This window comes from Janthinobacterium sp. BJB304 (genome assembly GCF_002735765.1).
Taxonomy (GTDB): Bacteria; Pseudomonadota; Gammaproteobacteria; order Burkholderiales; family Burkholderiaceae_D; genus Janthinobacterium.
Genome location: NZ_PDZN01000002.1, coordinates 230,687 through 342,876, shown reverse-complemented (window position 1 = coordinate 342,876; position 112,190 = coordinate 230,687). Strand labels below are relative to the sequence as shown.

Sequence of the window (112,190 nt, the reverse complement as noted above, 5' to 3'; positions counted from 1 at the left end):
GGTTCGATGACGCTGGCGCGGATGCCCCAGCCGCGCACTTCATGGTCGAGCGATTCAGTGTAGCCCTCGATCGCATGCTTGGTGGCCGAATACAGCGCGCCGTAGGGCATGGGCAAAAAGCCCACGACGGAACCGATGTTGAGGATGCGCCCGCCGCCCTGGGCCCGCATGTGCGGCAGCACGGCCAGGGTCATGCGCACGACGCCATGGAAATTCGTGTCGAAGATGGCTTGTGCCTGCGCCACGCTGCTTTCCTCGGCGCCCGCCGGGGCCACGCCGAAACCGGCGTTGTTCACCAGCAGGTCGATGCGGCCTTCGCGCCGCATCAGCTCGGCCACGGCGCCAGCGACAGAAGCGTCGCTGGTGACGTCGAGCGCCAGCATCGTGTAGCCGACCGCATCGGCTTGCGCGCCGCGGCGGCTGGTGCCGTACACCGTGTAGCCCGCTTGCGCCAGGCGCTGGGCCGTGGCCGCGCCGATGCCGGACGAGGCGCCGGTGACCAGGGCAATCTTGTTATCGTTCATGGCAGTCCTTCAGTGGTTGATAGTGTTGAATATGATGATCGTCATATTGTTGTTTGAAAAAAGCCCGGGACGGACCCGGGCCATGGGTGTTACGGCTGGTTTGTGTCCTGGAACTGCGCCAGGGTGGCGGCGCACAGGGCGTCCGACAGCGCCGGTTCGTCGACGGCGCGCGCCAGGATGGTGGTGCCGATCATGGCGCACACCGTCGCCATGGCTTGCGCGTGCGCTTCGGGCTGGCCCCAGTTCGGCAGCTGGCGCGCGAACAGGTCGATCATTTCCTTGATGTGGATGGTGGCGGCGCGCCGCACCTCGGGCGCCTGGCGCGGCATTTCCGAACCCAGCGCCGAGACGGGGCAGCCGACCTCGATGGCGGCGATGTGTTCGGGTGACAGATAGGCGGCCAGCATCGCCTGCAGCGCCTGGCCGGGCGGGGCGGCGGCCGCCACCCTGGCCGCCAGCGCCACCGCTTCGGCGCCCGCGCGGTCGCCCGCTTCGGCCAGCAGCGCGTCGCGCGAGGCGAAGTGCGCATAAAAGCCGCCGTGCGTCAGGCCCGCTTCCTTCATGATATCGGCCACGCCCGTGCCCGCATAGCCGCTGCGGCGGATGGCGCGCGTGGCCACCTCGACGATGCGTTCGTGGGTGGCTTCCTTGCGGCTTTGCGCCGAGGGTTGCTTGTCAGATGATTTGTTGGATGAGTTCTGCATGATGGTCATCATATCGCAGTTTTCAAAACCGTGCAGGGCTTGTGCCGCCAAAAGGCGTTACGATGCATGCTATCGACATGCGACCAGGAGCGACAGATGGCAACTATTTCAACGGCAACGATGGAACACCTGTTTTCCTACGGCACCTTGCAGCAGCCCGGGGTGCAACTGGCCACCTTCGGGCGCCTGCTCGACAGCGGGCCCGACCAGTTACCCGGCTACCGTCTGGCGCTGCTGGCCATCGACGATGCGCAGGTGGTGGCGACCAGCGGCAAGACGCATCATCCGATCGCCTCGCGCGGCGAACCGACGGATAGCGTGCCGGGCGCCGTACTGGCCGTCTCGCTCGAGGAATTGCGGCAGGCGGATGGTTACGAGGTGGCCGACTACCGGCGCGAACGCGTGACCCTGGCGTCGGGCCTGCAAGCCTGGGCCTACGTGGATGCGCGCCATGCCGCTCCTTGAGCGGCATGGCAACAGGTGAATGGGGAAAAAGTGCGGAAGTGCCGGCACGGGCGGCTTGCCCATGCCGGCTATTGCAAGGTCAGGCCAGCTTGCGCTTGCCTGCGGAGACGCGGTTCCAGCCATAGCCGGCGATGATGATGGCCACGATGGACGCCTGCGCCAGCAGGGTTTCCGCCGTCGGCAGGATGCCCAGCAAGTCGATGCGCATGAAGTCGACGGGGGTGACGCCGACCCAGCCCGCTTCCTGCAGCGCTGCCACGCCTTTGCCCATCAAAATCACGGCCAGCACGGCCACGAAGGCCGACGTCCACGAGAAGAACTTGCCGATCGGCATGCGGGCGCTGGTGCGCAGCAAGGCCCAGGCGATGACGACCAGCAGCACGATGGCCACCAGGAAGCCGCCCAGAAGGGCGCCGCCGTTGCCGTCCGCCGCCAGGGCGGAATAGAACAGCACGGTTTCAAACACTTCGCGGTAGACGGCGATGAAGGCCAGGGCGAACAGGCCCCAGGCCGAGCGCCGCGTCATCGCCGCCGTGAGTTTCTCGTGCAAATATTCCTGCCAGCGCCCGGCGCTGCTCTTCTGGTGCATCCACAAGCCCACGCTGAGCAGGACCAGGGCCGCGAACACGGAACCGAGACCCTCGCTCACCTCGCGGCTGGCGCCGCTGATGGTCACCAGATAGGTTGCCGCCACCCACGTCAGGCCGCCCGCCACCAGGGCGCTGGCCCAGCCCGCATGCACGTAGGGCAACACGTCGTTGCGCTTGGCCTTGCGCAGGAAGGCGATGATGCCGATGACGATCAGCAGCGCTTCCACGCCTTCGCGCAGCAGGATCGTCAGGGCGCCGACAAAAGTCGTCATCGGATCGGCCTTGGCGTCGCCCAGTTCCGCTTCCACGTGGGTAAACAGTTGCTGCAGCTTGTCGCCGGCCGCCTCGGCGTCGGCCACCGTGCCCTTGGCAACGGCGGAGCGGTAGGCCAGCATGGCGTTTTCCACGGCCAGCAGCAGGGATTTGTTGCGCGCGCCGACCATCGGCTCGATCGGCTCGAAACCGTCCAGGTAGGCGGACAGGCCCAGGCGCGTGGCGTCCGCGCGGTCGCCCGCATGCATGGCGGCGAGGCTTTCTTCCAGGCGCATACGCGACAGGGCCAGGCCGGCAGGCTTGTGCGCCTCGGCCTTGTCAGGATGGCTGCGCAGGTATGCCGTCAAGGCTTGCGCCTCGTCCGCGCCCAGCTTGGCGGCCGCAGCTTCCTGCGTCACGGTCGTCACGGCGGCCAGGTCCGCGTACAGTTTTTTGCTGCGCGGATCGTCCTGCCACAGTTTTTCGCCGCGCGCGCTTGCCGCCGCATCGTGCGACATGCCGCCGATATAGAAAGCCAGGTCCCAGCGCTCGTTTTCGGACAACTGGCCGAAACTGGCCATCGAGGTGCCCGCCACGCCTTGCGAAATGACCTGGTACAGGGCCATCAGGCTGCGCGACTGCGCCCGTTCGCCATCCGTGAAGGCGATCGGTTTCGGCTCCAGGCTTGCCGCCAGCGGACCATCGCCGCCGCCGGCCACGCCGTGGCAAGAGGCGCACTGGGCCGCATACAGGGCCGCGCCGCGCGCCAGGTTCGGCAGCACTTTCGGCGCCACGGGTATCGGGTAGGCGGCAATCAGCAAGTCATTCGCGTGGTGCGCCAGGCGCTTGACTTCCACGCCATCGGCCTTGGCCACGACGGCTTTGCGCAGGTCGGCGATGGCGGCGGCGATGGCCGCCTGCGATGCGTGGGCGGGCAGGGCGGCGATCTGCGTCGTTGCGTTGTCGGTAAAGTCGAGCATTTCCGCGTATTCCGCCTCGCTGACCACCTTGCCGTGCTCGACGGCGCCGCTGTAATCGACGGCAACGTAGTCAATCAATTGCCACAATTGCTTGGCGCCGGCGCCAGGATCGGCCGCCTGCGCCTGCGCGCCTCCGGCCAGTAACAGGCTGAGGCTGGCAGCCACGAGCGGATAGCAGACCAGCCATCTCTTGATAGAAGTGAACATGATTCTCATTCTCATTTGTCGTTAACCCGGCGACTATAGGACAGACGGCGCAGGGTGTCAACGGCGCACGGGCGTGCGTGGGCGCAAAACAGCGCTGCCCTGGCCGATATTGCTGGCCAGGTGCAAGGCGTTTGCGCAATGGAATGAGGTAGATTGAGGGCTACTGCTTCGATGCCGGTTTGGCGTACAAGCCCCTGGACAGGCCATTGTCCGCATCGTCGACTTTCAGACCGCCATCGACGACGCGCAAGGCCAGCTTCTGGAATGCCTGGCCCCGCAGCCACTGCGCGTCGGTGACGGCGAACGCGGCGATGCGTTCCTGCGCGCGCGCCGCCGGCACGGCCAGCCATTGATAGTCGGCTGTTGAACCCTGGCGGCGCAAGCCGGCGCGCACCCAGCGTTCCGACGCCGGCATGCGGACGATGGCGTCGCCGTTCGCCACGCTTACCGCCGTGGCCGTCTTCCCGCTTTGCGCCTCGAATTTTACCTCCACGCCGGCCATCGGCCCCACTTTGGGGAAGCCGACGATGGCCACCCACAGGCCCGCTTCGGCCGGTTTCTGGATGCGCATTTCCGCTTCCTCGAACACGCGGAACTGCGGCTCCTTGCCGCTGTTGCCCGTCACCAGGGTCACCGTGTCGCCGGCAACGCGCCACTCGCCGCTGGCTTGCTGGTCGGTATTGCCGTAGCTGAGCACCCATTCGAAGGTGCCGTCCTTTTTCAGCAGCAGCTCGGAACCCGTTTCCATGACGCCCTGCAGGTAATAGTGCCCGGGCAGCGCGGATGGAGCCTGCCCGGCCGCGCCGGCCGCAAGCGGCCAGGCGAGGGCGGCGCAGGCCAGCAGGCCGGAAAGGGATTTTTTCATCGCGGTGTCCTTGTTGTGTCTTTTATGAAATGCGATCATAACAACGGCAATTGCTTGCCGTCGCACCATAGGACACACCGGCCGCGCGGCGGCGTCGCGCTCAGCTGCTGCTGAAATCGAGCACCACGCGCGAGGCGACCTTGCCATGTTCCAGGCGGCTGAAGACTTCGTTGATGGCCGACAGCGGCTGCAATTCGATGCCGGCCGTGACCTTGCCGGTGGCGGCGAACGCCAGCGCCTCGGCCATGTCCTGGCGCGTGCCGACAAAAGAGCCGCGTATCGTCACGCAATTGGCGACGACATCGAACAGCGGCGTCGGGAAGTCGCCCGGCGGCAAGCCCACCAGCACGCAGGTGCCGCGCTTGCGCGTCATCGCCACGCCTTGCTGGAAGGCATCGATCGATGGTGCCGTGATGAGTACGCCGTGGGCGCCGCCGCCAGTCGCTTCGCGCAAGGCGGCGACGGGGTCGCCCTGGCGCGCATTGATCGTCACTTCGGCGCCGAGGGCGCGGGCGTGCTCGAGCTTGCCTTCATCGATGTCGACGGCCGCCACGCGCAAGCCCATCGCCACCGCATATTCGATGGCCAGGTGGCCCAGTCCGCCGATGCCGGATACGGCCAGCCACTGGCCCGGCCGCGCGCCCGTTTCCTTGATGCCCTTGTAGCTCGTTACGCCCGCGCAGATGATGGGGGCCGCTTGCACGGCAGAAAGACCGGCCGGAATATGCGCGACGTAGCGCGGGTCGGCCAGGATGTATTCGGCGAAGCCGCCATTTTTCGTGTAACCGCCGAACTGCGCCTCGGCGCACACGGTTTCCCAGGCTGCCAGGCAATGTTCGCAATGGCCGCAAGCGGAATAGAGCCAGGGCACGCCGACCCGGTCGCCCAGCCGCACCTCGGTCACGCCCGTGCCCAACTCCACCACCACACCGATGCCTTCGTGGCCGGGAATGAATGGCGGCGTCGGCTTGACGGGCCAGTCGCCGCGCGCCGCATGCAAGTCCGTGTGGCAGACGCCGCATGCTTCCGTCCTGACGAGGATCTGGCCGGGACCGGGCACCGGCACGGGTACGTCGCGCAGCACCAGCGGCTGGCCCAGTTGCTCGACAACGGCGGCTTTCATGGTAGTGGGGATCATGGTATTCCTTTGAAGTGGGTACGGAGTAGTGCGGAGCGCAGACGCGGACCATCGTCTATTGGATAGCGAGTTGCGCATGGTCATATTCTGCTGCACACGATACAAAAATTGATTGATCTACATCAACATATGCCGGAAGGGAGGGCCGGTGCTTCAGGAACAAAACAGGTTTACATTAATTCCATAATTCGACTATCATGGAATTATTAAACAAGGAAATCACCATGCATGACTTGCCCAACATCAGCGCAGCCCACCTCGACACGCCGACCCTCGATAAACTGGCGCCACCGGCGGTGGCCACGCATCCGCCACGCATCCTGCTGCTGTACGGTTCGCTGCGTGAACGTTCATTCAGCCGCTTGCTGACCCTGGAGGCGGAGCGGCTGCTCCAGCATTTCGGCGCCGAGACACGCGTCTTCGACCCGCATGGCTTGCCCATGGTCGACAGCGTCGGCCCCGACCATCCCAAGGTGCAGGAATTGCGCGCCTTGTCGATGTGGTCGGAGGGCCAGGTCTGGTGCAGCCCGGAACGCCATGGCGCCGTGACGGGCGTGTTCAAGTCGCAGATCGACTGGCTGCCGCTGGAAATGGGCAGCGTGCGTCCCACGCAGGGGCGCACCCTGGCGGTGATGCAGGTGTCGGGCGGCTCGCAATCGTTCAACGCCGTCAACGGCTTGCGCGTGCTGGGCCGTTGGATGCGCATGGTGACGATCCCGAACCAGTCGTCCGTCGCCAAGGCCTACCAGGAGTTCGACGACAACGACCGCATGAAACCGTCGCCGTACTACGACCGCCTGGTCGACGTCATGGAAGAATTGTATAAATTCACCCTGGTCGTGCGCGACCGCTCCGATTACCTGACCAGCCGCTACAGCGAGCGCAAGGAATCCATGCCGCTCAATGCGCGCGCCCTTGCCGCGGCGGCCATGGAACACGAGACGCCGGGCAAGTAGCTTATTAATTGTCTATTAATAAGGGTTTCGGCGCATACAGCGCATTTTGAAATTCCGGCACATATTCATATTTCATCATCTTCCCCAGCTTCAATGACTTGAGATAGCTGGAGAAGCTGCCGTCGCCCAGTGTCAGGCCGACCGCATCGGCGCTCGTGCTCGTTGCATGGCTCAGCTGGCGCGAAACGGCATAGCCATAAGTGAGCTGGCCGGCGCCATCCTGGTTGGTGAAGCTGTTCGTCACCAGCTCGGCCTGGTGCGACAGGCCGTCCAGCTTTTTCCCCGCGAAGACAAAATCGAGCTTGCCCGTTGCGCTGTCCATGACTTCAAAGGAGACAGCGGCGTCCGTTTCCTTGCGCTCGATGCCGGTCAGCCACTTGGGCAAGTTGTAGCCTACGACGCCGCGCACCCTGGCCAGTTCCGTGTTCACGGGCAGCTTGAGCACATAACCCCAGAAATCCTTCGACAGCGATTGGCCCAGCAAGGTGAAAGGGCCGAAACTGGCACTGCCAGGCTTGTTGGTCACGATCGCCAGGGAAATTTCATTGTAGCTGTCGTTGTCGCAATATTCATACGCGTAGGCCGTCAATGCCACCGCGCCCCGGCCCGGCCATACTTGCAATGGCTGCACCTGCTTCAGTATGTCTTGCGGCATCAGTTCCTTCAGCCTCGCCAGATCCGCCGTGAAGACGGCCGTGATTTTATTGTTTTTATAATAAAAATTCGGCGAATACGAGTCAAATCCGATGGCGACTTTCTCTTTTTTGATTCCCTTGAACAAGCTCAGGTCGAGCTCCGGCGCTTCCGCCGCGATCACCGATAGAGGCGGGTTCGAGCGATAGCGGTCATACAGGCCGCCGGCCGCCACCGGCACGTCATGGCCGGCGATATTGATGATGACCTGCTTGTTTTCAACAGGACTGTCGGCCCGCGACGGGACGGCGGCGGCACTCCATATCAATGCGGATACCGCCGCGGCAATTTTCATGTTCATTGCTTGCACCTTTCATATTGGATTTAAAAAATTCAATTCACACGCCGCTATTCATCCGGCGGCGATACTGCCGGTTCCTGATGGCGGTTTCCCATTGCTGCATCGCCAGCGCCAGGGCGGGCGCCACATTGGGCTTGGTTGGCTTGCCTTGGCTCAGGCGCCGCAGCTGATACTTGACCATCGCCATATAGCCGATCGACGACAGCACCTTGTTTTTCCAGGTAATGGCCCTGAGCAAGGGGCTGGCCGATTGATCGGCACGCCATGCTTTCGGCAGTTGCGGGTCGATGGCCAGCGCCGTTCCCATGCCTGCCATGGCGATGCCGCTGCCCAGCACTTGCTCGACCACCGGGTAGCGGCGTATGCCGCCCGTCACCATGATGGGCATCGTGGCCACGGTGGCGATGTCCTTGGCAAACTCCAGGAAATACGCTTCGCGGGCCAAGGTTCGGCCGTCGCGGGTCTGGCCATGCATGGCAGGGGCTTCATAACTGCCGCCGGACAATTCGATCAGGTCCACGCCCAGGCTGTTGAGCATGGAAACCACCTGCCTGGCGTCCTCCGAGCTGAAGCCGCCTTTCTGGAAATCCGCCGAGTTGAGCTTCACGGCGACGGCAAAGCCTTTGCCCACGGCTTGCCGCACCCCGTTGACGACCTCGACCAGCAGCCGCGCCCGGTTCTCGAGCGCGCCGCCCCAGCGATCCGTGCGCTTGTTCGTAATAGGGGAGAGGAACTGGCTGAGCAGGTAGCCGTGCGCCGCATGGATTTGCACGCCTGTAAAGCCGAACTGTTCCGCCAGCTTGGCGCTGTTGACGAAGCGCTGCTTCACGTCGGCAATGTCGGCTTCCGTCATTGCACGCGGCGCGGAAAACTGCTTCGAGAAGTTGCCCATATCCATGGGCACGGCCGAGGGCGCGATGGTTTCCTGTCCCATGGCGGCCGGCATCTGGCGTCCGGGATGGTTAATCTGCATCCAGATCTGCGCCCCGCGTGAACGGGCAGTGCGCGACCATTGCTCGAAGCGGGCGCCAAATTGCGCAGAATCGAGCGCCACGCCGCCCGGTCCCGTCATGGCGCGGCGGTCGATCATCACATTTCCCGTGATCATCAGGCCAACGCCACCGTCGGCCCATGACTGGTACAGGCGGATCAGCTCCTGTGAGGGCGCGTGATCGTTGTCAGCCATGTTCTCTTCCATGGCGGCTTTGGCGAGGCGGTTCGGAATGACGCTTCCATTGGGCAGCGTCAGTGGTGTAAAAGGATTCATGCTTATCTCCAGGGTTGCGATGGTCTTACGATAAGCTTTAAGCTAACTTGAAGGTCAAGCCTTAAAACGCAGTTTTTTTGCATGTGTCCCGTTTGCGACACGGGCCGGAAGAAATGCAGCACCGTGAGACAACAAATTCCTGTCACCGCCCATCTGCCGCTTGACATTCAAGTTGGCTTTAAGCTTATAGTGGATCACATGGCGCAGGCCACGCAACCATCAGGAGGACGATCCCATGTCAGTTTTCAAGCAGCTTTTCCTCGCGCTCATGCCTATGCTGTTCATGCAGATCGTTGCTGCGGAACCGGCGGCGCCAAGGCGGGAACCGGGCACGGTACTCTATCTGCTACAAAGCGAGCTCGAGGGCAGGGGAGCGCTGTATGACAAGGGTTTTCTACCGTTCGGCAGCTTCGTCATGACCGATGGCCGGCTCGTCACGGGCCAGAACCCCGGATCGGGCAAGGAAGTGGCGCAAGCGCTGCTCACGGCCCTGCGGAATAACACACCACAATAAGGGAGCAGGAAAAACGATGAAAATCGGTGAACTGGCCAAGCGCAGCGGCCTGGCGGCGTCCACGATACGCTTCTATGAAGCCAAGGGCTTGCTGAAAGCCGTGGACCGGCAATCGAACGGCTACCGCGACTATCCGCTGGAAGCGGTGGCGGTCCTATCCATCATCACCGACGCCCAGCAGGCGGGCTTTTCCCTGGACGAAATCAGGCAAGTCTTGCCGGAGGATATTTCATCATGGAAACATGATGAGCTGATGGTGGCGCTCAAGAAGAAGATCGCCGATATCGAGTCCTTGGAAGTGCGGCTGGCGCAGAACAAGGCCCATCTTTTGTCGCTGATTCAGCTGATCGTGGCCAAACCCGAGGATATCGACTGCAAGGATAATACGGCCAGGATCATGGAAAGCATGGGGATAGCCAGCAAAAAATGAAGACAAAACTGCTTGTGCGTCAGGTCAAACGCGACGGGGAATGGATGCGCTTGTCCAGCGGCCTCTCGTTGAGCGCATCGGCGGCCCGGTCCACGAATTGCCTGACGTCCCCCACCTCGGCAAACAGGCCGGCATAGGCCGCCCGGATCAGTACCGTGCACTGCTCGAATTTCGCGAGCTGCGACAAGCCTTCCTCCGTGGGCACCAATAGTCGTCGCCGGGCATCATTGTCATCGTTCCGATACCGTACGAGGCCCAGGCGGAGCAGCTTTGGTATCTTTTGCATGACCAGCTGGTGCGAATGTCCGAGTTCGCGCGCCAGATCCGCGGCGGAGGCCGTGCCGAGCGTTGCCAGAACAGTCATCAGCGAACACGAGCGGACCGGGATAACGATCCCCATCGTATCGAAGACAGTCTTGGATTGCTCGGCGATCAGGACGCTCAGCCGTTCGACAGCGCGGCCGAGAAACACGGCGTCATCGATCGGGGCCGGTTGATGGGTCTTTTTAGTCAAGGCGCTTGTACCTCTGGATGCTGCCATCCTTGTTCACGCGTTCCAGCTCCGTCACTTTCCCGCGCAAGGTAGTCAGGCGGTATCGAAAATCCGATACGCCTTCCACCGCGAACAGGTTGGGACCGATCGGCTCAAGCGCGACCCGAAACCGTTCGCGCCAGAGATAGTAAAGCGTGCCATTGTCCAGGATGATCTGGCGGCCTTCGTATTTTCCGGCGGCTTTCGCCAACACAGCGGCATCGACGTGCGGGCGCTCGATCGCTGCCGTCAGGCTCGGGAGCAGCCAGGAAAGTTCGGTTCGCCTGGCGTCATCGGTCTTGGCCAGATGTTCAAGCGCCAGCTTGTGCGCCAGAGGAAGCGCGCGAATAGAGGGGCTAGGGATATCAGGTTGCACGCCAACACCTTCGAAATCGCCATGGTCCACGGGATCCTGGATCTGGCCGATCGGCACTTGCACGAAAAAATCGTCGTTCAGCGGCTTGCGCGCAACCGGATGCGCACCGCCAGCGGTTCGCTCCCCGATCAGCGTCGCCCGCCCGAGCTTCTTCATCGCATAGGAAAACCATTCTGCGGAGGAAAACGATGTGGAGCCGGTCAGGATATAGACGGGCTTGTCCACCATGCGCTTGCCCGGCAGGCCCGGCAGCACCCATTGTCCGCGCTGGATACGCTTGCCATCCTCATTGTAATAATAGTCGAAGAGCAGCTGGTCTTTCTCGCTGGAGAAGAAATAGCTGGCCAGGAATTGCGCCATTTCCAGATGTCCGCCATTGTTATAGCGCAAATCGATGATGACGGCATCCGTATTGCCGACGAAGCGCATAACGGACGCGGCCGTATCATAGGCAAGCTCGGGATCGGCAAAATAGCTGAACCGTATATAACCGATATTACCCTTCAGGCGAGCGACCTCGTCGAAACCGAAATTGCTCTCTTCCAGCGTGCTCAATTCTTCTTTTCGTATCTTGGCCTTGAGCGCCGGGTTGGCCTTCGCCTTGACTTCCGCGATCCATTTTGCGTCGGCACCCACGAAGAAATGCAGGTCGCCGCTGACTTTGATGAGATCGTCGGTCAGCTTGCCCGCAAACTCTGCCTTCGTCGCCGCCGAGTCGTAATCTCCCTTTTTCAGCCGCTCCTGAAGCACGGGCGCAATTTTTCGTGTGATGTCCGGAAACGCGTAGTTCGTATTCAAGGTGCTGTTGAGGGAGGCGATGATCGCGCCTTTTTCATCTCGCGAGATGCCCGGCACCTCGGCAAAAGCGCCCGATGCGCAAATGACGGACAGCGCCGACAGCGCTTGAAGCAGACATGAGTGATAGCGCATTCTGATGTTTCTCCTCGGTGAGACTCAAGAATACAATATATTGCGCAATATGTTGTATAAAAAATTAGGCAGCATCGGGAGGGCAGCTTCCAGCCGGTGCCTGACGCACTGCGTGCTGACGGCCGCTTCAATCCGGTATCCAGTGCGCGTGTCCTGGGCGATGAAGCGGAACACTTGTTGCCCGCGTTGCTCGAGTCGTAGTGTTAACGTCTTGCTATCAGTACTGTATGCATGTACAGTTAATGTGCTTCAATCGCATACAACAATCTACCTCGGGAGTAACTCACAATGCTTGACCACATGACTTTCCGCGTGACCGATATTGGTCGTGCTAAAGCGTTTTACAGCGCGGCCCTTGCGCCATTGGGCTACAGCCTATGCTTCGAAGGCAACTACGGCGCGAACATGCTGGGGTTTGCTTACCCTGACGCCTCTGAGCCTGACGGCAAAAAAGCCGATGTATGGTTCATCGATGGCCCATCACCATACGGGGGCCCGCCAGCGACTGCCGGCTGCCACCTGGCATGGCGCGCAGAAACTCGTGCGCAAGTGGATGCTTTTTACTTCGCAGCGATCACCGCCGGAGGAAAAGACAATGGCGCCCCCGGCCTCCGCCCAGACTATCACCCTCACTACTATGGCGCCTTTGTCATTGATTTAGAAGGCAACAACATCGAAGCCGTGTGCCACCAAGCAGGATGAGTAGCGCTCAGTGATGACGCGTAAATGGCCGGATACTCAGACCGCCGAAACGCCGAGCGCATGCGGGCCGCAGGAAGTGCGGACATGCAGGACGGGCGGCCTTCGCGAAGGTATGACGCACCAGAGTGATACGCCCGATGTATGGCGGGTGCCGTTTTGTACAAACATACTGCGTGCCATGTTGATTTGCAGCGAAATCTGACTCACTTTGCCACATAATTTGCACACGAAACTGACCCACGTATAAGACACAATCCTGCTCATAACATTGAGTGGGGAATTGGAGTGATCGACGTGGCATTACTAGGCATTATTCGACGCTGGCACATTCGCGACCAGGTCCCTTTGAGAGAGATAGCCAGGCGTTTAGGCATCTCTAGAAACACCGTCCGACGCTATCTGCGATCGGAAACCGTTGAACCGACCTATTCAGAGCGGCGCTCTACCCGCGCCATCGATAAATACGCGTTCCAGCTTTCTGCGGTCTTGAAGACCGAAGCGGCGCGATCACGCAAGCAGCGGCGTACGCTGAAACAGATCCATGAAGACTTGAAGGAATTGGGATTCGAGGGGTCTTACGATAGGGGCGCGGCGTTCGCGAGAACCTGGAGGGAGGGTCAAACTGAGAGGGTCAATCCGTCCAGCAAACGAACACACATTGAATGTTTTTCTCGATTCACACGGTTTGCTCGATGTAGTCTATGAACAAGCCGTCAAGGACGGCCGCCATTTGTGGGTGCTCCAAGCGGATCGCGATATCATTGAATGGCCGGGGCAGTATATGGTCATCGTCGATTCGCTGACGGAAGTGCGGCCTGTATGGTCGCCCGCGCCCAAACCCTAATGCCGCAATCACGACTAGCCACTACACGCTGCCTCTCAGGAAAAGGATGAATGCCATGTCGGAGCCGCAGGGTAGTGAAGGACTGACAGCCGCGCAGGCCGCGCAGCGCTTGCTGGAAAACGGGCCGAATGCCTTGCCCGCCTCGCGTCCCTTGAGTGCCGGGCGTCTGCTGCTCGATGTCGTCTCCGAACCGATGTTTTTGCTGCTGGTCGCCTGCGGCGTCATCTACCTGCTGCTGGGCGACCGCAATGAAGCGCTGATGCTGCTGGGCTTTGTCTGCATCGTCATGGGCATCACTTTTTTTCAGCGCAGGCGCACGGAACGCTCGCTGAACGCCCTAAGCGACCTTTCCTGTCCGCGCGCCCTGGTGATACGCGACGGAAAACAGCAGCGCATCGCTGGCAGGGACTTGGTGCTGGGCGACCTGGTGCTGCTGGCCGAGGGCGACCGCGTGCCCGCCGATATGGAACTGCTCAGTGCATCGAATTTGACGGCCGACGAGTCCATGCTCACGGGTGAGTCCGTGCCGGTCATCAAGCATGGCTGCGGCGAGACTGGCGGCAGTCCGGACAGCCTCGTGTATTCCGGCACCCTGATCACGCAAGGCACTGCCAGCGGCCTGGTGGTCGCCACCGGCCCGCACAGCGCGCTCGGCCGCATCGGCGCCTCGCTGGCTACCATGGGGAGCGGGCTGACGCCGATTCAACGGGAAACGCGGCGCGTCGTCAGGCATGTCGCCATCGGCGGCTTGTGTCTCGCCGCAGGACTGGCATTGACCTATTGGTGGCTGCGCGGCGACGCCCTGCAAGGCTTGCTGGCCGGACTGACGCTGGCCATGGCGATACTGCCTGAAGAATTGCCGGTGATACTGACGCTTTTCCTGGGCTTGGGCGCCTGGCGCCTGGGGCGCGAAAGCATCCTGGCGCGCAGCATACCCGCAATCGAATTGCTGGGTGCGACGACGGTACTGTGCGTTGACAAGACGGGTACGCTGACGGCCAACCGCATGGACGTGGCCCGGCTCTGCTCGGAGACCTTCGCCCATGATTGTCAGGGCAATCCTGCCGCTGCCTTGCAGGAAGAGCTGCACGGCTTGCTCGAATATGCCGTCCTGGCGAGCCATCGTCGGGCGTTTGACCCGATGGAGTCGGCCATCGGCCAGACCGGCGCCCGTTTGCTGGCCAATACGGAACACCTGCATGCCGACTGGCAGCTGATCGACGATTATCCGCTGTCGCGGAAAATGCTGGCCATGTCGCGGGTGTGGCAATCGCCGGACCGTTCCGAGTTCCTGGTGGCGGCGAAGGGTGCGCCCGAAGCCATCATCGATCTGTGCCATCTGGCGCCGGCGCGCGCCGCCGCCATCGCGGCTCAGGTGCTGGCCATGGCGAACGATGGTTTGCGTGTGATCGGCGTCGCCCGCGCCACGTTTGCCGCGCCGCCCCTGCCTGACAACCAGCATGTCTTTGATTTTGAGTTCCTGGGCCTGCTTGGCTTGCATGACCCGGTACGCCCGGAAGTGCCCGATGCGGTGGCGCAATGTCACGCGGCGGGCATCCGCGTGGTGATGATCACGGGCGACCATCCCGCTACGGCACTGGCGATCGCGCGGCAGGCCGGTATCGCAGGCATGGCCAGCGGTGTGATGTCCGGCATGGACCTGGCCGCGCTGGACGAAATGGCACTGCGCGCGCGCCTGGCCGATACCGACGTCTTTTGCCGCATTGCGCCGGAACAAAAGTTGCGCCTGGTGCAAGCTTTCCGCAGCCGTGGCGATATCGTCGCCATGACCGGCGACGGCGTCAACGACGCGCCCGCATTGAAGGCGGCCAACATCGGCGTGGCCATGGGCGCCCGTGGCACTGACGTCGCGCGCGAGGCGGCAGCGCTGGTATTACTCAAGGATGATTTTTCTTCGTTATTGCTGGCGGTGCAACATGGTCGACGCCTGTTTGCCAATCTGCGCAAGGCCATCGTCTTCATCGTCGCTGTGCATGTACCCATCGTTGGCCTGTCCATCCTGCCCGTGCTGCTGGGCTGGCCCATGCTCCTGATGCCCGTGCACATACTGTTTTTGCAAATGGTGATCGACCCGGCCTGCTCAATCGTGTTCGAGGCCGAGCCGATCGAAGCCGATGCCATGACGAGCAAACCGAGAAGGCCGGACATGCATTTGTTCGACCGTGAAATACTGCTGCGCGGCTTGCTGCAGGGGGCAGGGCTGTTGGCCATACTGGTCGGCTTCCACGTGCTGGTGCGCTGGGCCGGCCATTCCGACGAAGTGGCACGCGCGACGACCTTCCTCAGCCTGGTGCTGTCGAACCTGGGACTGATCTATGTCAACCGCCAATGGACCCAGCCGTCATGGAGGAGGGGGATCAAGTCGAACCGGGCGTTCGCCTGGATCAGCATGGCGGCCTCGCTGTTGCTGTTGCTGGTGCTGGGTGTGGCGCCCATCCGCGAGTTGTTTGCCTTCGCGCTGCCGGACATGGCGCTGCTGATGCAGTGCGCATTCGTCGCCGTGCTCGGCATCGCCTGGTTCGAGTGCGTCAAGTGGGCGCTATCGACATGGCGATGGCCGCGCGGCGCGGCGGTGGCGCAGTGATGCGCGGTCATTGAGCTCAGACCATTTTGCCGTCGATGAGCAGAATTTCTTCGAGCAAGGCGCCGTGACGCAGAACGAACAGTACATCCATGCCGCGTTTCATGGCCAGCGCGACACCGTTGACCTCGCCCAGGACCATGAACGCCGTGGCCCAGGCATCGGCCAGCATACAGCTGGGGGAGAGCACGCTCACGGCGGCGAGACGGTTCGCTACCGGTTGGTGCAAGGTCGGATATGCCGCTTACGTAAATGTACCAACAAAGAAAATTCATCTTCTGAATTACCTAACCATGCTTACACGGTTACACGGCGTCAAAAACGTCGAAAGTCACCGTGTGCTAAGCATTAGGTAAGAAGTGTAGGCATATTTAGGTAAGCACGCTCATGTAAGGTTTTGATTCTGCACTCTTTTAGCTATTTTACATAATATAAATTATGCGAAATTATGGATGGATTTGTCAAATCCCCCATTTTGCAACTTATGCAATCGCAAATGCGATTTCGGCCCTTTGCGCGCCGCTATCGCCGGTGGCGCACAAGCTACATGAAATACGGCTTGTCCCCGTCCGTGTTCGGTTTGTTCACGCCCAGGTTGGCGTGCCGGTGCAGGTCTGGCGTTTCGATGATGCTGGCGATCAGGTCTGCCACGCTCTTGCGCGACACCACGGTGCCTTTGAATGGCGCGTGGCGTGTCGTCAGTTCGTAGTCGACCTCGTCTTCGTTCGTCATCCAGGCTGGGCGCACGATGGTGTATGCCAGGCCCGATGCTTCGATGGCGTCGGCGGCGCGGCGAAATGGTTTCAGGTCTTCGGCCAGCATGGCGTTGTTCCACTCGCCGAATTTGCCGGGAACTTCATCGTAGATGCCCATTGACAGGACGAAAATCAGGCGTTCGACGCCCGAGGCCCGCATGGCGGCAATGATGCTGTTGGCCTGGTGTTCCATGTCGTCGCCCACCAGATTGGCGTAGACCACGTCGTGACCGGGCATCGTTTGCCGCAGCAATGCCTGGTCCAGCACGTCGCCAGCCAGCACGCTGCCGTTGGCCGGGATTGGCGTTGGCAGCTTGCCGGGATTGCGCAGCAACAGCGTCAAGGCGAAGTCTTTATGGCCCGCGAAGGCGCGGATGACCCACTGCGCCACCTGTCCGCCTGCACCCAGTATCAATATCTTTTTCATCGTTATCGTTTTCGTCATGGCACGCTGCCATGCAGGAAGTTACAGCCTTTCTTCGACGAAAGGAACACGGCGCGCTTGAAAAAAAGACAAAACGCTCCATGCGTGCCAGCCCATCGCCTGGTCTCATGGTAGATTGCTGCCCATGTAATTTCAATGAAATCAGGTGCTTGCCGACTATGTTGAATGAGAAGTCTCAACATTGGATAAGCAATCAGGAGACCCGCATGACTCACTCGCATCCACGCCCGGCGCTTCTTTTAGTGCATTGCCGCCGTTTTCTGTCGCCTGCCGGCGCGCTGGCCATCGCGGCCGTCCTGTCCGCCTGCGCCAGCAAGCCTGGTCCCTGGCCTGCGCGTGCCCTGCCGGCGTCGGCTGCCGTGACGGTCGACGCCACGCAATTGCTGTCCAGGAAACAGCTGGTGGACTGGCAATACGACCTGGACGAGCGCCTTTTGCGCACCACGGGATCGCCTCGGCATGAAGCGTATATCGACGTGTTGCATGAACGCCTGGCGCGCGCCGGTGTCAAACAACTGCGCTTTGAACCGGTCAGCGTGCGGCAATGGTCGGTGGCACGGGAAAACTGGGGCCTGGAAGTGATCGATGGCGAGCGGCCCGGCGTGCTCTCATCGGCCGGCTACATTCCGTATTCGGGCGTCACGCCACCTTCCGGCATTGCGGGACGCATCGTCTACCTGGCGCCAGATGCCCTGCCTGATGCCAGCCTGGCGGGCAAGCTGGTGCTCGTCGAGATGCCGAAAGTGGCGTGGACGGGCCAGTTTTTCCACCAGAGGGCCGTGCACGTCCACGATCCGCAGCACGCCATGGGGCTGGACACGCCGTATGCGCGCCCGTTCCAAATGCTGGGGCCGTTCATTTCGCTGCTGGACAGCCTGCAGGCGGCCGGTGCGGCGGGCGTAATCGTCATTCTGGATACGCCTTCCCTGGCGGCGGACGGCCTGTATGCCCCCTATGACGGCGTGGTGCGCCAGCTGCCAGGCGTGTTTATCGATCGAGGTCTTGGCCAGCGCCTGCGCGACCGCGTGCTGGCTGGCACGGCGCCCGTCTTGCGGCTGACCATGGCGGCCACCGTGCAGCAGGTGCAGACGCGCAATTTGATCGGCATCATTCCCGGCAAGTCCGAGGAATTGATGGTACTCAACAGCAATACGGATGGCACGAACGGGCTGGAAACCAATGGGCCGAACGCCATCGTCGACATGGCCCAATACCTGTCGCGCCTGCCGCAGGACAGCTTGCCGCGCAGCGTCATGCTGCTGCTGACGGGCGGTCATCTCGCGGGCGGCGCGGGTATCGCGCAGTTTATGGACCGCCACAAGGACGACGGCTTGATGCGGCGCATGGCCGCGATGCTCACCATCGGACAACTGGGCGCGCTGGAAGTGCTGCCCGACAGCAACGGCTACTTGCATCTCACGGGCAGGCCCGAGCCGGCCACCGTGCTTTCGCCGCGCACGCCGGCCCTGATGGACGCAGCGTCCGACATGCTCAGACACGCCAATGTGGCACCCGCGTTCGTGCTGCCATCCGCCAACTCTGGCGGCGATGGCAGTGCGACGAGTACCGCCTGGCCCGGTGCAGGCCAGGTGTTCCGGGCTGCGCAAGGCCTACCCACGATGAGTTACGTCAAGGCGCCGACCTACCAGTTCAGCTATGGCATCGGCACGGTGACCCAGGCGGACTACCGGCTGATGCAGCGCGAAACCGTGGCCCTGACGCAGATGCTGCTGGACCTGTCGCGCGTGCCGTATGCCGATTTGCGCAAGGAAACGGCGCCCTAGCCATCGCGGCCGTCTTCCTCCCTTCCCCGCCCTGCTCCCGGCGCCCTTGCGTACACCATACCAGCGCACTGGAAAACAGGCACTGGTATGGCCCGCATCGGGTACCCTCTGGGGAAAGTCCGCAACTGGTATTGTGATCTTGCGCAAAGAATAAAACCAGTTGACTACCACCTGCAATGCTTGCACTCTGAAAAATCGGACGGTGATAAACCGGCTCGGCCATGAAAAAAATACACAAGGAGACGCAATGAACCGGACAGTCATGAATACCCTCATCCTCACCCTCTTCGGCGGGACGTTGGCCGCTTGCGGCGGCGGCAGCGACGGCTCCAGCGCAGGCGCGAGCCAGCTGCTGGCCGGCGCCACCGAAGCGGTCGCCTGCTACACGCCATGGAACAGCGGCACCGCCTACAACGGCGGCGGCAAGGCCAGTTATAACAACGTCAATTACACGGCCAACTGGTGGACGCAAGGCAATAACCCGTCGACCAGCAGCGGCGGCGCCGGCAGCGGCCAGCCCTGGACGGTGGTGGGAGACTGCGGTACGCCGACACCGACTCCTACCCCAACGCCTACGCCCACCCCGACACCGACGCCTACCCCAACACCAACGCCAACACCAACGCCAACACCAACACCAACACCAACACCAACGCCAACTCCTACCCCAACCCCAACGCCGACGCCGACGCCGACCGGCCTGGCCAAGCACGCGCTGATCGGCTACTGGCACAACTTCACCAACCCCAGCGGCGCCACCTATCCGATCAGCCAGGTCAGCGATGACTGGGATGTGATCGTCGTCTCGTTCGGCGACAACGCGGGCGGCGGCAATGTCAGCCTGACCATCGATCCGGGTGCGGGCACGGAAGCGCAATTCATCGCCGACGTGGCCGCCAAGCGGGCCAAGGGCAAGAAAGTCATCCTGTCGCTGGGCGGGCAAAACGGTTCCGTTTCCGTCGGCAACACGGCCGAAGCGACGAATTTCACCAACAGCCTGTACGCCATCATCACCAAATACGGCTTCGACGGCATCGACCTGGACCTGGAAAACGGCGTGGCGCAAGGCGCGGCCATCCAGACCTATCTGCCGATCGCCGTGAAAAACCTGAAAGCCAAGGTCGGCAGCAGCTTTTATTTGTCGATGGCGCCGGAATGGGTGTACGTGGAAGGGGGCTACACGAGCTACGGCAGCATCTGGGGCGCCTACATTCCCATCATCAATGCCTTGCGCAGCGAGCTGACGGTGCTGCACCCGCAGTACTACAACAACGGCGACATCTACACGCCGTACGCCACGGGTGCCATCAAGGCGGGCTCGGCCGACCAGCTGGTGGCCACGGCGCGCATGCTGATCGAGGGTTTTAACTATGGCGGCAACACCTTCGCCGGCTTGCGTCCGGACCAGGTGGGCTTCGGCGTGCCATCGGGCCGCAGCTCGGCCGGCTCCGGTTTCACGACGAATGCCGACGTCAGCAACGCCCTGAATTGCCTGACGCGCCTGCTCAACTGCGGCACCATCAAGCCTCTGCAGGCGTATCCGGACTTCCGCGGCGTGATGACGTGGTCAATCAACTGGGACCGCCACGACGGCTATAACTTCTCCGTGCCGACGAAGAATGTCCTGAAAACCTTGCCGTAAGCGGCATTGCCCGACTGCGCATGCGGGCTTTGCCGCTCACATGCGCAGCACCGCCGCACCCAGCACGCGCATCTGCAGCGCAATGCCCTGGCGCAACGCCTCCCCTCCCCCTTGCGTGTGCTTGATGCCATCCATGACGGCCACCAGCAAGGCGGCCACTTGCGCGGCAGTCGCGTCCACCCGGCGCAGCGCGATTTCGCCTGCCGCTTCCGCCTGTTCCAGCGCGCCGGCCAGCGACGCCACCAAGGTTGCCCGCGCCGTCAAGGTGATGTCGGCGGCCAGGGTCATGTTGGCGTCGAACAATTCCTGTCCGTGGGCGCTGGCGGAAATTTCCGCCATCAAGCCTTGCTGGAATGCCAGCAAGGCCGTTTCGATGCGCGCAAAGACGGGGCCGGCTATGGCTAGTGCCGCTGTTACCTGCGCCATGACGGTGGCATGGGTCCGTTCGGAGCCGGCGCGGAACACGTCTTCCTTGTTCTTGAAGTGCAAATACAGCGCCGCGCGCGACATGCCGGCCGCCTGCGCGATGTCGAGCATGGACGTCTTGCGGTAGCCGTAGCGGCAAAACACGGCCAGGGCGGCATCGAGGATGAGCTGGCTTTTCAGGGTATCGGTCGTCATCCGGTCATGTTGACACTTTGAGTATATAGTGTCAACATGACTTTTGGACAAAAACCGTCAAAATGTCAATCACCTACCCGAACAGGACTGCCATGCACGATTTCAATGCCGCACCGACTGAAGAACAGCAGATGGACCTGCTGCGCCATACGGAACGTAGCCGTTTGCGCGCCCTCGTGGCCGCCGATACGCAGGCGGCGCGCGCCCTGCACGCCGACGACTTCCAGCTGATCACGCCCATCGGCAGCATGCTGTCACGGGAACACTACCTGGGCGCCATCGCCTCCGGCCACATGCGCTATCTGAGCTGGGAGCCGGACGCGATCAGCGTGCGCCTGTACGGCACGGCCGCCATCCTGCGTTACTCGGCGCAACTGGAAATAATCTTCGGCGGCCACGCTGTGCCGCGCGCCCGCTACTGGCATATGGATAGCTATGAATGGCGCGATGGACGCTGGCAAGCCGTCTGGTCGCAGGCGACGGCCATACGCTGACGGCGCTGCCTGCAGCGGGATACGCCCGAAGTATGGGCAATTGATATTTTCAAATCAATAGATGAAATCTATCGATTCAGTTGAAATATTTTTCTTCCTTTTGTAAATGAGAATCGTTACTATCTAACTCAAGGATAAGCGAATTCAACAGAAAGGAGCGTCCCTTGTTCACAGCCATCAAAACATTCAGCCAGGTGTGCACGCACATGTCGATCGCCTTCGGCCTTGCCTATTTGCTGACGGGCTCGCTGGCACTCGGTGGCCTGGCCGCAATCATCGAACCGATCATCAATGTGGGCCTGCTGCCGTGGCATGAAAAAGCCTGGCACGCGATCCGCCGCCGCTACGCGGCCAGCCGCCTGGGCTTTACCGCCCTGGCCGGTGAAAAGCTGAGCCAGACGGCCATGCACATGGGTGTCGCTTTCAGCGTCATGTACTGGGCCACGGGTTCCATGGCCTTCGGCGGCTTGCTGGCCGTGGTCGAGCCGATCTGCAACGTGATCGTCCTGCCCTTCCACGACCGGCTGTGGGAACGATTTCGTTTCCGTATGGAAAGCCGGTGCGCGGCACAGCTGACTACGATGCCCTCCTGATACTTTTCACCCAAGATCAAGGACCGGGGTCGGACCCGGCGGGTCCGACCCCGGCTTCTTGTCGCTGGCCAAAGCCGCGATGGTGGCCGGTTTCAGCCGTCCGCAAGGCGTGCTAGCACCTTGCCCGCCCACACAGGCGGCCGCCTTGGAAGCCATGGCGCCGCCCGCTCCAGCTGGCCCGCCAGGCGCAGCAAGGTTCCATCGTTTCCATACCCGGCCATGAACTGCATGCCGATTGGCAAGCCATCATTGGACATGGCCAGCGGCACGGACATGGCCGGCAAGCCCGCCACGTTGGCCAGCGGCGTGTACGGCGAATGCTCGAACAGGCGCGCCGTCCAGCCCAGCCCATCGAGCTGTTCCTCCTTTTCTCCATAGCGCCCCAGTTGCCACGGCATATCCGGCATGGCGGGCGTCAGCAGCACGTCGTACTGGCCAAACAGGGCGCCGGCCTGGCGCGTGACGGTGTTGCGCACATCGAGGGCGGCCACGAAATCGACGGCCGACACCGTCTGCCCGTACCGGTAGCAGGCCAAAGTGGACGGTTCCAGCGTATCGAGCGACACGGTCCGCCCGCTTTCCCGCGCCAGGCCGTCTATCCACGGCACCAGGTTGGCGCACCAGATGCCGGCATTGGCTTGTACGAAGGCTTGCCACGACACGCCCAGCGCTGGTTGCACTTCTTCCACGTGGTGGCCGAGGCTTTCCAGCAGGCGCACGGTGTCTTGCAGCGCGGCATCGACGGCAGGCACGGGCCGGGCGCCATTGCTGGCGATCCGCTGCACGGCGATGCGCAGCTTGCCCGGCGCCACGCTCACCTGCGACAGCCAGGTGAAGTTGGGCGCGCTCGTCACATACGGCTCGCCCGGCAGCACGCCCTGCACGCAGTCGAGCAAGGCGGCGCTGTCGCGCACGCTACGGCTCACGCCCAGCTGCACGCCCAGGCCGCTGAAGATTTCGTCCATGGCGGGGCCGTTCGACACCCGTCCCCGGCTGGGCTTGAAGCCGAATAGGCCCGTCGAGGCGGCTGGCACGCGGATGGAGCCGGCCGCATCCGTCGCATGGGCCAGCGGCACGATGCCAGCCGCCACGGCCGCCGCCGCGCCGCCGCTGGAGCCGCCCGCGCTCAGGTTGACGTTCCACGGATTGCGCGTGGCGCCATATAAAACGGGTTCGGTGGTGGTGGCAAACGCCATTTCCGGCGTGCTGGTGCGTCCGAACGTCGCCAGGCCGGCGGCGCGGAACTGCGTCATCAGGTGGGAATCAAACGCGGCGACATGGCCGGCGCCCAGGCGGCTGCCCGCTTCGCTGCGCCGGCCCGCCATCGTGACGGCCACATCCTTGATCAGGAATGGCACACCGGCGAACGGCGCGGTGCTGACTGCGCTGTCGATGGCAGTCAAATCGGCCGGCCACAGCTCGACCACGGCATTGATCTGCGGGTTGACGGCGGCGCAGGCGCGCTGGGCGGCGTCGTGCAATTCGGCGGCCGAGACGGCGCCCTCGCGCAGCAGCTGGGCCAGTCCCAGACCATCAAAGCTTGTATATTCATGGAGTTGCATCAGCTAGTTCCTGTAAAAGGTGAAAAGTAAAAGTCACAGGAACCACTGTAGGGCTTGCGCTATCATAGCGGAAATGAATAGTTGTTATACAAGGTATAGCCATGAACAATTTACACAAGCTGGACCTGAACCTGCTGCTGACCCTGAACGCCCTGCTGATCGAGCGCAACGTCACGCGGGCGGCCGCGCGGCTGCACCTGAGCCAGCCCTCCGTCAGCGTGCAACTGGGCAAGCTGCGCGCGGCCTTCGACGATCCGCTGCTCTTGCCCGGTCCGCGCGGCATGCTGCCCACGGCGCGGGCGCTGGCCCTGTTCGCGCCCTTGCAGGCCGTGCTGGCCCAGCTGGAGCAAGTCTTGCAGCCCGAAGCGGCCTTCGATCCGGCCACTGCCCAGGTGCGCTGGAACCTGGCGGCGGCCGACGCCGCCGAATATGCGATCCTGCTGCCCATGCTGCCCGCCCTGCGCGCGCAGGCGCCGTTGTCGCGTATGGCCGTGTTCGAAGCCGTGCCGGCGCGCATGGCGCACAACCTGGAAACGGGCCAGGTCGACCTGGGTTTCCTGGCGCAGGAAGAAGCGCCGCCCGGCTTGCGCCACCGCACCTTGTTTACCGAGCACTACGTGCTGGCGGGCCGCCACGACCACCCGCTGCTGCAATCGCCGCCCAACCTCGACCAGTTCTGCGCGCTGGAATTCATCGTCGTCTCGCCCAACGGCGGCGGTTTCCGCAGCAACGTCGATACGGCACTGGAAAAGCTGGGGCGCGCGCGCAAGGTGGTGCTGTCCGTGCCGCATTTCCTGATCGTGCCGCCCCTGCTGGAAGCGTCCGACATGGTGGCCCTGCTGCCGTCGCGCCTGCTGAAGAATGCGCTGGGCGCGCTGCGCACATGGGAGCCGCCCGTCGCCCTGCCCGACTACGAAATGGCCATGGTCTGGCACGAACGCATGCACCTGGACCCGGCGCACCGCTGGCTGCGCGAACGCATCCTGGCCAGCTTGCAGGCGCCGCTACACGATTTCCCGCTATAAAACACTAGGGAAGATTACCTAGTTGCTCGAAAGAAATTCCCAATGTTCGCCGTGGTGACGACTGCGTAAGCTTGCGCGTAATAATAAAGGGTCACCATGAACGCCATTTCCATCCTGCACCGCGGTTCGCGCCGCCCTCCCGCTTTTTCCTTTTCGATCACTGCCTGGCTGGCGGCAATGCTTCTGGGCATGCTGGGCTTCTGCGCCAACGCCAGGGCGGCACCCGCCGCCGCGCCCGCCAGGATGCCCGCAGCCTCGGCCGAGCTGATCAAGCGCGGCGAATACGTCGCCCGCCTTGGCGACTGCGTGGCCTGCCACACGAGTCCGAACGGCGCCGCCATGGCCGGCGGCCTGGAACTCAAAACACCGTTCGGCACCATCTACAGCACGAATATCACGCCCGACGCGAAGACGGGGCTGGGCACCTACACGTTTGCCCAGTTCGACCGCGCCATGCGCAAGGGCGTGGCTGCGGACGGCCACAATCTGTACCCGGCCATGCCCTACCCTTCCTACGCAAAGATCACGCCCGACGACATGCAGGCCCTGTACGCCTATTTGCAGCGCGGCGTGGCGCCCGTGGCGCAGCAAAACCGCGAAACGGACATGAAATGGCCGTTCAGCATGCGCTGGGGCTTGTCGCTGTGGAACGCCGTCTTCCTCGACGACGCGCCATTCAAGCCCGACAGCGCCAAGTCAGCCCAGTGGAACCGGGGCAGCTACCTGGCCCAAGGGTTGGGCCATTGCGGCTCCTGCCACACGCCGCGCGGCGTGGCTTTCCAGGAAAAAACCATGGGCCAGGATGGCGGCAGCGGCAAGCATTACCTGTCCGGTTTTACCTTCGACGGCTGGCATGCGGTGAACCTGCGCAATCTGTGGACGCCGGGCGACATCGTGCAATTGCTGAAAACCGGCCGCAACAGTTTCGGCACGGCGGCCGGCAGCATGACGGAAGTCATCACGCACAGCACGCAATACTTCACGGATGCCGACCTCGACGCGCTGGCGCACTACCTGCACGGCTTGCCAGCCAAGGACGGGGCGGCCGCGCCGCCGAAGAAAACGGCGCCCGTCGTGGCGGCCAGCAACGATGCGCTGTACAACACGCGGGGCGGCCTGGGCTACCTGCAGTTTTGCGCCACCTGCCACCGCCGCGACGGCCGTGGCGTGGACAGCATCTTCCCGCCGCTGGCGCAGAACGACTCGGTGCAGTCGAAGGACGCCACCACCGTCATCCATATCGCGCTGACGGGCTGGCAGTCGGCCGTCACGCAGCACTCGCCCCGCTCCTTCGGCATGCCCGCGTATGACCGCCTGTCGGACACGGAACTGGCGGAAATCCTCACCTTTGTGCGCGGCAAGTGGGGTAATCAAGGCGCGCCCGTCACGCCCGCGCAGATCGCCAGGGTACGCAAGGAGCTCAAACTCAAGGCGCCGGACGCGGGCGGCTTCGTCACGCCCCGCTTCGCCGCCCTGACGGCCGATCCGAATGCCAATCAATTGATCCACGGCATGCAGCTGATGACGGAAACGCGGGCCCGCCTGCCGCAAAATGTGGGCAACGACCTCAATTGCAGCAGCTGCCACCTGAATGGCGGCACGGTGGCCGGCGGTTCGCCCTTCCTCGGCATTTCCGCCTTCTTCCCGTCGGAAGCGCCGCGCGCCGGCAAGGTCATCAGCCTGGGAGAGCGCATCAATGGCTGCTTCCGCCGCTCCATGCACGGCAAGCCGCTGCCCGTGGACGGCCCCGACCTGCAGGCGATGGTCGCCTACATCGACTGGATGAAGGGCGCTACGCAAGCGGGCGACAAGGTGGCGGGACGCGGTGTGGCGAAGATCGACCGTGCTCTGCTGCCCGATCCCGTGCATGGCAAAAAAGTGTATGCCGAGCAATGCGCCGTCTGCCATGGCGCGAATGGCGAAGGCATCAAGGGCGCCAACGGCGTCGTCGCCTTCCCGCCGCTGTGGGGTGACCGTTCCTTCAACATTGGCGCCGGCATGGCCCGCACCTACACGGCGGCCGGCTTCGTCAAGGCCAATATGGTGATGGGCCACGGCCAGAAGTTTCCCCTGGGCCAAGGGAACCTGTCCGACCAGGACGCCGTCGACGTGGCCGAATATTTTACGCACATGCCCCGTCCGGACTTCCCCGACAAGGTCAAGGATTGGCCCAAGGGCGGCAAGCCCAAGGATGCACGCTACTGACGCGTGAGTTTCCCGGCGGCGCCCCTTCTGGACGCCGCCCGCCTGTGATACGCTGCTCGCTCCATCACGCAGGAGCGACGCATGCAGACCGACAGCGGCCAGGCCGACCCATCCGACACCTGGCTGGGCAAGCTGGGCCCCGGCCTGATTACGGGCGCGGCCGATGACGACCCCAGCGGCATCGCCACGTATTCGCAGGCGGGCGCCCAGTTCGGTTTCGGCATGCTGTGGACCGTCTGCCTGACGTTTCCCCTGATGCTGGGCATCCAGGTCATCAGCGCCAAGATCGGGCGGGTCAGCGGGCATGGGCTGGCAACGAACATCCGCCGCCACTATCCGAAATCCTTGCTGTACGCCATCGTCAGCTTGCTGCTGCTGGCCAATGTCATCAATATCGCCGCCGACGTGGCCGCCATGGGCGATGCCCTGACCCTGATCATCGGCGGCCCCACGCATCTGTACGCCGTGGGCTTCGGTTTGCTGTCGCTGCTGCTGCAAGTCTTCATTCCCTATCAAAAGTACGTGCGCATCCTCAAATGGCTGACCCTGGGCTTGCTGGCCTATGTGGCCACCGTGCTGACCGTGCATATTCCCTGGGGCGAAGTGGCGCTGCGCACGGTCTGGCCCCAGTTCGCCTGGTCGGCCGCCTCGGTCACCATGATCGTGGCCGTGTTCGGCACCACGATCAGCCCTTACCTGTTTTTCTGGCAAGCCTCGCAGGAAGTGGAAGACTTGCAGGCGGACGCTGGCGCGCAAGCCTTGCGCCGCGCGCCGGAACAGGCGCCACGGCAATTCCAGCGCATCAAGATGGACACGGCCATCGGCATGGGCTTTTCCAACCTGGTGGCCTTCTTCATCATGCTGACGACGGCCGTGACCCTGGGCGCGCAAGGCATCACGCACATCGATACGTCCGCCCAGGCCGCTTCCGCCCTGCGCCCCATCGCCGGCGACTTCGCGTTTGCCCTGTTCAGCCTGGGCATCATCGGCACGGGCTTGCTGGCCATTCCCGTGCTGGCCGGCTCGGCCGCCTACGCCATGGCGGGCGCCTTTCACTGGAAAAACAGCCTGGAACTGGCGCCCCGGGCCGCCAAGAAGTTTTACGGCATCATCGTCACGGCCACCGTGATCGGCGCCGCCCTGTGCTTTTCGCCGCTGGACCCCATCAAGGCCCTGTACTGGAGCGCCGTCATCAACGGCGTCATTTCCGTGCCGATCATGGCCCTGATGATGGTGATGGCCTCGCGCCCCGCCATCATGGGCACATTGACCATTTCGCGCCGCCTGCGGGCGCTGGGCTGGCTGTCGACCATCGTCATGGCGACGGCCGTGCTGGCCATGTTCGCCACCATGATCTTTTGATGCCTAGGCCGCCTTCGGCTTGAGCATGCCTTCCACGATGCCCAGCACGGTCTGGCGCGGCAGCAAGCGCGGCAGCCAGGCCAGCAGCCGGTTCGGCCGGCCCGCCACGTGGCTGCTGCGGCCCCGGTCCAGCGCGCGCAGCGCTTCGTCGACGACGGCTTGCGGCGCCATGCGCTGGCCCACGGCCGCCTCGGGCGCGGCCACGACGTCGAAGAAAGACGTGTCCGTGGCGCCCGGGCACAAGCCCAGCACGCGCACGCCGCGGCTGCGGTTTTCCGCCCACAGCGCTTCCGAGAACGACAGCACGAAAGCCTTGCTGGCGCCGTAGACCGCCATGTAGGGATCGGGCTGCAGGGCCGCCGTGGACGCCACGTTGATGATGGCGCCCCGTCCTTGCGCCAGCATGTGCGGCAAGGCGCAGTGCGTCAGTTCCATCAGGGCCGTGCAATTGACGGTGACTTCAGCCGCCTGGCGCGCCAGATCGATGCTTTCGAAGCGGCCATGCGTGGCGAAACCCGCGTTATTGATCAGTACGTCGGGCGGCATGCCCAGCGCGCACGCCTGTGCATGGGCTTGCGCGGCCGCGCCGGGCAAGCTCAGGTCGGCCACCAGCGCGTGCGCGCGGATGCCGTGGCGCAGAGAAAGTTCCTTGGCCAGGCTGTCGAGCACGGCGCCGGAGCGGGCCAGCAGCAGCAAATGCGCGCCGCGCGCGGCCAGGGTTTCCGCAAAGACGCGGCCGATGCCGGACGAGGCGCCCGTGATCAGCACGGTCTGGTTGGTGTAGTTGAAGGCGGTCATGGCATTGGTGTGGAGTAGATGGAATGTTTAATGTAAACTGTAGACTTTAGTCCACGGTCAAGGGGAATCGATGCGTATCGGAGAAATCACCCGCCTGACGGGCGTCAGCAAGGACACGGTGCGCTTTTACGAGCGCCAGGGGCTGCTGGACGAAGCGCCGCAGCCGGGTTTGACGAATAACTACAAGGAATATTCGGCGCAAGCCTTGCGCCGGATCGAGCTGATCGGTCACGCCAAGGCGCTGGGTTTTACCTTGAAGGAAATCGCCGAAGTCATTGCCGTCTGGCAGGAAAATGCCCTCGATGCGCAGACCAAGCGGGCCATGCTGCAAACGAAAATCGCCCAGATCGACGACAAGGCCCGCTCGATGGCCGTGCTGCGGGCCGGACTCGTCGATGCGCTGGCCAAGGTGGAGACGGGCTGCGACGATGGCGTGGCGGCCGCAGGAAACTACAAGGATAATCAATGACTTATTACACGCAATACCGCCACCTGGCGCTCGAGGGCGCCAAGCCCGCCCCCACGGCGCAGCAGCTCGCCGCCATCGAAACCTTGCTGGAAGCGCCGTTGCCGCCCGCCTTCCTGGCCTTCTTGCAAGTGGCCAACGGCGCCTGGTTTGATTACACCTGCGATGTGCCGGACGGCAATGGCGGCGTGGAAAAGATGGGCTTCAATACCTTTTTCAGCGCCGACGAAGGCGATTTCTGCGATGAAACTTTGGTCGGCGAAATCCGCGCCGCGCGCAAGCATACGGACATGCCGGTGCGCATCCTGCCGTTCGCCCGCGATGGCGGCAATTCCATGGTTTATCTGGATCTGACGGAGGAAGGCGGCGGCCGGGTGCTGGCTTATGTGCAGGAGTTGCCGGACTGGACGGGCAAGCGCGCCCATGGCCTGATGGAACTGGCGCCTTCATTCGACGCGTGGCTGGATAGCCTGTATATCGACCGCGACACGGTGCTTGACGAACTCGAACACAGCGTCTCGGAACCGTCGCACCTGGATGCGATGGCGGAATGGCTCGATATCGGCATGCCCGCGTGGCGCCGCGATGCCGGCATTGCCGCCTTATTTGCCCTGAAGCAAGTCGAACTGTGCGCTAACGAACAGGACTAATCCTACGGGCATGATCGCGACTGTCCTATGGGTGTGCGCAGGCTGCTGGCTTAACATTGTCATCAGCTTGTAGAAAAAACCACACTCGAAAGGATTTCCCATGCCTATCCCGACCACCAGCTCCCGTGCCCCGTCCTTCAAAAGCGTGGCCATCGGCGCCGCCGTTGCCTTATTGAGCGGCATCGCCATCAACAGCATCGCCGCCGCGGCGCCGGGCGCGTATGACAAGCAATTCCTCAGCAAGGCCGCCGACGCAGGCAGCACGGAAATTGCCGCCAGCAAAGTCGCGCAAAGCAAGAGCAGCAATGCGGAAGTGAAGAAATTCGCCGATGCCATGGTCACCGATCACACGAAAGTGGCGGACGAGCTGAAACAGTTGGCCAGCAGCAAGCAAATTGAGGTCAGCGACCAGCCCGGCAAGAAGCACCAGGCGCAGATCGACAAGCTGAGCCGCCTGGAAGGCGCGCAGTTTGACAAGGAATATGCGGCCACCATCGGCGTGGCGGCGCACAAGGAGGCGGTGAAACTGTTTACGGATGCCAGCCAGAAGGCGAGCGATCCCGACATCAAGGCCTTTGCCGCGAAGACCTTGCCAGCGTTGCAACATCATCTGGACATGGCCAATACCCTGCACACGGCGGTGGGGAAATAGCCAAGTCAATAGCCAAGTTACCGGCAATTAGCGGGGATATGCTTGCTGTACGTGCCGTACGGCAAGCATATCTGCTCTTGACATACAATGCGGCAACTTCGTTTTTTGGCCATGCCATGACCTCATGCAGCTACTCAAGAAAACCGGCCTGATCGCCGCCGCCTTCCTGCTCATCCTCCTGTTGGCAGGCTGGCTCTTCATCAAAGTCAGCGCGGCGCGCAATGCCACCGTGTATGCCCAGGAATGGAACGATCAGCGCACGTGCGTGATCAATACCTACGTACCCCACTACGGCAACGGCGTGCCGCAGAACATCGTGCGCGCCCTCAGCACTTCCACCTTCTTCCGCGTCTACCACAAGGATGGCACCTTGCTGGAAAGCACGGAATGGGTGCTGGACATGCATGAAGACGGCATCCTCGACCATGCCCGCTGGGGCCAGAACCAGACGCGCGCCATCTACCCGACGGACATGGGCGACGAAAGCTGGGCCTTGCCCGAATGCGCGTGATCATTTAGCAATCAAACGAAAGAGTCCTATGCTGCGCGGCCCCTGGAGCGATGCTCCCTATCTCCCCACACTCCACTATTTCCTCGGCCCTTTCGACGTGTATGACCGCGAAGAAACCATGGGTGTGGAGCTGGACCGCTGGGACATGAACGACCCGGCGCAGCGCGCTGCCCTGATACGGCGCGACATCACGTCGCAATACAAGGAACTCAGCTATCGCCACCGCCATGCGCTGGTGGCCGTGCTGGCGCAGGCGCTGCAAGACCCCGGCTATGATTTCCAGGCCATCCTCGAACATGACCCGGAAAGCACGAATGCCCTGCCTGCCTTGTGGGATGAGATGGCCGATCCGCGCGCCTTCTTTGCCGATATCTACCGCCTGGTGCAGCAAGATTGGCACGACGACCTGGCGCGCGCGGCGGCGGAAGACCCGGCCAGCTGGTAACGCGGCACCCGCACCACACTATCGATACGCTAGTCTTCGCTCTCACTTTCCCTCTGTGGATGCGATTGCGGCCGTGTGCACGCAACGTTGCAAAAACGCCCCATTCAAAAAAAATCTGTTGCACCAGCGCATGTCTGCTGGCATCGCGCTACTATGAAACGTCGGCACTTCGATAGGCGCCGCCTCACCGCACCGGTTCCCCGCCGGCTTTCCCCTGCCGCAATGTGAAGGAGATTCTCATGCCCAAGTTCGCCCCTGCCATTTGCCTGTCGGTCATGCTTGCCGCCGGCATGCTGCCCTGTATCGCCAGCGCTGCCGAAGGCGGCGCCACGCGCGCCGACGCGGAAGCCATGGTCAAGAAAGGCGTGTCCTACATCAAGAGCGCCGGCGACGCCAAGGCGTATGGCGACATCACGGCCAAGTCGCCGCAATTCATCCTGCACGACCTGTACCTGGTCGTCTATAAACTCGACGGGACGGTGGTTGCGCATGGCGCCAATCCGAAAATGGTCGGCAAGAACTTGATCGAGCTGAAGGATATTGATGGCAAGGCTTTTGTGAAGGAACGAGTCGACCTGGCCAAGAGCAAGGGCACGTTCTGGCAGGAATACAAATTCACGAATCCGGAAACCAAGAAGATCGAGCCGAAGGTGATGTATTGCGAGAAACTCGCCGAGACCGTCGTCTGCGGCGGCATCTACCTGTAGCCTGCCGCCGCGCCGCCAGCGCCGGGATGGCACACCGATCTCTCAACGAATTTCTCAACGATATGGGCCTCATGTGAAAATCGCACAGAAGATGTTGATCGTCCCGGTGGTCGCGCTGGCTTGCCTGCTGGCCATGGGGGCCTTGTCCTATTTCGCCATGCAGCAAAACGAAAGCCGCATGCGCGACTTGAAAGACGTCACATTGACGGCCGAGCGGCTTGCCAACCAGCAAGCCATTGCCCTGGGTCAGGTACATGCCGACGTGTATGCGAAGATCGCCATCGCCGCCAGCCTGTCGGACGAACAGTTCAAGCAGTTCGGCGCGCAGACGGATCGCCAGCTCAATGCCATCGCGCAAGGCTTGAAGGAACTCAAGCAATTCTCGGGCGCCGCCACGGAAGCGGGCCAGGCGCTGCCGGGTGTCGAGCGCTACCGTGCCAGCGTGGCGCAGGCGCTGGACCTGGCCTCGATGGACCCGAATACGGGCGTGGCGGCGATGCAAAATGCCGCCGGGCACTACCAGCAAGTGAGCGGGCAACTGCGTCAGGTGCTGCTCAACCTCGACCAACGCACGGTCGACGCGCTGCAAGAGACAAAAAATGCGGGCCAGCGGGCCGGCTGGCTGTCGCTGGGCACCATGGCTGTCGGCTTTGCCCTGCTGGCCCTGATCGCCACCTGGGTGGCCCGCTCCGTCGTGCGACCCATCGACGAGGCGTGCCGCGCCGCTGAAAGCCTGGCGGCCGGCGACCTGACCACGCGCATCGACGCCCGGAGCGACGATGAGGTGGGCAAGCTGTCGCGGGCGCTGGCTACCGTCTTGAAAAACTGGAACACTTTATTGGGCGAGATACGCCAGGCGGGCTCCACCATCACGGTGGAAGCGAGCGAAATCGCCCTCGGCAATGCGGACCTGTCGGCCCGTACGGAGTCGCAAGCGCATTCTTTGCAGGAAACAGCCTCGTCCATGCATGCGCTGACCGATACCGTGAAGGAAAACGCCAGCCATGCGCATCAAGCCAACCAGATGGTGCTGTCGACCTCGAACGTGGCGCTGGAAGGCGGCCGCGTCGTGGGCCAGGTGGTTGAGACGATGGGGTCGATCAAGGCCAGTTCCGGGCGCATCGTCGATATCATCGCCGTCATCGACGGCATTGCCTTCCAGACCAATATCCTCGCCTTGAACGCGGCCGTGGAAGCGGCGCGCGCGGGCGAACAGGGGCGCGGTTTTGCCGTCGTCGCCACGGAAGTGCGGGGCCTGGCGCAGCGCTCGGCCACGGCGGCGCGCGAAATCAAGCAGCTGATCGAGGATTCCGTTGCCAGAATAGAAACGGGCAGCGAGCTGGCCGACAGCGCCGGGCGCACCATGGGCGATATCGTCGCCTCCGTTCAGCAGGTGACGGAGATCATGAACGACATCACGGCGGCCAGCCAGCGCCAGAGCAAGGGCATCGAGGAAGTCAACAATGCCATCACGGAAATGGACGAATTGACCCAGCGCAATGCCGCCCTCGTCGAGCAATCGGCCGCCGCCGCGCAAAGCATGCAGGATCAGGCGCATGATCTATTGCGCGTGGTCGATGCCTTCCGCCTGGGCGACGGCGGCCCGCCGCTGCTGCCGCGTTAGTACCGCTGCTGCCGCGCTAGTACCGCTGCGGCATGGCGGCCCGGGAACAGGCTTGCATGGCCTTGCTTATCTCGACCAGCGCGGGGTCGGTTTCCCGTCGCAAGACATTGCCCATGCGGAATTGTTGATGGTAATCTCCGAGCATGGCGGCATACAGGAAAACCTGATCCCGCCTGCGCCAGACGGCACTGTAGTTGCTGCCGGGAGCGACGGGCATGGCACCGATGAAATAACTGTACAGGCCGCTAATCTTCTTCTTGTGCAGCCATTCCATCAATTGCACGATGCGGTACTGTTCCAGCAGGCTCAGTTCGCTGACATTGGCGCCGGACAAGGCGTAATACAGTTCCAGACGGGCCATCCAGTTGCCCTTTTCGCCTGCCGCCACCAGCGCATTCCAGGCGGGGCCGGTGCGTACCTTGCCCGCCTCGTCAGGCGATCCCACCCAGGCCTCGACGGCAGCCTGGTCCGGCACCGGACCATAGTAGGCGGGCGCGCGGCAGACGAACTGGCGCGCGTCGGGCCCGTCCTCCTTGAACTCGTCGGCGATGTACCGGGAGACCTTGTCGCCGATGCCCAGCAGGCGCTTGCCATAGCCGTCCAGGGTCCAGCTCGACGGCAGGCGCCCCAGCCAGGCCAGCGCATCGTCGTTGGCCCGGGCTTCCACCGCATAGGCGGCGATTCTGGCCTGCATTTTCACTTCTTTCTGCTGTTCCGCCAGCTTGAGCGCCTCTTGCTCCTCGTCATAACGGCTCGTGGTCTTGGCCAGCTTGACGCAATCGAGGAAAGCCTCGGGCGCGCCCTGCCAGCACTGGGCCGGCACCTTCAGCTGCCAGCGCATGCTGACGGTTTTCAAAATATAGTTTTCTTCGCCCTCTTCCCCTTTGAGATAGGCGCGGCCGTCCGCCTTGGTCACGCCCTTTGTCAGTTGCTTGCCGCCCACCGTGCTCCAGGTGTACGGGTCATCGTCTTGCGGCACGCCGGGGGCGGCGTACAGGGTCAGGTAGTGGCCGGCGGCGGCCGGCGCATCGGCCGCATGGCACAGCGGCGACAGCAGGGACAAGGTGAGTAAAGTTTTTTTAGGCAACAGTTTCAGCATGTAGCAATCGTATCAATGAAGTTCGGTATGGCAGGCGCAGTCGTGGCCGCTGGCCGCCTCGGATAGGTTTTGCAGAATCGCGCAGTCTTGCGAAGGCTGCGGCTGGTCGCACTGGTGGCGCAGGGTCACCAGCTGCTGCTGCAGGGTTTGCAAATTCGCCATCTGCTCGGCGATGCGCAGGATATGGTGATCGAGCAATTCATTGACGCTCTGGCAACCTTCGGCCGGATTGTTCTTAAATTCCAGCAAGGCGCGGATATCGGTCAGGCCGATCTGCAAGGAGCGGCAATGGCGGATGAATTGCAGCCGTTCCTGGTGTTCTTCGCGGTATTCGCGGTAGCCGGCGCTGTTGCGGCCCGGTTCCTGCAGCAAGCCCGCCTTTTCATAGTAACGCACGGTTTCCACGTCACAATCTGTCCGTTTGGCCAGTTCTCCGATACGCATGGCATCCCCTTTTCATTCTTTCGTGCAAATTCCGCTTGACCCTGTAGCCGCTACAGGGTTTCTAATGGAAGCATACACCAATCCAGAAGGATGATGCGATGCCGCACGATAGCCATAACCACGCGCACGACCACGAGCATGACCACAAGCATGCGCACGACCCCGCACCAGCCCGCGCGCCACAAGCCGCCGGCTGCTGTTCCAGTCAGCATGCGTGCTCGTCCACGCCTGCCGCCCCGTCTGGTCCAGTGCTGCCCAGCGCGCCCATCGCGGGCGCCAACACGACCAAATACCGTATCGCCAACATGGATTGCCCCACGGAAGAACGGCTGATCCGCAATAAGCTGGCGAATATGGCGGGCGTCGTGGGCCTCGATTTCAACCTGATGAACCGCGTGCTCGACGTGCACCACACGCTGCCCTCGCTGGCCACGGTGGAAGCGGCCCTGCACGGCATCGGCATGCAGGCGATTTCCATGGAAGCGGACGCGGCCGTCGCACGCGACCCGAACGAAGGCAATCTGTCCGGCCTGCAAAAAGGCTTGCTGGTGGTTTCCGGCCTGGCTGCTGCCGGCGCCGAAGCGCTGGCGTGGACCACGCATGCAGACAGTTCGCCCCTCGTCATCGCCCTGGCCCTGCTGTCGATCGCCACGGGCGGCTGGCCGACCCTGAAAAAGGGCTGGATTGCCCTGAAGACGTTCACCCTGAACATCAACTTCCTGATGAGCCTGGCGGTTTTCGGCGCCATCGCCATCGGCCAGTGGCCGGAAGCGGCCATGGTCATCTTCCTGTTCGCCATCGCCGAGCTGATCGAGGGATTGTCCCTGAACCGCGCGCGCAACGCCGTGCACAGCCTGATGCAGCTGGCGCCCGACACGGCGACCGTTGCTGACGCCAGCGGCGCCTGGCAGCAAGTATCCGTTGCCACGGTGGCCATCGGCGCGACCATGCGCGTGAAACCGGGCGAGCGCATCGCGCTCGACGGCGTGGTGGCCAGCGGCGAGTCGTCCGTCAACCAGGCGCCGATCACCGGTGAAAGCATGCCGGTGGACAAGACCGTGGGCGACGTAGTGTATGCGGGCACCATCAATGAACGGGGCTTGCTAGACGTCACGGTGACGGCCAACAGCGGCAACAGCACTCTGGCGAAAATCGTCAAGGTGATCGAGGAAACCCAGGGCAAGCAGGCGCCCACGCAGCGCTTTGTCGATCAGTTCGCCCGCTACTACACGCCTGCCGTGGTCGTGTTCGCCATCCTCGTGGCCGTGCTGCCGCCTTTGCTGCTGGGCCAGCCCTTCATGGCCTGGGTGTATAAGGCGCTGGTGATGCTGGTGATCGCCTGCCCGTGCGCACTCGTCATTTCCACGCCCGTCACCGTGGTCAGCGGCCTGACAGCGGCCGCGCGGCGCGGCATTCTGGTGAAAGGCGGACAATTCCTGGAAACGGGTTATCGGATCAAGGCCATCGCCGTCGACAAGACGGGCACCTTGACCATGGGCAAGCCGGCCGTGACGGATGTGGTGGCCCTGGAGGGCAGCGACCGCGACGCCATCCTGCTGCTGGCCGCCAGCCTGGACGCCAACTCGGCCCACCCGCTGGCCGCCGCCATCGTCAAGGCGGGTCCGCCCGCCGGCAGCCACTTGCCCGTCAGCCAGTTTGCCGCCCTGCATGGACGCGGCGTGCGCGGCAGCATCGATGGCCAGACCTATTATCTGGGCAACGCGCGCCTGATGACGGAATTGAAAGTCTTGACGCCGGCACTGCAAGCCATCCTGGCACGGCTGGAACAGCAAGCCTACACGGCCATGGTGCTGGCCACCCCGGCCGGTGCGCTGGGCGTGATCGCCGTGGCCGACGTGCTGCGTCCGACGGCCGCGTCCGCCATTGCCCGCCTGAATGCGCTGGGCGTGACCACCGTGATGCTGACGGGAGACAATCTGCTGACGGCGCAGCGCATCGCGGCCGAGGTGGGCGTGAGCCTGGTTAAGGCGGAATTGCTGCCGGAAAACAAGCTCGATGAAATCAAGGCCTTGCAGCAAGAGTTTGGCGTGGTGGCCATGCTGGGCGACGGAGTCAACGACGCCCCGGCTCTGGCGCAGGCGGACATCGGCTTTGCCATGGGCGCGGCCGGCAGCGACACGGCCATCGAAACGGCGGACGTGGCCCTGATGGACGATGAACTGGGCAAGTTGCCTGAATTCATCAGCCTGAGCCAGCGCACGCGCAGCATCCTCGTGCAAAACATCAGCTTTGCCATCGGCATCAAGGCCGTGTTCTTCGGCCTGGCCCTGGCCGGCATGGCGACCCTGTGGATGGCCGTGTTCGCCGACGTGGGCGCCAGCCTGCTGGTGGTGGCCAATGGCTTGCGCCTGTTGCGCAATAACAAGCAAACATAGTCCCGTGTAGAAATATTTCCATCTGGACAATTGCTGTAAAAAACGCTACTTTGGCGGCTGTTCCCACCGCCGCCAAAGTAGCCGATGACCTTACTGCCCCGCCTGTCCCTGCTGGCCGCTCTGCTGGCTGGCACCTCCCTGCATGCCGAACCGATGTTCTTCACGCCCTGCTCCGATACGGCCGCCCCCGGCAGCCTGTGCTCGGGCTTGAACGTGCCCGGCAGCTACGATGCCCAGGGCCGCGCCGTCGGCGACGCGGATGCCATGCACGTCTTCGTGCGCAAGTTTGCCGCCGATGTGCCTGCCGGCAAGCCTGCCAAGGGTACGCTGTGGCTGGTGGCGGGCGGCCCCGGCGAATCGGGCGCTACGTTCTACAGCCTGCTCCCCACCCTGCGCCGCAGCTTTCCCGGCTTTGAATTCCTGATCCCCGACCATCGGGGCACGGGCCACTCGTCGCGCCTGTGCAAGGTGGAAGAGTCCGAACAAAGTCCCGGCGGCCGCGCGCTGGCCGGCGCCGAATGGGCCAGCTGCTTCAAGGGCATCAATCTGATGCCGGAATACGCGGGCCAGTTTTCCATCACCACGGCCGCGCGTGACTTGAAAGCCTTGATCGAGGGCGAACGGAGCAAGCACAAGCAGCCGCCCGTGTATGTATACAGTGTGTCGTACGGAACGCAGCTGGTCTTGCGCACCTTGCAGCTGGGGCCGCTGCCAGTCAAAGGCATGATTTTCGACTCCTTGGTGCCGCCGCAAACGGATGCGCGCTGGGACTTGAGCCAGCGTTCGCACGTGGTCAACCAGGTCGGCCTGCAGGTGCTGGCCCGCTGCGATGCGGATGCAGCTTGCCATGCAGCATTGGGCGAGCCGGCAACAACTGTGTACCGCCGCGTGCTGGACAAGGCGCAAGCCGATCCTGCCCTGCTGGCGAAGATTCACGGCAAGAACCTGAAAAACTTCCTGGGCGGCATGCTCGACGTGCCGGCCGCCCGCGCCCGCATCCCGTATCTGCTGCACGACCTGGACCAGGGCGGCGAGACGGAACTGGCCGCCGTGCGCGCCACATTGGCGGACGCGGCGGCCAGCCTGGGCAGCTATCCCCAGTCGCCGCTGTCGATTCCGCTGGTCAGCATCATCAGCAACTCGGAAAACAATCTGCAACTCTCGTTGCGCCCCGGCTGGACAGCTGCCGACCTCGAGCGCGACGAGGCGGACTTGCTGTTGACCAGTCCCCTGCCCCGCATCCTGCTGGGCGGCGGCTTGCCCGCCTACCCGCGCGACGCCTATTTCGGCGCCTTGCCGGCCAAGGTGCCGACTACACTGGTACTGCAGGGAACGCTGGACCCGAAGACGCCGTACGCGGGCGCGCAGGCGCAAGTGCAGGCCTTGACGCAGCGCAAGGCGGGCAAGGTTGCCCTGGCCACCGTGCACAACGCCCCGCATTTCATCCTGTGGACGGCGCCCGCCTGCTTTGAACAGGCCAGCACCCGCTTTATTGCCGGCAAGCAGGCACAGGATTGCACGCTGTAGTTTCCACCCACGATAGAGAAGAGGACGATATGCGCACCACAGGCTTGGCATTGCTGTTGTTAACTTGTTGCGGCACGGCGCAGGCGGCGGCGCCCGCCTCGCCATCCATCTGCGCCTCGCCCGCGCAAGCCGTGCGTGAACAGGGTTATGTGCCCATCAACGGCATCGAGCAATGGATCACGGTCACGGGCGCCGCCTGCGGCAATCCCGTGATCTTGTTTATCCATGGCGGTCCCGGCAATGCCTTGAGTCCGTTTGCCGATGCCATCTATGCCGGCTGGCAACAGAATTACACCCTGGTGCAGTGGGACCAGCGCGGCGCGGGCATGACGTATGCGAAACAGCGGCCCACGGACGACGTGCCCTTGACGGTGGAACAGATGCGCGATGACGGCATCGCCGTGGCCCGCTATCTGCGGCAGCACCTGGGCAAGGACAAAGTCATTTTAATGGGCAGTTCCTGGGGTTCGATCCTGGGCGTGCACATGGCCAAGGCGCGCCCCGACCTGTTCCACGCGTATATCGGCACGGCGCAGGTGGTCAATGCGCGCGACAACGAGGCCGGCATGTACCGGCAAGTGCTTGCGCTGGCGCAAGCGGCCGGCGATACCCCTACGCTGGACAAGCTGGCGGCGCTGGGCCCGCCGCCCTGGACCGATCCGCGCAACTTCGGCATCCTGCGCCGCTTCGACCGCAAATATGAGGGATTGGCAACGGATGCGCCGCCAAAACACTGGTGGCAGCCGGCGCCGTTCTACGCCACGCCGCAAGCGCTGGCCGATGCCGAGGCGGCCGATGACTACTCGTACATCCAGTTCATCGGCATGCGCGGCGACGGCATGTTCTCAGGCGTGAATCTGCCCGCGCTGGGCACGCGTTTCGACTTGCCCGTGTTCTTCATCATGGGTGAAGCGGACTTGCTGACCTCGCCCGCCATCGCGCGCACGTATTTCGACAGCATCACTGCGCCCGTCAAGAGTTTTACCCTGGTAAAACGGGCCGGACACGACCCCAACCAGGCCGTGCTGGACGCCCAATGGACGGTCTTGCGCGACAAGGTGGCGCCGCTGACCGACCACTGATCTATGTCAACAAGCCGCTCGTGTATGTGGGACGCAAAGAATTTCATCCTATGAGATTGCTTTCCACTCATAGAGGGTTGTGGAAGCTATTGCTGCCACCATTAAATTTACCGAGATTATTTTCTTTACTCAGAAGAATGAATCTTGTAATTGGAAAGAAATTTTGGCAACTTGGATGAGGCTAGATAGTGCTACCATTCTTGCAATGGACGAAAATATCAAAAAATTTGGATATGTGAAGAGAAAAAATCCCGAAATGGACTGTCTACATGCATAATTGCAAAGAGGAAAGCTGCATGTTGATCAATAGATAGAATGACTCACACAAGGATATTCATGTCATTTGAATTAAAATACGCGATCATTCATAGTTTTACCAAGGAATCAAAACAGTCCTATGCCACCAATATAGTAAAAAAAACAGCACTACTTAAGAATGAACTTCCGGCGGTGATGTCGCTTGTCCAGGGTGTTTCCGCATTATTGGGAAAACCGGGCAATATTCTCAGTTATGGGCAATTTTCGAATGACATGAGGCAGGGAAAATTCCCTGCTGAATTTGATTGCTATTCTTCCAAGCCATTGGATGCGGCTGCATTTATTTCCATGAGCCATCTGGCTGTTGATGAACTAGCAGCCGCTTCCGAGTCGGAGTCATTTTCCACTGGCGGACACATTTTAGTATCATATTACTTGGTTGACAATAAAAAATTTGTACTTGTTGCCATGATCAAGCAACGAGGCGGAGTTAGTCTTGACAAAGATTACGTACCGATTGCCGTTACAGAAATAGATTTATCTAAGGTTCATCAAGCTGCACGTATCAATTTATCGAGATATGTTGAAGTTGCGTCGCAACCAGGATTTTCCAATGATGACGATGAAGATATAGTGGAAGAACGAACCTACTTGTCTTTTGTCGGCCAAGGCACTCACAATTTGGCATCGGGTTACTTTGTTAAAGCATTGGGATGTACAAAAGGAATTTCATCCTCGCGAGCGACTGGAAATGTGATATCTGCTGTTCGCACATTTTTTTCTAGTGAAGAACTGAAACCATATCGAAGTGCAGCATGCAATGGCGTCATTGCATATTTAAAAAAGAAACTTGACGCGAAAGAAAATGCCGTTTTGAATGACTTGGTTTATGCGGCAATAACCACACTTACAGAAGGACAAAGTTCGGTTATTGATAAATTGAAAGAATTCTTAAATGATGAACGAACAAAAATTCCTGCTGAGTTTGCAATTCATGCGCCGACCCTTCGAAAGAAAACAATGATTAAGGGGGAGACTGCAAACTGGACGGTGCAATTTGAGCAAGGTATGTTAGGACTAACCGCAAATGCAGCCATTATCTACAATAAAGATAAAAAAACATTAACATTTACCAATCTGGGAAATAAATTGGTCGCGGATATTGAATCTGAACTCAAGCAAAGATAAAAATGTTCTCTAAGATCGTTGAACTATATAGAGCACTAAATTTCCCAAAAGTTGAGGGAAATAAGTTCTCCTTTGATGGTGCTATTGACCAATCAATAGTTTCGCTAGTTGAGGAAGTAGATGAATTAGCCAGTCATTTTGGATCATTTTCTCATAAGGAAATTTATAGACTCCACCTAGATGCTGAATTTAATCTGCCAGCATCCGAATTAGGAAGATTTTATCAAAACTTCGCTGAATTTCTTCTATTTACTCCTACACTGAATTTTGGTGGAATTTCAGAGGAATTTTATATATGTGATATCGACTATTACTCTAAAGATGTGACGATTCCTGATGTTATGCGTAAACTTTCCACGTTATGTAGATTTATTAGAGCAATTTCTAAGTTGGCTGTGCAGAATAGCTTTCAAATAGAAAACACATCGCGGGATAATAGATTGGTTTTTGTTGTGGCGGCTGATGGAAAGTCGCCTGCGAAAACATTGTTGATAGATGTCAAGGTGACAGAAGAATTGTTGGAATTCTGTTTGCCCCACATAAAGTTTTTAGAGTCATTGCTTTCCGAAAACAGAAAAAATGATGTGCATGTTGAAGAGCGACTGAGCATTATGCGACTGGCGATTGCAGACGTCTTAAATTCAGTGGTAGGCGAGGTAGAGCGATTCCAGCATTTGGTAAAAAATTGGGGCGATGTACTATCAAAGTATCACCACAATTTTCTGGCATTTATCCATCAATACTCTTTCGAAAAAGTTCGCAAGGAAATCGCTACGACGGAAATAGAGCATGCTACAAAACTCAGTGCGGTTCTCGGCGATATCTCTGGTAAGTTGCTGGCATTACCTGTATCTTTGGCCGCAGTTATATTACTGCGCAAAGCCAATTCTAACGAAGAGTTTGTAATTGGCTTTATCGGTTTAGCTTGCGTATCTTTAATTTTTTTTGGAATTTTGATTAATCAATGGTTGCAAGTGCGTCGATTGCGCGGCAGTTTTGATGTGATTTTTTCCCAGTATGATGTATCGAAATTTCCATTAAAATTAAGCAAGCCAATAATTAGTGCAAGAAGAAATGCAAATATTCAATATATTGCATTGGTTATCACATTTTCATTTTTTGGAATTCTTGCATTATTACCACTTGGAGGCGCGATCTATGTTTTAAATGATCGTTCACAATTACGATTAAGCGAGATATGCGTTTTGATCGCAAATCAACTTCCCTAGAACTATGAGCAGCGCTTCAAAAATTTTCCACCAGCTTTATTTGCTGAAATAAATCGACAACAGACATAGGCGGATTAAAACCAAAGTTTCTGCGATTACAAGTGCCCTCCCATTTTTCCTACTATGTCTAAGAGCTGCAGACGTAAAATGGACACCGTATGAGTGCGTGAATGGAGCGGGTGATGCGCACTTGCTTTGAACCCGCCGACGCATTGTTGCCGGCAAGGCGAAGCAGTCATACACGCCTTGCTCCCCTCCGTGGCTACGGCACGGCATCCTTGTCAACCTGCGCCGCGAGCCGGCGCTCGAAGTCCATCAGTTCAGGTACATTGAGGTCGGAGATGAGCCGGTATTCCATGCCGGAGCGGCTCCAGCGTAGCAAGTGATAGCCCTGCCTGACGCTCAGGCGCGGCGGCGCATCGCGCTGCGCCTGGTCGGGCCAGACATACAGGTTCAGCACATGCTGATGCCGGCGATACGCGAGCGCGGCGACGGGACGCTGCCTGATGTAGTCGAGGCGTCCGCCGACCAAGGGAAAGCCAGCTTGCGCCAGGTCAACCACGGGCGGTGAAAAGTCGAGCTTGCCGCTGAACCATGGCTTGACCGTGTGCTGGTCGGACGAGGCCACGTCGGCCAGGTGATCGGGGATCAGCGAACGGAAATGGCTGGCCACGATCTCCTGGTCCAGCCGTTCCGCGTCCGATGGCACGGACAGATACAGCGCCAGGGTGACGGCGAACGCGGATGTGCTGGCGCCGGCCACGCCAAGATTGATCCACGCCCACGGCAGCTGCGCCCATTTCCGGCGACGCGGGGTTGCCTTCGATTCCTTCGTCTCTTCCTGCAGCGCCTGGCGCAAGCGTTGCTGCAGGGCAGCTGGCGCGGCGTGGCGCACGCCATGCCGGCTCACCGCTGCGCGCAAGGCCTGCAGCTGTTCGCACGCCTTTGCGCAGTCCGGGCAATGGGCCAGATGCTGCGTCAATTGCCGCGCCGCCGATGCATCGAGTTCGCCATCGGCAAAGGCGGACATCTTGCTGTGTGATTCGGTGCACTCCATTTCATTTCTCATCGGTATGTTGTTTCAGGTATATCAGCAGCAACTTGCGTCCGCGCGCCAGGCGCGACATCACCGTGCCGATCGGGATGCCGACGATGTCCGCGATCTCCTTGTAGGACAAATCGTCGAGCTCCTTCAACACCAGCACTTCCCTGTAAGGCCGCGGCAGCGTTTCCAGGGCATGGTTGATCGCCTGCTTGACGTCAGCCCTGGCCAGGATGTCTTCCGGGTTGCCGCCGGCAGCATCCGGCACCATGCCGCATCCGTCCTCATCATGCCCGTGGATTTCCTCGTCGAAGCCGATGTCATCGTGTTGCGGGCGGCTGTCGCGCAGGGACGTGTAATAGGTATTGCGCACGATCGTCAGCAGCCAGGCGCGCGCGCCGCCGCCATCACCATGGTAGCCGTCCATGAAGCGGCAGGCGCGCAGGAATGCCGTCTGCACCAGATCCTGGGCATCCTGGTCATTGCGCGTGAGCCATCGCGCCAGGTTGTAGGCGGAATCCAGATGAGGCATGGCAATTTTTTCAAACAACCTGGTTTTATCGATGTCATTCAAATCAACACCCATCCGCCTGTCGACCGTCTCATTGCATAAGACTCGCTTTGCCTGCCGTTTATTCCCGCTGCCGGGCCTTTTTTTGCCAGGCCCAAAATAAACCGGTTTTCGCGGGAATATTTTCACCGCCTTCGGAGTTATAGCATCTGCAGGCCCCGATTGCATCGGGTCCATGCCAGATATCTGCAAATGGAAGGGACTTCGACATGACATACCCGTACTTCTTCGCTGCTCTGGCCACGGCCATGCTGATGGCTTCCAGCGGCGCGGCCAACGCCGGCGACGCCATGCGCGGCCAGGTGCTCTACAAAACCATGTGCATGTCTTGCCACTCGATCGACTACAACGGCGTCGGTCCCGCGCACAAGGGCGTGTTTGGCAGGAAAGCCGGCAGCGCCGCCGGCTACAGCTATTCGCCGGCCGTGAAGGCGTCCGCCATCGTGTGGGACGAGAAAACGCTGGACCAGTGGCTGACGAATCCGGAAAAACTGATTCCCGGCCAGAAGATGGGCTATATGGTGCCGTCCGCGCAGGACCGCGCCGACCTGATCGCGTATTTGCAGCAGGAAGCCGGGCGGGCCAGCCCGGCCACGGCCGCCAGATAGCGCTTGTTTTGCCAACCGGCATCCATTGAAACGAGGAGAGATATCATGATGGACCGCAGAAGTTTCATGAAACTGACCGCCATCGGCGGCGGCGCCGTATTCATGTCCGGACTGTATGGACATGCACAGGCGGCAGCGGCCGGCAAGTTGACCGCCCTCTACGACGATTTTTACTTCGTCCAGCTGTCCGACGTGCACTGGGGTTTCAGCGGCGCCGCCAATCCCGACGCCCTCAATACCTTCCGCAAGGCCGTCGCCACCGTGAATGCGCTGGAGGTGCAGCCCGACTTCATCATCTTCACGGGCGACCTGACGCATACGACGGACGATTCGAAGGAGCGCCGCCAGCGCATGGGCGAATTCAAGGACATCGCGGCGGAGTTGAAGGTGAAAAACGTGCGTTTCATCCCCGGCGAGCACGACGCCTCTCTCGACAACGGCGCCGCCTTCAAGGAAAATTTCGGCCCGTCCAACTATACGTTCGAGCACAAGGGCGTGCATTTCATCGCCCTCGACAACGTGTCCGATCCCGGCGCGCGCATCGGCGACGCCCAGCTGGAGTGGCTCAAAAACGACCTGGACAGGCAGGCAAAAGACGCGCGCATCGTCGTCTTTACCCACCGTCCCCTGTTCGACCTCGTGCCCAAATGGGACTGGGCCACGCGCGACGGCGACAAGGCGATCGCCCTGTTAATGCCTTACAGCAATGTGACGGTGTTCTACGGCCATATTCACCAGGAACATCACCACATGACGGGGAGAATCGCGCACCATGCCGCCAAGTCGCTGATTTTCCCCTTGCCGGCGCCCGGTTCGCAGGAAAAGCGCACGCCCCTGCCTTGGGACCCGGCCATGCCGTACAAGGGCCTCGGCTTTCGCGAGGTGGAAGCGCAGGCGGGGAATGATTACAAGCTCGCGGAATTTCCCGTGGCCGGGAGCTGAACCATGGACCGCGCAAGACGACAGTTCTGCATCCGCAGCGCGTGCGGCCTCGGTGCGCTGCTGGCGGTGGCCGCCATCGAGGCCCAGGACCTCAAAAATGTTGTTTCGAAGGAAAGAATCATCGCCATCGAGGCGAGGAAATTCGTCTACACGCCGAATGAAATCACCGTAAAAAAGGATGAAACCATCGTGCTGGCGTTCACGGCCGTCGATTTCATCCATGGCTTTTTCATCCCGGACATGAACATCCGCGCCGACCTGAAGCCGGGCCAGGTCACCGAAGTGCGGCTGACGCCCGGCAAGGCCGGCGAATACGCCTTCTTGTGCGACAATTTTTGCGGCAGCGGCCACGAGGAGATGAACGGGAAGATCATCGTCACGGAGTAGCCGCCCTGCCCGCGCCAATCTGGCCACGCGGCGCGCCCGCAGATGCAGGTGGCGGATGGTGGCGGCGGCCGCCATCAGGATGGCGGAAGCCGTTGCCAGCACGACAATAAATGCCTTGTCGAAGGCCGAGCGGGCCAGTTCCGATACTTGCAGGCCCAGTTCGGCCGGCAATTGCTCGGCGGCCAGCAGCGCCGCGTCCAGGGTGTCATGGGCGTTCGGCAGCAGGCCCGCGCTTTCCGGGATCACCAGGGTGGCGCTGTAGACGGCCGACAAAATGGTGCCCAGCACCGTCACGCCGATCACGGCGCCCAGCTCGTACGACACTTCCTCGATCGAGGCGGCCATGCCGGCCTGTTGGGGAGCCACGTTGAGCATCACGGCGCTCGATGCGGCCGTCATGACGGCGCCCAGGCCCAGGCCCAGGATCACCAGGCTGGCCACTTGGGCTGAGACGGCGGCGTCATGCAGCAGCAGATACGACGCCATGCCGATACCGGACAGCAGCAGCGAACCCCACAAGACCTTGGCCTTGTCGGCGCGCGGGAGCATGAAACCCGTCAGCGGTCCCGCAAACACGGACGCCAGCGGCAGCGGCAACAGCAGCAGGCCCGCTTCCAGCGGCGACAGTTCCCGCACCAGCTGCATGTGCTGGCTCAGCGCCAGTTCCATGCCGATCAGGGCGGCAGACGCCACCATGGCGGCGGCCACGGCGCTGGAGAACGGCAGTTCGCGGAACAGGGCGAAGTCGATCAGCGGCCTGGCTTGCCGCTTCTGGCGACGCACGAATTTGAGCATGAAGAAAGCGCCCACGGCGAAAGCAAAGGCGGCCAGCGCATACGACGGCTGCGACTTGCCCAGCTCCTTGATCGCATACACGCCACCAAGCAAACCCATCATGACTTGCAGCGAGCCCTTCAAGTCCCAGGGCTTGTCGCGGTTACCGGCCCGTTTCGGCAGGATGACAGTGGCCAATACCAGGGTCAGCAGCACGATGGGCACGTTGATCAGGAAGACGGAACCCCACCAGTAATGTTCCATCAAGAAACCACCGAGCACCGGGCCGAACGCGGCGCCGCCGGATGCAATCGCCGCCCACACGCCGATGGCGAACGAGCGCTCGCGGTGGTCCGTAAAGGTCAGGCGGATGATGGACAAGGTCGCCGGCATCATCAAGGCGGCGCCGATGGCCAGCAATACGCGGGCAAAGATCAGCCATTCCGGCGCAGGCGAAAACGCGGCGCACAGCGAGGCGATGCCGAACACGGCCAGGCCGGCGAGGAAAACGGGTTTGTGGCTCAAGCGGTCACCGAGGGTGCCGAGGCCGGGCAACAGACCGGAGACGACCAGCGCGTAGACGTTGATGATCCACAGTTTTTGCGAGGAAGTGGCTTGCAAGTCGCGCGTCAGCGCGGGCAAGGCGGTGTAGAGCACGGTCATGTCGACCACGATCAGGAACAGGGCGCTGGAGACGATGGCCAGCGTCAGCCATTTTTTCATTGGATGCATAAACAACTCATGTATTATTTAACAACTGTCGGTTTGGATGAATCTGGTGCTGCGCAAATATTTACGTTCCAGGCTGCCACGGGCCTGGCCTTGTCGGGGGCGGCGGGCGTCAGCCACGGTCACCATCCTTGTCATCCACGGCGGCACTCGCTGTAGTTGCGTCGAGTTCGCGCAGCATGACGACGGACACCTGCTTGAAACCGCGGCCCTGGAAGAATTGTTGTGCTTTCAAGTTGTGCGCGCCGCATTCGAGGAACAAGCGGGCGATGCCGTGGCTGCGCAATTCGCTTGCCACCCACTCCACCAGCAAGCTGCCGATGCCGCTGCCACGCACGGAGGGCAGCAAGACCAGGTCGTCCAGCGCGGCGAACGATTTCGAGGCGCGCTGGCGCGTGTCTATCGATACGAGTGCCATGCCGACGATATCGTCGCCGGACGTGGCGACGGCCAGCAGGGTCGAATCGCCATGTGCCCAGTCGTGCGACAGGGCGGCGCGGATTTCGCCGCGTATGACTTCAGGCAAGTCCGCGCGCCAGTTGCCGGGCGCTTCGGCCCGCTCGCCCTGCAGCTCAGAATGGGAGATATAGTCGGCGCTGACGTTGTCAAGATAGAGCTTGCACAGCGCATCTTCAGCGCTGGCGTCGTGACACCAGCTGAAGCTGATGGCGGGGGTATGGGCTTGGGCGTTTTTCATGGCGGATCTCGTGTTATTGAATTAGTAAAAGCATTTTATGTCGCCCCTGAATGGCATTCAAGTTAAAATCCATCTGTAAAACAGATAGGTGGATGCCATGCAATGGACTTTGGAACAAATGCGCTACTTTGAAGCGGCTGTCGCGGCCGGTTCTTTTTCGGGCGCGGCGCGCCGGCTGGGCCGCGCGCAATCGGTGGTCAGCACCTCGATCGGGCTGCTGGAAGCGGAATTCGGCGTGGAACTGTTCGACCGTTCGCGCCGCAGCGCCGTGCTGACGGAAGCGGGCAAGGTGATGCACCTGGAAGCGTGCGAACTGCTGCGCCAGGCCGAGCGCTTGCAGCTGCGCGCCCAACTGCTGAGCGAGGCGCCCGAAGCGCAGCTGACCCTGGCCCTGGACGAAGCCCTGCCCTACCTGGCCATCGGCACCCTGGTCAAGGAACTGGCGGCGCGCTACCCGGCCCTGGAACTGGTGATGCTCAACGCCACGGCGTCGGAGGTGGCGCAATACGTGGAGCAGCAGCAAGCCGACGTGGCTTTTCATTTTGACCGTGGCCCGATCTCGCCCGTGCTGGAACAGCAGCACATCGGCAGCGTGGCGCAAGGCGTGTTCGTGGCCAAAGGCCACCCGATGGCGCACGGACAGGAAGTGAGCCGCAACGAGCTGACCCGCTACCGCCAGCTGATCATGGATTCCGAGCTCAACCGCGAACAGGCCTTCAGCCCCGCTGTGTGGTTTTCCGACAGTTTCTACAGCATCGCGGAAATGGTCGCGGACGAGCTGGGCTGGGCGATTCTGCCCCTAAACATCGCCAATTACGACAATTACAAGGGCTATTTGCAGGAAGTGCCCTGCCCTGCGCTGGCCTTGTCGCGGCTGCCTGTGCGACGGCTATCGATTCATGGCAAGAAACTCAGCGAGACGAGTTTGTGGCTGACGAACAGGCTGGCGGAGTTGCTGGCGGATGGGCCGCGGGGGTGAGGTCATATTTTGAATTGTAGAACTTCATTCAAACGATTGATATCAGCCCAATTCATTTAAAATCAAATTACCAGCAAGGCATGAAATTATGAAGATAATCTGCGACCATGCAAAAAAAGTTGAAATTTCGGTGGAGTTTCCGATTTCAATACTATGCGAATATAATGGCCGTGACAATTTGGATGTGACGCTCGATGATAATATAACATATCTGATTGATGAAGCCTTGAGAAAAGCCGGAGTATATGTAAAAAACAAAACAATGAAAACATATTACTCCGAGAAAAATGAAGAAATTTTGAGTTATCAACTGACATTGATCGTTTGGCCACCAGGATTGAACTTGTATTGCATTGTGAATGACTTGACTCAGGAGAATTTTCATCAAGGATTATGTATTAAACTACAATCTCAGCATCATGGTTTTAGCATAGTATATGCGGACTCAGCAGTCGGATGAGGCTGGAGGTACTTCCAGTGCCTGAGTTCAAGAGCAAGCCAAGCTACAGGTCGTTCTCTACCCAGTCTTAATATCTCAGAAAGGACTGCAGCATGGATTTCGACTGGCACGGCGGCGTCATCACTCGGCAGACCAGCATTGATGCCCGCTATAAAAATACGCAAAACGTCAGACGCTTCCTGTTGGATCAGTGCGGTCCCGAATTCAAGCTTGACCGTGATTTCATGGCTTGGATAGATGATGGCGTTGCTAAAACCATGGGCGAAGTCGCGGATGAATGGACACGTCGGCATAATCCAGCCGGTGATGCGCAAATAAACAAATATTAATAAGTACTGAAAGCTTCACATGATTCATTCAACTGTCGTCAACAGCTGGCTAGCCATGGCCAAGGACGATGCCGTGGAAATTGATCCCGACGACATCAACCACGAAGCCAGAACCAATATGTGGAGCTTTTCGCCCACGGACGAGGAAACGCCGCAGATTCATGCGGCCGATATCGTTACCTTCATCGGTGAGGTGATCGCGGTGCGCCGTAGTGCGCTCGCTGGCGAGGACATGCTGTTCTATTGCTGGCACGACGCGCAATGCCGCCAACTGCGCTTCAGCCTGGTGTCGCGCTCGCATGGACGGCTGCCGTTTCGCTGCGCGCTGCGCGAAACGCAGGATTTATCTCTGATCGCCGAGCGCGTGGTGAACGGGGACTGGCGCAACGAGCACTATATGCAGGCCCCGTCGGAGGACGGCGATGCGCAGGAGCCGGAGCCATTCATCCTGCCCGTGTTCGTGGCGCGGGTGCCTTAAGAATCAGCATGCCAGAAAGCGCGCGGGCCGGCACGCCTCCAGAGCTGGCGCCGGCTGGCCATCGACGATTTCCCCGCTGGCCAGCTGGCCCACGATGGCCGCCAGCACCACGCCCGGATGCATGGCGCACACGTACACGCCGCTCACTTGCGGCAAGTAGCCGATGACGGGTACGCCGTCTGCGGGCATGGGGCGCAGGCCGACGCAGGCGAATGCCGGCACGATGGCCTCCGCTCCCTCCAGTTCTTCCCGGATCGCGCTGGCGGTGCGCTGCGCCATGGCGGCGGGCTGGTTTTCCGGCGCGTCGTCCAGATAATCTTCCGCTGCCAGCATGGTCCCGTCCTCGGCTTGCCGCACTTCCATTGCATGGCTGGAAATGATGCCGCGCACGAGGCCCGGCGGCGCCTGGTAGCGTAGGAAGATGGCGGGCGAGGCGTGGATCTGCAGGCTGGCGCCCAGCTTTTCCGCCAGCGAAGCAGTGCTTGTGCCCGCCGCCAGCACGACCATATCAGCTTCGATGAGGCCCGCGGCCGTTTCCACGCCCGTCACCTGCGCGTCCTGAACGGTAAAACCCAGCACGGGCGTGTGTGTGCGGACCGTCGCACCGAGCGCCTCGGCCGCTGCCAGCAAGGCGTGGGTTGCGGCAACGGCGTCGAGCGCGCCCTGCTCCGGTTCGTAGATAGCCTGTTCCGGCGGCTGCCGCAGCTGCGGTTCAAGCCGGGCGATGCGCGAGCGGTCAATCACGATGGATTCAGGCGACACGCGCCCATCCTGCGTGCCATACGACAAGGCGCCGTGCCAGCGTACCGTCAAGCCCGGCACCTGCGTTTCCAGCTGGCGCCAGGCCGCGATGGCGTCGCCGCGCAGGGCCGCAATGGGATCAATCCCCGCGCAGGACGTGTTAATCCAGGCAAACGAGGTGCCCGTCACGCCGGACGCGATGCCGCCCGCCTCGACCACGGTGACCTGTGCTCCCTTGCTGGCCAGGTGGTAGGCGAGCGACGCGCCGACGATGCCGGCACCGATGACGATAATATGTTGAGGCCTTTCGCGATTCATATCTGCCAACTTTGCTTATTTATCACAGGACAGAGTCTACCCCAGCCGCCGGCAAATCCAGCGCATAGGCATGGCCATCAACAACATTGCCTTCCACGATGGCGATATCGGGCACGGCCATTCCCCGCACGAAACCGCAGCGTTCCAGCACGCGGATCGATGCCGCATTGCCGTCGATGGCGTAGGCGCACAGGCTGGCCAGCTGCCATTCGTTTTGCGCCAGATCAATCAGATGGCGCAGCGCGGCCGTGGCCAGGCCCTTGCCCGCCTGCTGCTCGCCGATGCGGTAGCCGACTTCGGCCACCCCTTGCTCCCGGTCAATGTCCTTGAGGTTGGCGCGGCCGATCAATTGTCCGTGTTCATCGACGATGATGCAGGGGTGCATGCGGCCCTGTGCGTGCTCGTCCAGGAATTGCGCGACATGGGCATGAATGCCGTCGAGGCTGTAAAAATCATCGGGGCGCCGGTCGATATGGCGCTCGAACCAGGCCCGGTTGGCTTGCTCGAAAGCCAGCAAGGGCGCGGCATCGTCGGGGCGCAGGGTGCGAATGGTAAATATGCTCATGGAGACTCCTGGAAAGGCATGAGTCTAGTGACGTGCCGCCCGGCCCGTCAATCTTGATTCCATCAATCAATGTAAAGCGACAGCCGCTACAATGGCCGCCATGAACAACGATCTGTCCGCTGCCGAGGCTGCGCGCCTCTTGAACGTCAGCCTGCCCACCCTGTATTCCTATGTGAGCCGGGGCTTGCTCGCTTCCCTCAGCAATGGGGCATCGCGCCGCAAGCGCTATCCGCAGGAAGACGTGTTGCGCCTGGCGGCTCGCAAGAACGACGCCAAACGCGGTGGCCAGACGGCCGTGGCCGCCATGCACTGGGGCTTGCCCGTGCTGGAAACGCGGATTTCCCACATTCTCGATGGACGATTGCTGTACCGGGGCTGCGATGCGACGGCGCTGGCCGAGTCCGCGACGCTGGAGACGGCCGCCGGCCAGCTGTGGAACGATAACCTTAGCGACTATTTTCAGCAGGACGCGCCGGCCCTGCCGCCAGGGCTGGCCGGCGCGCCGGACGGGCCGCCGCTGGCGCGCGCCATGCTCGCCATGGCCATGCTGACGACGGCGGACATTGCGCACTCGCTGCCATCCGGCCCTGCCCTGATGCGCATCCTGGCCGCCGCCCTGCTCCGGACGCCGCCGTCCGCCTTGCCGCTGCACCAGCAGCTGGCCCAGGCGTGGCAAGCCGATGTGGAGCAAACGGAACTGCTGCGCGCGGCCCTCGTGCTGCTGGCCGATCATGAATTGAATGCATCGACGTTTGCCGTGCGCTGCGTCGCCTCGACGGGCGCCAGCCGGCCCGCAGCGCTGATGGCTGGGCTGGCGGCCTTGTCTGGGGACAAGCACGGCGGCGGCAGCGCGGCGGCCAGGCGCATGTTGACGCAGGCGCTGGCCGCACCGGACGCCAGGGCCGCCATCAGCCAGTATTACGAGACCATCGCACCGGAATTCGCCGGCTTTGGCCATCCGCTATATCCAGACGGCGACCCGCGTGCCGCGTATCTGCTGGACCGCTTGTCGACGCTGTCGCCCGGGTACCCGCATCTGGCCGCCATTCTGTCCGTCTGCGCCACGGCGGGCAAACGGCTCAATGCCCGCCCGAACGCCGACCTGGCGCTGGCCGCCATGGAACTGGCGTTCGGCTGGCCCGAGGGCGCGGGCATGGTGGTGTTTGCGCTGGCCCGCTCGGCCGGCTGGATCGCACATGCCGCCGAGCAAGCCGCCAGCGCGGCACTGATACGGCCACGCGCACGCTACGTGGGGCGCCACCAGCGCGACTGAAAATAGTCGCTTGATTTATTACGCATACGTAGTAGTATACTTCGCATGCGTACCAATACCTCCCCCCAGCCAGACCTTCCCGATGCCGCCGCCTGCCCGCTGGGCGAGCGTTCGCCGCGCCTGTTCAACCTGCTCAACCTGGCGCGCCAGAACCTGTTCCGCTCGGCCGATGCCGTTTTCACCAGTGAACTGGGCTTTTCCGGCACGCAAGTGGTCGCCCTGTTTGCCCTGAAGGGCGAGGAAGGCTGCCAATTGAAGGATCTGGGGCGGGCGCTGCAGCTGAAAAACTCGGCCGTGACGGGCCTGGTGGCGCGCATGGAAGAAAACGGCCTGATCGTGCGGGGCCAGTCGGCGCTTGACGCGCGCGCCGGCACCCTGCACATGTCGGCCAAAGGCGGCGAGGTACTGGCCCATGCCCTGCCCCTGCTCGACAGCCTGAACGAACAACTGAAGCAAGGTTTCAGCGAGGAAGAGCTGGCCGTCGTCGCCCGCTTCCTGCTGCACGCCTCGCGCCTGCGTTTTACGCAGGACGTCTGATTCATCCCCCCATCACCACCACAGGAGTTACCCATGCACCCGAAAGACATGACAGGCTTGCAACTGATGCAAGCGTTCGCGCAAGGCCTGTTCCCCCGGCCCGGCATTTCCAAGACCATGCCCATGGATGCGCATACGATCGAGCACGGCCGCGTGATCTTCACGGCCACGGCGAATGAAAACCATACGAATCCCATGGGCGGCGTGCACGGCGGTTTCGCCGCCACCGTGCTCGACACGGTCACGGGCTGCGCCACGCACACGGTCTTGCCAGCAGGCGAAAGCTACGGCACGACGGACCTGAACATCAAGATGTGCCGCCCCCTGCCCTTCAACGTGACGGTCTTTGCGGAAGGCAAGGTCATCAATGCAGGCCGCAACCTGGTCATTTCCGAAGGCACGATCCGCGATGAAGCCGGTAAAGTGTACGCGCACGCGACGGCCACCTGCATGATCATCCGTCCCCGGGAACAAGCGGCCGCGTGATACGGCCCGGCACCATCGCGGAAGCCTGGCGCAGCTGGAGGACCGGCTGCAAGCTGGGATATGCCGCCGAGGATGGCTCCTTGTATAGCTGGCTAGGCGGCGTACTGTCCGCGCACCGCAATACGGGCCTGGCGCAGCGCCTGCTGGAAGACGCTACACTACCAAACACCGGCTCAACGATTTGAGCAGTGTGTTGCATTGATCGATTGAATCCGCAGCCAAGAACAGCCATTCGCGTTGACGTGCAATGCCTGACTTTTCTCGCTAGGTATTTCGCGGTGCTCATGGGCAGCTGGTGGCCATAATCTGATTCCCGCCACTTCCGGGAAAAGTTGATTATTTGCAATGCGAGCATGAACTAGTTAAACTAATCGGATACTAACTTCCCCTCTTCAATATTCGTGCCAGTCAACTTAAATTTTAGCGAGACAAAGCCATGGCACTTGATGGATTAATCGAGATTGCATTGCGAGTTGTCGCCGAAGTAATCATTGTCGGTATATTTTATTGGCCGGGATGGCTACTACTGCGGATAATTACGGTAGGTCGCTATCCACCTCCAATTGGCAAACCGCATAACCAAATGGCTGTTGGTAGCTTCGGATTTTGTGTATTTCTCATTGTGCTGATCCTATGTATTCCAGGAGCACGTCAATAGATGTTTTTCATTCTAACTCGTCATTGCACACTGGTATTCTGCGTCACTGAATTTGGTCGTTGAGCGTGCGCTTTGGCAAAGCAAAACAGACCGGTTTGGGTCGAATCTGGTCTGTCGTAGGGCGCGCTAGATTTTCCATCCGACAACCTGCTATGCTGGTCCGAACGGCCGGCTTCGGCCAGCATAGCAAACTTACCCAGCGTGCAGACTGATATGAGTATTTACTGGTGGCAACAACGGAGCGACAAGCAAGCCACCGCAGCGGATCTCCGCTTCGCCTCCACGGCATGAAGGCCGTGGTGCTGCGCAAAAAATCGACGATGAAATGGAATCAATGCATTTCCCTTTTAATAACATTCGTTGGCAGCTTTATCGCATTTGCCTTCGTTTATTACCTGCTGGACCTTTCCTCAGGATTTCTTGCGCTAGGTCCCAACGGGAATAAGGAACCATTTTTCTTCCAGATAATGGATTTTCTTGATCGCGTTGGCGGCTTTTTTACCGGAGTTCCATTTCATAAAAGAAATGCCGGACGGGCAATCTTATTTTACGCAACAATATTTGCATTGTGGATAACCTTCTTGGATCACAAGAGAATGCAAAACCAAAAAAAGGACCGTAAATAATGGCTTTGTTGCACAAATAAACTGAGAGTATAATAGCCCCTTACCCCAGACGGAATTAGGCCATAGCCACCGTCGTCGGCGTACCGATGAGTATTCTCATCAAACCGGACACCGATTCTTACACCAAGCTGGACACCGAATGGCATTTGAACCCGGACACCATTTCTCTTAGCCGGACAGTCACTGGAAGTCGCCGTTGCTGACGACCATGATGTGGATGTTCTTGCCGCCGCCCCGCAAGGCAGGTGAAATTCCACGTACCTTCCAGATTGGCAACATGTTATCCTTAGGCGCTACTGCAGAGTTCGGCCATGAGCTGACATTTGTCGCAGGCTATTGCATGAGGGCGAGTTAGAGCAGTTCTGGCTCACGGCGGTTCTGGTGATATTGTTGACTGTGCCCGTTGCCGCGCTAATCTTTCGATGGAACGCCTTAGGATGACAGTGACCGGCCACAAGCGGCCATCCATTGTTAGCGGCCCCGATACGGGACAAAAATATTTTCCTGACCTCTATGCTCGAAATTTTTTCTCCGTTTAGTTACACCCCAGATGTCTTGGTCATCGAGTTGCCGAAAGACAGTGCACGATTGAAAATTCAAGCGTTTGAATCAGAATGGGGACCTACGGATGAAATCCTCTGCTATTGGGATGGAATATTGTTCGGCCAAGCCACTCCCAACGATAATTTGAGGTTTGCAAAGTTGCTACCCAAGCTGGATCGTCAGAGGAATTATCATTGGCCAAGTGCCGATTCCTATGCATCTGCAATGGTAAGTTTGCTGACCCAATTTCCTCAACTTGAAGTTTGGTGTGAGCGGGACTGTGATCAGTATGATGTTGCCCGTATTGACACAATTGACGAACTGTTTGGACAGCTTAAATTAGCGCAGTCCTATTGTCTGAACGGCCGAATTCAATGTCCAAGTTTCTCGTATCGTCCCGTTGAAAAGAATTAACTTCGAAGTTCTGAACGAGCATATTCGGGAAAGTCCCGGATTGTTCAATTCGAATGCCAGGAAGTTCCAGGAGCGGACGTCCAAACCTGACGTGGCAAGAGATCATCTATTTTAAATTTATACCAGAGGTTGCATGCGCCATTTTCAAAGTGGAAGCTATTTTACGGCTTGTCTGAACATTCGGCCAACGCTGTCATTCGAAGCCACGGTTGTCGTTCTGGCCGAGGCACTTGGCATCAGGTTCTCGCCTGACGAGGAAGGGAAATACGAAGAATATCCGGCGTATCGCGCCTTCGCGCTTGGACTGGAAATCGCTCTGTTGGCGCCTCCGCCGCAGAATTTGGATACGCGGGATATCCGCGACAACTGTTTTCAGCTAATTATCGATACCTGCGCGGACGTATCCGATGGCGGTGCGGACGTGGATCTGAGCGCTCTTATTGCGGCGCAATTAAGCTCCGCCACCGAGCTGGAAATGGAGCGTGTCGACGTAGCCCCTGCGTAATCCCCCAGGGCGCTGCGCCCGCATGGACGTCCGCTGTAGGCGCACTGCAAGGTCTTGCCGGACGCCCTCAGCCCGCCGCCTTCTTCCCCTTCAACAAACTCCCCGCCGCATTTTCTTCAAAGCGGCCCGCCTCTTCTATATAACCATGCACGGTGCCGTCGTGGCGCCAGCCGCCCTGGCGCTTGATGGCCTGGAAATCGGCGCCGGCCCGGTGGGCGCTGGTGGCCATGCCGCGGCGCAGGCTGTGGCTCGATAGTTCCGGCACGTAATCGAGCCCGGCCAGCCGGGCGCAGCCTTCCAATATCGTGTTGATGCTGCTCGCGTGTAATCCCTTTCCTCCCACATGGCCCCACTGGTTGATGGTGCGCAAGAGTGGGCCACCGGCGATGCCCGCCACGCCCAGCCAGGCGCGCAGGGCCGTGGCCGGGCAGCAGACGCCGTCGCCGAACGGGATCGCCTTGACGATGCCCTCCCCCAGTTGATCCGTTTTCGAGCGGGGCAAGGTGATCACCATGCCCTGCGGCTCCCAGCGGATGTCTTCCAGCCTCAATCCCACCAGTTCGCTGCGGCGGAAAGCGCCAAAAAAGCCCAGCTGCAGCAAGGCGCTGTCGCGCAAGGCCTTGTTGGTGCCCAGGGCGGCCAGCCTGGCGACGATCAGTTCCAGATCTTCCAGCGGCAGCGCCCTCGCCTTCTTTTTCGGTTTGCCGTGCAGGCGGGCGATGCCGGCCAGGGTCTTGCGCACGGTGGGCGTGGACGCGGGGTCGGCAAAGCCCTGGTACACATGCCATTGCGACAGGGCCGTCAGGCGCAGGGCCAGGGTGCGCGCGTTGAGGCTGTCCGCATACGCCATCAGGTAGCGGATGACGGTGGACTCGTCGGCAGGCAGCGCCCCGCCCCAGGCCTGGAAGTGGCGGATGGCGGAACGGTAGGTGCGGCGCGTGTTGTCGGACGTGGCGGCAGCGAGAAACGCCTGGTGGCGCGCGGCCAGCTCGGCATCGACCAGGGCGCCGCGTAACGGCACAGGAGCCAAGGCGGCGTTTTTTGGCACGGCGATACGGCGTTTCGGGAGGGGCAAATCGGGCATGGCGGCGGCGAAATCGGGGTTTTGTACTGGGAGACACACAGAATAGCACGCCAAGCACTCCCATAACACGCGATAAGCGATCTTATCGTGCCTTATATTTTTCAAAAACGATGAAAATTTATATCGTAATATTACGCGATATTACGTATCATGTAATACGTTACTAAATTTCGCTCATAGGTGATTTCATGGCCCGCACCGGCATTCTGTACTCTGATGTTATGAAAGCAGCCCAAATCGTCGCTGCCGATGGGCGCAATCCCACGGTCGACAATGTGCGCGAAGCGCTGGGCAGCACGGGCAGCAAGAGCACCATCGCACCCCTGCTCAAGCGCTGGAAGGAAGAGTTTCAGGGCGCGGGCGCCGTGAAAACGGAGTCAGGCTTGCCGGCCGAACTGATGGAAGCGATGCGCGGTGTCTATGAAAAGCAGCAGCGCGACGTGGCGCAGCAGCTGGAAACGGGCATGCAGCAGAACCGCGCCGAACTGGACGCGGCGCTGGACAAGCTGAAGAAGACGGAAAGCGAACGGTTGAAATTGACGGAGGCGCGCGCCGCCCTCACCCAGGAATTGCGCGCCACCCAGCATGCGCTGGCGCAACTGAAGGAAGAGCACCATTTCCGCGCCGTCACACTGGCCACCCTGCACAGCGACAACGCGGGCCTGACGCAGCGCCTGGCCGACCGCGGCGAGGAAATCGCGGCCCTGAACCGCCAGCTGGCGCAGGTGCGCTCGCAGTTCGACCATTACCAGGAAGCGGCCGCGACCCAGCGCAGCGAGGAGCGGGCCCAGGCGCAGCAACGGATCAGCCGTCTGGAGCAGGATAACGCGCAGCTGCAGCAGCGCCTGCAAGGCCAGCAGGCGACCCTGGTGCAGCAGGACATGCGTTTGGCGCAGCTGCAGGCCGAACACACGCGCCTGGCTGATGAAGCGGCCGCCGACCGCGAGGCGCTGGCCACCGTGCGTCCCGAGCGCGACCAGTTCGAGTTTCAATACTTGCAGGCTGCCGCCTCGGCCGACGCCCTGCTGGCCAAGCTGGACACGGCCATGCTGGCGCTGAACGACGCCAAGGTGGCGCTGGCCGCGCAGGACAGACAGCTCGACATGCTGACGGAAAATAGCCAGGCAGCGCAGCAGCGCGCCGAAGCGCTGACGCTGGAACGCGATACCTTGCTGCGCGACAGTGCCGGTATGGCGGCCAAGCTGGCCCTGCTCATGGATAGCCAGGAGAAACGCGCTGTTTGAGCTTGTCTACATGGTATGGGATCTCTATGACGGTCGCGGGACGGGCCTGGCCAGCGCTCAAGGCTTGCCCCGGTATTTCGCCTGCCAGATGACGGCCGACGGGGACGAGTACGCACAGCATTTCACCTTGATGCCAATCAACGCGACGCTGCTGGCGCTGGCAACTGAGCAATGAGACATCTTCCGCCGCCGGGAGCTGCAATTTCAAACGGGCACCAGCCGCACTGGACAGCCATCGCGGACACCGTGGCATCAACGTCCGCCAGGATGCGCTCGAGGACGCCATCCAGGCTGCCCTGGTGCCACTGCTGCGGCAAAGCCGCGCTGCGCGCCACTTTTTACATCTTTTCCTGGATGCCGCCGAGGCCAAGCCGTGCCGGCAGTATCAAGCAGGCCGGCGGCGCGCCAGCACCAGGCCGAGCGCCGTATCGGGAAACTTGCGCCATCGCCTGGGCAGCGTGGCACGCACGCGATTCTCGACCGCTGCCAACTGCTCGGCGTCGTCCGCTTTCAGAGTGGACGCCAATAGTTGCTCTTGCGTATGTCTCTCCATGCGATTCGCCCGTGCCTTGGCGGCGTGAATCGCCTTGCGCGAGGATTTACTGTTTTCGCCATAATTATTGCGGCGGTCTTTGGCGTAACTGAGGTGTTTCTTTTCTTGTGGCGTTTTCATGGGCTACAAACGGCGATTCAGCACGCTGTCGATATTGTAGGTTTTCAGCTCGGCCTGGACCGCGCCGTCCTGCAGCCAATAGCCGTCGCTTCCCTGTTGCAGCGCGTCCATGTCGAGCTCGCCCAAGGTTGGCGCGATGGCGCCGGCGAGAAGCTGCGCCACATCGTCCCATGCCGCATACAACAGTTTCAGGTACCAGCCGTCGTCGTGGGCAAAGGCGAGAAAGCGGCTGCGCAAGGCGGCAGGCGGCGTGAGCGCACCACGATGGTCAAGCATCGCGGCCACGTCCGCATCGCCGGGGGCCGGCGGCGCGCCCTGCCAATCGGCCCAGGCGTGGCTGCCCCAGGCATGGATATCTTCATGCGCCAGCGCTGGCAATTGCTGCCGCGCCAGGGTCTGGTAGCCGGCAGGTTTCCTGGGCGTCCCGGCGCTGCCCTTGCGCAGCACGATGCCGTCCGCGTCCAGGAGCGCGGGGATGACATCGTTGAATTCGATGCCGGAAGCGACCAGCATGCGCTCGGCCGGGTCGTGCCAGATATACAGATAATGTCTCAAGTATTCGTCCGTTTTGGTTTTGGCGCCATATTTGCGGCCACGGCGGCGCGTATCAACGCCTTGAACGCCGCGGCATCGAGATGCTCGCCTTCGTGGATGTCGATGGCCCGGCGCGTGTTGCCGTCCAGGCTGGAATTGAACAGGCCGGCCGGATCGGGCAAGGCGGCGCCCTTGGCGAAGGTGAGTTTCACGGCCAGTTTATACGTTTCGCCCGTGCAAATCATGCCCGCATGCGACCAGACGGGCACGCCGCGCCATTTGACTTCTTCGACCACCTCCGGGTCCGCCTGGTGGATCAGTGCGCGCACGGCGGCCAGGGTTTTGCCGCGCCAGTCCGCCAGCGAGGCGATTTTCGCGTCGATCTGGCGGGCGGGCGATTCGGTGATTGCCGCTTCCCCGGCGGGCGGCGCGCTTGCAGCGGCTTTTTTCATGGTTCACGTCTCCTTCCTGTGCGCTTGTCTTACTGCGCAGGATCGGCCATGCAGTTGGCAAGCGAAGCAATGAATTGGTCGCGCAAGGCCTGGTATTGGGCGTCCGTGGCAAAGTCGCGCGGGTCGGCCGGCTGGTTCAGCACGTAGGCGCTGGCGACCGTGCCGCTGGCGGCATGCAGCAGCGTATAGAAACTGATAATGCCCGGTGTCTCCGCGATGCTGGCGTTATTCAATCCTAGCACTTCCACGCCCTGGCGCGCGTCCGTTTTCAGCGGCACCTGATGCGGCGGCTTGCTGCTGGCCGACATCTCCTGCATTTGCGCCACGATGGTCTCGCGGTCGGCGGCAAACTGGTCTGCGGCGCTGCGTTCGATCTTCAGATTCGCGAGGGGCAAGCTGCTCTTGCGGAACAGCATCAGCCGGTAGCCATCGGCCGTCGAGACCCGGCGCTCCCCCGCCGCCATCTTGACGACGCGCGTGGTCGCGCTGGCCGGCAAGCGGTCCTGCGTTTTGAACTGGAACTCGCTGCGGTTGATGCATTGCGCCAGCGGCGCCAGAGGATCGGCCGTGCGGTCCTGGGCATGGGCGGCCTGCGCGGCGAGCAGCATGGGGATGGCAAGCAAATGGCGGAGTTTCATGGGGGCAATCATTTCATCGGGTCACAGTGACGCGAGCATAACCGGCCACATTGCCAAAAGGCAAATGTTTAGTTTCCATCCTCTAGATACCGTGGGAATAGCTTCTTAATATGAAATTCACCTGGCCCGCGTAGCATTCAAATTGGCAAGGCTCTCATTGTGCAGCGCCTGCCATTTTTCGGCAGAACCATGAATGACATCGCTTTGACCTTGCACCACGGCGCCGCCGTGCCGCCCGCCACGCCACCCGCAGTGCCACTATATTCCTCCAGCGGCCACCGCCTGAAAGCGGCCCTGGGCGCCCTCTTCTTTCCCCGCCAGCGCACGCGCTGGCAAGCCTTCATCGGCAGCATGCCGGGCTTGAGCTCGCTGGCGCAGCTGCATCCCTGCCTGCGCTTCAAGATTTACCGCCCATACGCGTCGCGCCGGCTCGGTTGCGCGGATCGCCTGGCCTTGCTGGAAGGACATTACCGCTTCCTGTGGCAGGCGGGTGCGCGTGCGCTGGTCGAACGGGCCGCGCGCGAACCCGTGGTGCTGGCCGCGTTCGACGGCAAGGACGGGGCGCAATACCGTTTGCAGCTGACGGCCATCCACGACAGCTACCGCGAGGGCGAACTGTGCCTGCGGCTGACGCGCGACGGCCTGCCCCTGTACCTGGCCAGCTTTTTGTTCGTGCCGCGCGCCGATGGCGTCTCGCTGCAGCTGGGCGCACTGCAAGGCTTGCGCTCGGAAGCGGGCAAGCTGGCCGTCAAGGACGCCACGCGGGCGCTGCACGGCTGCCGTCCGAAAAACCTGATGGTGACGGCCTTGCGCGATTTCGGCGATTTTTTTGCCTGCACCAACCTGTTCTTGATCAGCAACGACAACCGCATCGCCCTGAATGCGCGCCGGCGGCGCCATATCGCCGCCGATTACGACCTGGCGTGGCAGGAATTGCATGCCTTGCGCATGCGCGACGGCAATTATCACTTGCCCTGCGCTGCTTACCGCGTGCCGGATCTGGCCGGGGTGCCATCGAAGAAACGCGCCGAAGCGCGCCGGCGCGGCGAATTGCTGCTCGGCATGGCCGCCGACATGCGCGCGCAGCTGGCGGCCATGATCGCCGCACCATCTTGCCAAAACGGCTATCTTGCCAGTGATGCTGTTATGCTGTATTCCCATCAATCACTTTCCTGACGGAATCGACGATGCCTCCACGTTTACGCACCCTGCTGCTGCCCCTCCTGTCCCTGTCCGGCGCCGCCGCCGTGGCCGCGCCCACCCTCGACGCTGCCATGCGGGAACGGGCGGAAACATTGGTGCGTGACGGCAAGCATGCAAGCCTGGTCATCGCCGTGATCGACGGCAAGGACAGCGCCGTGTACGGCTTCGGCCGCGCGCGACCCGGCGACAAGGGCGTGCCCGATGCCGACACCGTGTATGAAATCGGCTCCGTGACGAAAACCATGACGGGCTTGCTGCTGGCGGACGCCGTCGTGGCGGGCAAGGCGCAACTGGATCAGCCGGTGGCCGAACTGCTGCCCGCCTACGCCATCCCCGCGCTGGCGGGCCAGAAAATTACCGTGGGCCAGCTGGCCACGCACTTTTCCGGCTTGCCCCGCCTGCCCGCCAACCTGGCGCCGGCGGACATGCGCAATCCCTACGCCGACTATGCCGAAGGCCAGTTGCGCACTTTTTTGGCCGGCCATGCGCTGGCGCGCGCGCCGGGCGCCGCGTATGAATACTCGAACCTCGCGTATGGCTTGCTGGGCACGGCCCTGGCCACGCAAGCCAATATGTCTTACGAAGAACTGCTGCAAGCGCGCATTTTCCGTCCACTGGGCATGGCCAGCAGCTCGGCAGTGACGACGCCGGCCCTGCATGCGCGCCTGGCGCCGGGCCACCTGGCCGATGGCAAGCCGGCCGCGAACTGGGATTTCCAGGCCATCGCGGGGGCTGGCGCTGTGCGTTCCAGCGCGCGCGACATGATTGCCTACATGCAATCGTACATGCGGGCGACCAGTCCCGCACAGCAACTGGCCGTGCAGCCGCGCCGGGTACTCGCCGGCGAAGGCGATGGCGACGGCGTGAAAAAGATCGGCCTGGCGTGGATGCTTGACCAGGTCAAGGGCCAGCCTTTCGCCTGGCATAACGGGCAGACGGGCGGCTATGCCAGCTTTGCCGGCTACACCCTGGACGGCAAGCGGGGCGTGGTGGTACTGAGCAGCACGGCGCGCAACGTCGATGGGCTGGGCGTGGGCGTGCTGCTGCCCGGCAGCCTGCCGCCGCCAAATGCCCCGGCGCCGAAGGAAATCGCCATCGCCCCGGCCGAACTGGCCCAATATGCGGGCCAGTATGCGCTGGCGCCCACGTTTGTCCTCAGCGTGCGCCAGGGTCCCGACGGCTTGCTGGTGGGCGCCACGGGCCAGGGCGAAGCGCCCGTGTATGCCAGCGCGAAAGACACCTTCTTTTACAAGGTGGTCGAAGCGCAACTGGTATTCCAGCGCGACGCCCAGGGTGCCATCACGGGCGTCGTCCTGCACCAGAACGGCCAGGCCATGCCGGGCAAGCGCAAACCTTAGCAAAGCGGCAAAAGTGGCATAAAACTCAGGCGCCCTTCATGTTGGCGCCGTATGCTTCCCAGGGCATACCAGCCACCTTATCCAGGTGCCGGCGTGCATTCGGCCCACCCTGGACAAGGTTTCCCATGACACCCACTTTCGCCCTTCTTCCCCTTTGCCTGCTCGGCGGCGCCGCCCTGGCCGCGCCCGTCCTGGACGACGCCGTGCGCCAGCGCGCCGAGGAACTTACGCGCACGGGCATGCTCCCCAGCATCGTCATCGCCGTGATCGACGGCAAGACCAGCGCCGTCTACGGCTTTGGCAGCGTGCATGCAGGCAAGAATACCAAGCCGGGCGCCGACACCGTCTACCAGATCGGTTCCGTCACCAAGACCATGACGGCCTTGCTGCTGGCCGACGCCGTCGTCGAAGGCAAGGTCAAACTCGACGCGCCGGTGACGGCAATATTGCCTGGGTACACCATGCCGGCCTTCGACGGCAAGCAGATCAGCCTGCTCGACCTGGCCACGCATTATTCCTCGCTGCCGCGCCTGCCCGACAATTTCGCGCCCAAGGACCCCGCCAATCCGTATGCGGACTACACGGAAGCGAAGCAGCGGCAATTTCTCGCCGCCTACCAGTTGCCTCGCGCGCCGGGCACCAAATTTGACTACTCGAACATCGGCTATGCCGTGCTGGGCACGGCCCTGGCCGCACAGGCCGGTACCAGCTATGAAGCGCTGCTGCAAAAGCGCATCGCGGTACCGCTGGGCATGCGCTCGACCTCGAACAAGCCCACGCACGGCATGCTGGCGCGCCTGGCGCCCGGTCATTTGCTGTCGGGCGAGCCGACACTCGCCTGGGATTTGAACGTGGTGGCGCCAGCCGGCGGCGTATATTCGAGCGCGCGCGACATGGTTGCCTACCTGCAAGCGTACATGTTCAAGCCGCTGCGCCCGTATGCGCTGGCGCTCAAGCCGCAGCGGCAGCTGGCACCGGACAGCGAGACGAAAATCGGCCTGGCATGGCTGCTGGAGCAGCGGCAGGGTCAAAGCTACGCCTGGCACAGCGGCCAGACGGGCGGCTACACCAGCTATGCGGCGTTCACGACGGACGGCAAGCGGGGCGTGGTGGTGTTGACGAACGCAGCGCGCGATATCGACGCGCTGGGCTTGTCCGCCCTGCTGCCCGGCACGCCCTTGCCGCCGCTGAAAAAGCCGCTGGCCGCCATCGAATTGCCGCGCGCCGCGCTGGCCGAGTACGTGGGCGAGTATCCATTGGACAAGGATTTCACGTTGACGGTAACCCTGGGCAAGCAGGGACTGGAAGCGGCAGGCACGGGCGTCGGCTCAGCCCCCTTGTTTGCCAGCGCGAAAGATCAATTTTTCTTCCGCGCCATCGAGGCGGACCTGGCCTTTACGCGCGATGCCGCGGGCAAGATCGCCGGCGCCGTGCTCACGCAAGGCGGGCAGGACGTGGTGTTGCCGCGCAAGCAGTAAAACCTACGCTGCCGGGTCTTGCATGAATTGCTCGACCCGGGCGACGAATTGCGCCTTGCTGCGCGTGCGAAATTCGCCGAGGAAAGCGTCGCTACCCTGGACGATCTTGCCGTGGCGGTCGTATGCCACCTTGCCCATCTCCAGCACGAACTCACCCTGCGGATCGTCTTCCGGTTCAAAATGCGAATTGAAGCAGTAACCGCTGTCGCGGCAACTGCCCCACAGCAGCAATGCGCTGCTGAACCATTGCATGGTATCCGGGCCAGGCTCGACCTCGAACAGGGTGTTGACGGTGATGTGCCAGCCGCCCGGCACGCGCAGCGGCTGCAATGGATAGGGAAAATGTGGCTGTTTCATGTGGGCGATGGCAGGCGGCGGCTTGCGTAAAAGGCGAGGAAGTCCAAGGCCGGCAACGCTTTCGCAAACAGCCAGCCCTGGCCGAATTCGACCTTGCGTTCCAGCAAATAATCGGCTTGCTGCTGCGTTTCGATGCCTTCGGCCACGATCAGCATGTTCAGGGTGCGGGCCATGTCGATGATGTGCGGCGTGACGCTGCTGGTGGCCGCATCCGTGCCGATGGTGTCGACGAAGGATTTGTCGATTTTCAAGGCGTCGAGCGGCAGGTTTTGCAGGCTCGACAGGCTGGAATAACCGGTGCCGAAGTCGTCGATGGCCACGGCGTGGCCCCGTGCCCTGGCTTTTTCGATAGTTGCGCGGGCCGCTTCCACGTTGATGAAGCCCCGCTCCGTCGCCTCCAGCCAGATTTGCTGCGCCTCGATGCCCGTGCCGGCCAGCGCGCGTTCGAGCACGTCGAGCACCCGGCCCGTTTCGATATCGCTGGCGCACAGGTTGATGGCGATGTGCAGTTCGCGGTCGGCCAGCAGCGCGGCGCGCATGTCGGCGATGACGCAGGCGATCACCTGGTCCGTGATGGGCAAGATGAGGTCGCTTTCCTCGGCCACGGGGATGAACAGGTCGGGCCGTATCATGCTGCCGTCGGGACGGCGCCAGCGTATCAGCGCCTCGGCGCCCACGCACACGCCCGTGTCGAGCGCGATGATCGGTTGATAATGGACAAAGAATTCGCGCCGCTCGACCGCCGTTTCCAGTTCGCCGCGCAAGGACAGGCGCCGGCGCGACAGCCAGATGACGATGCCGACGATGAAGGCCGCCATCAGCAGGCCCAGCGGCAGGAGCAGCAGCTGTTCGCGGCGCAGCCTGTCGTTGAGCTTGCTGCGCGGCTCGATCATGACGGCCGTCAAGCCATCGCGGTACAGCGTCGCATGGATGTGGCCGTCGGGCGCGGCGTTGACGGCCGCCGGCAGCCCGGCGAGCAGGCTTTGCACCAGCGCGGGGTCGGGATGGTGCAAGGTGTCGAGCACGCCCTGCTTGCCGATGGCCACGGCCATCTGGATATCGCTGTCGACGATGACGTCGGAAAAGCGCACGGGATCGATCAGCACCTTGTAGGCGCGGTGGGACAGCCCCACCATGCGCTTGCCGCCGCTGACGACGGGCCGCAGGTTGAAATCGATGCCCATGCCGTTGGCCAGCGTGAAACCGGCGGGGGTGACGGCGATGCGCGCTTCTTCGATGCCCGTGGACGTGCATTTGAGCAAGCCGTTTTCCACGTAGCCGATATCGTCGATGCTGCGCGTGGTGATGGTGATGCGACGCAACTGCTGGATATGCGCCTCCGAGCACGGTGCCAGGTCCAGCGCATCGGCGCTGCGCAGGGCGGCGCCGGCCGACGCGATGGACCGGTGGGCGCGCTCGAGCGCGTAGCCGGCCAGCAGGCGCAGGCGTTCCTGCTCGCCCTGCTCGGCGCGCACGGACGACAGATAGAAGGCCAGGCTCAGGGGGGCGGCCACGCCGATGACGGCGACCAGCACGCTGGTCACGATAATGCGTTTTCTGCGCATGCGACTCTCCGCACCGAACATAACCTACTGCGCGTCGCGATTTGCGGCTTCCGATGCTCACTGTGCATTCGCACAGCTCCGCTTCTCAGCCACAACTCACTGCCGCTCGCTACGGTTCTGTTCGACGCTCTTGATTGATCGTGTTATATGATTGCCATGTATTTCTCGATGGCATCATATTACAAGTGCGGGCGGTGCACGCGCATATTACTGAAGAGTTACACTTTTTCCAGCGGACTGGCCAGCACGAACACCAGCGCCGCCGCCACGGCCGCCAGCCCGCCAGCCAGATACAGCACGCTGGCAAAGCCGTCGATGAAGGCATGGCGCGCCGCTTCCTGCGCCACGGCTTGCAGCGCGGGCGGCAGCTGGCCAAAGGCGTCGGCCGCGTTGCCGGCAACGATGCGCCCGATCATCTCGGGCGAGGCTTTCAAGCCGTGCAGCCACGCCAGTTGCTCGAACGAGGCGGCCGTACGCATGGCCAGCACGGCGCCCAGCGCGCCGACGGCCAGCACGATGCCGACAAAGCGCGTGGTGGTGCTGATGCCGGAACCCATGCCCGTGCGCTCGCGCGGAATGCAGGCGAGGATGGCCTTCTGGGTCGTGCCGTTCAGCAAGCCCGCTCCCGCGCCCGTGACGACCATGCCGGCCGCCACCCAGCCGTATTGCAGGCTGGCGGCGGCCAGGGCCGTGGCGACGTTGCCCAAGGCGACGATCAGCAGACCCGTCACGAGGATGCCGCGGTCGTCCAGCACCCGCATGGCGCGCGGCGCCAGCCTTGACAGCACCACCATGGCGACGGCGAACGGCAGCATGGCGCAGCCGGCCAGGACTGCGGAAAAGCCGAAGGCGTTCTGCAGGTACAGCGGCAAAAACGTCATCATCACTTGCGCGGCGATGGCATAGCCGAACATGCCCAGCACGGCGCCGACGAACACGCGCCGGCCAAACAGGCTCAAATCGACCATGGGCGCGCGCTGGCGCCGTTCCACCAGCACGAACACTACCAGCAGCGCCGCGCCGGCCGCAAAGCGCAGCATGGTGGCATGGCTGGACCAGCCCGCCACGCTGGCGTCGATCAAGCCCCAGATGATGCAGAACAGGCCGGCGGAAAACAGCAGTGCGCCCAATGGATCAAAACTGGCGTTGGAAGCGTCCTTCGATTCGTCCACGTGCCTGCCTACCAGCCACATCAATATGGCGACGACGGGCAGGTTCAGGTAGAAAATCCAGCGCCAGTTGATGACGCTCGTAACGAGGCCGCCCAACAACGGCGCCACCGTCATGGCCACGCCCATGGCGGCGCCCCACACGGACCAGGCGCGCGCCCTCTCCTTTTCCGCATGAAAGGTGTGGCCGATGACGGCCAGCGCGGACGTCAGCAGCAGCGCGGCACCGAGTCCCTTGACGGCGCGCGCCACGTTGAGCACGAACGGCGTCCACGCCAGGCCGCACAGCAAGGACGCCAGCGCGAACACGGAGAGGCCATACAGCATCACTTTGCGCCGTCCCAGGCGGTCGGCGATGCTGCCGGCCGGCAACAAAAACGAAGCGAACGCCAGCATGTAGGCGCTGACCACCCATTCCACATCGACGAAGCTGGCGTTGAGCGAGCGGGCGATCGACGGCAGCGAGACGGCGACGACGTTGGTGTCGAGCATGATCAGCGCGCACACGCCCGAGCAGGTATAGAGGGTCCAGTTGGTATTCTTCATGCCTGTATTTTAAGCAGGCTGATGTTATTTCCTGTTATAAGACAAGCGCCTTATAATTTACCCATGGTGAATACAGACAAAGACATGGAATTGCGGCATTTCCGCTGCGTGCTGGCCGTCGCGCACAGCCTGCACTTCGCGCGGGCGGCGGCGGAACTCGGCATTTCGCCGCCCGCGCTGACCAAGCAGGTGCAGGAAACGGAGCAGTTGCTGGGCACGCGCCTGTTCCAGCGCAGCAAGCGCGCCGTGTCCCTGACGGCGGCCGGAGAACTGTTCGTGCTGGAAGCGGCGCGCGCGCTGGAGCAGCTGGCGCAGGCGCAGGACGTGGCGCGCCGGGCGGGACGGGGCGAACTGGGACGGCTGGAAATCGGCTACGTGGCTTCGGCCGCCTATGCCGGCGTGCTGCAGGGACAGTTTGCGCAGTTTCGCGCCAGCCACCCCGGCATCCGCATCGGCGCGCGCGAATACGCGATGGATGCCCTGCCCGGCTTGCTGGACCAGGGCAGAGTCGACCTGGCCTTCGTGCGCCCGCCGCTGCACTTGCCGGACGGACTGGACAGCGTGGTCTTGCTGCGCGACCGCTTCGTGCTGGCCGTGCCGGCCGACAGCCCGCTCGCCCGGCTGGAGGTGGCGGCACCGGCCGTGCTGGCGCAGCAGGCCTTCATCGTGCCGGAACAGGAATTGGGGACATTGGAGGTGAGCCGGCGCGGCGGCTTTGCGGCGCAGGTAGTGTCGCGCCCCGGCAGCCTGGTGGCCGTGCTGACGGAAGTGTCGCTGGGCGTGGGCTGCGCCATCGTGCCCCACTCCGTGATGGCCAGCGTGCAATTGCCCGGCGTGGTGTTCCGCGAACTGGCGGCGCCGCAGATCAGCTCGGAAATCGCCGTGGCGTTTCGCCGCCACGAACAGGCGCCCGCCGCGCGCGCCTTCATCGCCCAGCTGCGCTCGGCGGCGCTGGCTTAGCCTCAGGCCTTCAGGACGGCCACGGCGTAGGTGCAAGCGCTGGCCGTTTCATTGCGGAACACGCAGTCGGCCGGCGGCCCCAGTTCCAGGCAGTCGCCCTCGTCCAGCACGTGGCGGGTCTCGCCCTCGATGAAGACGAGGCTGCCGCTGAGTGACCAGATCAGCTGGCGCCGCGCCACGTAGGCGGCGGCCGGCATGGCCACCACGGCGCCCGGCGGCAAGGTAATGTGCACGAGGTCGAGCGGCATGTCGGACGCGGGCGACACGTGGCGCCGCACATAGCCGCTCTGCGGGTCGACCCACACGGGCTGCTCAAGCTTGCGCAGCAAGCGTCCCTCGCGCATTTCCGCGCGGGCGATCAGTTCGGACATGCTCAGGCTGAAGGCGCCCGACAGGCGCGCCAGCAAGGTGGCCGTGGGGCTGCAATCGCCGCGCTCCACCTTGTGCACCATCGCGCGAGACACGCCCGAGCGGGCCGCCAGGTCCGTCAGCGACCAGCCCAGGCTTTCCCGCTCGAGGCGCACCCGGGCCCCGATGCGCTGGTTCAATTCGTCTGGTTTAGTGGACATATATCGGGTTCCATTCGGATTTTATTGGACAAGGCGTGGGCGGCACACTATTATTTGTCCATTATAGTAGACTACTAGCAAGGAGATCAACATGCGCATACGCGATGCCCACGCGGGCGATATCGAGGCCATCACGGCCATCTACAACGATGCCGTCAGCCATACCCTGGCCATCTGGAATGAACGGACAGTCGATGCGGCCAATCGCGCCGCCTGGCTGGCCGATCGCGAGCGGGCCGGCTATCCCGTGCTCGTCGCCATCGATGCAGAGGAAAAGGTGGCTGGCTACGCCTCGTTCGGCGACTGGCGCCCGTTCGAGGGTTTCCGCCATACGGTCGAGCATTCCGTGTATGTGCGCGCCGACAGCCGTGGCGCCGGGGTCGGCAAGGCCTTGATGGGGGAACTGATTATGCGGGCGCGCGGCCTGGGCAAGCACGTGATGGTGGCGGGCATCGAGGCGGGCAATGCCGGCTCGATCGCCCTGCACAAGCAGCTGGGCTTCGAGGAAGTCGGTTTGATGCGCCAGGTGGGCACCAAGTTCGGCGCCTGGCTGGACCTGGCGTTCTTGCAGCTGCAACTCGATGCGCGCAGCGATCCGGACGACATCGCGCCGGCCGGATAAGGTCACGCCGGCATCAGGGATCGATCTCCGGCGGCGGGCGGTGCAGCGCCATGTGCTCCCACACGGCCACCAGTACCAGCACGCAGCTCGTGATGCAGGCCAGGATCAAGGGCGAATACAGGCGGCCGTAGGCCATCGGGATCAGCGCCAGGATGATCAAAATGCCCAGCAGATGCGACAGCGGCGGCGCGGTGCGGTCGCTGCTGACCCATTTAAATAGCGCATTGCCCAGCAGATACAGGATCGGGCCGCCCAGCAAGGCGCTGATGCCGGCGAAGCTTGCTTCATCCGGATGCACGAGGGCCAGTTCATCGGCCACGGCACTGACGATCACGCCGCCCACGATCAGCACGTGGATATACGTGTAAGCCTTGCGGGCGATGCGCCCCGGGTCCTTCGAGTGGGCGATGCGGTGGTGGCCCGCTTCGGCGCCCGTGTCGAAATAAATCCACCACATGGCGATGCTGCCGACCAGGGCAGACAAGAAGCTCAGCCAGTTGCCGGCCGTCCATTCCAGGCCCGCGAACGTGGCGCCCGTCACCAGCAAGGATTCGCCGAGGGCGATGATGACGAACAGGCCGCAGCGTTCGGCCATGTGGCTGCCATCGACGTCCCAGTCGGCCGTCGTCGAGCGGCCCAGGCCCGGCATGCCGAACAGCATCCATGGTCCGGCCAGGTCGATCAGCAGGGCCGCGGCCCACCAGAAGATGCGCTGCTCGGGCGACGCGATGCCGCCGGCGATCCAGAAGATGCCGGACAGCACGGCCCACAGGGCGATGCGCTGGAAATTGCGGCGGCGCGCCAGCGCTTCATGGCGCACGGCCCACCAGGCGAACAGGGGCCGGCCCACCTGCATGGCGACATAGGCGCCCGCAAAGCCCAGGCCCCGCGTGCCGAACGCTTCCGGTATCGAGGCCGACATGATCAGCCCGCCCAGCATCAGCGCAAACAGGCTGATGCGCACGGGGATGCGCTCGGGGTCGAGCCAGTTGGTGATCCACGAGGTGAAGATCCACACCCACCAGACGGCCATCAGCAGCAAGCCCGTCTGCAGCCAGCCCATGGCGCTCAGGTGCGCCAGCAAGCCGTGCGACAGTTGCGTTACCGCAAACACGAACACGAGATCGAAGAACAGCTCGATCATGCCCACCTTGCCGCTGTCCAGCCCGCCCCGCGTGCGCAACAGCGATTTACTTAATTCCATAGCGACTCTTTCATTCATGCTTGATTAAAACGGTACGTCCCGGGTGGGTATTTATAACTTTACTGGCGTCAACAAGGGCAAGCCGGCGAAATGCGCGGCCAGGTTATCGACAACCAGTTGCCCCATCGCATGGCGTGTTTCCACGGTCAGGCTGCCCACGTGCGGCGTGAGCACGACGTTGGGCAAGGCGCGCAAGGCGTTTGGCACGCGCGGTTCGTCCGCAAACACGTCGAGGCCGGCCGCGCCCAGGTGGCCATCCTGCAAGGCGCCGATCAGGGCGTCTTCGTCGATCAGGGCGCCACGGGCGATATTGATCAGGGTGCCTTGCGGCCCCAGCGCGTCGAGCACGGTGCGGTCGATGATCTTGCGCGTGGCCGGCGTGCCCGGCGCGCAGACGATCAAATAATCGCTTTCCTGCGCCAGGGCCAGCAAGGACTCCGCGCGCGGCACGCTGGTGCCTGCAATGGCGCGCGGCTGGAAGTAGCGCACATGAATGCCGAAGGCGGCCAGGCGCAGTGCGATGGCTTGCCCGATCTGGCCGAAACCGAAGATGCCGGCCGTCTTGCCGCGCAGGGTAGATGCGGGGGCGATGGCCTCGCGGCGTTCCCAGCCCCCATCGCGCATGAAACGGTCGAGTGCCACGACATGCCGCGCGCTGGCCAGCAGCAAGGCCAGCGCCATGTCGGCCACGTCGTCCGTCAGCACGTTCGGCGTGGTGGTAACGGCAATGCCGCGCTCGCGCGCCACGTCGAGCGCCACGCCATCGAGGCCCACGCCATTGACGGCGACGATTTCCAATGCGGGCAGCAAGCCCATGTCGGCCGCGTTCAAGCCCAGCGCGCCCGTCGTGACGACGGCGCGGATGGCCGGCGCCCGCTCGGCCAGCCAGGCGTGGCGTTCATCCGCCGGCACTTGCCAGGCATGGTGGCAGGTATATTGCTGTTCCAGCTGCGCGTTGACGGCAGCCGAGGGACTGGGGGCGAGGATGAGGAGTTCGGGTGGCATGGGCGTCCTGGGTCGTGTCGACAAGATTTGCAGACGCAACTTAGCATATTTGAGACCCAGCCGGGGATGGCATACCCTAATACCGCCCCTAAAACCCTGCGCGCTGAGCGGTCTTTGCCTGCGTCGGGCTACCCGATTCCATCGCAGGTCGGCTTAGCCCACCGGGCGCAAGCCGACAAGCACCGCCACGCAGCCTGTCAGATTACGCTGCGCTAATCTGACCTACAACTGCATGCCGAGCGGTCTTTGCCTGCGTCGGGCTACCCGATTCCGCCGTAGGTCGGCTTAGCCCGCAGGGCGCAAGCCGACAAGCGCTGCCACGCAGCCTGTCAGATTACGCTGCGCTAATCTGACCTACAACTGCGCGCCGCGCGGTCTTTTCCTGCGGGGAGCCACCCGATTCCATCGTAGGTCGGCTTAGCCCACCGGGCGCAAGCCGACAAGCACCGCCACGCAGCCTGTCAGATTACGCTGCGCTAATCTGACCTACAACTGCATGCCGAGCGGTCTTTGCCTGCGTCGGGCTGCCCGATTCCGCCGTAGGTCGGCTTAGCCCGCAGGGCGCAAGCCGACAAGCGCTGCCACGCAGACTGTCAGATTACGCTGCGCTAATCTGACCTACATAGCATTCAATCCGGCTCAACCAGGGCAAGGCACGCGTTTGATCTTGCCGCCCGTCTTGAACGGGTCGGCGCCCGCGCCCGGGTTCGCATCCATGCCAAAGCACGTGGCACCGCCGGGGTTGACGACGCGCGTGGCGGGACGCCCATCGGCCGTCAGGTATTCCTCTACGCGGATGACGGGGCCGCCGCGCCAGGCGGAGGCGACCTGTTTCTGGAACGCGCTGTCGCCTTTGAGGTCGGCCGCGGCCAGCCAAGGCTGTTGTTGCTTGAGTTCGCCGCGCAAGGCCTTGTCGGCCGCGCCCGCGGCCAGCCGGGCGCGCGTGCGCAAATCGGGGCCAGCTGGCGAGTTCGGGGGCGCGGCGGACAATTCCTCGGCGGGCATGGTGATGGCTTCTGCTGTCACGGGCGGCATGTCAGGCACGACGGACGGAACCTGAGCCCGCGCGCGCGGCACGGGAATCGGCATGGGTGGCGGCATGGCCATCGGCGGCGCCGGCGGCGTGGGCCGGGGCGGCAGCAAGGTCATGAAGGCCACTTCCGTATATTGCTTGAGCTGCCGTGCCGGCAGCAGGAGGAAATACAGGCCCAGCGCATGCATGGCCAGGATCAGGGCGACGGCCGCGCCTTTGAAGCTCAAGCCGCCCCGTAGGCGCATGGAAGCGGACTGTAGATGGCGGTGCAATGGCATGCGGTTTCCTGTGGGCGCCGGGCGCGATGGCTTATTTTAGCGAAACTTGACCATAGGCATTAATAAATCCACAAGGTATCGCCTGGCGCGCCTTTTCTCGCCAGATTCCGGCACCCTGGGGTATCGGATGTTGCACAAATAACGACTTTTTCATCGCTTTCTCACACTTTCCCACGCGCTGCGCTGTGCTGGAATATAATGATAATCATTCTCATTAATATCCAAACAATACCATGCGCACCTTCCGCCTCGTCCCTACCCCGTTCGCCCTGGCCGCCTTCCTGCTGGCCAGCGCCGCCGCCCACGCGCAAACCGTGCCGGCCGGCGACGCGCAAACCATGCCCACGGTAGTCGTCAATGCCTCGGCCGATGCGTCGGCGCAAGGACTGTCGAAGGCGTATGCGGGCGGCCAGGTGGCACGCGGCGGGCGCATGGGCATCCTCGGGTCCGTGGACATGATGGACTCGCCATTCGGCAGCACCAGTTACACGCAGCAATTCATTGCCGACCAGCAAGCGCGCAGCGTGGGCGACTTGCTGCAGAGCGATCCGGCCGTGCGCATGTCGCGCGGCTATGGCAATTTCCAGGAAGTGTATGTGATCCGCGGCTTCGCCCTCGATTCGGACGACGTGGCGTACAACGGCCTGTACGGCGTCCTGCCCCGTCAATATGTCTCGCCGGAATTACTCGAGCGCGTGGAAGTGTTCCGCGGCGCCAGCGCCTTCCTCAACGGCGCGGCGCCGGGCGGCAGCGGCATCGGCGGCGCCATCAATCTGATGCCCAAACGCGCCGGCAACACGCCGCTGACGGAATTGACCGTGGGCGTGGAATCGGGCGGCCATGCCTACGCGGCCATCGACGTGGCGCGCCGCTTTGGCGAGCACCAGGAATTCGGCGTGCGCGTGAACGCCGCCAAGCGCCAGGGCGAGACCGGCATCCAGCGCGAAGACCATGACGTGGGCATGTTCTCGGTGGGCCTCGACTATCGGGGCCGCAACTACCGGCTGTCGGCCGACGCCGGCTACCAGAATTTCGATTTGACGGCGCCGCGCCCTTCCATCAACACGGGCAGCCTGACGGCCTTGCCAGGCGCGCCCGATGCGTCGAAGAACTTTGCCCAGCCATGGAGCTATTCGAAGGAGCATGACGTGTTCGGCACGGCGCGCGCCGAGGTCGACCTTGCCAAGGATGTCGTGGCCTGGGCCGCGTTCGGCAGCCGCTCGACGAAGGAAGCGAACAGCCTGGCCCAACCGACGTTGAGCGCGCTCAATGGCGATGCCAGCGTGTACCGCTTCGACAATGCCCGCAAGCAGGAAATCCGCACGGGCGAACTGGGCGTGCGCGGCAAGCTCCATACCGGCGCCGTCCGGCACACCCTGGTGGCCAGCTGGTCCGGTCACTGGAACGAGGCGAAAAATGCGTATGCGATCAGCGACTATGCAGGCTTGCCGACGAATATCTACCATCCGCTGGACGTGGCCATGCCGCCCACCCTGCCCGCGAACTCGGGCGGCGTGATGAACGACCCGCGCCTGACACAAAAGACTATCCTCAACAGCTACGCCGTGGCCGATACCATGGCCTTCCTCGACGACCGGCTGCTGCTGACCGTGGGCCTGCGCCGCCAGCAGATCCGCGACGCGGCGTATGCCTATGGCACGGCCGTGCAATATTCCAGCTATGACAAGAGCGCCACGACGCCCGTGGCCGGCATCGTCTACAAGGCCGGCAAGAACGTGTCGGTCTACGCCAACTATATCGAGGCGCTGGTCAAGGGGCCCGTGGCCAGCGGCACCTACTTCGATGGCAAGGATAACCAGCTGGTCAGCAACCATGGCGAAGTCTTCGCGCCGTACAAGTCGAAGCAGAAGGAAATCGGCATCAAGTACGACGGCGGCAGGCTGGGCATGAGCGCCGCGCTGTTCTCGACCGCCAAGCCCTTGCCGGCCGTGGTCGGCTCGCGCGCCACCTTGTCGGGCGAACAGCGCAACCAGGGCCTGGAACTGTCCGTCTTCGGCACGCCGATGGCGGGCGTGCGCCTGCTGGGCGGCCTGACCTGGCTCGATACGGAACAGCGCAAGACGGACAAGCCGGCCAACAATGGCAAGAACGCCATCGGCGCGCCAAAAACACAGCTCAGCGTGGGCGGCGAATGGGACGTGCCCGGCGCGCCGGGCTTGAGCCTGAATGCCCGCACCGTCTACACCTCGACGCAGTATGCGGATCTGGCCAACAGCAAACAGTTGCCGTCCTGGACCCGCGTCGACATCGGCGCGCGCTACCTGACGCAGGTGGCGGGCCATGACGTGACCTTGCGCGCGCGCATCGACAACGTGGCCGACCGCAGCTACTGGGCTTCCGCAGTGTCTTCCTTCGATGCGGGCAGCCTCGTGCTGGCCGCGCCGCGCACCTTCGTCGTATCGGGCAGCGTGGCGTTTTAACCGGACCGACGCGAAGCTGCCCCTTCCCCGGGCAGCTTCGCGTGCGCGCCTGTGCCAACGGCCGGATTTGGGCGACAATGCCCGCATGAAACTCCCTGCCCTCCTGTTATTGCTCTGCCTGTCCCTGCCCGCCGCTGCCCAAAAGCAGGCCGCCTGCCCTTACGCCGCCTGGAAAAGCGGCTTCAAGGGCGATGCGCGGGCGCAAGCCACGTGTCTGTTGCGCCCCGTGAAACTGTATGCGCGCCTGGGCGACAGTGCGCCGCTGCCGGCCTTTCTTGCCGCCCACGTCGGCCAGCGCACGGGCATCGCCCCCGTCGCCCTGCGCGCCTGGCTGGCGGAACAAGGCATCGCCGAGGCGGACGCGGGCGGCGCCGTCGATGCACCGCTGTCGCGCGCCGTGGGCCGGCTGGCCGCGCCCATGGCCCGCTATTTCGTCATCCACGACACCAGCTACCCGAATTTCTTGTTAGAAACTATTCCCGATCACATCAACGACGCCAGCTGGGATTTCAACGACTTCAGCTTGCGCAATCCGGCGCTGGGCGGCGGTCCGAAAGGCCATGTCTACGTGAACCGCCTCGGCGATTCATTGGCCGTGCGCGACTTTGGCACGGCCAGCTATGCCAGCAAGCTGGAAAAGGACAAGCCTTCGCTGACGGGCCTGTTCCTGCACGTGGAACTGGTGCAGCCGCGCAACTCCGTGCCCGGCGGCGGCAAGGGCAACGATGGCCTGGCGCCCGATCCCGGCTTTACGCCGGCCCAATACGACCGCCTGGCCCTGCTGTATATCGCCGCCAGCGTGCGCAAGGGAACGTGGCTGATTCCCGCCTTCCACGCCGTGCTCGATACAGGGTTTGCGAACGGTCATGATGACCCACAGAACTTTTCGCTGACCGAGTGGTCAGCCTCGCTTTCCCGCCTGTATGCGGCCGTGCGCCAGGCCGATACTGGACAATAAAGCGTTTCCCCGGCGGCGGATTAGGCGCATACTATTATGAGCATAGTCATTCCTGTCAGGGAGTTCAGGTGAATATTGCCACGGATCATCAGGCGGGTCGCCAGGCGGGCGTGCGCCATCCACTTCAGCGCGCGCAGCGCATCTTCGCCATGCGCGACGCCGTCCTCAGCGCCTGGGAACAGCGCGTGCGCACCAGCGTGCGCGGCGCCGACCAGTTGCTCACGCCCATACTCATCAATACCTTGCCGGCCTTTTTCGACAACCTGGCCGAGGCCCTTACCCCGGGCCACCCGCGCGAGAATGCCACCAGCAACAGCAACGTGCCCGCCGTACATGGCAATGAACGGGCGCGCATGACCAATTACGGGCCGGAACAGGTCATCCAGGAATACCAGATCTTCCGCGACTGCTTTGCCGAAGTCGCGCATGAGTCCGGCATCACCCTGCGCAGCAAGGACTGGCAAGTGATCAACGAATCGATCGACTCGGGCATCCGCGAATCGATACGCGAATTTACCAGCATGCACGAAAGCTTCCGGCGCCGCATGGCGGCCGGCCTGTCGCACGATATGCGCAATCCCCTGGCCGTCATCAGCACCAGCGCCCAGCTGCTGCTCAGGCCGGCGGACCCGGAACGGGTGGTATTGCTGGCGCACAAGATTGCCGAGCACAGCAAGCGGCTCGACAGCATGATCGAGGAATTGCTCGATGGCCTCAGCTATCATCAGGGGCAGCAGTTGCCGCTGGTGCTGAGCCAGTTCGACGTACTGCCGCTGGTGCACGCCGTGGCTAGCCAGGTCAACCTGCAGCGGCCCGACAAATGCCAGGTCAGCGGGCAATCCGTCGTCGGCTGGTGGTGCGAGAATTCGCTGCGCCGCGCGCTGGAAAACCTGCTCGGCAATGCCCTCAAATACGGCGACGACGCGCCCATCAGCGTGCACGTGGAAGCGGTGCACGAACGCCTGATCCTCACCGTCCACAATAGCGGACGACCCATCGCGCCGGAACAGGCGGAACGCATCTTCGACTATCTGCGCCGCGAGAACAACTGCCCCGCGCCAGGCTGGGGCATCGGCCTGCCCTTCGTGCAGAGCGTGGCCGAAAGCCATGGCGGCAGCATCGCCGTCGACAGCGCGGCCGAAACGGGCACCAGCTTCATCTTCGACGTGCCCGTCGATTGCCGTCCCTTCGTCCCGCCCGCAGACTTCCCCAAGAGTGACAGCTAGCGCACCAAAGCGGTGCAGATGACTGATTTGCGCCACAAAAGTGGTCATCTTTACACCTGTTCACGCCCGCCCTGTTGGCACGCTTCCTGCTGAGCTATACGTAGACACGGCTCAAGGGAAATCACAACATGGCAAATTTTTTCAATGAAATGACTGCAAATGACGTGGGTACGGACAGCAAGGTACGTGAACACTATCGTGAATTCAGCAACTGGCTGGCACAGCAATCGCCCGAGACCATCGCCCGCAAGCGGGCCGAAGCCGACCTGACGTTCCGCCGCGTCGGCATCACGTTCGCCGTCTATGGCGACGATGCCGGCACGGAACGTCTGATTCCGTTCGACACCATCCCCCGCATCATCCCCGCCGCCGAATGGGCGCAGATGCAGACGGGCCTGGTCCAGCGCGTGCAAGCATTGAACATGTTTATCCATGATATTTATCATGAGCAAAACATCATCAAGGCGGGCATTATTCCCGCCGAGCAAATCTACAAGAATGCCCAATACCGCCCGGAAATGCAGGGCATTGCCGTCGCTTCCGACATCTATGCGCACATCGCCGGCGTCGACATCGTGCGCGCGGGCCAGGGCGAATTCTATGTACTGGAAGACAATCTGCGCGTGCCGTCCGGCGTGTCCTACATGCTGGAAGACCGCAAGATGATGATGCGGCTGTTCCCGGAACTGTTCGCCCGCAACCGCATCGCCCCCGTCGACCACTACCCGGACATGTTGCTCGACAACTTGCGTTCCGTCGCGCCGATGGGCGTCGATGACCCGACGGTCGTCGTCATGACGCCGGGCATGTACAACTCCGCCTACTTCGAGCATGCGTTCCTGGCCCAGCAGATGGGCGTGGAACTGGTCGAGGGCAAGGATTTGTTTGTCAACGACAATTCCGTCTACATGCGCACCACGCGCGGGCCCAAGCGCGTCGACGTCATTTATCGCCGCGTCGACGACGATTTCCTCGACCCGCTGGCCTTCCGCTCCGATTCGTCGCTGGGCGTGCCGGGCCTGCTGTCCGTCTACCGCGCGGGAAGAGTCACCCTGGCCAACGCCATCGGCACGGGCGTGGCTGACGACAAGTCGATCTACCCTTTCGTGCCCGACATGATCAAGTTTTACCTGTCGCAGGAACCGATCCTCAACAACGTACCGACCTACCAGTGCCGCAAGGCGGCCGACCTGTCCTACGTGCTGGCGAATTTGCCGAAACTGGTGGTCAAGGAAGTGCATGGCGCGGGCGGCTACGGCATGCTGGTGGGGCCGGCGTCGAGTCTGGCGCAGATCGAGGATTTCCGCCAGCGCCTGCTGGCCAATCCGGACGGCTACATCGCCCAGCCGACCTTGGCCCTGTCCGCCTGCCCCACGTATGTCGAGGCCGGCATCGCGCCGCGCCACATCGATCTGCGCCCGTTCGTGCTGTCGGGCAAGACCATTTCCATGGTGCCGGGCGGCCTGACCCGCGTGGCGCTGGGCGAAGGCTCGCTGGTGGTCAATTCATCGCAGGGGGGCGGCACCAAGGATACCTGGGTACTGGAAGCCACATTATCAGAAGAAAAAGCAGCTTTTGCAGGAGAGAAAACATGCTGAGCCGCACCGCCGATCATTTGTTCTGGATGGCCCGCTACACGGAGCGGGCGGAAAACACGGCGCGCATGCTCGACGTCAACATGCAGACGTCCATGCTGCCCCAGTCCGAGCAGGACGCGGAGCAAGGCTGGCGCGCCACCCTGGGCATTTCCGAGCTGCAAAGCGCGTACGACCACAAATATGGCCGCTTCCACACGCGCGACGTGCTCGACTTCATGGTGCGCGACCCGAACAACCCCTCGTCCATCCTGGCCTGCCTGACGGGCGCGCGCGAAAACGCCCGCGCCGTGCGGGGGACGTTGACGACGGAAGTGTGGGAAATCCAGAACGCCACCTGGCTCGACATGCAGAAGCGCCTGAAAAGCAATCTGCTGGAAACGGACCCCAGCGCCTTCTTCGAATGGGTCAAGTACCGCTCGCACCTGTCGCGCGGCGTAACCCTGGGCACCATGCTCAAGGACGAAGCCATCTACTTCATTCGCCTCGGCACTTTCCTGGAGCGGGCCGACAACACGGCGCGCATCCTCGACGTGAAGTTCCACGGCGCGCGCGACACCTCGAAAGACGTCAACCAGCGCGACTTTTACTACTGGGCGGCCCTGCTGCGCTCCGTTTCCGGCTTCGAAATCTACCGCAAGGTCTACCGCGACGTCATCACGCCGGCGCGCGTGGCGGAATTGCTGATGCTGCGCGGCGACATGCCGCGTTCCCTGCTTGCCTGCATGGATGACGTGGTGGAAAATCTGAAACATATCCGCAACGACGTGTCGGCCGATACGGAGCGTTTTGCCGGCAAATTGCATGCGGAGCTGAAATTCGGCCATATCGACGACATCATGAAGGCGGGATTGCACCATACCTTGACGGAGTTTCTGGAAAACATCTATGAGCTGGGCAACCGGGTCAGCCGCGACTTCCTCGTTCCCTTGGCGGCCTGATGCAGCTCACCATCCGCCACGCTACCCACTACGCCTACAGTGCGCCGCTGGCCTACACCATCCAGCAGCTGCACCTGACGCCGCGTATCGAACCGCAGCAGCGCGCCCTGTCCTGGCAAATCAGCACGCCGGGCCAGTGCCACGCCTATACGGATGCCTACGGCAACCTGTCGCACATGCTGACCATTAACGGCAGCCATCAGTCGCTGAGCCTGGTCGCCCAGGGCGTGGTGGAAACCATCTACCCGCACAAGGGACGGCTGAACCTGGTCGACACCTTGTCGCCGCTGTTGTTTACCATGCCGACGCCGCTGACGCAGGCCAACCCCGCCATTGTGGCGCTGGCGGCCGCCAGCCTGCCGGACCGCCGCGTGACGGCCGGCACGGGCCATTTGCTGCGCCTGGCCGAGCACATCGTCGGCAAGGTGGCCTATGAAAGCGGCGCCACCATGGTCACCACCACGGCCGGCGACGCCCTGGCCCTGGGGCGCGGCGTGTGCCAGGACCACGCCCATCTGTTCCTCGCCTGTTGCCACGCCTGGGGCATCCCGGCCCGCTATGTGTCCGGCTACATCGACCCGGGCACGACGGGCCACGCGGCCAGCCACGCCTGGGTCGACGCCTGGACGGAAGACACGGATTTCGCAGGCTGGGTCAGCATCGACGTGACCCACGCGCGGCTGATGACGGATGCGTATTGCCGCCTGGCCATCGGGCGCGACTACGATTCGGCGGCGCCCGTGCGCGGCGTGCGCCAGGGCGGCGGCACGGAAACGCTGCACGTGGATGTGCAGATCGTGCCCGTATAAACGTGCAGGAATGAGGCTGGCCGGGGCTTGCGGCCGATACTCAAGCCCCGGCTGGTGTAGAATGCTCCCCTTTGGATTTGATTTACGACGATGACTTATTGCATAGGCATGCGCCTGAACGAAGGCCTGGTCTTCCTGTCCGACTCCCGCACCAACGCCGGCGTGGACCAGGTGGGCACCTTCCGCAAGATGAGCGTGTTCGAGAACCCGGGCGACCGCATGCTGGTCCTGATGACGGCGGGTAATTTGTCGATCTCGCAGGCGATCCGCCAGATCGTCTCCGAACACGTGGATGCGGACGGACGCAGCATCTGGAACGTGGCCAGCATGTACGACGCGGCGCGCATCGTGGGCGAAGCCGTGCGCACCGTGCACCTGCGCGAAGCGAAGGCCCTGGCCGACTGCGGCATCGATTTCAACGTCAGCATCATTGTGGGCGGCCAGATAGGCGCCGAGCGCTGCCGGCTGTTCCAGGTGTATTCGGCCGGCAATTTCATCGAATCGCACGATGAAAACACGTATTTCCAGATCGGCGAAGCCAAATACGGCAAGCCCATCATCGACCGGGTCATCAACCCGCATACGCGCCTGGACGAAGCGGCCAAGTGTGCGCTGATCTCCATGGATTCCACCCTGCGCTCGAACATTTCCGTCGGCTTGCCGCTCGATCTGCTCGTCTACGAGACGGGCAGCCTGGCCGTCACGCGCTTCGTCACCATCGATGAAAAGAACCAGTATTTCCGCATGATCCGCGACACCTGGGGCGAGCAATTGAAACATGTGTTCGAAGGCATCGTCGATCCCGTGTGGAATGCGGCGCCCGAGACCACCACGAACGTGCTGTCGTCAAGCAACATGAATAGCAAGCCCGTGCGCGTGGCCATCCCCGAACACGTGAGCCGCGGCGGCCTGACGGTGGCCCCTCTGCAATCCTTGGCGCAGCAGTTCAGCGACGACAAGCAGCATTGACCTGTCGCGGCCAAGCGCTGCGGCGCTTAGTGTGCCTGCTTGGGCGGCTGGGACAGCAGATTTCCGCCCGATAGCATGACGCGCAAGGACTTTACGGTCTCGGCAGTGAGCAAGCTGAAGCCGTCCTCCTCGCCCCCATAATTTCTTGACAGAGACATGCCGACGCGCTGGCCGCCGATGGCGTGCAGTGGCTTACCCGGCTTGACGTTGGCAAGGAGCCAGGCACGCAATGTTGTTGCCGCCTCCACGGATGCCACCAGCACCTCGTCCGTTACCTTGCCCTCGGTCACATTTTCGATAAACAGGCGTTGACACTCTTCCTTTCCAGCGCGCGGCTGGCACGAAGCCAAGCCGTAATAATTGACTTCCAGTTCGGGTGTGTCCGCTAGTGTCAGTGGCGGGCCATCGAAATCATGTATCTTGACGACAACTGCGTCGTCGCCTTCGCTCAACGTGGCATGATTCTCGCTAACGGTTCTCAGCACCGCCTTGCCACTGATATTGGCAACCAGCTTCGACTTCGATGCTGGGAAACTGGCATTGCAGCTCACCACCACCACGCCATCTGGCGCGGTCTTGTTACCATCTTTCATGCTGAACGATTGTACCGGCAGTGGCCCTTCATTCTTGGTAAGTTTGATGGAGAAAGTGGCTGACGAGCTGCCCAGCAAATTGATATACGGCCCGCCTTCTTGGACTAGCGTTGCCTTATTGTCGTTGAGCGCCCCTCCAACGCTCAGGCGGCGCATGGAATACTTCATGTTTTCCTCAAGCGAGTTGCTTGCCTCGTAGCCTACATCGAGCACCTTGACCGCGCTGCCCGCATCCGCTGCCAATTTGGCGGTATCGGTGCCAGTCCTGCCCAGGTCCAGTTTTCTGGACTGGGTGTATTTGGCAGAGCCCAAGTCATACGAGCCGTACACTGAATCAAACCGGTCCCACGAAACGAAGGTGGCGCGTTGCCCTGCCGGATCAGAAGCATTGCCCAGTACCAGGTCAAACTGCAGCTTGTCGATCCTGTCCGCCGGGTGGAAAAGATCGCCGAGCACCGTGATAGTTACACGTCGGCTGAGCGACGTGGCGTCAGCCCAGCCACAAGCGGCTGGGGCTGGCGCCGCAGGGGATTCCAGGGCGGACAGCAAGGCATCGCTCTTGCTGCCGGCAGGCAGGGTTGCGGCAACAGTGCGGATGAGCTCAGCCTGGGCACGCTCCGACAGGCGGGTAATCAGCGGCTCCTGTTCCGCTTTTTTAGGTTGCGCCAGAAACATGGAAAGCGTCAGGTTCGGCTCCTTCGATGCCGGATCCCCCGTTGACGCAAGCTTTTCCATGCTCCCGTAATGCCGGGTTAATTTGGGGGACACACACCCTGCCAGCAGCATCGCGGCGCAAGCGACTACACAAGGCCGCCTCATGGCCGGCTCCGCAGCACAAATACTCCCATAAGCACATTTGGACTGCCCGCCAGCGCGACTTCCCACGCTTCGCGCCCCTCTACCCGTTCGGCGTCGTAGCGGCTTTTGGCTGCCAAGACGGGTGCGCTGGTAAACACATTGTCCGCCGTGGTGATGGATGCAGGGTCCGCACTGTGTTTATGGATGCGGTGGAAGTCTGGATCATTCTCGTCGATACGCCGCAGTATGCAGCGTCCATTCCACGAAAAAGACATAATGAGCACCTTTCGCAAACCAGTTTGATTGCAAAACGATTATTTGTTTTTTTGATACCAATATGAGGCTATCAGCCCTGCGGGGAAATAGCAATGCCTATTCCCGGCGGCGTAGTTGATCCGCCTCGTGCCACGTATGCGCGGTGCTGGACAAGTCGCTTTCCGCGTGCTTTTATGGCAATATGAGTTGATATTTAATTCATATTGATCAGAGAGGCAGGTAGCGCATGGAGTTGATTACTTCCGCCGTCGTGGCGGCCATCGAACATGGCGCGCCCGGCCACGCGCCGGAAGCCGTCGCCAGCCACTATCAGCGCCTGAAGCTGGCCGTCGCCAAGTTCGACGGCGCCGCCGCCATCCTGGCCGCCATCGCCGCGCTGGAGGCCGAACCCGCCAATACCCAGCTGCAACTGGCCCTGTCGGCCGCCCTCTCCGCGGCGAAAGTACCCGATGACATGGAAACCCTGTTCGCCGCGCAAGGCTTGCTCGATGCGCTGCGTCCGCCCGTAGCCCTGCCGCCGGCAGCGCCTGCGACGCAAACGGCGCCCGCCCCCGCCGACAAAAGCGCCGTCGTGTCGAACTACGCGGTGGTCAAAGTGTATTTCGCCACGGACCGCCAGCGCGACGTGGGCAAGCCGCCGGCCCAGCGTTTCAGCGGCGAACGCAATGTCATGGGAGGCAATGGCCCGCTCAGCTATGGCAGCTGCGACATCAGCATCCCGCGCGATCACCGCATGGGCCAGCTGGAATCGCCGTCGCTGTGGCGCCTGGAATTTCGCGACGACCCGGCCAAGCATGTGGTGGTGCTGTCGGCCGACGTGCAGGACCGCGACAACTTCTTTGCCGCACTGAAAACCCAGATCCGCGCGTCGGCCGGCAAGAGCGCCTTTATCTTCGTGCACGGGTACAACGTGAGTTTCGAGGATGCGGCGCGGCGCACGGGACAAATGGCCTACGACCTCGGTTTCGACGGCGCGCCCGTGTTCTACAGCTGGCCGTCGCGCGGTGAAGTGGCCAGCTACACCATCGATGAAAACAATATCGAATGGAGCACGTCCCACATCACGGCCTTCCTGGCCGACTTTCTCGCCAGCACGGAGGCGGCGCAAGTCTATCTGGTGGGCCACAGCATGGGCAGCCGGGGCCTGGCGCGCGCCGTGGCCGACTTGCTGGCCGCGCAACCGCAGCTGGCGCAAAAGATCACGGAAATCATCCTGTCCGCGCCCGACATCGACGCCGCCATCTTCAAACAGGATATCGCGCCCAAACTGGCCGGCGCGCGCAACCCCGTCACTTTATATGCCTCTTCGCAAGACCTGGCGCTGGCCGCCTCGAAAGCCGTGCACGGCTACGCGCGCGCGGGCGACAGCGGCACCGGCATGCTGATCGTCGCGGGCGTGGAAACCATCGACGCCACCGGGGTCGACACGAGCTTCATGAAGCACTCCTACTTTGCGGAAAAACGCTCGGCCCTGTCCGACATGTTTTATCTGATACGCAACCATGCGCGCGCCGACCAGCGCTTTCTCGAGCCCGTCGATACGGCCGCCGGCCGCTATTGGACGTTCAAACCATGACGCCGTTCCATCCGGTGCGGCACGCATGCTAAGATACGGCCCATAGGGTGGCAACGGGCACGGCGATGACGCCGCCAGCCGATCCCCCGCAAGCAGGCTTATCATGTTGACATCATCTTCTACACCGCACGCCGAATCGCTGATCCGCAACACCAACGCCCGCGTCACCAAGACGCGCGTGAAGGTGCTCGACTTTTTAATGGCGCAAAGCCGTTCGCTGACCCACCATGAAATCCAGCAAGCGCTGTCGCAGGACAGCGATATCGATTCCGTCACCCTGTACCGGGTGCTGGAATGGCTGACGGAAAATGAACTGGTGCACCGCATCGCGGGCGCCGACCAGGTGTGGCGCTTCAGCGCCGGTGCCGGCCACCAGGCGCACGAACACGCGCACTTTCAGTGCACCAAATGCGCGAACGTCACCTGCTTCAACGAAGTCAAGCTGCCGCCGCCCGTGCTCTTGCCTGAAGGTTTCAGCGGCGGCGAAGTCGATTACCTGATCAAGGGCCTGTGCCCGCGCTGCAAGTAAGACTCTTCTGACATCACTTGAGCAGCAAGGCCAGGTGATGCTCGTCATAAAACAGGTCGCCCACACGCATCGAGCGCGGCTCCGTGCCATACGCGATAAATCCCAAGGACTCATACAGCCGCAGGGCGGCATTGTTTTCCGCATTCACGCTCAAGTGCACTTGCATGATGGCAGGGTCCGTCTCGGCCAGTTCGATGCAGGCGTTCACCAGACGCCGCGCCACGCCATGGCCCCGCTGCGTCACATCGACAAACACGCCCCATAGCACGGCCTTGTGCGACAACTGGCGCAGCGATTCGCGCCGCAAGCCGGCAAAACCCACGAGACGATCGCCATCGAAGGCGCCAAAGCCGCGCTGCAGGGTGCCGCCGGCGATGCGCTGCACGTGTTCCTCCGGCGTGCGCGCCAGTTCATCCTCGCGCGACGCCGAAAACGAGCTGGGCGAATCGAGGATGGCGCGCAGGCGCAGCGCGCAAAAGGCGGTGGTGTCGGCTGGCGTCAGCAGGCGGATAACGATATCGGGTGCGGGCATGGGAGGACTCGGCAGTTTTTTCCCATTATACCCACGCCCTTCCCTTACGCACGCACGCGGCGCAAGCCCAGCAAGGTCCAGCCGTACAGGGCCGCCATCAGCAGCAGCATGGCCGCGCCCAGCGCCGCCGTCCAGCTTTCCGGCAGCGACCAGGCAGGATCGAGCTTGCCGGCGGCCATGTAAGCGGCCATCGCCACGCAGATGGCGACGATGGGCCAGCCCAGGCGGCGCCGGAACGCCCGCACGACATCAAGCTTGCCGGTGCGCATGACCTTTGCCGTAACCCAGCCATCGAAGGTATCCGTCACGCCCATGCCGACGGCAAACACCGTCCCCGTCAGCAAGGCCGGCCCCATGCCGCCCAGCGCCACGGCCGCATAGCCCCAGGCTGCCGCCTGCAGGGCCGTATCGAACACGAGCGCGAACAGCATGCCGACGAGGATGGCGCCCAGCGGCCCGGACGCGCCCCGCAGCCAGCCTGGCAGCAGCCGGCCGCGCACCTCGGCCAGTTGCGCGCCGGCCAGCAGGCTGCGCGTATTCAGGGCGGCTATCACCAGCAGCAAGACGATGGGCAGCCATTCCAGCCAGCCGAACACGCTTTCCGAAGGAGCGAATTGCCTGGATGCCAGGGCGGTAGCGGCCACGATGGCCAGCACGCAGACGCCATGGCCGAGGGCAAACAGCGCCCCCATCCACGGCGTCCAGCGCGGGTGGGCCGCCTGGCTGCGCAAGGTGAGGCCATCGACGGCGGCCAGGTGGTCCGGTTCCAGGCCATGCCGCATGCCAAGCAGAAAGATCAGCGCCAGGGCGGGCAAGCCCGCTTCCACGCTCATGCGGCCACCCCGACAGGACTATCCGCCTTGACCACGCAGCGGTCCAGGCCCCGGATCAGCATCTCCTGCGGCAAGTCGCGGCCGATAAAAATGATCTTGCTGGCGCGCGGCTCATCGTCGCGCCACGGTGCGCCCAATTCCGAGCCCATCAGCATGTGCACGCCCTGGAACACGGCGCGGCATGGCAAGTCGGCAACATACAAAATGCCCTTGTAGCGCATCAGCTGTGCGCCGAACAGCTGCACCACGGCATCGAGAAAGTTTTCCACCTGGAGCAGATCGAGGGGCTGGGCCTGGTGGTAGACGAACGATTGCACGCCGTCCCCATGGCGGTGGCCCAGTTCTCCGAGGAAATCCGGCTCCAGTTCGACGATGGCGTTCAGATTGAAACCGCGGATGTTCAGGATGTCGCGCAAGGGCACATTGCCGAAGCGCACTTTCTGTATGCTGGCGCGGCCATTGATGGCGGCCAGCCGCTGGCGCAGCGCGGCCAGTTCATCCTTGCCGACCAGGTCCGTCTTCGACAGCAGGATGCGGTCGGCAAAGCCCACCTGTTCCTGTGCTTCCTTGTGCGCCGTCAATTGCTGCTGCGCATGGCGCGCATCGACCACCGTCAAAATGGCGTCCAGCATATAGCACTCGCTGACGGAGGGTTCCGCAAAAAAGGTTTGCGCCACGGGACCCGGCGCGGCCAGGCCCGTCGTTTCGATGATGACGTGGTCGAAATCGATCGTCCCGGCCACGCGCCTGGCGTGCAATTCTCCCAGGATGCGGATCAGGTCGCCCCGCACGCTGCAGCAGATGCAGCCATTGTTCATTTCCACGATCTGCTCGTCGCTGTCCTGCACCAGCAAGCCATGGTCGATGCTTTCGGCGGCGAATTCATTTTCGATCACGGCGATGCGCACGCCGTGATCGCCCTGCAATATGCGCTTGAGCAAGGTGGTTTTCCCGCTGCCGAGAAAGCCCGTGATGATGGTGACGGGGATCAGTTCTGTCATAGTGTGTTCCTGTTCAAGTTAGTCTTCAAGTTCTTCCATTCGTTGCCATTGGGGAAACGGGTCGGGCAGCTTGCGCCAGGCGGCCATGCCCTGGCGCGTTTCCGTGGTGTTGAGTTGACATTTCCTTAAGTCCGCCTCGATGGCCGCCTGGTCCATGTCCTGGCCGATGAAGACGAGCTCCTGGTAGCGGTCGCCGTACGTTTCGCTCCAGCCCGCCTTGACTTCCGCCAGCGAGGCGGCGTCCGTGGGCCAGCGCTCCTTCGGCACAGACGCCCACCACAGGCCCACGGGCTCGATATTCATCAGCTTGCCCGCGCCGGACAGGCTGGCCACCCACTCGGGGCGGCTGGCCAGCCAGAAATATCCCTTGCTGCGCACCACGCCCGGTATCGGCTGCGAGATGAAATCGTGCAAGCGCTGCGCGTGGAACGGTTCCTTCGCCCGGTAGACGAAGCTGCCGATGCCGTAGGTTTCCGTCTCCGGCGTGTGGCTGCCCGCCAACTCCTGCGCCCAGCCCGGCATGGCGGCTGCCTGCTCCAGGTCGAACAAGTGCGTGCCCAGGATGGCGTCGAGCGGCACGATGGACTGGTTGGTTTCGATGATGCGCGCGCCGGGATTGAGCGCTTTTAAAATAGCCAGCACGCGCAGGCGCTCTTCCGCCGCCACCATGTCGACCTTGTTGAGGACGATGACGTTGGCAAACTCGATCTGTTCCGTGAGCAGGTTGGCCAGCTGGCGGTCGTCGCCCTCGCCCGCGATCTCGCCGCGCTGCTCCAGGCTGTCTTCGCTATGAAAATCCGCCAGCAGGTTGGCGCAGTCGACGACGGTGACCATGCAGTCGATGCGCGCCACGTCATTCAGGCTGTCGCCGTGCTCGTCCTCGAAGTCGAAAGTGGCGGCCACGGGCATCGGTTCGCCCACGCCCGTCGATTCGATCAATAAGTAATCGAAGCGGTCTTCGGCCGCCAGGCGCCGCACTTCCAGCAGCAAATCGTCGCGTAGGGTGCAGCAGATGCAGCCGTTCGACATTTCCACGAGTTTTTCTTCCGTGCGCGACAGTGCCGCGCCGGCGGCCTCGGCGCTGTCTTTCACCAGCGAAGCGTCGATATTGACTTCGCTCATGTCGTTGACGATGACGGCCACGCGCTTGCCTTCGCGGTTGCGCAGTATGTGGTTGAGCAAGGTGGTCTTGCCGGCGCCGAGAAAGCCGGACAGGACGGTGACGGGGAGTTTGCGCTGGGGCATGGGGAATCCTTCGAATTGGTGGGTGCGTGATGGTGGAAGCAAATGCAGTTCAATTGCATTTGCGAATTATAATGCAACTTACTTGCATTGAGCATGCTAATCGTCACCTGCCATCCTGAACACGCCGCGCAGTCCAGGCCACGCTCCTCAAGGTGCTATAGTGGAATCGCACCGGCTCTGCTATCGAAGCAAGCGCCTGGCGACTGAACGGCTAAATTCTCACAGTGCCCAAGGAATCGATGATCTTACGCAGCCATACAACGTTTTTTGCATTAGTTATTTTGATGATGGGCAGTGCGATTGCCGCGGAAATAAAGCACCCGATCAAGCACTATATTTACTTAAATCACCGTGAACCGCATGGGGAAAACATCCGCGCGGATAAGGCATTAAGCGATCCGCGCTTCAGCGGTGCTCAAATCGTGTACACCTGGCGCAGCCTGGAACCGGAACAGGACCGTTACGATTTTGCGCCGATCCGCCACGACATCGCCTATCTCGACTCAATCGGAAAAAAGCTGTGGATACAATTGCAGGAAAAATCATTCACGCCGCGCCACAATGTGCCGGCGTATTTGCTCAGCGATCCTCGCTACCGGGGCGGCATCATCAAGCAGAGCATGCTTTCCGCACCGGAACGCGACCCGCATAAAGCGGCCACCGATGATGAATATGGCTGGTCGCCAAAAATGTGGGAAGCGCCGGTACGCGAGCGTTATCAACGCTTGATCCAGGCGTTGGGCAAGGAATTTGACGGGAAAATCGAAGGCATCAATTTCAGCGAAAGCTCGATCGACATTGGCGTGGAGGACGGCAAGGGAAATACGACGTTCCCCGATGATTTCAAGCCGCAACAATATGTCGATGCCATCAAGGACAACATGCAGGTACTGGCCGCGGCTTTTCCCCACACCACCACCATGGTGTATCTGAATTTCCTGCCCGGTGAATGGCTGCCGTGGACCGACAAGGGCTATATGCGCGGCCTGTTTGCGCAAGCGCAAGCGCTGCGGATGGGCGTCGGCGGTCCTGACCTGATGCCGTATCGGAAAAGCCATATGGGCCAGAGTTACGGTTTTATCAAGGACTATCCGGCGAACCTGGTCAAGGGCATGGCCGTACAGGACGGCAACCTGCGCCAGATCAATCCCCGTACCGGGAAAAAGAATTCAGTCGAAGACTTGCTCGATTTTGCCCGCAACTACCTGGACCTCGACTATATTTTCTGGGTGGAAGACGAGCCTTACTTCAGCAATGAAGTGCTGAAAAAACTGCCTGCACATTGACAGGCAGGCGCGCCATCGCGCGCGACCCTGTCTCCATGCGCCTTGCACGACTGTCATCGCCGCGTCATATGGCGGCGTTACAGTCGCGTCCTTTGAATCTTTCCGAGGGCGGTAATGAAAACAAATTGGGTCATGCTGGCGGCGCTGGCAAGTGCGGGTCTCGTCGGTTGCAACGGCAGTTCGAATACGGCGCCAGCCATTCCCGAGGGCACGACGGTCACCGTGGCATTGCTGGAAACGACCGATATCCACTCGAACGTCTTGAGCTACAACTATTACGCGCTGGCCGAAGACACGAGCCTGGGCCTGGAGCGCACGTCGACCCTGATCCAGGCGGCGCGCGCGGAAAATCCGAACAATGTGCTGCTCGACGATGGCGACGTCATCCAGGGCACCTTGCTGGCCGACCTGCAGGCCGTGGCCGCGCCCGTTCCTTGCAGCAGCACGCTAGCCGTGCACAAGGCCATGAACGCGCTGAAATACGATGCGGGCGGCATGGGCAACCATGAATTCAACTATGGCTTGCCCTACCTGAGCCAGATCACCAACACGGATTTCGGCATACCGGGCGTGGCCAAGCCCACGGGCACCTGCGGCGCGCCCGCCTTCCCTTCCGTGCTGAGCAATGTCGTCGGCGTGAGCAGCGGCAAGCCCATCTTCCAGCCCTACGCCCTGCTGCGCCGCGATTTCGCCGCCACGGCGCCCGACGGCAGCAAGCTGACCGTGAAAATCAATGTGGGCGTGCTGAGCTTTGTGCCGCCGCAAATCCTCGAATGGGACCAGAAAGTGCTCGCCGGCAAAGTCAGCGTGACGGGCGTGCAGGAAGCGGCGAAACAGTATGTGCCGGAATTGCGCAACAAGGGCGCCGACCTCGTCGTGGCCCTGTCCCATGGCGGCCTGGACACCAGCGCCTACAGCCCGAAGATGGAAAACGGCAGCTATCACTTGACCAGCACGGGCATCGACGCGCTGATGATCGGCCACTCGCATTTGATCTTCCCGAAAGGCAAAGAGTCGGGCGCGGCCGCGCTGGACGCCTCGTTTGCCGCCTTCCCCGCCAGCGCGAAGATCGACGCCGTCAACGGCTTTGTGAACGGCGTGCCCACCGTCATGGCGCAAAGCTGGGGCCGCCGTCTGGGCATCATCAAGCTGACGATGGTCTATCAGGGCGGCAAGTGGGTGGTGCAGCCGGCCAAGACGACGGTGGAATCGCGCGGCTTCAAGTACACGGACGGCACGACCCTCGTGAAAGCCGACCCGGCCATCGCCCCGCTGGTAGCCACCGAGCATGCGGCCACCATCGCCTACGCCAAGCAGCCGCTGGGCATCAGCACGGATTTCGAGATGTCGGCCTACTTCGCGCTGGTGGGCGACGTCAGCGCCATCCAGCTGGTCAACCAGGCACAGCTCGATTACGTGAAGAACTTCATCGCCACCAGCACGGATGCGACCTTGTCCAGCTACAAGAATATCCCCGTCATCTCGTGCAGCGCGCCATTCAAGGCGGGCCGCAACGGGCCGTCGGACTTCACGGACGTGGCCGCGGGCGCGACGCCCGCCGCGCCGGTTGGCTTGCAGGTGCGCAATCCGGGCGACCTGTATTTATATAGCAATAACAACTTGCAAGCCGTGAAGATCAAGGGCGCGGACTTGAAGGCCTGGCTGGAAACGTCGGCCAGGCAATTCGCCCAGATCGACCCGAGCGCCACGGCGGAGCAGGACCTGGTGCCGTCGTATGGCACGATCTACAACTATGACGTGTTCTACGCGGAAAACAATGCCCTCACGTATCAGATCGACGTGACGAAAAAACCGGGCAGCCGCATCGTCAACCTCACGTACAAGGGCGCGCCCGTGGCCGATGGCGATGATTTCATCGTCGCCACCAACGATTACCGCGCCGGCGGCGGCGGTGCCGTGCCGGGCATTGACGGCAGCAAGACCATCATCAAGTCGCCCGATGCGAACCAGGCCGTGGTCAGCAACTACCTGGCGTCGCTCAGCACCAAGGGCGGCAAGGTGACCCTGGCGGCCAATGGCAGCGCGCGCAGCTGGAGCTTCGTCAAGACGGCCACGGCCGGCCCCGTCATCCTGCGCTCGGCGCCGGGCCACCTGGCATTGGCGCAGGGCAGCGGCATCGCCAGCGTGGCGGCCGAAGGCGGACTCGACGCCAGCGGTTTCGCCAAGTACCGCATCGACCTGAGCAAATAAGGTCCATGGGCCGGGACTGCGGCAGTTCCGGCCTGTTTTGATGAAAGGTCATCCAGATGAAACACGCACTCTCCCTTCCCGCCGTCGTGCTGGCTACCGTCCTGGCCGCCTGCCAGTCGTCGCCACCACCCACGGCGGCGGAAATCGAAGCCGTGGCCATGCTCGCGCGCCAGGCGGGCGACCACCAGGCCGAACGCAAGGTACGCAGCTGGGCCGGCAAGGACATGCCCGTCGCCGAGCGCGAACTGGCGCTGATTTACCAGCCCCGCCCCGAGCGCCGCGCCGAGACGCTGAGTCTGTTCGAACAGGCGGCCCGCGCCGGCGACACGGAAGCGGCGTTCGAGCTGGGCCAGATGCTGCGCGCGGCCACGCCGGCCCAAGCGTGGCTGTGGTACCGGCAAGCGGCGCAGCAAGGCCATGCGAAGGCGGCCCTGATGCTGGGCTTGCTGGCGGCGAATGGCGAAGGCGTGCCGCAAGATCCCGTCATAGCGGCGCACTGGCTGGCCAAGTCCAGCGAACTGGGCAATCCACACGCCATGTTCCTGCTGTACAACGCCTACCGCGAAGGCCGCGGCGTGCCGCGCGACCTGGCCAAGGGCCGTGAATTGCTGGAAGAAGCGGCCCACCACGAATACCCGCCCGCCCTCCAGGAACTGGCCATGACGCTGCAGGCGGACGACGCCCTGCGCGCCGGCCACCTGATGAAGGAAGCGACGGAGCACCGGCATAACAACTGGAACAAGTTTTAAGAACTGGGCAAAAGGCCAGTGGCGTGATCGTCGCCTGCCTTTATATACTGGCAACTTGCAAGCGTGCGGGAGCGCAAGCCATTCAGCGCTTATGATACAAGTGCACCGCCTGAGCTTGCCCAGGCGGCGTGACATGCCGCCCTGCAAGAAAAGGTTTACACTAATTTGCATTTTAGAAATTTTACTCTGGACCAGCCCCGGTGAGTGTGCATTCAACCCAGCCAGTGTTTGAGTAGCGCCGGTGCGTCCATTGCTCTGCCTAGCCATGAAAGAAAGAGTCCAATGAAAAAGCTGACCACCGCCTTTGGCGCGCCTGTCGTCGACAACCAGAACATCCAGACGGCCGGCCCCCGCGGCCCCGCCCTGTTGCAAGATGTCTGGTTCCTGGAAAAGCTGGCCCACTTCGACCGCGAAGTCATTCCTGAGCGCCGCATGCATGCCAAGGGATCGGGCGCGCACGGCACGTTTACCGTCACGCACGACATCACGCGCTACACGCGGGCCAAGATTTTTGGCGCGGTGGGCAAGCAAACGCCGATGTTCGCGCGCTTTTCCACGGTGGCCGGCGAACGGGGTGCGGCCGATGCGGAACGCGATATCCGCGGCTTCGCCCTGAAGTTTTATACGGAAGAAGGCAACTGGGACCTGGTCGGCAACAACACGCCCGTGTTTTTCATGCGCGACCCATTGAAATTTCCCGATCTGAACCATGCTATCAAGCGCGACCCGCGCACGGGCTTGCGCAGCGCCAACAGCAACTGGGATTTCTGGACTTCGCTGCCCGAAGCGCTGCACCAGGTCACGGTGGTGATGAGCGACCGGGGCTTGCCGCGCAGTTTCCGCCACATGCACGGCTTCGGCAGCCATACCTTCAGCTTCCTGAATGCGCAAAACGAGCGATTCTGGGTCAAGTTCACCTTTAAAACCCAGCAAGGCATACAAAACCTGACCGACGCGCAAGCCGAGGAACTGGTCGGCAAGGACCGCGAAAGCTCGCACCGCGACCTGTATGAAAGCATCGAAAACAAGGATTTCCCCCGCTGGACCCTGTACGTGCAGATCATGCCGGAGAAAGAGGCAGGCACGTATCACCTCAACCCCTTCGACCTGTCGAAAGTGTGGCCGCACGGCGACTATCCGCTGATCGAGGTGGGAGTGCTGGAACTGAACCGCAATGCCGACAACCATTTCGCGGAAGTGGAACAGGCGGCCTTCAACCCGGCCAACGTGGTGCCCGGCATCAGCTTTTCGCCGGACAAGATGCTGCAAGGCCGCCTGTTTTCGTATGGCGACGCGCAGCGCTACCGCCTCGGCGTCAACCACAGCCATATCCCTGTCAACGCGCCGAAATGCCCGTTCCACAGCTACCACCGCGACGGCCAGATGCGCGTCGATGGCAACCAGGGGGGAACGTTGGGCTATGAGCCGAACAGCGAGCAGGAATGGGCCGAGCAGCCCGACTTCCGCGAACCGCCATTGAGCATCGAAGGCGCGGCCGACCACTGGAACCACAGGGTCGACGAGGATTACTATTCGCAGCCGCGCGCCCTGTTCCAGCTGATGACGCCGGCGCAGCAGCAAGCCTTGTTCGACAACACGGCGCGCGCCATCTCGGGCGCCTCGGAGCAAGTCAAGCAACGCCACATCGGCAACTGCACGCTGTGCGACCCCGCCTATGGCGCGGGCGTGGCCGAAGCGATCAGCCGCCTGAGCAAGTAAGGCAGGCGGAAAGGAACCCGGAAGGCCTGGCAACAGGCCTTCCGCCGCAACGATCCGCGGCCAGGCGGCCAGGCCTGCCTACCAGCGCCGGATATCGATCTGGCCAGTGACGCTCGTTTCCACCGGATAGCCCTCGACCTGCGACGGCACGCGCCGCTTGACGGACGAGTCGCGCAAATACACGACGAGCGCGTCCTTGCCCACGGCCGTGTGTCCCACGCTGACGCCTTCCACGCCGTCGATGGCCATCAGCGCCCGCTCGTTGCGCCGCTTTGCCGCTTCCAGGCGGCCGTGGGGCGCGGCCGGGGTGTACTGCCCCATGCCCTGTCCAGGAATTTCATCCGGTAAGTACGGCATGGCAGCGTCTTCGAAGACGGCATATGGCGATGGTACGAATTTACTGTTTGACATGACAACCCTCCTGAGGCATTCCATGATACACCCGGCCATCCGGCGCTGCAGCGCCGTTCGCCGGGCACAACCATGCATGGCTGCGGCCTCTCATACAATCATCATCGTGCAAAAAGCAGCGTTATGCAAGGCGGCATCTGGCAGCGTACTCAGGTGTACAAATTGATGTCGAGCGCCGCCACCACGCGCCGCATCTGGTTGGCAAACGTGATGTTGTTACCGCCCGCAAACAGCAAGCCGACGGGATTGCGCTGCTGGTTCCAGGTCCAGATGGACGAACCGGAATCGCCGCCCGCGCTGAACGCCCCGCTCACGCCCGTGATGGCGATCTGGTCCTGGAACAGCGCGATCCTGCCGCCGCCGTAATTGACGTTGATGGTGGCGCCCAGGCCCGTGATGCGGCCCTGCGTCAATTGCGTCGTGCGGCCGGACTTGCCGACCATCATGCCCAACGCGGGGGCCACCAGCGCATTGCTGATACGGAAGTAGGCGGGCACGCCTCCGCTCAGGTAGACCAGTTCGGACCGCACGCGGTCCGGCCAGGCCCAGCCGGTGGCGCAATCGACGTAATTGACGCCGCTGCTGAAATTGATGGGCACGAAACGCTCGAGCACGGCCACCTGGTCTTGCGGACAACGTCCCCCGTCGATGGGACCAGGCTGCACGATGCAGTCGTTGAACACGCCGCCGTTGGAATTGGCCAGCACGTGATTATTGCTCAGGATCATCAAGCGGCCGCTGCGCGGCGCGCTGCGCCCCACGGCCAGGCAGCCGATGGTGCCGGCCGTGATGCGGAAATGCCCGACCGACACGCCGCCCGGCGCCGGGCGCAAGCGGAAACGGTGCGGTTGCGCATCGATCACGCCCGTGACGACGATATTCACGGGGACATTGTCGCTGGCCACGGCGCGCACGCCCATGGCCCCCACGATGGCGGCCTTGGCGCGGTCGACGGAGGTGGGTTCGGCCACGTACAGGGTCAGGGCCGGCAAGCCCGGCTCGCCGGACGAGCTGTCGCTGGCGCCCTCGCCCAGGCCGATGGACACGCCCTGGATATTGCCGCCGTCGCTGAAGGCGTCGGCCGCGCGCACGCCGCCCGCCTGGGAAATACCCTGGCGCATGCCGTCTTCGATGCTGCGCTTGATTTCCAGCAATTCCATGCTGACGCCGCTCAGGGCGTCGGGTACCTCCGAGACGGACGCGCTCTCGATCGTATTGTCGTCTTCGCCGGGGGCGGCAAACTGACCGACGGCCTCTTCATCGTCCGCGCTTTGTCCCCTGCCGCTGCCGCCAGGCGGGGCGCTGAAACCATTCTCGTTACCTATCATTATGTTCTCCTCGTGGATCGTCGCAAGACCAGTGTGGACGTGCCGCGCAGGCCAGTATTGATCTGGATTGAACCGCGCTGACGCATGGCTGCCCTGTCTCAATGGGCGCGGCGAGGATAAAAATAGTTCCCTCGTCAAGGTTGAGCGAGATCAGTCGTGCGGGCAGAGGCAGCGTCGTATACTTGACTGGCAGGCTGGAACTGGGCCTGCACACGGCAGCAACGGTATGGATGGGGAAATAATGACGATTCCTGGTAGGCCACACCAATCCGATGACGACGCGCCTGCGGGCGAGCAAGGCCAGCATGCGGGTTTCGTGCACGGCATGGCGGCCTGGGCGGAAAAACACCGCATCAGTCCCTGGCGTGGCAGTTTTGCCGACTTCATGGAACAAATCCTGCCCGGCCGCGCCGGCCTGCTGACGCGCAGCGCGCACCAGTATCTGTGGGACATGATGCGCTGGAACGGCCAGACCGACGACAGCGGGCGCTTCCGCTGCCGCCTGTTCGACGACGAGCTGTTCGGCATCGACGAGGCGATCGACCGGGTCGCCGCCTACTTCAAGGCGGCCGCCGCCGGCTCCGAAGTGGGCCGGCGCATGCTGTTGCTGCTGGGCCCGCCATCGGGCGGCAAGTCGACCATGGTGATCCTGCTCAAGCGGGGGCTGGAAGAATACAGCCACAGCAGCGAAGGCGCGCTATATGGCATCGCCGGCTGTCCCGTGCACGAATCGCCGCTGCATCTGGTGCCGCACAGCATGCGCGCCGACTTTCGCGCCAGCTATGATGCCGAACTGCACGGCGAACTGTGTCCCCATTGCCGCGCCCGCCTGGAAGAACAGTACGGGGGCGACTTCCTGCGCATGCCCGTCGAGCGCATCCACCTGTCCGAGGCGGGCCGCTGCGGCATCGGCACGTATGCGCCGCACGATCCCACGACGGCCGACCTGGCCGACCTCGTGGGCTCCGTCGACCTGTCGAAAGTGGCGCAGTACGGCGACGAAGGCGATCCGCGCGCCTGGTCCTGGTCCGGCGCCGTGTATGCGGCCAGCCGCGGCATGCTGGAAATGATCGAAATCCTCAAGGTCAAGCGGGAATTTCTCTACCTGCTGCTGACCCTGACGCAGGAAAAGAATGTCAAGGTATCGCGCTTCCCCTTGATTTACCTCGATGAAACCATCGTCGCGCACACGAATCTGGCGGAATTTCGCAAGTTCATGCAAGAAAGCGAAAACGAGGCGCTGCTCGACCGCATGGTCATCGTGCAAGTGCCGTACACGCTCAATTACCGCGAAGAAGCGCGCATTTACCGCAAGTTGATCCAGGCGGCAGCGCCCGCCTTCCGCGACGTGCACCTCGATCCGCACGTGCTGCATGCGGCGGCCGTGTTCGCCATCCTGAGCCGCTTGCCCGAGGGCGACGACAAGGAAGCGGAACTGGTCAAGAAACTGCGCGTGTACGCCAACGAAGACGTCGACGACTTGCAGCATGCCGACATCCGCCGCCTGCGCGAACGCGACAAGGCACCCGACGAAGGCCTGGCGGGCGTGTCGCCCCGTTTCGTCATCAATGCCCTGTCGCACGCCATCATTTCCGCCCAGCGCAACAGCCTGTCCACCATGGACGTGCTGCTGGCCCTGAAAGACGGCATCGAAAGCGATGCGCGCATCGAACCGCGGCGCAAGCGCAAGTGGGTCGATTACCTGGTACTCACGCGCAAGGATTTTTATAACCGCTGGGTCAAGGCCGACGTGCACAAGGCCCTGTTCGTGTCGTTCGAGCAAGAGGCGCAAGACTTGCTGAACAAATATCTCGATGAAGTCGAAGCCATGCTCGACAACCGCCAGATCCGCGACCCCATCACCAGCGAAGAACGCCGTCCCGACGAACGCTTCCTGCGTGCCGTGGAAGAAAAAATCCACATCAGCGACTCGGGCAAGCAGTCGTTCCGCCAAGAAGTGGTGCGCAAGGCCATGAGCGCCTTCAAGCGGGGCGAGGCGTTCGGCCTGGGCAGCCATGCGCAACTGCACGACGCCATCCAGCAATATCTGTTCGAACAGCGGCGCGACGTGCTGCGTCTGGTCGGCTCGGCCAAGCGCCCCGATGACGACGTGCGGGCCAGGATTTCCGCCGTCGAGCAGCGCCTGGTCGACGAATACGGCTACGACGCCCACAGCGCGCGCGAAGCGCTCAACTACGTGACCACCTTGCTGGCACAGGAATAGCCATGTCCGCCACGACCTCGCCAGGCAAAGGCAAGCAGGATGGTCCTGCGGGAGCCGCCGCGCCCGACCTGGCCCAGCCCTGGTACGGGCTGTTCTCGCGCGGCGCGCGCGACTGGCTGCGCCACAACCAGAAAGTGCGCGACGCCGTGCAGGCCCACTTGCCCGAGCTGATCGCCACGCCGGACCTGATCGGCGGACCGCAGCAGCGCACGGTGCAAGTGCCCCTGCGTCTGCTCGAACATGCGCGCTTCCGTCTGGCGCCCGCGCGCAACAGCGTGGGCGCGGGACAGGGCGACGGCCAGCCCGGCGATCTCCTGCGCGCGGCGCGCCCCGCCACGGACGGGGCCGGGGCGCAAGGCGAAGGCGGCAATGGCGAGGGCGCCGTGCGCCTGTTGCTGGAGTTTCCTATCGACGACATTCTCGACTGGCTGTGGGAGACCTTCGAGTTGCCGGACCTGAAACCGCGCCACCTGGGCGTCATCGACGAGGTGCGGCTCGTGCGTAGCGGACTGGACCGTCATGGCGCCCGTTCGCGGCTGGACCGCCGGCGCACCGTCAAGGAAGCCATCAAGCGGCGCGCCTTGCAGGCGCGGCCCGTGCCGTTCACCAATGACGACTTGCGTTACCGCCAGGTGCTGCTACAGCCACGGCCCAGCGCGAACGCCGTCGTGTTTTTCGTGCTCGACGTGTCGGCCAGCATGGCGCAGGCCGAGCGCAAGCTGGCCAAATCCTTCTTTTTCTTTGCCTTGCAGGGCTTGCGCCGCAGGTATGCGCGCGTGGAAACACGTTTTATCGCCCATACGACGCGGGCCTGGGAATTTTCCGAAGCCGAGTTCTTCCAGGTCAACGGCATGGGCGGCACCATGGCGTCCACCGCCTTTCGCCTGAGCCGCGAACTGCTGCAGGAACACTATGCGCCGGGCCGCTACAACGCCTACCTGTTCTATGCCTCCGATGGCGAGAATTTCAGCGAAGACCGGGCGGCGGCCAGCCTGGCCCTCGGTGAACTGACCGCCCTGCTCAACTACATGGGCTATGTGGAAACCGTGCCCGGCGTACCGCGCAGCCTGGAAACGGAAATGCACAGCCTGTGCGCCGAGCAGGAACGCCGGGGCTTGCCCCTGCACAGCAGCATCCTGAGCAGGAATGACGATATCTGGGCGGCCATCCGCACCTTTTTCCAGCACGAAGCGGCCGAGACGGAGGACGCGGCATGACGCGGCATGGCGCCCAGCATCATGGCGGCACGGCAAACATAGCCGGCCTGGACGCCTACGCGGCGCGCATCGAAGCGCTGGCGCGGAAACTGGGGCTGGAATTTGCCCCCGTCGAGTTCGAGCTGGTGCCGGACAGCTTCATGGCCGAGATCGCCATCTATGGCTTGCCCGTACGCATGCGCCACTGGTCGTTCGGCGTGCGCTACATCCACCAGCTCGTGCATCAAAAGATGGGCAACTCGCATATGTTCGAAGTCATGTTTCCCGGCGACCCATGCCATGCCTACATGGCCGAACACAATTCCGTGGCGGAAAACACCCTCGTCACAGCGCACGTGCTGGGCCACGCCGACTTTGCCAGCCGCAATGCCCTGTTCCTACGTTTCGGCGCCATGGCGGGCCAGCACATCCTGGAACAAAGCGCGGCGCGGGCGCAGCGTCTCGAACTGGCGCTGCAACGCCATGGGCAAGAGCAGGTGGAAGCCGTGCTCGACGCGGCACTGGCGCTCGAGCAGCACGTGGACGTGCACGCCGAACTGCACCGGCCGCCGTATGCGGCGGCAGCGGCGCCAGCCGGCGTGGCCGGCACGCAAGCCAGGGCCGGCGCGGAAGATCCTTTTGTACAACGCTACCGGCGCTTGCCCGGCGAAGCGGCCGCGCTGGCGGCGCACGAGGCGGCCCGGGCAAGGCTGGCGCAGCGCCCGCTCCTGCCGCCGCAGCCCGAATACGATTTACTCTGGTTTATCGCACAACATGGGCCGGAACTGGCGGACTGGGAGCGCGACATTTTCCTGGCCGTGCGCGAAGAGTCGTTTTATTTTTATCCCGTGTACGCCTGCCAGATCATGAACGAAGGCTGGGCCTCGTACTGGCATGCGCGGCTGCTGCGCGAAGCCGACTTCCTGCCGCCGGCCTTGTACCTGTCCGCCATCAAGTCCCATTCGGACGTCGTGCGCCCTTACGCGGGCGAGCACCAGCAGGCGCTGGCCGTCAATCCCTATCATTTGGGATTTTGCATGTGGGAACACATCATCGAGCGTGAAGGACTGGCGCGGGCGCGCCAGATTTGCCGCGACGACGACGACTGCAGTTTCATACGCAATTATCTGGACGGCGAACTGGCTGACCGCCTGGGCCTGTTCGTGCATGAAAGCCACCGCGATGGCGAAACGCGCCTGGCCAGCCGCGACTTGGCGGCCATCCGCGAAGCCATCCTGGCGCCCAAATACAACTATGGCGCGCCGTGCATCGCCGTCACGCTGCTCAACGACGACGGCAGCCTGGTGCTGCGCCACGATCACCAGCGCGATGGGCGCGGCCTCGACCTGGAGCGGGCGGAACAGGTGCTGGCGTACATCGCCCGCATCTGGCGCCGCCCCGTGACCCTGCATACGGCCGATTTCCGCGGCACGCCCCGGGTTTTGCGCAGCAAGGCCGATGGCGTGCCGGAGCCGCCCGCGCCGACGGCGTCAGCAACAACGCCGACAGCACCGCCCGTGCAACGCTAAAAGCCCGCCGATCAGACGGATATCGGAGTGTACCTGGCACAGCTTGTGCCTCCGACCACTTGGCGGGCCAGGTTCTCATGCGCGGCCTGCCTGCGCCACATACCAGGCGATGGTCTGCCGCAAGCCTTGCGCCAGATTGTGCGTGGGGACATAGCCGAGCAGGCGGCCCGCCTTGGCGATGTCCGCCTGCGAATGGCGCACGTCGCCGGCGCGAAACTCGCCGTAGTGCGGTGCCTGCGGCACGTGCTGCGGGCGGACGGCAAGCAGCATCTGCTGCATGGTGGCGTGCAATTGGGTCAGGCTGGTACGGGCGTTAACGGCCACGTTGTAGACCTGGTTGACGGCGGCCGGGTCGGTGCGCGTGGCGGCGAGGATATTGGCTTGCACGGCATTGTGCACGAAGCAGAAGTCGCGGCTGGTGGCGCCGTCGCCATGGATTCGCACGGCCTGATTGTCCAGCATGGCGGCGATCCAGCGGGGAATGACGGCCGCGTAGGCGCCCAGCGGGTCCTGGCGCGGACCGAAGACATTGAAGTAGCGCAAGCCCACCGTCTGCACGGCGTAACAGCGCGCGTACACCTGCGCGTACAGTTCGTTGACGTATTTGCTCAGGGCATACGGCGACAGGGGCGCGCCGATGTGCTGTTCCACTTTCGGCAAGGCCGGATGGTCGCCATACGTGGCGCTGGACGCGGCATACACGAAGCGCCGCACGCCCGCCTCGCGCGCGGCGGCCAGCATGTTCAGAAAGCCGCTGACATTGACGGCGTGGCACAGCAGCGGGTCTTCCAGCGAACGCGAGACGGAACCGAGCGCCGCCTGGTGCAGCACGTAGTCGACAGCGCCGCCCGTATCAGCCCGGCCGCGCCCGGCCAGGCTGCCGCCAGCGCCGCTGGCACCATCGGCCGCATCTGTCCCGCCGTCCGCCTCGCCATCGCCATTACCACCGCTGGCGGCCTGTACCGGCACGCCGCACGCGCGCGCGCACGCCTGCAGGTCGCGGATATCGCCTTCAACGAAGGTGAAGCGGCGCCACGCCTGCTCGCCCACGCTGGCGCGCACCTGTTCCAGGTTGTGGCGATGGCCCGTCATGAAGTTGTCGAGGCCGCGCACTTCCTGTCCAAGTTGCAGCAGGGTTTCCAGCAGGTGCGAACCGATGAAGCCGGCCACGCCCGTCACCAGCCAGCGGCGCGGCGTTTGCAGCAGTTGCGCGCAGGCTTGCGCGTACGCGCCGGCAGCCAGGCCGCCTTGCGCCGCGTTTGCGGCCCGTTCGAAGGCATCGGCCGCCATCACAGCCGCCACACGAGAAGGCCGCCGTCCTCCAGCGGACGGGGGTCGAAATGCGATTTGATGTCGATGAAGCAGCCGTTTTCCAGCACCTTGGCCTGGAAGTCGGCCAGCGGGCGGGCCAGCAGGGCCTGGTGCGAGACGGCGCTGATGATGGCCTCGGCCCGCGGCAGCTGTTCCCAGCTTTCCAAGGTCAAACCGTATTCTTCCAGCGCTTCGCGGCCATCGGCGACGGGGTCGTGCACGTGCACCTGCACGCCGTACGATTGCAGTTCATGGATCATGTCGACCACTTTCGAGTTGCGCAGGTCCGGGCAGTTTTCCTTGAAGGTCAGGCCCAGCACGTTGACGTGCGCCCCTTTCAATTTGAAGCCGGCGCGCACCATTTCCTTGATGGTCTTTTCCGCCACGAACTTGGCCATGCCGTCGTTGATGCGGCGCCCCGCCAGGATCACGTGCGGGTGGTAACCGAGCATTTCCGCCTTGTGCGTCAAATAGTATGGGTCGACGCCGATGCAGTGGCCGCCCACGAGGCCGGGACGAAATGGTAAAAAATTCCATTTCGTGCCGGCCGCCTGCAGCACTTCCAGGGTGTCGATGCCGATGCGGTCGAAGATGATGGCCAGCTCATTCATCAGCGCGATGTTCAGGTCGCGCTGCGTGTTTTCGATGACCTTGGCCGCCTCGGCCACCTTGATGCTCGACGCCCGGTGCACGCCCGCCCCGACCACGCCTTCGTACAGGGCGGCCACCTGGTCCAGTGTCGTGGCGTCATCGCCCGAGACCACTTTGCGGATGCTGTGCAGGGTGTGATCCCTGTCGCCGGGGTTGATGCGCTCGGGCGAAAAGCCCACATGAAAGTCTTCCTTCCAGCGCAGGCCCGAATGCTGTTCGAGGATGGGAATGCAGATGTCCTCGGTGGCGCCCGGATACACGGTCGATTCGTAGATGACGATGGCGCCGCGCCGCATGTGGCGCCCGACGGCCGCGCTGGCGCCGGCCAGGGCGGAAAAATCGGGATTGTGCGCGCTGTCGACGGGCGTGGGCACGGCCACGACGATGAAATCGGCCAGTTGCAGCTCGGCCGGGTCGCAGCCCACGCTCAGCCATTGCGCGGCCAGCAACTGTTCATGGCTGACTTCGCCCGTCGGGTCGATGTGGCGACGGTAGCTTTCCACCTTGCGCGCCGACAAGTCAAAGCCGATCGTGCGCTGGCGTGTGCCAAACGCCACGGCCAGCTGCAAGCCCACGTAGCCGAGTCCCACCACCGCCACCACGCCCGCCTTGCTATTGATATTGCTATTCACATTGCTGTCCATATGCATGTGCTCCGAATGGTTGCGGCCTGCGCATCACCGTCCGGGAAATTCTACGGTTGCCGGTCTGTCCATTCTTGAGCGAGAACAAGAAAACCGGGATGCCGGCAAGCATGCGCGCGGACAATCGGCGGCTTGTTGAGCGCAATCAAGGAGACCGGCTGCCATCTTTTTAAGCTAGGCCATGCCCATCGCCCATCGCCCATCGCGAATCGGCTAATCGTCCACGCACGCCGCTACCGGAGATTTCCATGGCCCTTTCCCTGTCCCGCCCTTTCCCTGGCCTGCCGGCCGCCGCGCTGTGCTGTGCCCTGCTGCTGCCCCTGCTGACGGCTTGCCACGGCACGCAGAGCAGCGAAAGCCTGCTGGCCGACGCGCAGCAGTACCGGCAGAAAGGCGAAGCGCGGGCCGCCATCATCCAGTTGAAAAACCTGCTGCAGAAGGAACCGGACAATGCGGCCGCGCGCTTGCTGCTGGGCAGCATCTATATCGACACGGGTGAAGCGCTGTCGGCCGAGAAAGAATTGCGCAAGGCAAAATCGCTGGGCCTGGCGCCGCAGCAAGTGATGCCACTGCTGGGCAAGACCTGGCTGATGCTGGGCCAGTTCGACAAGGTGCTGGCCGAGATCCCCGACGATGCGGCGCAGCCCGCCAGCGTGCTGTCCCTGCGCGGCGACGCCTTGCTGGCCCTGGGCCGCCAGGACGAGGCGCGCGCCCTGTTTGCGCGCCTGCTCGAAGCCCATCCCGACCAGGTCGAGGCCCTGCTGGGACTGGCGCGGCTGTCGGCGCTGGAGCAGCAGGTACCGGCGGCCGAACTGCTGCTGGCGCAAGCCCTGAAAAGCGCGCCCGCCAACCTCGACGCCTTGCGCCTGCAGGGCGACCTGCTACGCCTGCAAGGCAAGAACGGCGCGGCGCGGCAAGCCTATATGCAGATCCTCAAAATCAAACCGGACAATACCCAGGCGCACATCGACCTGGCCAACCTCGACATCATCGACAACCGCTATCCGGAAGCGGCGGCCCAGCTGGCCACGGCGCGCAAGACGGCGCCCAACAGCCTGGGTCTGCTGCAGGCACAGGCCTTGCTCGATTTTCGCCAGGGCAAGAACAAGGCGGCCTTGCAGGGCTTGCAGCTGGTGCTCAAGGCGGCGCCCGATCACATGCCGTCCATCCTGCTGGCCGGCGCCGTGCAACTGGCGCTCGGTTCGCCGCAACTGGCGGAAAGCTATCTGCGCCGCTTCCTGACCGTGTATCCCCAGCACCTGTACGCCGTCAAGATGATGGCCTCGATCGAACTGATGCGCGGCAAGACCGACGCCGCCATCGGCTTGCTGCAACCGATGCTGACCGCCTTCCCCGACGACGTGGAATTGCTGTCGCTGGCCGGCGAAGTCCACTTGCGCGCGCGCCAGTACGACAAGGCGACGGCATATTTCGAAAAAGCCAGCACCCTGGCGCCGGACACGGCCAGACTGCATGCGGCCTTGGGCATCAGCCGCCTGGGCATGGGCGAGAACAGCCGCGCCATCAATGAACTGGAACGCGCCAGCATGCTCGACAAGAGTACGCCGCAGGCGGGCAGCATGCTGGTGATGACCTTGCTGCGCAACAAGCAGAACGACAAGGCCCTGGCCAGCGTCAAGATGATGGAACAGCAGCAGAAAGGCACGAATCCCCTGCTGCTGAACCTGAAAGGCGGCGTCTACCTGGCCCTGCGCGATCTGCCCGCCGCGCGCGCCAGTTTCGAGCAAGCATTGAGCATGGACCCCGTGTACTTGCCTGCCCTGAACAACCTGGCGCAGATCGACCTGGCCGAGAAAAAGCCGGAGCAGGCGAAACAGCGCTTCGAGAAGGCGCTGGCGAAGGCGCCGAAAAATGCCGACCTGTGCGCGGCGCTGGCCAAGCTGGCCGCATCGCAGGGCAAGACGGACGAGGCGCGGCGCTGGCTCGAGCGGAGCCACCGCGACAATCCCGACGCCGTCACGCCGGCCCTGCTATTAAGTAATTTTTACCTGAAGACGGGCGCGCCCGACAAGGCGCTGGAACTGGCGCGCACCTTGCAGACGGGCCATCCGGGCGACGCCGATGCGCTGGCCCTGCGCGCCCAGGTCGAGTACAGCGCGGGCCAGGCGCCGGCCGCGCTCAACAGCTACAACAAGCTGGCCAGCCTGCAAACGACGTCCGCTCCCTTGCAGATGCGCATCGCCAGCCTGCACCTGGCGCTGGGCGACCATCATAACGCGCTGCAAGCCGTCAAGCGGGCGCGGGCGCTTGACCCGACCCTGCTCGAAGCGCGCGTGGTCGAAGTGGCCCTGCTGTTGAACCTGAACCGCCAGCGCGAGGCGCTGGCCGTGGCGCGGCAAGTGCAGGAACAGCAGCCGAAGCTGGCGGCCGGCTACAAGCTCGAAGGCGACGTGCTGATGGAGCAAAAGCTGCCGCAGCAAGCCGTCAAGCTGTACCAGCACGCGTTCGACATCAGCCCCATCGGCCCCTTGCAGGTGCAGCTGTACCGCGCCTTGCAGGCGTCGGGCCAGACGCGCGAAGCCGATGCGCGCATGGCCACCTGGCTCAAGGAGCATCCGGAAGACTTGCCGACGCGCACGTACCTGGCGGGCACGTACCTGGCGGCCAAACAATACCGCGCCGCCATCGAGCACTTCCAGTATGTCGTCGCCAAGGACACGGGCAATGTCGTGGCGCTGAACGACCTGGCCTGGGCGTATCAGCAGGAAAAAGATCCGCGCGCGCAAGCGACGGCCGAGCAGGCGCTCAAGCTGGCGCCCGACAATCCCGCCGTGCTCGACACCCTGGGCTGGATCGTGCTGCAGCAAGGCGACGTCAAGCGCGCCACGGCTCTGCTGCGCCAGGCGGCGGGGCTGGCGCCGAAGTCGCCCGAAGTGCAGTACCACCTGGGCGCGGCCCTGGCGAAATCAGGGGACAAGGGCGGTGCGCGCAAGCAACTGGAACAATTGCTTGCCGCCAACAAGGACTTTCCGCAGCGGGCCGAGGCACAGGCCTTGCTGACCCAGCTGTAGGCCATGGCTGTGCAAGCTGCCGTGGCCGGCCTGGCAGCGCGTCCGCTGGCCCTGCTGGCGGGCGTGGCCTGCGCGCTGGCCTTGCGCCACTATCCGCTGGGTCACGGCTGGCCCGGCCTGCTGTTTGCAGCGCTGCTGCCCGCGTATTTCCTGCTGCTGTGCTGGCGCCCCGCCTGCTGGCTGTTCTGCGTGCCCGCCCTGCTGCCCGTGCTGGACCTGGCGCCGTGGACGGGCTGGTTCTTCCTCGAAGAAATCGACGTGCTGCTGTTGCTGACGGTGGCCTGCGGCTACTGGCGCCTGGGCGGCCCCATCCAGCGCGCCGCGGCCACGCTCCCGCCCGCCGCCCGCGTCTGTTTGCTGCTGTGCAGCCTGGCCTGGCTGGCGGCGCTGCTGCGCGGCGTACTGCCGCTGGCGCCGCTTGACCTGAACGCCTGGGATAATTACTTGAGTCCCTACAACAGCCTGCGGCTGGGCAAGGCCTGGGCCTGGAGCATGCTGCTGCTGCCGCTGCTGCTGCGCGACGGGAATGCTTCCGCCCTGCGCCGCTACGCGCTGCCGGGCATGCTGGCCGGACTGGCCATGGTGTCGCTGTTCGCGCTGTGGGAACGGGCCGTGTTTCCCGGCCTGACGAACCTGTCGAGCGACTACCGCATCACGGCGCCGTTTTCCGCCATGCACACGGGCGGCGCCGCGCTCGACGGCTACCTGGCGCTGAGCCTGCCGTTTGCCGCACTGTGGCTGGCGCGCGCCCGCAGCCGCTGGCAGGCGGCGCTGGCCTTGCTGCTGCTGGCCCTGGCCTTGCACGCGGCGTTCGCCACGTTTTCACGCGGCCTGTACGCGGCCCTGGCGGCGGCCATGCTGCTGGGATTCTGGCAGACCGTGCGCACGGCGCACGGCGAGGCGCGGCGTCCGCCTGGCCGCCCGCCCGTGCGCGGTGTGCTGCTGCGGCTGCTGCTGGCCGGGCTGGGCACCGTCCTGCTCGTGTACATGTTCAGCCTGGCCGGCTACCGGGGCTTGCTCGCCGCCGTCGTCCTGCTCGCGGCCAGCTTCGTGCTGGCGGCACGGCCCTTGCCATGGCGTCTGGCGCCGGCTAGCCTGCTGTGTGCGTTGTGCCTGCAGGGCTTGCTGGCCGCCTGGTGGCCGGAGCCGGCGGGCCAGCACGCGGCCGGCTGGCTGAAAGGCCCGTATTTCCTGTTTCTGCTGGCGGCCGTGCTGCTGGCGGCCGTGCTGTGGCCCGGCGCTGGCGCCGCCAAAGGACCAGTCAGGCTGGGCCTGGCGATGATGGCGTGGACCATGCTGGCATGCAATCTCGCCTGGATAGGCTGGCACTGGGCCGGTGCTGCCGCCCTGCTGCCGGCCGGCCTCGTCGTGCTGCTGGCCATGCTGATGCTGGGCAACGGACGCTTGCGCCCGCCCCTGTGGCGGCTGGACCGCGCCAGCCTGAGCATCGCGGGCGCGGCCGGCATCCTGCTGCTGCTGGCCATCCCCGTGTCGGCCAGCTATTACG

107 protein-coding genes and 2 pseudogenes (2 of these 109 running past the window's edge) are annotated in these 112,190 nt (G+C 62.7%); 65 read left to right on the top strand and 44 right to left on the bottom strand.

Going from position 1 to position 112,190, the window contains the following annotated elements:
- Positions 1-524 carry the 5' portion of an oxidoreductase gene (locus CSQ95_RS03535; protein ID WP_070218806.1) on the bottom strand. 286 nt of this gene lie to the left of the window's left edge, so 524 of the gene's 810 nt are visible here — the first part of the coding sequence; its start codon is at positions 522-524; its stop codon lies beyond the left edge, outside the window.
- Between the two features lie 89 nt (positions 525-613).
- The gene (locus tag CSQ95_RS03530) at positions 614-1,240 is read right to left on the bottom strand and encodes a TetR/AcrR family transcriptional regulator (protein WP_070218878.1); all 627 of its coding nucleotides are present in this window, start codon (positions 1,238-1,240) and stop codon (positions 614-616) included.
- An 84-nt stretch (positions 1,241-1,324) separates the two neighbouring features.
- Here CSQ95_RS03530 and CSQ95_RS03525 point away from each other — a divergent pair, with 84 nt between their 5' ends.
- A complete protein-coding gene (locus CSQ95_RS03525) occupies positions 1,325-1,693 on the top strand; it encodes a gamma-glutamylcyclotransferase family protein (RefSeq protein ID WP_070218805.1) in 369 nt (122 codons plus the stop codon).
- Positions 1,694-1,772: 79 nt separating this feature from the next.
- On the opposite strand, the gene CSQ95_RS03520 is transcribed toward CSQ95_RS03525, so the two are convergent.
- The 3 genes from CSQ95_RS03520 to CSQ95_RS03510 all read right to left on the bottom strand — a co-directional run bounded on the left by CSQ95_RS03520 (position 1,773) and on the right by CSQ95_RS03510 (position 5,725).
- Complete coding sequence (locus tag CSQ95_RS03520; RefSeq protein WP_099408501.1) at positions 1,773-3,722, bottom strand: cytochrome c/FTR1 family iron permease; 1,950 nt, start codon at positions 3,720-3,722, stop codon at positions 1,773-1,775.
- Positions 3,723-3,882: 160 nt separating this feature from the next.
- Positions 3,883-4,587 (bottom strand): hypothetical protein, encoded by a 705-nt coding sequence (locus tag CSQ95_RS03515; protein ID WP_121669482.1) that lies wholly within the window; start codon positions 4,585-4,587, stop codon positions 3,883-3,885.
- 100 nt (positions 4,588-4,687) lie between these two features.
- A complete protein-coding gene (locus CSQ95_RS03510) occupies positions 4,688-5,725 on the bottom strand; it encodes a zinc-dependent alcohol dehydrogenase (protein WP_373631227.1) in 1,038 nt (345 codons plus the stop codon).
- A gap of 197 nt (positions 5,726-5,922) precedes the next feature.
- On the opposite strand from CSQ95_RS03510, the gene arsH reads away from it, so the two are divergent.
- Positions 5,923-6,681 (top strand): arsenical resistance protein ArsH, encoded by a 759-nt coding sequence (gene arsH / locus CSQ95_RS03505; RefSeq protein WP_257217934.1) that lies wholly within the window; start codon positions 5,923-5,925, stop codon positions 6,679-6,681.
- Positions 6,682-6,685: 4 nt separating this feature from the next.
- Here the strand turns inward: arsH and CSQ95_RS03500 are convergent, their stop codons facing one another.
- Positions 6,686-7,669 carry an acetoacetate decarboxylase (ADC) gene (locus CSQ95_RS03500; protein ID WP_099408584.1) on the bottom strand — a complete coding sequence of 328 codons (984 nt, stop codon included), beginning with the start codon at positions 7,667-7,669 and terminating at the stop codon, positions 6,686-6,688.
- A gap of 43 nt (positions 7,670-7,712) precedes the next feature.
- Positions 7,713-8,942, bottom strand: coding sequence for an NADH:flavin oxidoreductase/NADH oxidase family protein (locus CSQ95_RS03495; protein ID WP_099408499.1), 1,230 nt, complete (start codon positions 8,940-8,942; stop codon positions 7,713-7,715).
- A 235-nt stretch (positions 8,943-9,177) separates the two neighbouring features.
- On the opposite strand from CSQ95_RS03495, the gene CSQ95_RS03490 reads away from it, so the two are divergent.
- Entirely contained in the window at positions 9,178-9,456 is a 279-nt protein-coding gene (locus tag CSQ95_RS03490; protein WP_070288417.1) for a hypothetical protein, read from the top strand.
- Positions 9,457-9,472: 16 nt separating this feature from the next.
- Positions 9,473-9,886 (top strand): MerR family transcriptional regulator, encoded by a 414-nt coding sequence (locus CSQ95_RS03485; protein WP_099408498.1) that lies wholly within the window; start codon positions 9,473-9,475, stop codon positions 9,884-9,886.
- 19 nt (positions 9,887-9,905) lie between these two features.
- Here the strand turns inward: CSQ95_RS03485 and CSQ95_RS03480 are convergent, their stop codons facing one another.
- Together CSQ95_RS03480 and CSQ95_RS03475 are read right to left on the bottom strand one after the other, a co-directional pair.
- The gene (locus tag CSQ95_RS03480) at positions 9,906-10,400 is read right to left on the bottom strand and encodes a MarR family winged helix-turn-helix transcriptional regulator (protein WP_218963566.1); all 495 of its coding nucleotides are present in this window, start codon (positions 10,398-10,400) and stop codon (positions 9,906-9,908) included.
- A complete protein-coding gene (locus CSQ95_RS03475) occupies positions 10,393-11,724 on the bottom strand; it encodes a S41 family peptidase (RefSeq protein ID WP_099408496.1) in 1,332 nt (443 codons plus the stop codon). The genes CSQ95_RS03480 and CSQ95_RS03475 overlap by 8 nt, the downstream gene beginning before the upstream one ends.
- A 288-nt stretch (positions 11,725-12,012) precedes the next feature.
- Here CSQ95_RS03475 and CSQ95_RS03470 point away from each other — a divergent pair, with 288 nt between their 5' ends.
- The 4 genes and pseudogenes from CSQ95_RS03470 (at position 12,013) to CSQ95_RS03460 (ending at position 15,875) form a co-directional block, all read left to right on the top strand.
- The gene (locus tag CSQ95_RS03470) at positions 12,013-12,426 is read left to right on the top strand and encodes a VOC family protein (protein ID WP_099408495.1); all 414 of its coding nucleotides are present in this window, start codon (positions 12,013-12,015) and stop codon (positions 12,424-12,426) included.
- Between the two features lie 285 nt (positions 12,427-12,711).
- Positions 12,712-13,086, top strand: a pseudogene (locus CSQ95_RS03465) (helix-turn-helix domain-containing protein); the annotation flags it as partial.
- Positions 13,085-13,270 (top strand): hypothetical protein, encoded by a 186-nt coding sequence (locus tag CSQ95_RS29570; protein ID WP_180278929.1) that lies wholly within the window; start codon positions 13,085-13,087, stop codon positions 13,268-13,270. The pseudogene CSQ95_RS03465 and the gene CSQ95_RS29570, both read left to right, overlap by 2 nt.
- Positions 13,271-13,316: 46 nt before the next feature.
- A complete protein-coding gene (locus CSQ95_RS03460; protein ID WP_180278942.1) occupies positions 13,317-15,875 on the top strand; it encodes a cation-translocating P-type ATPase in 2,559 nt (852 codons plus the stop codon).
- A gap of 16 nt (positions 15,876-15,891) precedes the next feature.
- Here the strand turns inward: CSQ95_RS03460 and CSQ95_RS03455 are convergent, their stop codons facing one another.
- Together CSQ95_RS03455 and CSQ95_RS03450 are read right to left on the bottom strand one after the other, a co-directional pair.
- Complete coding sequence (locus tag CSQ95_RS03455) at positions 15,892-16,101, bottom strand: FAD:protein FMN transferase (RefSeq protein ID WP_099408494.1); 210 nt, start codon at positions 16,099-16,101, stop codon at positions 15,892-15,894.
- 314 nt (positions 16,102-16,415) lie between these two features.
- Positions 16,416-17,072, bottom strand: coding sequence for an SDR family oxidoreductase (locus CSQ95_RS03450; protein ID WP_257217933.1), 657 nt, complete (start codon positions 17,070-17,072; stop codon positions 16,416-16,418).
- A 206-nt stretch (positions 17,073-17,278) separates the two neighbouring features.
- Between CSQ95_RS03450 and CSQ95_RS03445 the strand changes: the two genes are divergently transcribed.
- The gene (locus tag CSQ95_RS03445) at positions 17,279-18,856 is read left to right on the top strand and encodes a PA domain-containing protein (RefSeq protein WP_257217932.1); all 1,578 of its coding nucleotides are present in this window, start codon (positions 17,279-17,281) and stop codon (positions 18,854-18,856) included.
- A gap of 262 nt (positions 18,857-19,118) precedes the next feature.
- Entirely contained in the window at positions 19,119-20,498 is a 1,380-nt protein-coding gene (locus CSQ95_RS03440) for a chitinase (RefSeq protein ID WP_257217931.1), read from the top strand.
- A 36-nt stretch (positions 20,499-20,534) separates the two neighbouring features.
- Here CSQ95_RS03440 and CSQ95_RS03435 read toward each other — a convergent pair whose 3' ends face one another.
- Positions 20,535-21,119: a TetR/AcrR family transcriptional regulator gene (locus tag CSQ95_RS03435; protein WP_099408492.1), complete on the bottom strand. Its 585-nt coding sequence runs from the start codon at positions 21,117-21,119 to the stop codon at positions 20,535-20,537.
- Positions 21,120-21,211: 92 nt separating this feature from the next.
- On the opposite strand from CSQ95_RS03435, the gene CSQ95_RS03430 reads away from it, so the two are divergent.
- Positions 21,212-21,613, top strand: coding sequence for a nuclear transport factor 2 family protein (locus CSQ95_RS03430; RefSeq protein WP_099408491.1), 402 nt, complete (start codon positions 21,212-21,214; stop codon positions 21,611-21,613).
- A gap of 164 nt (positions 21,614-21,777) precedes the next feature.
- Positions 21,778-22,206, top strand: coding sequence for a DUF2061 domain-containing protein (locus tag CSQ95_RS03425; RefSeq protein ID WP_099408490.1), 429 nt, complete (start codon positions 21,778-21,780; stop codon positions 22,204-22,206).
- Between the two features lie 92 nt (positions 22,207-22,298).
- Here the strand turns inward: CSQ95_RS03425 and CSQ95_RS03420 are convergent, their stop codons facing one another.
- Positions 22,299-23,768 carry an amidase gene (locus CSQ95_RS03420; RefSeq protein ID WP_099408489.1) on the bottom strand — a complete coding sequence of 490 codons (1,470 nt, stop codon included), beginning with the start codon at positions 23,766-23,768 and terminating at the stop codon, positions 22,299-22,301.
- 101 nt (positions 23,769-23,869) lie between these two features.
- Here CSQ95_RS03420 and CSQ95_RS03415 point away from each other — a divergent pair, with 101 nt between their 5' ends.
- The 3 genes from CSQ95_RS03415 to CSQ95_RS03405 all read left to right on the top strand — a co-directional run bounded on the left by CSQ95_RS03415 (position 23,870) and on the right by CSQ95_RS03405 (position 28,360).
- The gene (locus CSQ95_RS03415; RefSeq protein ID WP_099408488.1) at positions 23,870-24,793 is read left to right on the top strand and encodes a LysR family transcriptional regulator; all 924 of its coding nucleotides are present in this window, start codon (positions 23,870-23,872) and stop codon (positions 24,791-24,793) included.
- Between the two features lie 177 nt (positions 24,794-24,970).
- Complete coding sequence (locus CSQ95_RS03410) at positions 24,971-26,998, top strand: c-type cytochrome (protein ID WP_373631272.1); 2,028 nt, start codon at positions 24,971-24,973, stop codon at positions 26,996-26,998.
- Between the two features lie 81 nt (positions 26,999-27,079).
- Positions 27,080-28,360: an NRAMP family divalent metal transporter gene (locus CSQ95_RS03405; RefSeq protein ID WP_099408486.1), complete on the top strand. Its 1,281-nt coding sequence runs from the start codon at positions 27,080-27,082 to the stop codon at positions 28,358-28,360.
- Between the two features lie 3 nt (positions 28,361-28,363).
- Here CSQ95_RS03405 and CSQ95_RS03400 read toward each other — a convergent pair whose 3' ends face one another.
- Positions 28,364-29,158 (bottom strand): SDR family oxidoreductase, encoded by a 795-nt coding sequence (locus tag CSQ95_RS03400; RefSeq protein WP_099408485.1) that lies wholly within the window; start codon positions 29,156-29,158, stop codon positions 28,364-28,366.
- 70 nt (positions 29,159-29,228) lie between these two features.
- Between CSQ95_RS03400 and CSQ95_RS03395 the strand changes: the two genes are divergently transcribed.
- From CSQ95_RS03395 to CSQ95_RS03365, 7 genes are all read left to right on the top strand, one after another.
- On the top strand, positions 29,229-29,627 hold the full coding sequence (locus CSQ95_RS03395; RefSeq protein WP_099408484.1) for a MerR family transcriptional regulator: 399 nt from the start codon (positions 29,229-29,231) through the stop codon (positions 29,625-29,627).
- Positions 29,624-30,274 (top strand): SMI1/KNR4 family protein, encoded by a 651-nt coding sequence (locus CSQ95_RS03390; protein WP_099408483.1) that lies wholly within the window; start codon positions 29,624-29,626, stop codon positions 30,272-30,274. Before CSQ95_RS03395 ends, CSQ95_RS03390 begins: the two co-directional genes overlap by 4 nt.
- Before the next feature lie 100 nt (positions 30,275-30,374).
- Positions 30,375-30,926 carry a DUF4142 domain-containing protein gene (locus tag CSQ95_RS03385; protein WP_070218785.1) on the top strand — a complete coding sequence of 184 codons (552 nt, stop codon included), beginning with the start codon at positions 30,375-30,377 and terminating at the stop codon, positions 30,924-30,926.
- A gap of 124 nt (positions 30,927-31,050) precedes the next feature.
- Positions 31,051-31,437 carry a hypothetical protein gene (locus tag CSQ95_RS03380; RefSeq protein WP_099408482.1) on the top strand — a complete coding sequence of 129 codons (387 nt, stop codon included), beginning with the start codon at positions 31,051-31,053 and terminating at the stop codon, positions 31,435-31,437.
- A 28-nt stretch (positions 31,438-31,465) separates the two neighbouring features.
- Positions 31,466-31,882 (top strand): hypothetical protein, encoded by a 417-nt coding sequence (locus CSQ95_RS03375; protein WP_099408481.1) that lies wholly within the window; start codon positions 31,466-31,468, stop codon positions 31,880-31,882.
- Positions 31,883-32,121: 239 nt separating this feature from the next.
- Positions 32,122-32,589 carry a cache domain-containing protein gene (locus tag CSQ95_RS03370; protein ID WP_083287192.1) on the top strand — a complete coding sequence of 156 codons (468 nt, stop codon included), beginning with the start codon at positions 32,122-32,124 and terminating at the stop codon, positions 32,587-32,589.
- A 91-nt stretch (positions 32,590-32,680) separates the two neighbouring features.
- Positions 32,681-34,213, top strand: coding sequence for a methyl-accepting chemotaxis protein (locus tag CSQ95_RS03365; protein ID WP_099408480.1), 1,533 nt, complete (start codon positions 32,681-32,683; stop codon positions 34,211-34,213).
- A 16-nt stretch (positions 34,214-34,229) separates the two neighbouring features.
- On the opposite strand, the gene CSQ95_RS03360 is transcribed toward CSQ95_RS03365, so the two are convergent.
- Positions 34,230-35,312, bottom strand: coding sequence for a hypothetical protein (locus CSQ95_RS03360; RefSeq protein ID WP_099408479.1), 1,083 nt, complete (start codon positions 35,310-35,312; stop codon positions 34,230-34,232).
- A gap of 12 nt (positions 35,313-35,324) precedes the next feature.
- A complete protein-coding gene (gene cadR, locus CSQ95_RS03355; protein WP_034787498.1) occupies positions 35,325-35,756 on the bottom strand; it encodes a Cd(II)/Pb(II)-responsive transcriptional regulator in 432 nt (143 codons plus the stop codon).
- Positions 35,757-35,854: 98 nt separating this feature from the next.
- On the opposite strand from cadR, the gene CSQ95_RS03350 reads away from it, so the two are divergent.
- From CSQ95_RS03350 to CSQ95_RS28990, 5 genes are all read left to right on the top strand, one after another.
- Positions 35,855-38,152, top strand: a complete 2,298-nt coding sequence (locus CSQ95_RS03350; RefSeq protein WP_099408478.1) for a heavy metal translocating P-type ATPase — start codon at positions 35,855-35,857, stop codon at positions 38,150-38,152.
- Between the two features lie 84 nt (positions 38,153-38,236).
- Positions 38,237-39,679 carry an alpha/beta fold hydrolase gene (locus tag CSQ95_RS03345; RefSeq protein WP_099408477.1) on the top strand — a complete coding sequence of 481 codons (1,443 nt, stop codon included), beginning with the start codon at positions 38,237-38,239 and terminating at the stop codon, positions 39,677-39,679.
- A 29-nt stretch (positions 39,680-39,708) separates the two neighbouring features.
- Complete coding sequence (locus CSQ95_RS03340; RefSeq protein ID WP_099408476.1) at positions 39,709-40,761, top strand: alpha/beta fold hydrolase; 1,053 nt, start codon at positions 39,709-39,711, stop codon at positions 40,759-40,761.
- Between the two features lie 336 nt (positions 40,762-41,097).
- Positions 41,098-42,207 (top strand): nucleoid-associated protein, encoded by a 1,110-nt coding sequence (locus CSQ95_RS03335; protein WP_180278941.1) that lies wholly within the window; start codon positions 41,098-41,100, stop codon positions 42,205-42,207.
- Between the two features lie 2 nt (positions 42,208-42,209).
- Complete coding sequence (locus CSQ95_RS28990) at positions 42,210-43,436, top strand: hypothetical protein (RefSeq protein WP_143449894.1); 1,227 nt, start codon at positions 42,210-42,212, stop codon at positions 43,434-43,436.
- Positions 43,437-43,698: 262 nt separating this feature from the next.
- Here the strand turns inward: CSQ95_RS28990 and CSQ95_RS03330 are convergent, their stop codons facing one another.
- Positions 43,699-44,493 carry an anti-sigma factor gene (locus CSQ95_RS03330; protein WP_180278940.1) on the bottom strand — a complete coding sequence of 265 codons (795 nt, stop codon included), beginning with the start codon at positions 44,491-44,493 and terminating at the stop codon, positions 43,699-43,701.
- A gap of 1 nt (position 44,494) precedes the next feature.
- Entirely contained in the window at positions 44,495-45,226 is a 732-nt protein-coding gene (locus CSQ95_RS03325) for a sigma-70 family RNA polymerase sigma factor (protein WP_257217930.1), read from the bottom strand.
- 32 nt (positions 45,227-45,258) lie between these two features.
- Here CSQ95_RS03325 and CSQ95_RS03320 point away from each other — a divergent pair, with 32 nt between their 5' ends.
- The 3 genes from CSQ95_RS03320 to CSQ95_RS30335 are packed head-to-tail and all read left to right on the top strand — an operon-like array spanning position 45,259 to position 46,986.
- Positions 45,259-45,657 carry a cytochrome c family protein gene (locus CSQ95_RS03320; protein WP_257217929.1) on the top strand — a complete coding sequence of 133 codons (399 nt, stop codon included), beginning with the start codon at positions 45,259-45,261 and terminating at the stop codon, positions 45,655-45,657.
- Positions 45,658-45,705: 48 nt separating this feature from the next.
- Complete coding sequence (locus tag CSQ95_RS03315) at positions 45,706-46,599, top strand: metallophosphoesterase (protein WP_099408579.1); 894 nt, start codon at positions 45,706-45,708, stop codon at positions 46,597-46,599.
- 3 nt (positions 46,600-46,602) lie between these two features.
- On the top strand, positions 46,603-46,986 hold the full coding sequence (locus CSQ95_RS30335) for a cupredoxin domain-containing protein (protein ID WP_099408578.1): 384 nt from the start codon (positions 46,603-46,605) through the stop codon (positions 46,984-46,986).
- Positions 46,987-47,049: 63 nt separating this feature from the next.
- On the opposite strand, the pseudogene CSQ95_RS03305 reads toward CSQ95_RS30335, so the two are convergent.
- A pseudogene (locus CSQ95_RS03305) lies at positions 47,050-48,492 on the bottom strand (MFS transporter); the annotation flags it as partial.
- Between the two features lie 109 nt (positions 48,493-48,601).
- The gene (locus CSQ95_RS03300; protein WP_070310758.1) at positions 48,602-49,186 is read right to left on the bottom strand and encodes a GNAT family N-acetyltransferase; all 585 of its coding nucleotides are present in this window, start codon (positions 49,184-49,186) and stop codon (positions 48,602-48,604) included.
- A 97-nt stretch (positions 49,187-49,283) separates the two neighbouring features.
- Between CSQ95_RS03300 and CSQ95_RS03295 the strand changes: the two genes are divergently transcribed.
- The 4 genes from CSQ95_RS03295 (at position 49,284) to CSQ95_RS03285 (ending at position 51,432) form a co-directional block, all read left to right on the top strand.
- A complete protein-coding gene (locus tag CSQ95_RS03295) occupies positions 49,284-50,165 on the top strand; it encodes a LysR family transcriptional regulator (RefSeq protein ID WP_180278939.1) in 882 nt (293 codons plus the stop codon).
- Positions 50,166-50,253: 88 nt separating this feature from the next.
- Entirely contained in the window at positions 50,254-50,625 is a 372-nt protein-coding gene (locus CSQ95_RS28985) for a hypothetical protein (protein ID WP_143449893.1), read from the top strand.
- A 92-nt stretch (positions 50,626-50,717) separates the two neighbouring features.
- Positions 50,718-50,954 carry a DUF6434 domain-containing protein gene (locus tag CSQ95_RS03290; RefSeq protein WP_099408471.1) on the top strand — a complete coding sequence of 79 codons (237 nt, stop codon included), beginning with the start codon at positions 50,718-50,720 and terminating at the stop codon, positions 50,952-50,954.
- A 55-nt stretch (positions 50,955-51,009) separates the two neighbouring features.
- Positions 51,010-51,432, top strand: a complete 423-nt coding sequence (locus CSQ95_RS03285) for a hypothetical protein (protein WP_099408470.1) — start codon at positions 51,010-51,012, stop codon at positions 51,430-51,432.
- Between the two features lie 3 nt (positions 51,433-51,435).
- Here the strand turns inward: CSQ95_RS03285 and CSQ95_RS03280 are convergent, their stop codons facing one another.
- Positions 51,436-52,491, bottom strand: a complete 1,056-nt coding sequence (locus CSQ95_RS03280; protein ID WP_099408469.1) for an FAD-binding oxidoreductase — start codon at positions 52,489-52,491, stop codon at positions 51,436-51,438.
- A 22-nt stretch (positions 52,492-52,513) separates the two neighbouring features.
- The gene (locus tag CSQ95_RS03275) at positions 52,514-53,056 is read right to left on the bottom strand and encodes a GNAT family N-acetyltransferase (RefSeq protein ID WP_099408468.1); all 543 of its coding nucleotides are present in this window, start codon (positions 53,054-53,056) and stop codon (positions 52,514-52,516) included.
- A gap of 100 nt (positions 53,057-53,156) precedes the next feature.
- On the opposite strand from CSQ95_RS03275, the gene CSQ95_RS03270 reads away from it, so the two are divergent.
- From CSQ95_RS03270 to CSQ95_RS03245, 6 genes are all read left to right on the top strand, one after another.
- Entirely contained in the window at positions 53,157-54,329 is a 1,173-nt protein-coding gene (locus CSQ95_RS03270) for a citrate synthase family protein (protein ID WP_099408577.1), read from the top strand.
- A gap of 45 nt (positions 54,330-54,374) precedes the next feature.
- A complete protein-coding gene (locus CSQ95_RS03265) occupies positions 54,375-54,866 on the top strand; it encodes a MarR family winged helix-turn-helix transcriptional regulator (RefSeq protein WP_099408467.1) in 492 nt (163 codons plus the stop codon).
- Positions 54,867-54,899: 33 nt separating this feature from the next.
- On the top strand, positions 54,900-55,352 hold the full coding sequence (locus tag CSQ95_RS03260; protein WP_070310764.1) for a PaaI family thioesterase: 453 nt from the start codon (positions 54,900-54,902) through the stop codon (positions 55,350-55,352).
- 885 nt (positions 55,353-56,237) lie between these two features.
- A complete protein-coding gene (locus CSQ95_RS03250; RefSeq protein ID WP_143449892.1) occupies positions 56,238-56,636 on the top strand; it encodes a hypothetical protein in 399 nt (132 codons plus the stop codon).
- 513 nt (positions 56,637-57,149) lie between these two features.
- Positions 57,150-57,593, top strand: coding sequence for a hypothetical protein (locus CSQ95_RS28980; RefSeq protein WP_143449891.1), 444 nt, complete (start codon positions 57,150-57,152; stop codon positions 57,591-57,593).
- Positions 57,594-57,726: 133 nt separating this feature from the next.
- Positions 57,727-58,098, top strand: a complete 372-nt coding sequence (locus tag CSQ95_RS03245; RefSeq protein WP_099408464.1) for a hypothetical protein — start codon at positions 57,727-57,729, stop codon at positions 58,096-58,098.
- 67 nt (positions 58,099-58,165) lie between these two features.
- Here the strand turns inward: CSQ95_RS03245 and CSQ95_RS03240 are convergent, their stop codons facing one another.
- Positions 58,166-59,182 carry a site-specific integrase gene (locus tag CSQ95_RS03240; protein ID WP_099408463.1) on the bottom strand — a complete coding sequence of 339 codons (1,017 nt, stop codon included), beginning with the start codon at positions 59,180-59,182 and terminating at the stop codon, positions 58,166-58,168.
- A 221-nt stretch (positions 59,183-59,403) separates the two neighbouring features.
- On the opposite strand from CSQ95_RS03240, the gene CSQ95_RS03235 reads away from it, so the two are divergent.
- Positions 59,404-60,426 (top strand): DNA-binding protein, encoded by a 1,023-nt coding sequence (locus CSQ95_RS03235; protein ID WP_257217928.1) that lies wholly within the window; start codon positions 59,404-59,406, stop codon positions 60,424-60,426.
- Between the two features lie 10 nt (positions 60,427-60,436).
- Positions 60,437-60,601, top strand: a complete 165-nt coding sequence (locus CSQ95_RS29565) for a hypothetical protein (protein ID WP_180278938.1) — start codon at positions 60,437-60,439, stop codon at positions 60,599-60,601.
- A 210-nt stretch (positions 60,602-60,811) separates the two neighbouring features.
- Here CSQ95_RS29565 and CSQ95_RS03230 read toward each other — a convergent pair whose 3' ends face one another.
- Genes CSQ95_RS03230 through CSQ95_RS03215 form a run of 4 tightly spaced genes read right to left on the bottom strand, consistent with a single transcriptional unit; the run spans position 60,812 to position 62,723 of the window.
- Positions 60,812-61,099 (bottom strand): hypothetical protein, encoded by a 288-nt coding sequence (locus CSQ95_RS03230; protein WP_099408461.1) that lies wholly within the window; start codon positions 61,097-61,099, stop codon positions 60,812-60,814.
- A gap of 3 nt (positions 61,100-61,102) precedes the next feature.
- Positions 61,103-61,654 carry a hypothetical protein gene (locus tag CSQ95_RS03225; protein ID WP_099408460.1) on the bottom strand — a complete coding sequence of 184 codons (552 nt, stop codon included), beginning with the start codon at positions 61,652-61,654 and terminating at the stop codon, positions 61,103-61,105.
- Positions 61,651-62,085 (bottom strand): DUF1801 domain-containing protein, encoded by a 435-nt coding sequence (locus CSQ95_RS03220; protein ID WP_099408459.1) that lies wholly within the window; start codon positions 62,083-62,085, stop codon positions 61,651-61,653. The genes CSQ95_RS03225 and CSQ95_RS03220 overlap by 4 nt, the downstream gene beginning before the upstream one ends.
- A gap of 29 nt (positions 62,086-62,114) precedes the next feature.
- Complete coding sequence (locus CSQ95_RS03215; protein ID WP_099408458.1) at positions 62,115-62,723, bottom strand: hypothetical protein; 609 nt, start codon at positions 62,721-62,723, stop codon at positions 62,115-62,117.
- 189 nt (positions 62,724-62,912) lie between these two features.
- Here CSQ95_RS03215 and CSQ95_RS03210 point away from each other — a divergent pair, with 189 nt between their 5' ends.
- From CSQ95_RS03210 to CSQ95_RS03200, 3 genes are all read left to right on the top strand, one after another.
- The gene (locus CSQ95_RS03210; protein ID WP_143449890.1) at positions 62,913-63,899 is read left to right on the top strand and encodes a DUF535 family protein; all 987 of its coding nucleotides are present in this window, start codon (positions 62,913-62,915) and stop codon (positions 63,897-63,899) included.
- 11 nt (positions 63,900-63,910) lie between these two features.
- Entirely contained in the window at positions 63,911-65,284 is a 1,374-nt protein-coding gene (locus CSQ95_RS03205; protein ID WP_099408456.1) for a serine hydrolase, read from the top strand.
- 125 nt (positions 65,285-65,409) lie between these two features.
- Complete coding sequence (locus CSQ95_RS03200; RefSeq protein WP_180278937.1) at positions 65,410-66,762, top strand: serine hydrolase; 1,353 nt, start codon at positions 65,410-65,412, stop codon at positions 66,760-66,762.
- Positions 66,763-66,765: 3 nt separating this feature from the next.
- Here CSQ95_RS03200 and CSQ95_RS03195 read toward each other — a convergent pair whose 3' ends face one another.
- From CSQ95_RS03195 to CSQ95_RS03185, 3 genes are all read right to left on the bottom strand, one after another.
- Complete coding sequence (locus CSQ95_RS03195) at positions 66,766-67,119, bottom strand: hypothetical protein (RefSeq protein ID WP_099408454.1); 354 nt, start codon at positions 67,117-67,119, stop codon at positions 66,766-66,768.
- Positions 67,116-68,684 carry an EAL domain-containing protein gene (locus CSQ95_RS03190; RefSeq protein ID WP_099408453.1) on the bottom strand — a complete coding sequence of 523 codons (1,569 nt, stop codon included), beginning with the start codon at positions 68,682-68,684 and terminating at the stop codon, positions 67,116-67,118. The genes CSQ95_RS03195 and CSQ95_RS03190 overlap by 4 nt, the downstream gene beginning before the upstream one ends.
- Positions 68,685-68,902: 218 nt before the next feature.
- Positions 68,903-70,399: an MFS transporter gene (locus CSQ95_RS03185; protein ID WP_099408452.1), complete on the bottom strand. Its 1,497-nt coding sequence runs from the start codon at positions 70,397-70,399 to the stop codon at positions 68,903-68,905.
- Positions 70,400-70,462: 63 nt separating this feature from the next.
- Between CSQ95_RS03185 and CSQ95_RS03180 the strand changes: the two genes are divergently transcribed.
- Positions 70,463-71,359 carry a LysR family transcriptional regulator gene (locus CSQ95_RS03180; protein ID WP_257217927.1) on the top strand — a complete coding sequence of 299 codons (897 nt, stop codon included), beginning with the start codon at positions 70,463-70,465 and terminating at the stop codon, positions 71,357-71,359.
- Between the two features lie 2 nt (positions 71,360-71,361).
- On the opposite strand, the gene CSQ95_RS03175 is transcribed toward CSQ95_RS03180, so the two are convergent.
- Positions 71,362-71,928: an XRE family transcriptional regulator gene (locus CSQ95_RS03175; RefSeq protein ID WP_099408451.1), complete on the bottom strand. Its 567-nt coding sequence runs from the start codon at positions 71,926-71,928 to the stop codon at positions 71,362-71,364.
- A 91-nt stretch (positions 71,929-72,019) separates the two neighbouring features.
- Here CSQ95_RS03175 and CSQ95_RS03170 point away from each other — a divergent pair, with 91 nt between their 5' ends.
- On the top strand, positions 72,020-72,550 hold the full coding sequence (locus CSQ95_RS03170; RefSeq protein WP_099408450.1) for a GNAT family N-acetyltransferase: 531 nt from the start codon (positions 72,020-72,022) through the stop codon (positions 72,548-72,550).
- Positions 72,551-72,563: 13 nt separating this feature from the next.
- Here CSQ95_RS03170 and CSQ95_RS03165 read toward each other — a convergent pair whose 3' ends face one another.
- The 3 genes from CSQ95_RS03165 to CSQ95_RS03155 form a co-directional block, all read right to left on the bottom strand.
- Positions 72,564-73,754 carry a low temperature requirement protein A gene (locus CSQ95_RS03165; protein WP_099408449.1) on the bottom strand — a complete coding sequence of 397 codons (1,191 nt, stop codon included), beginning with the start codon at positions 73,752-73,754 and terminating at the stop codon, positions 72,564-72,566.
- A gap of 51 nt (positions 73,755-73,805) precedes the next feature.
- Positions 73,806-74,759: a 2-hydroxyacid dehydrogenase gene (locus CSQ95_RS03160; protein ID WP_099408448.1), complete on the bottom strand. Its 954-nt coding sequence runs from the start codon at positions 74,757-74,759 to the stop codon at positions 73,806-73,808.
- Between the two features lie 639 nt (positions 74,760-75,398).
- Positions 75,399-76,070 carry a hypothetical protein gene (locus CSQ95_RS03155; protein WP_143449889.1) on the bottom strand — a complete coding sequence of 224 codons (672 nt, stop codon included), beginning with the start codon at positions 76,068-76,070 and terminating at the stop codon, positions 75,399-75,401.
- Between the two features lie 233 nt (positions 76,071-76,303).
- Between CSQ95_RS03155 and CSQ95_RS03150 the strand changes: the two genes are divergently transcribed.
- The 7 genes from CSQ95_RS03150 (at position 76,304) to CSQ95_RS03120 (ending at position 85,009) form a co-directional block, all read left to right on the top strand.
- Complete coding sequence (locus CSQ95_RS03150) at positions 76,304-78,511, top strand: TonB-dependent siderophore receptor (protein WP_099408446.1); 2,208 nt, start codon at positions 76,304-76,306, stop codon at positions 78,509-78,511.
- An 85-nt stretch (positions 78,512-78,596) separates the two neighbouring features.
- Positions 78,597-79,469, top strand: a complete 873-nt coding sequence (locus CSQ95_RS03145; RefSeq protein WP_143449888.1) for a hypothetical protein — start codon at positions 78,597-78,599, stop codon at positions 79,467-79,469.
- Between the two features lie 68 nt (positions 79,470-79,537).
- A complete protein-coding gene (locus CSQ95_RS03140) occupies positions 79,538-80,695 on the top strand; it encodes a sensor histidine kinase KdpD (RefSeq protein ID WP_099408444.1) in 1,158 nt (385 codons plus the stop codon).
- Between the two features lie 128 nt (positions 80,696-80,823).
- A complete protein-coding gene (locus tag CSQ95_RS03135; protein ID WP_099408443.1) occupies positions 80,824-82,293 on the top strand; it encodes a circularly permuted type 2 ATP-grasp protein in 1,470 nt (489 codons plus the stop codon).
- Complete coding sequence (locus CSQ95_RS03130; RefSeq protein WP_099408442.1) at positions 82,287-83,231, top strand: alpha-E domain-containing protein; 945 nt, start codon at positions 82,287-82,289, stop codon at positions 83,229-83,231. Before CSQ95_RS03135 ends, CSQ95_RS03130 begins: the two co-directional genes overlap by 7 nt.
- On the top strand, positions 83,231-84,040 hold the full coding sequence (locus tag CSQ95_RS03125) for a transglutaminase family protein (protein WP_099408441.1): 810 nt from the start codon (positions 83,231-83,233) through the stop codon (positions 84,038-84,040). The genes CSQ95_RS03130 and CSQ95_RS03125 overlap by 1 nt, the downstream gene beginning before the upstream one ends.
- A gap of 90 nt (positions 84,041-84,130) precedes the next feature.
- Positions 84,131-85,009 (top strand): peptidase, encoded by an 879-nt coding sequence (locus CSQ95_RS03120; protein ID WP_099408440.1) that lies wholly within the window; start codon positions 84,131-84,133, stop codon positions 85,007-85,009.
- A 26-nt stretch (positions 85,010-85,035) separates the two neighbouring features.
- On the opposite strand, the gene CSQ95_RS03115 is transcribed toward CSQ95_RS03120, so the two are convergent.
- Together CSQ95_RS03115 and CSQ95_RS28975 are read right to left on the bottom strand one after the other, a co-directional pair.
- Complete coding sequence (locus CSQ95_RS03115; RefSeq protein ID WP_143449887.1) at positions 85,036-86,337, bottom strand: hypothetical protein; 1,302 nt, start codon at positions 86,335-86,337, stop codon at positions 85,036-85,038.
- An 80-nt stretch (positions 86,338-86,417) separates the two neighbouring features.
- The gene (locus tag CSQ95_RS28975) at positions 86,418-86,675 is read right to left on the bottom strand and encodes a hypothetical protein (RefSeq protein WP_143449886.1); all 258 of its coding nucleotides are present in this window, start codon (positions 86,673-86,675) and stop codon (positions 86,418-86,420) included.
- A 227-nt stretch (positions 86,676-86,902) separates the two neighbouring features.
- Between CSQ95_RS28975 and CSQ95_RS03110 the strand changes: the two genes are divergently transcribed.
- Together CSQ95_RS03110 and CSQ95_RS03105 are read left to right on the top strand one after the other, a co-directional pair.
- Positions 86,903-88,252 carry an alpha/beta hydrolase gene (locus tag CSQ95_RS03110; protein ID WP_099408438.1) on the top strand — a complete coding sequence of 450 codons (1,350 nt, stop codon included), beginning with the start codon at positions 86,903-86,905 and terminating at the stop codon, positions 88,250-88,252.
- 103 nt (positions 88,253-88,355) lie between these two features.
- A complete protein-coding gene (locus tag CSQ95_RS03105; RefSeq protein ID WP_070218730.1) occupies positions 88,356-88,781 on the top strand; it encodes a Fur family transcriptional regulator in 426 nt (141 codons plus the stop codon).
- A gap of 13 nt (positions 88,782-88,794) precedes the next feature.
- Here CSQ95_RS03105 and CSQ95_RS03100 read toward each other — a convergent pair whose 3' ends face one another.
- Genes CSQ95_RS03100 through zigA form a run of 4 tightly spaced genes read right to left on the bottom strand, consistent with a single transcriptional unit; the run spans position 88,795 to position 92,392 of the window.
- Positions 88,795-89,313 (bottom strand): GNAT family N-acetyltransferase, encoded by a 519-nt coding sequence (locus CSQ95_RS03100; protein ID WP_070218729.1) that lies wholly within the window; start codon positions 89,311-89,313, stop codon positions 88,795-88,797.
- A gap of 44 nt (positions 89,314-89,357) precedes the next feature.
- Positions 89,358-90,146 (bottom strand): nickel permease, encoded by a 789-nt coding sequence (locus tag CSQ95_RS03095; protein ID WP_099408437.1) that lies wholly within the window; start codon positions 90,144-90,146, stop codon positions 89,358-89,360.
- Complete coding sequence (locus tag CSQ95_RS03090) at positions 90,143-91,147, bottom strand: GTP-binding protein (RefSeq protein ID WP_099408436.1); 1,005 nt, start codon at positions 91,145-91,147, stop codon at positions 90,143-90,145. Before CSQ95_RS03090 ends, CSQ95_RS03095 begins: the two co-directional genes overlap by 4 nt.
- An 18-nt stretch (positions 91,148-91,165) precedes the next feature.
- Positions 91,166-92,392, bottom strand: a complete 1,227-nt coding sequence (gene zigA, locus CSQ95_RS03085; protein WP_099408435.1) for a zinc metallochaperone GTPase ZigA — start codon at positions 92,390-92,392, stop codon at positions 91,166-91,168.
- Between the two features lie 239 nt (positions 92,393-92,631).
- Between zigA and CSQ95_RS03080 the strand changes: the two genes are divergently transcribed.
- The 4 genes from CSQ95_RS03080 to CSQ95_RS03065 all read left to right on the top strand — a co-directional run bounded on the left by CSQ95_RS03080 (position 92,632) and on the right by CSQ95_RS03065 (position 98,357).
- Complete coding sequence (locus CSQ95_RS03080; RefSeq protein WP_099408434.1) at positions 92,632-93,678, top strand: hypothetical protein; 1,047 nt, start codon at positions 92,632-92,634, stop codon at positions 93,676-93,678.
- Between the two features lie 114 nt (positions 93,679-93,792).
- Positions 93,793-95,889 carry a bifunctional 2',3'-cyclic-nucleotide 2'-phosphodiesterase/3'-nucleotidase gene (locus CSQ95_RS03075; protein WP_099408433.1) on the top strand — a complete coding sequence of 699 codons (2,097 nt, stop codon included), beginning with the start codon at positions 93,793-93,795 and terminating at the stop codon, positions 95,887-95,889.
- Between the two features lie 56 nt (positions 95,890-95,945).
- Positions 95,946-96,638 (top strand): tetratricopeptide repeat protein, encoded by a 693-nt coding sequence (locus tag CSQ95_RS03070; RefSeq protein WP_099408432.1) that lies wholly within the window; start codon positions 95,946-95,948, stop codon positions 96,636-96,638.
- Positions 96,639-96,920: 282 nt separating this feature from the next.
- A complete protein-coding gene (locus CSQ95_RS03065) occupies positions 96,921-98,357 on the top strand; it encodes a catalase (RefSeq protein WP_099408431.1) in 1,437 nt (478 codons plus the stop codon).
- Positions 98,358-98,435: 78 nt separating this feature from the next.
- On the opposite strand, the gene CSQ95_RS03060 is transcribed toward CSQ95_RS03065, so the two are convergent.
- Together CSQ95_RS03060 and CSQ95_RS03055 are read right to left on the bottom strand one after the other, a co-directional pair.
- Positions 98,436-98,768 (bottom strand): hypothetical protein, encoded by a 333-nt coding sequence (locus CSQ95_RS03060; protein ID WP_099408430.1) that lies wholly within the window; start codon positions 98,766-98,768, stop codon positions 98,436-98,438.
- Between the two features lie 149 nt (positions 98,769-98,917).
- Positions 98,918-100,096, bottom strand: coding sequence for a hypothetical protein (locus tag CSQ95_RS03055; RefSeq protein ID WP_099408429.1), 1,179 nt, complete (start codon positions 100,094-100,096; stop codon positions 98,918-98,920).
- 241 nt (positions 100,097-100,337) lie between these two features.
- Between CSQ95_RS03055 and CSQ95_RS03050 the strand changes: the two genes are divergently transcribed.
- Genes CSQ95_RS03050 through CSQ95_RS03040 form a run of 3 tightly spaced genes read left to right on the top strand, consistent with a single transcriptional unit; the run spans position 100,338 to position 105,045 of the window.
- Positions 100,338-102,320, top strand: a complete 1,983-nt coding sequence (locus CSQ95_RS03050) for a serine protein kinase (protein WP_099408428.1) — start codon at positions 100,338-100,340, stop codon at positions 102,318-102,320.
- A 2-nt stretch (positions 102,321-102,322) separates the two neighbouring features.
- Positions 102,323-103,537 (top strand): DUF444 family protein, encoded by a 1,215-nt coding sequence (locus CSQ95_RS03045; protein ID WP_099408427.1) that lies wholly within the window; start codon positions 102,323-102,325, stop codon positions 103,535-103,537.
- Positions 103,534-105,045: a SpoVR family protein gene (locus CSQ95_RS03040; RefSeq protein WP_099408426.1), complete on the top strand. Its 1,512-nt coding sequence runs from the start codon at positions 103,534-103,536 to the stop codon at positions 105,043-105,045. Before CSQ95_RS03045 ends, CSQ95_RS03040 begins: the two co-directional genes overlap by 4 nt.
- Before the next feature lie 75 nt (positions 105,046-105,120).
- Here CSQ95_RS03040 and CSQ95_RS03035 read toward each other — a convergent pair whose 3' ends face one another.
- Together CSQ95_RS03035 and CSQ95_RS03030 are read right to left on the bottom strand one after the other, a co-directional pair.
- On the bottom strand, positions 105,121-106,335 hold the full coding sequence (locus CSQ95_RS03035; protein ID WP_099408425.1) for an SDR family oxidoreductase: 1,215 nt from the start codon (positions 106,333-106,335) through the stop codon (positions 105,121-105,123).
- Complete coding sequence (locus CSQ95_RS03030; protein WP_373631189.1) at positions 106,335-107,639, bottom strand: nucleotide sugar dehydrogenase; 1,305 nt, start codon at positions 107,637-107,639, stop codon at positions 106,335-106,337. The genes CSQ95_RS03035 and CSQ95_RS03030 overlap by 1 nt, the downstream gene beginning before the upstream one ends.
- A 260-nt stretch (positions 107,640-107,899) precedes the next feature.
- On the opposite strand from CSQ95_RS03030, the gene prsT reads away from it, so the two are divergent.
- Both prsT and CSQ95_RS03020 read left to right on the top strand, forming a co-directional pair.
- Positions 107,900-110,683: an XrtA/PEP-CTERM system TPR-repeat protein PrsT gene (prsT, locus tag CSQ95_RS03025; protein WP_099408423.1), complete on the top strand. Its 2,784-nt coding sequence runs from the start codon at positions 107,900-107,902 to the stop codon at positions 110,681-110,683.
- 3 nt (positions 110,684-110,686) lie between these two features.
- A protein-coding gene (locus tag CSQ95_RS03020) for a hypothetical protein (protein ID WP_099408422.1) crosses the window boundary here: on the top strand, positions 110,687-112,190 show its 5' portion. Its footprint extends 968 nt past the window's final position; 1,504 of the gene's 2,472 nt are visible here — the first part of the coding sequence; its start codon is at positions 110,687-110,689; its stop codon lies beyond the right edge, outside the window.

What these genes read in the sequence shown, in the direction of transcription:
- CSQ95_RS03530 (WP_070218878.1), bottom strand. Translation starts at nt 1,240, where the DNA reads ATGATGACCATCATGCAGAACTCATCCAACAAATCATCTGACAAGCAA.
- CSQ95_RS03525 (WP_070218805.1), top strand. Translation starts at nt 1,325, where the DNA reads ATGGCAACTATTTCAACGGCAACGATGGAACACCTGTTTTCCTACGGC.
- CSQ95_RS03520 (WP_099408501.1), bottom strand. Translation starts at nt 3,722, where the DNA reads ATGTTCACTTCTATCAAGAGATGGCTGGTCTGCTATCCGCTCGTGGCT.
- CSQ95_RS03515 (WP_121669482.1), bottom strand. Translation starts at nt 4,587, where the DNA reads ATGAAAAAATCCCTTTCCGGCCTGCTGGCCTGCGCCGCCCTCGCCTGG.
- CSQ95_RS03510 (WP_373631227.1), bottom strand. Translation starts at nt 5,725, where the DNA reads ATGATCCCCACTACCATGAAAGCCGCCGTTGTCGAGCAACTGGGCCAG.
- arsH (WP_257217934.1), top strand. Translation starts at nt 5,923, where the DNA reads ATGGAATTATTAAACAAGGAAATCACCATGCATGACTTGCCCAACATC.
- CSQ95_RS03500 (WP_099408584.1), bottom strand. Translation starts at nt 7,669, where the DNA reads ATGAAAATTGCCGCGGCGGTATCCGCATTGATATGGAGTGCCGCCGCC.
- CSQ95_RS03495 (WP_099408499.1), bottom strand. Translation starts at nt 8,942, where the DNA reads ATGAATCCTTTTACACCACTGACGCTGCCCAATGGAAGCGTCATTCCG.
- CSQ95_RS03490 (WP_070288417.1), top strand. Translation starts at nt 9,178, where the DNA reads ATGTCAGTTTTCAAGCAGCTTTTCCTCGCGCTCATGCCTATGCTGTTC.
- CSQ95_RS03485 (WP_099408498.1), top strand. Translation starts at nt 9,473, where the DNA reads ATGAAAATCGGTGAACTGGCCAAGCGCAGCGGCCTGGCGGCGTCCACG.
- CSQ95_RS03475 (WP_099408496.1), bottom strand. Translation starts at nt 11,724, where the DNA reads ATGCGCTATCACTCATGTCTGCTTCAAGCGCTGTCGGCGCTGTCCGTC.
- CSQ95_RS03470 (WP_099408495.1), top strand. Translation starts at nt 12,013, where the DNA reads ATGCTTGACCACATGACTTTCCGCGTGACCGATATTGGTCGTGCTAAA.
- CSQ95_RS03460 (WP_180278942.1), top strand. Translation starts at nt 13,317, where the DNA reads ATGAATGCCATGTCGGAGCCGCAGGGTAGTGAAGGACTGACAGCCGCG.
- CSQ95_RS03450 (WP_257217933.1), bottom strand. Translation starts at nt 17,072, where the DNA reads ATGACGAAAACGATAACGATGAAAAAGATATTGATACTGGGTGCAGGC.
- CSQ95_RS03445 (WP_257217932.1), top strand. Translation starts at nt 17,279, where the DNA reads ATGACTCACTCGCATCCACGCCCGGCGCTTCTTTTAGTGCATTGCCGC.
- CSQ95_RS03440 (WP_257217931.1), top strand. Translation starts at nt 19,119, where the DNA reads ATGAATACCCTCATCCTCACCCTCTTCGGCGGGACGTTGGCCGCTTGC.
- CSQ95_RS03435 (WP_099408492.1), bottom strand. Translation starts at nt 21,119, where the DNA reads ATGACGACCGATACCCTGAAAAGCCAGCTCATCCTCGATGCCGCCCTG.
- CSQ95_RS03430 (WP_099408491.1), top strand. Translation starts at nt 21,212, where the DNA reads ATGCACGATTTCAATGCCGCACCGACTGAAGAACAGCAGATGGACCTG.
- CSQ95_RS03420 (WP_099408489.1), bottom strand. Translation starts at nt 23,768, where the DNA reads ATGCAACTCCATGAATATACAAGCTTTGATGGTCTGGGACTGGCCCAG.
- CSQ95_RS03415 (WP_099408488.1), top strand. Translation starts at nt 23,870, where the DNA reads ATGAACAATTTACACAAGCTGGACCTGAACCTGCTGCTGACCCTGAAC.
- CSQ95_RS03410 (WP_373631272.1), top strand. Translation starts at nt 24,971, where the DNA reads ATGCTTCTGGGCATGCTGGGCTTCTGCGCCAACGCCAGGGCGGCACCC.
- CSQ95_RS03405 (WP_099408486.1), top strand. Translation starts at nt 27,080, where the DNA reads ATGCAGACCGACAGCGGCCAGGCCGACCCATCCGACACCTGGCTGGGC.
- CSQ95_RS03400 (WP_099408485.1), bottom strand. Translation starts at nt 29,158, where the DNA reads ATGACCGCCTTCAACTACACCAACCAGACCGTGCTGATCACGGGCGCC.
- CSQ95_RS03395 (WP_099408484.1), top strand. Translation starts at nt 29,229, where the DNA reads ATGCGTATCGGAGAAATCACCCGCCTGACGGGCGTCAGCAAGGACACG.
- CSQ95_RS03390 (WP_099408483.1), top strand. Translation starts at nt 29,624, where the DNA reads ATGACTTATTACACGCAATACCGCCACCTGGCGCTCGAGGGCGCCAAG.
- CSQ95_RS03385 (WP_070218785.1), top strand. Translation starts at nt 30,375, where the DNA reads ATGCCTATCCCGACCACCAGCTCCCGTGCCCCGTCCTTCAAAAGCGTG.
- CSQ95_RS03380 (WP_099408482.1), top strand. Translation starts at nt 31,051, where the DNA reads ATGCAGCTACTCAAGAAAACCGGCCTGATCGCCGCCGCCTTCCTGCTC.
- CSQ95_RS03375 (WP_099408481.1), top strand. Translation starts at nt 31,466, where the DNA reads ATGCTGCGCGGCCCCTGGAGCGATGCTCCCTATCTCCCCACACTCCAC.
- CSQ95_RS03370 (WP_083287192.1), top strand. Translation starts at nt 32,122, where the DNA reads ATGCCCAAGTTCGCCCCTGCCATTTGCCTGTCGGTCATGCTTGCCGCC.
- CSQ95_RS03365 (WP_099408480.1), top strand. Translation starts at nt 32,681, where the DNA reads ATGTTGATCGTCCCGGTGGTCGCGCTGGCTTGCCTGCTGGCCATGGGG.
- CSQ95_RS03360 (WP_099408479.1), bottom strand. Translation starts at nt 35,312, where the DNA reads ATGCTGAAACTGTTGCCTAAAAAAACTTTACTCACCTTGTCCCTGCTG.
- cadR (WP_034787498.1), bottom strand. Translation starts at nt 35,756, where the DNA reads ATGCGTATCGGAGAACTGGCCAAACGGACAGATTGTGACGTGGAAACC.
- CSQ95_RS03350 (WP_099408478.1), top strand. Translation starts at nt 35,855, where the DNA reads ATGCCGCACGATAGCCATAACCACGCGCACGACCACGAGCATGACCAC.
- CSQ95_RS03345 (WP_099408477.1), top strand. Translation starts at nt 38,237, where the DNA reads ATGACCTTACTGCCCCGCCTGTCCCTGCTGGCCGCTCTGCTGGCTGGC.
- CSQ95_RS03340 (WP_099408476.1), top strand. Translation starts at nt 39,709, where the DNA reads ATGCGCACCACAGGCTTGGCATTGCTGTTGTTAACTTGTTGCGGCACG.
- CSQ95_RS03335 (WP_180278941.1), top strand. Translation starts at nt 41,098, where the DNA reads ATGTCATTTGAATTAAAATACGCGATCATTCATAGTTTTACCAAGGAA.
- CSQ95_RS28990 (WP_143449894.1), top strand. Translation starts at nt 42,210, where the DNA reads ATGTTCTCTAAGATCGTTGAACTATATAGAGCACTAAATTTCCCAAAA.
- CSQ95_RS03330 (WP_180278940.1), bottom strand. Translation starts at nt 44,493, where the DNA reads ATGGAGTGCACCGAATCACACAGCAAGATGTCCGCCTTTGCCGATGGC.
- CSQ95_RS03325 (WP_257217930.1), bottom strand. Translation starts at nt 45,226, where the DNA reads ATGGACCCGATGCAATCGGGGCCTGCAGATGCTATAACTCCGAAGGCG.
- CSQ95_RS03320 (WP_257217929.1), top strand. Translation starts at nt 45,259, where the DNA reads ATGACATACCCGTACTTCTTCGCTGCTCTGGCCACGGCCATGCTGATG.
- CSQ95_RS03315 (WP_099408579.1), top strand. Translation starts at nt 45,706, where the DNA reads ATGGACCGCAGAAGTTTCATGAAACTGACCGCCATCGGCGGCGGCGCC.
- CSQ95_RS30335 (WP_099408578.1), top strand. Translation starts at nt 46,603, where the DNA reads ATGGACCGCGCAAGACGACAGTTCTGCATCCGCAGCGCGTGCGGCCTC.
- CSQ95_RS03300 (WP_070310758.1), bottom strand. Translation starts at nt 49,186, where the DNA reads ATGAAAAACGCCCAAGCCCATACCCCCGCCATCAGCTTCAGCTGGTGT.
- CSQ95_RS03295 (WP_180278939.1), top strand. Translation starts at nt 49,284, where the DNA reads ATGCAATGGACTTTGGAACAAATGCGCTACTTTGAAGCGGCTGTCGCG.
- CSQ95_RS28985 (WP_143449893.1), top strand. Translation starts at nt 50,254, where the DNA reads ATGAAGATAATCTGCGACCATGCAAAAAAAGTTGAAATTTCGGTGGAG.
- CSQ95_RS03290 (WP_099408471.1), top strand. Translation starts at nt 50,718, where the DNA reads ATGGATTTCGACTGGCACGGCGGCGTCATCACTCGGCAGACCAGCATT.
- CSQ95_RS03285 (WP_099408470.1), top strand. Translation starts at nt 51,010, where the DNA reads ATGGCCAAGGACGATGCCGTGGAAATTGATCCCGACGACATCAACCAC.
- CSQ95_RS03280 (WP_099408469.1), bottom strand. Translation starts at nt 52,491, where the DNA reads ATGAATCGCGAAAGGCCTCAACATATTATCGTCATCGGTGCCGGCATC.
- CSQ95_RS03275 (WP_099408468.1), bottom strand. Translation starts at nt 53,056, where the DNA reads ATGAGCATATTTACCATTCGCACCCTGCGCCCCGACGATGCCGCGCCC.
- CSQ95_RS03270 (WP_099408577.1), top strand. Translation starts at nt 53,157, where the DNA reads ATGAACAACGATCTGTCCGCTGCCGAGGCTGCGCGCCTCTTGAACGTC.
- CSQ95_RS03265 (WP_099408467.1), top strand. Translation starts at nt 54,375, where the DNA reads ATGCGTACCAATACCTCCCCCCAGCCAGACCTTCCCGATGCCGCCGCC.
- CSQ95_RS03260 (WP_070310764.1), top strand. Translation starts at nt 54,900, where the DNA reads ATGCACCCGAAAGACATGACAGGCTTGCAACTGATGCAAGCGTTCGCG.
- CSQ95_RS28980 (WP_143449891.1), top strand. Translation starts at nt 57,150, where the DNA reads ATGCTCGAAATTTTTTCTCCGTTTAGTTACACCCCAGATGTCTTGGTC.
- CSQ95_RS03245 (WP_099408464.1), top strand. Translation starts at nt 57,727, where the DNA reads ATGCGCCATTTTCAAAGTGGAAGCTATTTTACGGCTTGTCTGAACATT.
- CSQ95_RS03240 (WP_099408463.1), bottom strand. Translation starts at nt 59,182, where the DNA reads ATGCCCGATTTGCCCCTCCCGAAACGCCGTATCGCCGTGCCAAAAAAC.
- CSQ95_RS03235 (WP_257217928.1), top strand. Translation starts at nt 59,404, where the DNA reads ATGAAAGCAGCCCAAATCGTCGCTGCCGATGGGCGCAATCCCACGGTC.
- CSQ95_RS29565 (WP_180278938.1), top strand. Translation starts at nt 60,437, where the DNA reads ATGGTATGGGATCTCTATGACGGTCGCGGGACGGGCCTGGCCAGCGCT.
- CSQ95_RS03230 (WP_099408461.1), bottom strand. Translation starts at nt 61,099, where the DNA reads ATGAAAACGCCACAAGAAAAGAAACACCTCAGTTACGCCAAAGACCGC.
- CSQ95_RS03220 (WP_099408459.1), bottom strand. Translation starts at nt 62,085, where the DNA reads ATGAAAAAAGCCGCTGCAAGCGCGCCGCCCGCCGGGGAAGCGGCAATC.
- CSQ95_RS03215 (WP_099408458.1), bottom strand. Translation starts at nt 62,723, where the DNA reads ATGAAACTCCGCCATTTGCTTGCCATCCCCATGCTGCTCGCCGCGCAG.
- CSQ95_RS03210 (WP_143449890.1), top strand. Translation starts at nt 62,913, where the DNA reads ATGAATGACATCGCTTTGACCTTGCACCACGGCGCCGCCGTGCCGCCC.
- CSQ95_RS03205 (WP_099408456.1), top strand. Translation starts at nt 63,911, where the DNA reads ATGCCTCCACGTTTACGCACCCTGCTGCTGCCCCTCCTGTCCCTGTCC.
- CSQ95_RS03200 (WP_180278937.1), top strand. Translation starts at nt 65,410, where the DNA reads ATGACACCCACTTTCGCCCTTCTTCCCCTTTGCCTGCTCGGCGGCGCC.
- CSQ95_RS03195 (WP_099408454.1), bottom strand. Translation starts at nt 67,119, where the DNA reads ATGAAACAGCCACATTTTCCCTATCCATTGCAGCCGCTGCGCGTGCCG.
- CSQ95_RS03190 (WP_099408453.1), bottom strand. Translation starts at nt 68,684, where the DNA reads ATGCGCAGAAAACGCATTATCGTGACCAGCGTGCTGGTCGCCGTCATC.
- CSQ95_RS03185 (WP_099408452.1), bottom strand. Translation starts at nt 70,399, where the DNA reads ATGAAGAATACCAACTGGACCCTCTATACCTGCTCGGGCGTGTGCGCG.
- CSQ95_RS03180 (WP_257217927.1), top strand. Translation starts at nt 70,463, where the DNA reads ATGGTGAATACAGACAAAGACATGGAATTGCGGCATTTCCGCTGCGTG.
- CSQ95_RS03175 (WP_099408451.1), bottom strand. Translation starts at nt 71,928, where the DNA reads ATGTCCACTAAACCAGACGAATTGAACCAGCGCATCGGGGCCCGGGTG.
- CSQ95_RS03170 (WP_099408450.1), top strand. Translation starts at nt 72,020, where the DNA reads ATGCGCATACGCGATGCCCACGCGGGCGATATCGAGGCCATCACGGCC.
- CSQ95_RS03165 (WP_099408449.1), bottom strand. Translation starts at nt 73,754, where the DNA reads ATGGAATTAAGTAAATCGCTGTTGCGCACGCGGGGCGGGCTGGACAGC.
- CSQ95_RS03160 (WP_099408448.1), bottom strand. Translation starts at nt 74,759, where the DNA reads ATGCCACCCGAACTCCTCATCCTCGCCCCCAGTCCCTCGGCTGCCGTC.
- CSQ95_RS03155 (WP_143449889.1), bottom strand. Translation starts at nt 76,070, where the DNA reads ATGCCATTGCACCGCCATCTACAGTCCGCTTCCATGCGCCTACGGGGC.
- CSQ95_RS03150 (WP_099408446.1), top strand. Translation starts at nt 76,304, where the DNA reads ATGCGCACCTTCCGCCTCGTCCCTACCCCGTTCGCCCTGGCCGCCTTC.
- CSQ95_RS03145 (WP_143449888.1), top strand. Translation starts at nt 78,597, where the DNA reads ATGAAACTCCCTGCCCTCCTGTTATTGCTCTGCCTGTCCCTGCCCGCC.
- CSQ95_RS03135 (WP_099408443.1), top strand. Translation starts at nt 80,824, where the DNA reads ATGGCAAATTTTTTCAATGAAATGACTGCAAATGACGTGGGTACGGAC.
- CSQ95_RS03130 (WP_099408442.1), top strand. Translation starts at nt 82,287, where the DNA reads ATGCTGAGCCGCACCGCCGATCATTTGTTCTGGATGGCCCGCTACACG.
- CSQ95_RS03125 (WP_099408441.1), top strand. Translation starts at nt 83,231, where the DNA reads ATGCAGCTCACCATCCGCCACGCTACCCACTACGCCTACAGTGCGCCG.
- CSQ95_RS03120 (WP_099408440.1), top strand. Translation starts at nt 84,131, where the DNA reads ATGACTTATTGCATAGGCATGCGCCTGAACGAAGGCCTGGTCTTCCTG.
- CSQ95_RS03115 (WP_143449887.1), bottom strand. Translation starts at nt 86,337, where the DNA reads ATGGAAAAGCTTGCGTCAACGGGGGATCCGGCATCGAAGGAGCCGAAC.
- CSQ95_RS28975 (WP_143449886.1), bottom strand. Translation starts at nt 86,675, where the DNA reads ATGTCTTTTTCGTGGAATGGACGCTGCATACTGCGGCGTATCGACGAG.
- CSQ95_RS03110 (WP_099408438.1), top strand. Translation starts at nt 86,903, where the DNA reads ATGGAGTTGATTACTTCCGCCGTCGTGGCGGCCATCGAACATGGCGCG.
- CSQ95_RS03105 (WP_070218730.1), top strand. Translation starts at nt 88,356, where the DNA reads ATGTTGACATCATCTTCTACACCGCACGCCGAATCGCTGATCCGCAAC.
- CSQ95_RS03100 (WP_070218729.1), bottom strand. Translation starts at nt 89,313, where the DNA reads ATGCCCGCACCCGATATCGTTATCCGCCTGCTGACGCCAGCCGACACC.
- CSQ95_RS03095 (WP_099408437.1), bottom strand. Translation starts at nt 90,146, where the DNA reads ATGAGCGTGGAAGCGGGCTTGCCCGCCCTGGCGCTGATCTTTCTGCTT.
- CSQ95_RS03090 (WP_099408436.1), bottom strand. Translation starts at nt 91,147, where the DNA reads ATGACAGAACTGATCCCCGTCACCATCATCACGGGCTTTCTCGGCAGC.
- zigA (WP_099408435.1), bottom strand. Translation starts at nt 92,392, where the DNA reads ATGCCCCAGCGCAAACTCCCCGTCACCGTCCTGTCCGGCTTTCTCGGC.
- CSQ95_RS03080 (WP_099408434.1), top strand. Translation starts at nt 92,632, where the DNA reads ATGATCTTACGCAGCCATACAACGTTTTTTGCATTAGTTATTTTGATG.
- CSQ95_RS03075 (WP_099408433.1), top strand. Translation starts at nt 93,793, where the DNA reads ATGAAAACAAATTGGGTCATGCTGGCGGCGCTGGCAAGTGCGGGTCTC.
- CSQ95_RS03070 (WP_099408432.1), top strand. Translation starts at nt 95,946, where the DNA reads ATGAAACACGCACTCTCCCTTCCCGCCGTCGTGCTGGCTACCGTCCTG.
- CSQ95_RS03065 (WP_099408431.1), top strand. Translation starts at nt 96,921, where the DNA reads ATGAAAAAGCTGACCACCGCCTTTGGCGCGCCTGTCGTCGACAACCAG.
- CSQ95_RS03060 (WP_099408430.1), bottom strand. Translation starts at nt 98,768, where the DNA reads ATGTCAAACAGTAAATTCGTACCATCGCCATATGCCGTCTTCGAAGAC.
- CSQ95_RS03055 (WP_099408429.1), bottom strand. Translation starts at nt 100,096, where the DNA reads ATGATAGGTAACGAGAATGGTTTCAGCGCCCCGCCTGGCGGCAGCGGC.
- CSQ95_RS03050 (WP_099408428.1), top strand. Translation starts at nt 100,338, where the DNA reads ATGACGATTCCTGGTAGGCCACACCAATCCGATGACGACGCGCCTGCG.
- CSQ95_RS03045 (WP_099408427.1), top strand. Translation starts at nt 102,323, where the DNA reads ATGTCCGCCACGACCTCGCCAGGCAAAGGCAAGCAGGATGGTCCTGCG.
- CSQ95_RS03040 (WP_099408426.1), top strand. Translation starts at nt 103,534, where the DNA reads ATGACGCGGCATGGCGCCCAGCATCATGGCGGCACGGCAAACATAGCC.
- CSQ95_RS03035 (WP_099408425.1), bottom strand. Translation starts at nt 106,335, where the DNA reads ATGGCGGCCGATGCCTTCGAACGGGCCGCAAACGCGGCGCAAGGCGGC.
- prsT (WP_099408423.1), top strand. Translation starts at nt 107,900, where the DNA reads ATGGCCCTTTCCCTGTCCCGCCCTTTCCCTGGCCTGCCGGCCGCCGCG.